At 48.3% G+C, this 103,122-nt stretch carries 114 protein-coding genes and 1 CRISPR repeat array; of the genes, 56 read left to right on the forward strand and 58 right to left on the reverse strand.

Annotated elements, in window-relative coordinates:
- Positions 1-8: 8 nt before the first annotated feature.
- Both N836_RS46270 and N836_RS46275 read right to left on the reverse strand, forming a co-directional pair.
- Positions 9-1,397, reverse strand: coding sequence for an ISKra4 family transposase (locus N836_RS46270; RefSeq protein ID WP_023071473.1), 1,389 nt, complete (start codon positions 1,395-1,397; stop codon positions 9-11).
- Between the two features lie 54 nt (positions 1,398-1,451).
- Positions 1,452-1,664 (reverse strand): hypothetical protein, encoded by a 213-nt coding sequence (locus tag N836_RS46275; protein ID WP_023071474.1) that lies wholly within the window; start codon positions 1,662-1,664, stop codon positions 1,452-1,454.
- 603 nt (positions 1,665-2,267) lie between these two features.
- Here N836_RS46275 and N836_RS46280 point away from each other — a divergent pair.
- From N836_RS46280 to N836_RS46290, 3 genes are all read left to right on the forward strand, one after another.
- Positions 2,268-4,199 (forward strand): mechanosensitive ion channel family protein, encoded by a 1,932-nt coding sequence (locus N836_RS46280; protein ID WP_023071475.1) that lies wholly within the window; start codon positions 2,268-2,270, stop codon positions 4,197-4,199.
- A gap of 97 nt (positions 4,200-4,296) precedes the next feature.
- Complete coding sequence (locus tag N836_RS46285) at positions 4,297-4,857, forward strand: M48 family metalloprotease (protein ID WP_023071476.1); 561 nt, start codon at positions 4,297-4,299, stop codon at positions 4,855-4,857.
- A gap of 227 nt (positions 4,858-5,084) precedes the next feature.
- Positions 5,085-6,644: a glycosyltransferase family 39 protein gene (locus tag N836_RS46290; RefSeq protein WP_023071477.1), complete on the forward strand. Its 1,560-nt coding sequence runs from the start codon at positions 5,085-5,087 to the stop codon at positions 6,642-6,644.
- Between the two features lie 126 nt (positions 6,645-6,770).
- Here N836_RS46290 and N836_RS46295 read toward each other — a convergent pair whose 3' ends face one another.
- The 4 genes from N836_RS46295 to N836_RS46310 form a co-directional block, all read right to left on the reverse strand.
- Positions 6,771-7,643 carry a hypothetical protein gene (locus N836_RS46295; RefSeq protein WP_031291945.1) on the reverse strand — a complete coding sequence of 291 codons (873 nt, stop codon included), beginning with the start codon at positions 7,641-7,643 and terminating at the stop codon, positions 6,771-6,773.
- A 113-nt stretch (positions 7,644-7,756) separates the two neighbouring features.
- Positions 7,757-8,653, reverse strand: coding sequence for an ABC transporter substrate-binding protein (locus tag N836_RS46300; protein WP_023071480.1), 897 nt, complete (start codon positions 8,651-8,653; stop codon positions 7,757-7,759).
- 482 nt (positions 8,654-9,135) lie between these two features.
- Positions 9,136-9,318: an ABC transporter ATP-binding protein gene (locus N836_RS46305; protein ID WP_023071481.1), complete on the reverse strand. Its 183-nt coding sequence runs from the start codon at positions 9,316-9,318 to the stop codon at positions 9,136-9,138.
- 93 nt (positions 9,319-9,411) lie between these two features.
- Positions 9,412-10,506 carry a GNAT family N-acetyltransferase gene (locus tag N836_RS46310; RefSeq protein ID WP_023071482.1) on the reverse strand — a complete coding sequence of 365 codons (1,095 nt, stop codon included), beginning with the start codon at positions 10,504-10,506 and terminating at the stop codon, positions 9,412-9,414.
- A gap of 214 nt (positions 10,507-10,720) precedes the next feature.
- On the opposite strand from N836_RS46310, the gene N836_RS72975 reads away from it, so the two are divergent.
- Positions 10,721-12,079, forward strand: coding sequence for an NAD(P)H-dependent oxidoreductase (locus tag N836_RS72975; protein WP_023071483.1), 1,359 nt, complete (start codon positions 10,721-10,723; stop codon positions 12,077-12,079).
- A gap of 70 nt (positions 12,080-12,149) precedes the next feature.
- Here the strand turns inward: N836_RS72975 and N836_RS46315 are convergent, their stop codons facing one another.
- Positions 12,150-12,998 (reverse strand): SDR family NAD(P)-dependent oxidoreductase, encoded by an 849-nt coding sequence (locus N836_RS46315; protein WP_023071484.1) that lies wholly within the window; start codon positions 12,996-12,998, stop codon positions 12,150-12,152.
- Positions 12,999-13,582: 584 nt separating this feature from the next.
- On the opposite strand from N836_RS46315, the gene N836_RS46320 reads away from it, so the two are divergent.
- A complete protein-coding gene (locus N836_RS46320; RefSeq protein WP_023071486.1) occupies positions 13,583-14,659 on the forward strand; it encodes an acyltransferase family protein in 1,077 nt (358 codons plus the stop codon).
- Between the two features lie 4 nt (positions 14,660-14,663).
- On the opposite strand, the gene N836_RS75670 is transcribed toward N836_RS46320, so the two are convergent.
- The 7 genes from N836_RS75670 to N836_RS46350 form a co-directional block, all read right to left on the reverse strand.
- Positions 14,664-15,305 (reverse strand): CPBP family intramembrane glutamic endopeptidase, encoded by a 642-nt coding sequence (locus N836_RS75670; protein ID WP_023071487.1) that lies wholly within the window; start codon positions 15,303-15,305, stop codon positions 14,664-14,666.
- 55 nt (positions 15,306-15,360) lie between these two features.
- Positions 15,361-15,741, reverse strand: a complete 381-nt coding sequence (locus N836_RS46325; RefSeq protein WP_023071488.1) for a hypothetical protein — start codon at positions 15,739-15,741, stop codon at positions 15,361-15,363.
- A 14-nt stretch (positions 15,742-15,755) separates the two neighbouring features.
- Entirely contained in the window at positions 15,756-16,100 is a 345-nt protein-coding gene (locus tag N836_RS46330) for a DUF7670 domain-containing protein (RefSeq protein ID WP_031291952.1), read from the reverse strand.
- A 76-nt stretch (positions 16,101-16,176) separates the two neighbouring features.
- Positions 16,177-16,884 (reverse strand): DevA family ABC transporter ATP-binding protein, encoded by a 708-nt coding sequence (locus tag N836_RS46335; protein ID WP_023071490.1) that lies wholly within the window; start codon positions 16,882-16,884, stop codon positions 16,177-16,179.
- A 97-nt stretch (positions 16,885-16,981) separates the two neighbouring features.
- Positions 16,982-18,169 (reverse strand): ABC transporter permease DevC, encoded by a 1,188-nt coding sequence (devC, locus tag N836_RS46340; RefSeq protein WP_023071491.1) that lies wholly within the window; start codon positions 18,167-18,169, stop codon positions 16,982-16,984.
- Between the two features lie 49 nt (positions 18,170-18,218).
- Positions 18,219-19,406: an ABC transporter permease DevC gene (gene devC / locus N836_RS46345; RefSeq protein ID WP_023071492.1), complete on the reverse strand. Its 1,188-nt coding sequence runs from the start codon at positions 19,404-19,406 to the stop codon at positions 18,219-18,221.
- Between the two features lie 11 nt (positions 19,407-19,417).
- Positions 19,418-20,608, reverse strand: a complete 1,191-nt coding sequence (locus N836_RS46350; protein ID WP_023071493.1) for an HlyD family efflux transporter periplasmic adaptor subunit — start codon at positions 20,606-20,608, stop codon at positions 19,418-19,420.
- Positions 20,609-20,745: 137 nt separating this feature from the next.
- On the opposite strand from N836_RS46350, the gene N836_RS46355 reads away from it, so the two are divergent.
- Both N836_RS46355 and N836_RS46360 read left to right on the forward strand, forming a co-directional pair.
- Positions 20,746-21,321, forward strand: a complete 576-nt coding sequence (locus N836_RS46355; protein ID WP_235071045.1) for a pentapeptide repeat-containing protein — start codon at positions 20,746-20,748, stop codon at positions 21,319-21,321.
- Between the two features lie 39 nt (positions 21,322-21,360).
- Entirely contained in the window at positions 21,361-22,056 is a 696-nt protein-coding gene (locus N836_RS46360) for a pentapeptide repeat-containing protein (protein ID WP_023071495.1), read from the forward strand.
- On the opposite strand, the gene N836_RS46365 is transcribed toward N836_RS46360, so the two are convergent.
- The 17 genes from N836_RS46365 to hoxE form a co-directional block, all read right to left on the reverse strand.
- Positions 22,053-22,334, reverse strand: a complete 282-nt coding sequence (locus N836_RS46365; protein WP_023071496.1) for a GlsB/YeaQ/YmgE family stress response membrane protein — start codon at positions 22,332-22,334, stop codon at positions 22,053-22,055. The two genes, N836_RS46360 and N836_RS46365, sit on opposite strands and share 4 nt — an antisense overlap.
- A 136-nt stretch (positions 22,335-22,470) precedes the next feature.
- Positions 22,471-23,289, reverse strand: coding sequence for a linear amide C-N hydrolase (locus tag N836_RS46370; protein WP_023071497.1), 819 nt, complete (start codon positions 23,287-23,289; stop codon positions 22,471-22,473).
- 119 nt (positions 23,290-23,408) lie between these two features.
- Positions 23,409-24,044, reverse strand: a complete 636-nt coding sequence (locus N836_RS46375) for a CBS domain-containing protein (protein WP_235071047.1) — start codon at positions 24,042-24,044, stop codon at positions 23,409-23,411.
- 14 nt (positions 24,045-24,058) lie between these two features.
- Entirely contained in the window at positions 24,059-24,610 is a 552-nt protein-coding gene (locus tag N836_RS46380; RefSeq protein WP_152532083.1) for a hypothetical protein, read from the reverse strand.
- A gap of 132 nt (positions 24,611-24,742) precedes the next feature.
- Entirely contained in the window at positions 24,743-24,973 is a 231-nt protein-coding gene (locus N836_RS46385; RefSeq protein WP_023071500.1) for a HypC/HybG/HupF family hydrogenase formation chaperone, read from the reverse strand.
- Between the two features lie 17 nt (positions 24,974-24,990).
- The gene (hypF, locus tag N836_RS46390) at positions 24,991-27,306 is read right to left on the reverse strand and encodes a carbamoyltransferase HypF (RefSeq protein WP_152532084.1); all 2,316 of its coding nucleotides are present in this window, start codon (positions 27,304-27,306) and stop codon (positions 24,991-24,993) included.
- Between the two features lie 103 nt (positions 27,307-27,409).
- Positions 27,410-27,892 (reverse strand): adenosine-specific kinase, encoded by a 483-nt coding sequence (locus N836_RS46395; RefSeq protein ID WP_023071502.1) that lies wholly within the window; start codon positions 27,890-27,892, stop codon positions 27,410-27,412.
- A 10-nt stretch (positions 27,893-27,902) separates the two neighbouring features.
- Positions 27,903-28,994: a photosystem II q(b) protein gene (gene psbA / locus N836_RS46400; protein WP_023071503.1), complete on the reverse strand. Its 1,092-nt coding sequence runs from the start codon at positions 28,992-28,994 to the stop codon at positions 27,903-27,905.
- Positions 28,995-29,150: 156 nt separating this feature from the next.
- Positions 29,151-29,882 carry a hydrogenase nickel incorporation protein HypB gene (hypB, locus tag N836_RS46405; RefSeq protein WP_036052582.1) on the reverse strand — a complete coding sequence of 244 codons (732 nt, stop codon included), beginning with the start codon at positions 29,880-29,882 and terminating at the stop codon, positions 29,151-29,153.
- Between the two features lie 13 nt (positions 29,883-29,895).
- Positions 29,896-30,237: a hydrogenase maturation nickel metallochaperone HypA gene (gene hypA / locus N836_RS46410; RefSeq protein WP_023071505.1), complete on the reverse strand. Its 342-nt coding sequence runs from the start codon at positions 30,235-30,237 to the stop codon at positions 29,896-29,898.
- Positions 30,230-30,733 carry a hydrogenase maturation protease gene (locus N836_RS46415; RefSeq protein WP_051394535.1) on the reverse strand — a complete coding sequence of 168 codons (504 nt, stop codon included), beginning with the start codon at positions 30,731-30,733 and terminating at the stop codon, positions 30,230-30,232. Before N836_RS46415 ends, hypA begins: the two co-directional genes overlap by 8 nt.
- Before the next feature lie 68 nt (positions 30,734-30,801).
- A complete protein-coding gene (locus N836_RS46420) occupies positions 30,802-32,238 on the reverse strand; it encodes a Ni/Fe hydrogenase subunit alpha (protein ID WP_023071507.1) in 1,437 nt (478 codons plus the stop codon).
- A gap of 138 nt (positions 32,239-32,376) precedes the next feature.
- The gene (locus tag N836_RS46425; protein ID WP_031291970.1) at positions 32,377-32,925 is read right to left on the reverse strand and encodes an oxidoreductase; all 549 of its coding nucleotides are present in this window, start codon (positions 32,923-32,925) and stop codon (positions 32,377-32,379) included.
- 12 nt (positions 32,926-32,937) lie between these two features.
- The gene (gene hoxU, locus N836_RS46430) at positions 32,938-33,654 is read right to left on the reverse strand and encodes a bidirectional hydrogenase complex protein HoxU (RefSeq protein WP_023071509.1); all 717 of its coding nucleotides are present in this window, start codon (positions 33,652-33,654) and stop codon (positions 32,938-32,940) included.
- Between the two features lie 701 nt (positions 33,655-34,355).
- Positions 34,356-34,853 (reverse strand): hydrogenase maturation protease, encoded by a 498-nt coding sequence (locus tag N836_RS46435; RefSeq protein WP_023071510.1) that lies wholly within the window; start codon positions 34,851-34,853, stop codon positions 34,356-34,358.
- A gap of 272 nt (positions 34,854-35,125) precedes the next feature.
- On the reverse strand, positions 35,126-36,727 hold the full coding sequence (locus N836_RS46440; RefSeq protein WP_023071511.1) for a NuoF family protein: 1,602 nt from the start codon (positions 36,725-36,727) through the stop codon (positions 35,126-35,128).
- A complete protein-coding gene (hoxE, locus tag N836_RS46445; RefSeq protein ID WP_031291974.1) occupies positions 36,724-37,233 on the reverse strand; it encodes a bidirectional hydrogenase complex protein HoxE in 510 nt (169 codons plus the stop codon). Before hoxE ends, N836_RS46440 begins: the two co-directional genes overlap by 4 nt.
- A 184-nt stretch (positions 37,234-37,417) precedes the next feature.
- Between hoxE and N836_RS46450 the strand changes: the two genes are divergently transcribed.
- Positions 37,418-38,305, forward strand: coding sequence for an alpha/beta fold hydrolase (locus N836_RS46450; RefSeq protein WP_023071513.1), 888 nt, complete (start codon positions 37,418-37,420; stop codon positions 38,303-38,305).
- Here N836_RS46450 and N836_RS46455 read toward each other — a convergent pair.
- The 3 genes from N836_RS46455 to N836_RS46465 all read right to left on the reverse strand — a co-directional run bounded on the left by N836_RS46455 (position 38,294) and on the right by N836_RS46465 (position 43,703).
- Complete coding sequence (locus tag N836_RS46455; RefSeq protein WP_023071514.1) at positions 38,294-39,613, reverse strand: NAD(P)/FAD-dependent oxidoreductase; 1,320 nt, start codon at positions 39,611-39,613, stop codon at positions 38,294-38,296. The two genes, N836_RS46450 and N836_RS46455, sit on opposite strands and share 12 nt — an antisense overlap.
- Before the next feature lie 429 nt (positions 39,614-40,042).
- A complete protein-coding gene (locus N836_RS46460; protein WP_023071515.1) occupies positions 40,043-42,208 on the reverse strand; it encodes a GumC family protein in 2,166 nt (721 codons plus the stop codon).
- A 73-nt stretch (positions 42,209-42,281) separates the two neighbouring features.
- Entirely contained in the window at positions 42,282-43,703 is a 1,422-nt protein-coding gene (locus N836_RS46465) for an SLBB domain-containing protein (RefSeq protein WP_235071048.1), read from the reverse strand.
- 1,134 nt (positions 43,704-44,837) lie between these two features.
- Between N836_RS46465 and N836_RS46470 the strand changes: the two genes are divergently transcribed.
- The 13 genes from N836_RS46470 (at position 44,838) to N836_RS46520 (ending at position 61,119) form a co-directional block, all read left to right on the forward strand.
- Entirely contained in the window at positions 44,838-45,707 is an 870-nt protein-coding gene (locus N836_RS46470; RefSeq protein ID WP_023071517.1) for a WecB/TagA/CpsF family glycosyltransferase, read from the forward strand.
- Positions 45,708-45,968: 261 nt separating this feature from the next.
- Entirely contained in the window at positions 45,969-47,819 is a 1,851-nt protein-coding gene (hepA, locus tag N836_RS46475; protein ID WP_023071518.1) for a heterocyst formation ABC transporter subunit HepA, read from the forward strand.
- A 43-nt stretch (positions 47,820-47,862) separates the two neighbouring features.
- Positions 47,863-48,732, forward strand: coding sequence for a polysaccharide pyruvyl transferase family protein (locus N836_RS46480; protein WP_023071519.1), 870 nt, complete (start codon positions 47,863-47,865; stop codon positions 48,730-48,732).
- Positions 48,733-48,971: 239 nt separating this feature from the next.
- Entirely contained in the window at positions 48,972-49,958 is a 987-nt protein-coding gene (locus N836_RS72980) for a glycosyltransferase family 2 protein (protein ID WP_023071520.1), read from the forward strand.
- The gene (locus N836_RS46485; RefSeq protein WP_023071521.1) at positions 49,955-50,848 is read left to right on the forward strand and encodes a glycosyltransferase; all 894 of its coding nucleotides are present in this window, start codon (positions 49,955-49,957) and stop codon (positions 50,846-50,848) included. Before N836_RS72980 ends, N836_RS46485 begins: the two co-directional genes overlap by 4 nt.
- 62 nt (positions 50,849-50,910) lie before the next feature.
- Positions 50,911-51,837, forward strand: a complete 927-nt coding sequence (locus tag N836_RS46490; RefSeq protein WP_235071050.1) for a glycosyltransferase — start codon at positions 50,911-50,913, stop codon at positions 51,835-51,837.
- Positions 51,838-51,914: 77 nt separating this feature from the next.
- Positions 51,915-52,880, forward strand: a complete 966-nt coding sequence (locus N836_RS46495; RefSeq protein ID WP_023071523.1) for a glycosyltransferase family 2 protein — start codon at positions 51,915-51,917, stop codon at positions 52,878-52,880.
- Between the two features lie 78 nt (positions 52,881-52,958).
- Entirely contained in the window at positions 52,959-55,214 is a 2,256-nt protein-coding gene (locus N836_RS77450; RefSeq protein WP_023071524.1) for a glycosyltransferase, read from the forward strand.
- A gap of 3 nt (positions 55,215-55,217) precedes the next feature.
- A complete protein-coding gene (locus tag N836_RS46500; protein WP_023071525.1) occupies positions 55,218-56,360 on the forward strand; it encodes a glycosyltransferase family 4 protein in 1,143 nt (380 codons plus the stop codon).
- A 16-nt stretch (positions 56,361-56,376) separates the two neighbouring features.
- Positions 56,377-57,258, forward strand: a complete 882-nt coding sequence (locus tag N836_RS46505) for a sulfotransferase domain-containing protein (RefSeq protein WP_023071526.1) — start codon at positions 56,377-56,379, stop codon at positions 57,256-57,258.
- A 50-nt stretch (positions 57,259-57,308) separates the two neighbouring features.
- Positions 57,309-58,550: a glycosyltransferase family 4 protein gene (locus N836_RS46510; RefSeq protein WP_023071527.1), complete on the forward strand. Its 1,242-nt coding sequence runs from the start codon at positions 57,309-57,311 to the stop codon at positions 58,548-58,550.
- A gap of 23 nt (positions 58,551-58,573) precedes the next feature.
- A complete protein-coding gene (locus N836_RS46515; protein WP_023071528.1) occupies positions 58,574-59,707 on the forward strand; it encodes a glycosyltransferase family 4 protein in 1,134 nt (377 codons plus the stop codon).
- Between the two features lie 17 nt (positions 59,708-59,724).
- A complete protein-coding gene (locus N836_RS46520) occupies positions 59,725-61,119 on the forward strand; it encodes a hypothetical protein (RefSeq protein WP_023071529.1) in 1,395 nt (464 codons plus the stop codon).
- 135 nt (positions 61,120-61,254) lie between these two features.
- Here the strand turns inward: N836_RS46520 and N836_RS46525 are convergent, their stop codons facing one another.
- A complete protein-coding gene (locus N836_RS46525) occupies positions 61,255-61,644 on the reverse strand; it encodes a Fur family transcriptional regulator (protein WP_023071530.1) in 390 nt (129 codons plus the stop codon).
- A gap of 126 nt (positions 61,645-61,770) precedes the next feature.
- On the opposite strand from N836_RS46525, the gene N836_RS46530 reads away from it, so the two are divergent.
- From N836_RS46530 to N836_RS46540, 3 genes are read left to right on the forward strand one after another with little or no spacing between them, the layout of a single operon-like run.
- Positions 61,771-62,964 (forward strand): metal ABC transporter solute-binding protein, Zn/Mn family, encoded by a 1,194-nt coding sequence (locus tag N836_RS46530; RefSeq protein WP_023071531.1) that lies wholly within the window; start codon positions 61,771-61,773, stop codon positions 62,962-62,964.
- A gap of 42 nt (positions 62,965-63,006) precedes the next feature.
- Positions 63,007-63,771: a metal ABC transporter ATP-binding protein gene (locus N836_RS46535; protein ID WP_023071532.1), complete on the forward strand. Its 765-nt coding sequence runs from the start codon at positions 63,007-63,009 to the stop codon at positions 63,769-63,771.
- Positions 63,772-63,779: 8 nt separating this feature from the next.
- Positions 63,780-64,619 (forward strand): metal ABC transporter permease, encoded by an 840-nt coding sequence (locus tag N836_RS46540; RefSeq protein WP_023071533.1) that lies wholly within the window; start codon positions 63,780-63,782, stop codon positions 64,617-64,619.
- Positions 64,620-64,669: 50 nt separating this feature from the next.
- Here N836_RS46540 and N836_RS46545 read toward each other — a convergent pair whose 3' ends face one another.
- The gene (locus N836_RS46545) at positions 64,670-65,923 is read right to left on the reverse strand and encodes a SidA/IucD/PvdA family monooxygenase (RefSeq protein WP_023071534.1); all 1,254 of its coding nucleotides are present in this window, start codon (positions 65,921-65,923) and stop codon (positions 64,670-64,672) included.
- A 107-nt stretch (positions 65,924-66,030) separates the two neighbouring features.
- Between N836_RS46545 and N836_RS46550 the strand changes: the two genes are divergently transcribed.
- Genes N836_RS46550 through N836_RS46560 form a run of 3 tightly spaced genes read left to right on the forward strand, consistent with a single transcriptional unit; the run spans position 66,031 to position 68,375 of the window.
- The gene (locus N836_RS46550) at positions 66,031-66,810 is read left to right on the forward strand and encodes a GTP-binding protein (protein WP_023071535.1); all 780 of its coding nucleotides are present in this window, start codon (positions 66,031-66,033) and stop codon (positions 66,808-66,810) included.
- A complete protein-coding gene (locus tag N836_RS46555) occupies positions 66,807-67,619 on the forward strand; it encodes a metallophosphoesterase family protein (protein WP_023071536.1) in 813 nt (270 codons plus the stop codon). Before N836_RS46550 ends, N836_RS46555 begins: the two co-directional genes overlap by 4 nt.
- Positions 67,620-67,646: 27 nt before the next feature.
- Positions 67,647-68,375 (forward strand): metallophosphoesterase family protein, encoded by a 729-nt coding sequence (locus N836_RS46560; RefSeq protein ID WP_023071537.1) that lies wholly within the window; start codon positions 67,647-67,649, stop codon positions 68,373-68,375.
- Between the two features lie 2 nt (positions 68,376-68,377).
- On the opposite strand, the gene N836_RS46565 is transcribed toward N836_RS46560, so the two are convergent.
- Together N836_RS46565 and N836_RS46570 are read right to left on the reverse strand one after the other, a co-directional pair.
- On the reverse strand, positions 68,378-68,995 hold the full coding sequence (locus N836_RS46565; protein WP_023071538.1) for a cation transporter: 618 nt from the start codon (positions 68,993-68,995) through the stop codon (positions 68,378-68,380).
- Positions 68,996-69,144: 149 nt separating this feature from the next.
- Positions 69,145-69,522, reverse strand: a complete 378-nt coding sequence (locus N836_RS46570; RefSeq protein ID WP_023071539.1) for an ArsR/SmtB family transcription factor — start codon at positions 69,520-69,522, stop codon at positions 69,145-69,147.
- 187 nt (positions 69,523-69,709) lie between these two features.
- On the opposite strand from N836_RS46570, the gene N836_RS46575 reads away from it, so the two are divergent.
- The 9 genes from N836_RS46575 (at position 69,710) to N836_RS46615 (ending at position 79,934) form a co-directional block, all read left to right on the forward strand.
- Positions 69,710-70,639 carry an alpha/beta fold hydrolase gene (locus tag N836_RS46575; RefSeq protein ID WP_023071540.1) on the forward strand — a complete coding sequence of 310 codons (930 nt, stop codon included), beginning with the start codon at positions 69,710-69,712 and terminating at the stop codon, positions 70,637-70,639.
- A 26-nt stretch (positions 70,640-70,665) separates the two neighbouring features.
- Positions 70,666-71,640 carry a CobW family GTP-binding protein gene (locus tag N836_RS46580; RefSeq protein ID WP_023071541.1) on the forward strand — a complete coding sequence of 325 codons (975 nt, stop codon included), beginning with the start codon at positions 70,666-70,668 and terminating at the stop codon, positions 71,638-71,640.
- A gap of 400 nt (positions 71,641-72,040) precedes the next feature.
- The gene (locus tag N836_RS46585; RefSeq protein WP_023071542.1) at positions 72,041-73,114 is read left to right on the forward strand and encodes a WD40 repeat domain-containing protein; all 1,074 of its coding nucleotides are present in this window, start codon (positions 72,041-72,043) and stop codon (positions 73,112-73,114) included.
- Positions 73,115-73,189: 75 nt separating this feature from the next.
- Positions 73,190-74,149: a CobW family GTP-binding protein gene (locus tag N836_RS46590; RefSeq protein ID WP_023071543.1), complete on the forward strand. Its 960-nt coding sequence runs from the start codon at positions 73,190-73,192 to the stop codon at positions 74,147-74,149.
- Between the two features lie 174 nt (positions 74,150-74,323).
- Entirely contained in the window at positions 74,324-75,814 is a 1,491-nt protein-coding gene (gene cysS, locus N836_RS46595) for a cysteine--tRNA ligase (protein WP_023071544.1), read from the forward strand.
- Between the two features lie 285 nt (positions 75,815-76,099).
- On the forward strand, positions 76,100-77,119 hold the full coding sequence (locus N836_RS46600) for a metal ABC transporter solute-binding protein, Zn/Mn family (RefSeq protein WP_023071545.1): 1,020 nt from the start codon (positions 76,100-76,102) through the stop codon (positions 77,117-77,119).
- Positions 77,120-77,878 carry a metal ABC transporter ATP-binding protein gene (locus tag N836_RS46605; protein WP_023071546.1) on the forward strand — a complete coding sequence of 253 codons (759 nt, stop codon included), beginning with the start codon at positions 77,120-77,122 and terminating at the stop codon, positions 77,876-77,878.
- A complete protein-coding gene (locus tag N836_RS46610) occupies positions 77,871-78,728 on the forward strand; it encodes a metal ABC transporter permease (protein ID WP_023071547.1) in 858 nt (285 codons plus the stop codon). The genes N836_RS46605 and N836_RS46610 overlap by 8 nt, the downstream gene beginning before the upstream one ends.
- A gap of 81 nt (positions 78,729-78,809) precedes the next feature.
- Positions 78,810-79,934: a phage integrase gene (locus N836_RS46615; RefSeq protein WP_023071548.1), complete on the forward strand. Its 1,125-nt coding sequence runs from the start codon at positions 78,810-78,812 to the stop codon at positions 79,932-79,934.
- 18 nt (positions 79,935-79,952) lie between these two features.
- Here N836_RS46615 and N836_RS75685 read toward each other — a convergent pair whose 3' ends face one another.
- From N836_RS75685 to N836_RS46655, 10 genes are all read right to left on the reverse strand, one after another.
- Complete coding sequence (locus N836_RS75685) at positions 79,953-80,225, reverse strand: hypothetical protein (protein WP_071789029.1); 273 nt, start codon at positions 80,223-80,225, stop codon at positions 79,953-79,955.
- A gap of 152 nt (positions 80,226-80,377) precedes the next feature.
- The gene (locus N836_RS75690) at positions 80,378-80,704 is read right to left on the reverse strand and encodes a hypothetical protein (protein ID WP_152532085.1); all 327 of its coding nucleotides are present in this window, start codon (positions 80,702-80,704) and stop codon (positions 80,378-80,380) included.
- The gene (locus N836_RS46620) at positions 80,701-80,979 is read right to left on the reverse strand and encodes a hypothetical protein (protein ID WP_023071549.1); all 279 of its coding nucleotides are present in this window, start codon (positions 80,977-80,979) and stop codon (positions 80,701-80,703) included. The genes N836_RS75690 and N836_RS46620 overlap by 4 nt, the downstream gene beginning before the upstream one ends.
- Entirely contained in the window at positions 80,954-81,307 is a 354-nt protein-coding gene (locus N836_RS46625; protein ID WP_023071550.1) for a hypothetical protein, read from the reverse strand. The genes N836_RS46620 and N836_RS46625 overlap by 26 nt, the downstream gene beginning before the upstream one ends.
- On the reverse strand, positions 81,307-82,038 hold the full coding sequence (locus N836_RS46630; RefSeq protein ID WP_031291993.1) for a DNA cytosine methyltransferase: 732 nt from the start codon (positions 82,036-82,038) through the stop codon (positions 81,307-81,309). The genes N836_RS46625 and N836_RS46630 overlap by 1 nt, the downstream gene beginning before the upstream one ends.
- 14 nt (positions 82,039-82,052) lie before the next feature.
- Positions 82,053-82,409: a hypothetical protein gene (locus tag N836_RS46635; protein WP_023071552.1), complete on the reverse strand. Its 357-nt coding sequence runs from the start codon at positions 82,407-82,409 to the stop codon at positions 82,053-82,055.
- Complete coding sequence (gene dnaB / locus N836_RS46640; RefSeq protein WP_023071553.1) at positions 82,409-83,773, reverse strand: replicative DNA helicase; 1,365 nt, start codon at positions 83,771-83,773, stop codon at positions 82,409-82,411. The genes N836_RS46635 and dnaB overlap by 1 nt, the downstream gene beginning before the upstream one ends.
- Positions 83,763-84,815, reverse strand: a complete 1,053-nt coding sequence (locus N836_RS46645) for a replication protein (RefSeq protein WP_023071554.1) — start codon at positions 84,813-84,815, stop codon at positions 83,763-83,765. Before N836_RS46645 ends, dnaB begins: the two co-directional genes overlap by 11 nt.
- Before the next feature lie 166 nt (positions 84,816-84,981).
- Complete coding sequence (locus tag N836_RS46650; RefSeq protein WP_023071555.1) at positions 84,982-85,341, reverse strand: hypothetical protein; 360 nt, start codon at positions 85,339-85,341, stop codon at positions 84,982-84,984.
- Positions 85,342-85,394: 53 nt separating this feature from the next.
- On the reverse strand, positions 85,395-85,625 hold the full coding sequence (locus tag N836_RS46655; protein WP_023071556.1) for a hypothetical protein: 231 nt from the start codon (positions 85,623-85,625) through the stop codon (positions 85,395-85,397).
- Positions 85,626-85,742: 117 nt separating this feature from the next.
- On the opposite strand from N836_RS46655, the gene N836_RS46660 reads away from it, so the two are divergent.
- From N836_RS46660 to N836_RS46680, 5 genes are all read left to right on the forward strand, one after another.
- Positions 85,743-86,072: a helix-turn-helix domain-containing protein gene (locus N836_RS46660; protein WP_023071557.1), complete on the forward strand. Its 330-nt coding sequence runs from the start codon at positions 85,743-85,745 to the stop codon at positions 86,070-86,072.
- 107 nt (positions 86,073-86,179) lie between these two features.
- Positions 86,180-86,701 (forward strand): hypothetical protein, encoded by a 522-nt coding sequence (locus N836_RS46665; RefSeq protein ID WP_023071558.1) that lies wholly within the window; start codon positions 86,180-86,182, stop codon positions 86,699-86,701.
- Entirely contained in the window at positions 86,701-87,798 is a 1,098-nt protein-coding gene (locus N836_RS46670; protein WP_023071559.1) for a hypothetical protein, read from the forward strand. The genes N836_RS46665 and N836_RS46670 overlap by 1 nt, the downstream gene beginning before the upstream one ends.
- Before the next feature lie 33 nt (positions 87,799-87,831).
- Complete coding sequence (locus N836_RS46675; RefSeq protein WP_023071560.1) at positions 87,832-88,026, forward strand: hypothetical protein; 195 nt, start codon at positions 87,832-87,834, stop codon at positions 88,024-88,026.
- Positions 88,023-88,232, forward strand: a complete 210-nt coding sequence (locus tag N836_RS46680) for a hypothetical protein (RefSeq protein WP_023071561.1) — start codon at positions 88,023-88,025, stop codon at positions 88,230-88,232. The genes N836_RS46675 and N836_RS46680 overlap by 4 nt, the downstream gene beginning before the upstream one ends.
- 178 nt (positions 88,233-88,410) lie before the next feature.
- On the opposite strand, the gene N836_RS46685 is transcribed toward N836_RS46680, so the two are convergent.
- Together N836_RS46685 and N836_RS46690 are read right to left on the reverse strand one after the other, a co-directional pair.
- Positions 88,411-88,635, reverse strand: coding sequence for a hypothetical protein (locus tag N836_RS46685; protein ID WP_023071562.1), 225 nt, complete (start codon positions 88,633-88,635; stop codon positions 88,411-88,413).
- Positions 88,635-88,946, reverse strand: a complete 312-nt coding sequence (locus tag N836_RS46690) for a hypothetical protein (protein ID WP_023071563.1) — start codon at positions 88,944-88,946, stop codon at positions 88,635-88,637. Before N836_RS46690 ends, N836_RS46685 begins: the two co-directional genes overlap by 1 nt.
- 188 nt (positions 88,947-89,134) lie before the next feature.
- Between N836_RS46690 and N836_RS46695 the strand changes: the two genes are divergently transcribed.
- The 9 genes from N836_RS46695 (at position 89,135) to N836_RS46730 (ending at position 93,992) form a co-directional block, all read left to right on the forward strand.
- Positions 89,135-89,668 (forward strand): hypothetical protein, encoded by a 534-nt coding sequence (locus tag N836_RS46695; RefSeq protein WP_023071564.1) that lies wholly within the window; start codon positions 89,135-89,137, stop codon positions 89,666-89,668.
- Entirely contained in the window at positions 89,668-90,066 is a 399-nt protein-coding gene (locus N836_RS46700) for a hypothetical protein (RefSeq protein WP_023071565.1), read from the forward strand. The genes N836_RS46695 and N836_RS46700 overlap by 1 nt, the downstream gene beginning before the upstream one ends.
- Positions 90,067-90,286: 220 nt before the next feature.
- On the forward strand, positions 90,287-90,673 hold the full coding sequence (locus N836_RS46705; protein ID WP_023071566.1) for a hypothetical protein: 387 nt from the start codon (positions 90,287-90,289) through the stop codon (positions 90,671-90,673).
- Complete coding sequence (locus tag N836_RS46710) at positions 90,670-91,188, forward strand: hypothetical protein (RefSeq protein WP_023071567.1); 519 nt, start codon at positions 90,670-90,672, stop codon at positions 91,186-91,188. The genes N836_RS46705 and N836_RS46710 overlap by 4 nt, the downstream gene beginning before the upstream one ends.
- Positions 91,188-92,603 carry a hypothetical protein gene (locus N836_RS46715; RefSeq protein ID WP_023071568.1) on the forward strand — a complete coding sequence of 472 codons (1,416 nt, stop codon included), beginning with the start codon at positions 91,188-91,190 and terminating at the stop codon, positions 92,601-92,603. Before N836_RS46710 ends, N836_RS46715 begins: the two co-directional genes overlap by 1 nt.
- Positions 92,604-92,698: 95 nt before the next feature.
- Entirely contained in the window at positions 92,699-93,124 is a 426-nt protein-coding gene (locus tag N836_RS0137390; protein ID WP_023071569.1) for a MazG nucleotide pyrophosphohydrolase domain-containing protein, read from the forward strand.
- Positions 93,121-93,366 (forward strand): hypothetical protein, encoded by a 246-nt coding sequence (locus N836_RS46720; RefSeq protein ID WP_152532086.1) that lies wholly within the window; start codon positions 93,121-93,123, stop codon positions 93,364-93,366. Before N836_RS0137390 ends, N836_RS46720 begins: the two co-directional genes overlap by 4 nt.
- Positions 93,359-93,784 (forward strand): DUF2227 family putative metal-binding protein, encoded by a 426-nt coding sequence (locus tag N836_RS72985; protein ID WP_023071571.1) that lies wholly within the window; start codon positions 93,359-93,361, stop codon positions 93,782-93,784. The genes N836_RS46720 and N836_RS72985 overlap by 8 nt, the downstream gene beginning before the upstream one ends.
- A gap of 1 nt (position 93,785) precedes the next feature.
- Positions 93,786-93,992 carry a DUF551 domain-containing protein gene (locus N836_RS46730; protein ID WP_023071572.1) on the forward strand — a complete coding sequence of 69 codons (207 nt, stop codon included), beginning with the start codon at positions 93,786-93,788 and terminating at the stop codon, positions 93,990-93,992.
- A gap of 5 nt (positions 93,993-93,997) precedes the next feature.
- Here the strand turns inward: N836_RS46730 and N836_RS72990 are convergent, their stop codons facing one another.
- On the reverse strand, positions 93,998-94,435 hold the full coding sequence (locus N836_RS72990) for a phage virion morphogenesis protein (RefSeq protein WP_023071573.1): 438 nt from the start codon (positions 94,433-94,435) through the stop codon (positions 93,998-94,000).
- Positions 94,436-94,508: 73 nt separating this feature from the next.
- On the opposite strand from N836_RS72990, the gene N836_RS46740 reads away from it, so the two are divergent.
- Positions 94,509-94,709, forward strand: coding sequence for a hypothetical protein (locus tag N836_RS46740; protein ID WP_023071574.1), 201 nt, complete (start codon positions 94,509-94,511; stop codon positions 94,707-94,709).
- On the forward strand, positions 94,702-95,001 hold the full coding sequence (locus N836_RS46745; protein ID WP_023071575.1) for a hypothetical protein: 300 nt from the start codon (positions 94,702-94,704) through the stop codon (positions 94,999-95,001). The genes N836_RS46740 and N836_RS46745 overlap by 8 nt, the downstream gene beginning before the upstream one ends.
- A gap of 118 nt (positions 95,002-95,119) precedes the next feature.
- On the opposite strand, the gene N836_RS76400 is transcribed toward N836_RS46745, so the two are convergent.
- From N836_RS76400 to N836_RS75695, 5 genes are all read right to left on the reverse strand, one after another.
- Positions 95,120-95,263 (reverse strand): hypothetical protein, encoded by a 144-nt coding sequence (locus tag N836_RS76400; RefSeq protein ID WP_023071576.1) that lies wholly within the window; start codon positions 95,261-95,263, stop codon positions 95,120-95,122.
- 299 nt (positions 95,264-95,562) lie between these two features.
- Positions 95,563-96,303 carry a hypothetical protein gene (locus tag N836_RS46750; RefSeq protein WP_023071577.1) on the reverse strand — a complete coding sequence of 247 codons (741 nt, stop codon included), beginning with the start codon at positions 96,301-96,303 and terminating at the stop codon, positions 95,563-95,565.
- 1 nt (position 96,304) lies between these two features.
- Complete coding sequence (locus N836_RS77855) at positions 96,305-96,433, reverse strand: hypothetical protein (RefSeq protein ID WP_268744302.1); 129 nt, start codon at positions 96,431-96,433, stop codon at positions 96,305-96,307.
- Positions 96,434-96,482: 49 nt separating this feature from the next.
- Positions 96,483-96,647: a hypothetical protein gene (locus N836_RS76405; protein WP_161634941.1), complete on the reverse strand. Its 165-nt coding sequence runs from the start codon at positions 96,645-96,647 to the stop codon at positions 96,483-96,485.
- Between the two features lie 9 nt (positions 96,648-96,656).
- Positions 96,657-96,920, reverse strand: coding sequence for a hypothetical protein (locus tag N836_RS75695; RefSeq protein ID WP_152532087.1), 264 nt, complete (start codon positions 96,918-96,920; stop codon positions 96,657-96,659).
- Between the two features lie 179 nt (positions 96,921-97,099).
- Here N836_RS75695 and N836_RS46760 point away from each other — a divergent pair, with 179 nt between their 5' ends.
- The 4 genes from N836_RS46760 to N836_RS72995 all read left to right on the forward strand — a co-directional run bounded on the left by N836_RS46760 (position 97,100) and on the right by N836_RS72995 (position 99,131).
- Positions 97,100-97,348: a helix-turn-helix domain-containing protein gene (locus N836_RS46760; RefSeq protein ID WP_023071580.1), complete on the forward strand. Its 249-nt coding sequence runs from the start codon at positions 97,100-97,102 to the stop codon at positions 97,346-97,348.
- Entirely contained in the window at positions 97,341-97,931 is a 591-nt protein-coding gene (locus N836_RS46765) for a hypothetical protein (protein WP_023071581.1), read from the forward strand. The genes N836_RS46760 and N836_RS46765 overlap by 8 nt, the downstream gene beginning before the upstream one ends.
- Positions 97,924-98,187: a helix-turn-helix domain-containing protein gene (locus N836_RS46770; protein ID WP_023071582.1), complete on the forward strand. Its 264-nt coding sequence runs from the start codon at positions 97,924-97,926 to the stop codon at positions 98,185-98,187. Before N836_RS46765 ends, N836_RS46770 begins: the two co-directional genes overlap by 8 nt.
- A gap of 164 nt (positions 98,188-98,351) precedes the next feature.
- Positions 98,352-99,131, forward strand: a complete 780-nt coding sequence (locus N836_RS72995) for a BRO-N domain-containing protein (RefSeq protein ID WP_023071583.1) — start codon at positions 98,352-98,354, stop codon at positions 99,129-99,131.
- Between the two features lie 35 nt (positions 99,132-99,166).
- Here N836_RS72995 and N836_RS46780 read toward each other — a convergent pair whose 3' ends face one another.
- Positions 99,167-99,739, reverse strand: a complete 573-nt coding sequence (locus N836_RS46780; protein ID WP_023071584.1) for a hypothetical protein — start codon at positions 99,737-99,739, stop codon at positions 99,167-99,169.
- Between the two features lie 278 nt (positions 99,740-100,017).
- Positions 100,018-101,730, reverse strand: a complete 1,713-nt coding sequence (locus N836_RS46785) for a P-loop NTPase fold protein (RefSeq protein WP_023071585.1) — start codon at positions 101,728-101,730, stop codon at positions 100,018-100,020.
- Positions 101,731-102,128: 398 nt separating this feature from the next.
- A CRISPR array of direct repeats spans positions 102,129-103,028; the repeat unit is 35 nt; unit sequence GTTTCCGTCCCCTTTCGGGGTAATGGATTCTGAAC.
- Positions 103,029-103,122 lie beyond the last annotated feature (94 nt).

Raw genomic sequence — 103,122 nt, forward strand, 5'->3', positions numbered from 1 at the left:
GGGCGCATCTAGCGGTTCGGGGAGATGCAAGGTAATGCCAAAGAGTGTTGAGCGAAGAGAGCGTCAAATCGCTGATTGACCCAAGCAACTCTCAGCGCGAGTAGATGATTGAGGCCCGGCTCACTCCAGCGCATCCCCACGCCTTTAAACCGTTGCTGAATCAGCCATTTACAGGCACTTTCAACCATACCAGAGCCTATCGGTAGCCCCTGGTGCTTAAACAAACGATACTGAACATGCGCTTGATGCGTCTTGAAATAGTTGTGAACTCTCTGCAGAATGGGTTTTGTTGAGGCGGCAGTATTGGGTGAGCGGATAAGCCAGTGCAGCTCGTCGAGAATGCGATGTACATAGCCATGGCGCAACTGATGGCGCAGTCGCTCGAACCACATCTGTGGGGTGCGTGCTGGGTTGCCATCATGATAAGCCTCAGCCGCTTGCCAGAGATGGGCAGCGGCATGATAAAAATCCAGAATGCCGGTGGCCATGTGAGCAAAGCAGGTGTCGAACAATCGCCAAAAGCCCCTGGCCCCATCACTCAACCAAACCACGTGAGGCGCAGTTTCAATCCCTTGTCGAACAGCTTCTAATTGCAAGCGAGGTTTGAGGCTCTCAAGATCTCCCAACACTGCTACTAATCGCCGCTGTTGCAACCGAGTGACCGATTTACCATTTCGATTGAGACGATGACTCAATCGAGCAAGCAGGGCGACTTTGACCTCACGCCAGCGAGTCTTTCCTCGGGGTGTTCCTGACTGTGGTCGCAGGGGGACAGTGACCCCATCTGCCGCAATTAACAACGGCATGGCCGCCACCTCATCACTCAAAGATTCACGGGGTGGTGCGTGACCGTGCTGCCAGCGTTCAACCTCCTGCGTCCACTGCCCCATGGCTTGTTGTCCATAGTGTTGTACCCACTGCCACAGACTATCATCACTGACGTGGAGTCCACTCAGTTGGGATAACAGCCAGGTGGCTAACTCAAAGGGAACAAAGACCGCTAGCAAGCAGCCCAGACGCACCAACTCTACGGATGTTTGCTGATACGCATCAATGCCCAAGGCCGTATCGAAAGGAATCGATTGACTGCCTCGGCACCCTTGAGGGCATCGCCCCACCCGTCGTCGCCAGTGCACTTGACCAACCAGCGTTAACATTTGACGCGCGGCGAAGCCTTTACTATGCAAGCGATGACCACACACAGAACAGGTTCCCCACGCAGTCGGGACCTGAGCTCGGTCGTTCAGCTGTTGTTCTACCAAGGTACGGGCAACATATAGCCCGATGTGCCACGCACACAAGACAATAGCGGCCAGGGTTTGACTCTTTTGAAGACGGTCGAAGAGACCTGACCAGTCTAATGGGTCAGGACACTCCTTTGAGGGAGACGCTAACATAGAAGTGAGTTTTTATGAGGGCTTGCCCAGGTTCGGGCAGCCTTTTTTCTACTTCTATTCTCGCAAATTGGGTTTACCGGTTCCCCGAACCTTCAGATGCGCCCCATTAACAATTATTTGGTGAGCTTCGGTTGTTTTCTCGCTCGTCAAAGGATGCCTATCAACATCTACTTGAGCCCGGTCAATAAACTGAGTGCATCCAGATACCATCGGCCCCGTTGTGGCTATCATCAATGCCAGGCAAGCCATACCTTTGTGAGGCTTCATTAAATAAGCTCCCCTTCAACACCTATCTCCATCATCTTAGACGACAATTATTGTGACGGGTAATTGTCGTCTAATCCAACCTCTATCGTACTTCCGGTACTGGTTCCGTGCAGTAGGATAGCTAAAGAGACTGCTATGTATACTGTTGGGGGATAATATCTGCTAGCAAACTCCCCTCACCTATGATGTTATGTTATGGTTCTATTTTCCCATCCGTATCCTGGTGGCGCGAAACGGCTATAACAGATTGGGACTGTTAGCAATAGTGCCTTCACCCCATCAATACTTGAATAAAAAGATGAGGATTACGTGTAGACGTCAAACAACTGTCAGGATATCGATGACATTGAGAGCAAGTCCCATGCATACCGAGTTTTCAGCAAGTCTCAGTTGAAAGTTTTTATCTGTAAGCCTTACACAATAAGGGCTTTAGGAATATATAATTCGTAACAAATGATAGAGTGTCCTTCGGTTTTACCGTATCCCAGTCCGATTTGCGTGCGTCATAACCCTGAGCATGCCATCGGTTAGGTATCCGCTGGTTCCGTCATCACTTCCTCGTTACACTGATATCGTAGTTATTTTCTGGCCCCTTTCCTTCCATTGCGATGTCGTCTCTCCTACGCCCTCATCACTTTTAGCAGTGTCCTGCTGCTGGCCTCTCCAGCGATTGCCCAATTGCCATCTACCTTCCAACAGTCCAACTACCCGACCGAAGTCGTCTTTGGTTGGCGTCCTAATGCTGAGTACCCCTGCGGCAGACTGGTGTGCAGTAATGTCTACCTCTATGGCTCAACGGGAATTAGTTTTAGCGTTGCAGGCCCAACTCAGGTAGCCGCTCCCGATGCTCAAACCCTAGATGTCGAGACCCGTTCTAAGCTTGTTCAGCGAAGCTTTCGGGAAGTGTTGCGCACAATTCAGCAACAGGAGGCGGTTAAGAAATCCTTGGGAACGGTTAATAGTTACTGGATTGACTTGTTTCGAGCACGAACTGAACTGCACCCGAGCACCCCCAGGGTGGAGGTGGGGTTCGAAAATGATCAAACGGTCGTGTTTTTGCCTGCTCAGCCAGAGTATAGGCTCCAGCAGCAATCCTTAGTCACTGTTAATGAGTTTGATGCGTTACATAATGGTCAAGACAAAGAACTTCTAGCCGCAGATTGGCAAGAGAAAATTCGCAACGGCCTTAGCCATAGGCTATGGGAACAATCATTTGATCAGCAGTACCCATGGGCGAGGCCGCTGATCATGCTCACAGTCCTTCTCTTGGCTGCTCTCCTTATCGCTAGCTTTGAGCTAGGGCGTAGCTGGTTGCGTCGTCGCCAGCGTACCCTCCGCAAACGCCTCAAAGCTTCAGAAAAAGAACTCCAACAGTCAATTACGGTGACCCCTGAGTCTAGCAACCCAGAGACCACTCAGCCTCCCGCCGATCCATCGGCCCAGCAGTCGCTCCAACTTCGCTTTGATCAGGCCTTCAATCCGCTGATTGCAGTAACCGAGGCGGGTCAGTCGATGAATCAATTGTGGATCAACTTTTCTACGGGATTTCTCAAAGAACAAACTCTGCTTAAGCAACGGCTTAATCTGATGAAGTTTGTCGTGCGTTTGGTCTTTTGGTTAGAGGTGTGTACCGGCTTTGGAGCAGGTGGTGTAATTGCACGGCTATATCCGATGAGCCGACCCTATGCCCCCTATCTCTTCAGTCAGGCAATTTGGGTACCCATTATCTGGCTAGTGATGGGCCTGCTCGACACGGTGGTTGACATTGAGATTGACTATCACCTCAATCAGTGGGGTAAAGTGACCCAGCTCGATGATCCCAATTCCAGCCGGGTTGCGTTGCGCGTTAGCACCTATTCTCCTGCTCTCAAAAGTGCCACGACTATTTTTTTTATAGCCCTTGGTATTTACCTCACTATCCAGGCTCTGGGGATTAATCCCACGGTGCTTGCTAGTGTTGGTGCGATCGCAGTTGTAGCAGCCGTTGTTTCGCGAGATGTCCTACAAGATATGCTCAATGGCGCGGTAATTCTATGGACCGACCGATTTGTCTTGGGAGATGTGATTACAATTGGCGAATATTCTGGTCTGGTCGAGCACATGAGTTTATTTACGACCCAACTTCGCGATCCTGAAGGCCGATTGATTACTATTCCAAACGGTCAAATCTCTACTATTGCAAACCTTACTAAAGACTGGTCGCGGATTGACTTCACCATCGAGATTGCCTATAACGCTGATATTAAGCAAGCCCTTGAACTCATTCGCACGGTTGCTGACACCATGTTTGCCGATCCCCGATGGCAAGACAAAATTCTAGAACCCGCTTCTGTTCTTGGTGTTGATCACATCTCCCATGCTGGTATCTTGATCCGAGTATGGATCAAAACCCAAGCTATGCAACAATGGCCCGTCGGACGAGAGTTTCGCCTGCGCCTTAAACAAGCCTTTGACAAGGCCAATATTCAGATTGGTCTGCCGCAACACAAGGTTGTGTTGGACTATGGCATAGATCCTGGTCAAGTAACCAGATAGACCCATGGCAATGACATAGAACAGAACAGAGAACCGCCTTGGTCTAACTATATTTATAATTCCCTAACAGCGCCATAATCCAGAATATTCCCGAATTATGGCGTTTTACACTGAACGCCGCCAAATCCCCTACACCTTTCAAGTCATTGAAGACGATGGGGTGAATGCTTTTGCCACATTGGGAGGATTTGTGTACCTTAATACAGGTTTGCTACAAACTGCAGATAATGAGGCTCAGCTAGCCAGTGTGATTGCCCACGAAATTGCCCACGTAGACCGTCGTCATGCTGTTCAACAACTGCAGCAGGCAGCGATCGCCCAGGGCATTTTGACGACAGGGGGGTTAGATCAGAGTGCAGCGATCGCACTCGGTGTAGAGTTAGCCCTACATCGCCCTAACAGCCGCACCCATGAACTGGAAGCTGATGAAGCCGGATTAGCGCTACTAACCCAGGCAGGGTATGCCCCCATTGCTGCTGTTGATTTTCTACAAAAATTACTGGACGAGCCCAACGCCACTCCTGAATTTTTGAGTACTCATCCTCATCCAGAAGCTCGCATTGATGCCCTCAATGAACGCTTAGATCCCGCAACCGCATCTACCGGGAAAGGCTTAAACGGAGCTACCTATCGCAGGCGTATAGGTGCCTTACGGTGACGACAAAAGAAGAAAAATAATGAAACCGTTTTGATACGTTGATAGAACACCTCTATTTGAGGACAGTTTGAGGACAGTAGCCCATGGCTACCAAGACTGGAAAATAAAATACCAGCGAAAGGATTCTCAATTAATTACCTGAACTAAGTCTAGAGGCGAGTAGATTGAGCTAACTACAATTAAGCTCTCATTTGGAGCTTCTCTAAGCTCGATTAACATGCACTATCATGAAAATCAAATCTTTTCTTAAACGCCATAAAATTTGGGTTTTAGGTATTCTATTAATTATTTCAATAGCAGTAAGGTTGCCTGGTCTTTTCAGCCGTGCAATCTGGTATGACGAGTCAATTACATTGCTTGAGACAGCAGGTAACGCACGACCTTCTTGGCCACAAGAGCCCACACCTGCAAGCATTGCTAAAAATCAATTCAAGGGTACTCCAACCTTAACGCAAATTGCTGAAGACCTCCGCCAGACAGATGTTCATCCACCAGTTTACTACTGGCTGTTAGCCCTCTGGCGACGTTGGCTAGGCTTTTCTCTCGAAACATCCCGTATATTTTCACTAATCTGTTCTCTCGGCACAATATTGGCACTATATCTGTTATTAAAAGCTGGAAACATCGAGAATCCTTTTATTCCTACTCTAGTGTATGCCATATCTACAGGTGCCATTTTTTTGGGACACGAAGCGCGTGCCTATGCACTGTCTTCCCTTCTAATCGGGATGGGAGCCCTTTTTGCCTATCTGGCTAGTGAAGCAACATGCCGAAGCCAAGCTCATCTTATAGCTTACTCAACAGCGATGGCACTCTGCTGTGGCATTGCTTTTCAAACAAATTACCTGACTCTTTTTCCCATATGCATCATACTCTTATGGTTTCTGATCAACGCTTGGTCTGCACTAAGAGTATTAGTAATTGCATTTCCATTAATTACTGTATCGATCTCGCTGATTGGGTTTCCATCTTTCCTAGCACAACTCAGTGCTCGCCCTAATCAAGCCACAGGTTTTATTGGAATTTTCTCCGAAATAAAAAAGATTCTTACTCTAAACGCTAAAGTGCTCTGGACTCCAATATTTACAAGTACAAGTCTGAATTTAGCTCTAGAGTTAGCTTTTATCGTAGTAGTCGTTATTCTGTTGGGGGCTAGTATCAATCAGCTCCTAAAGAACTGGTCAAAAACAAATCGGAAGCTTCTGATGCTTTTCTTAGGACTTGCTTTAGCACCATCGCTAGGACTATTCATGATGAATATAATATCTGATAAAAACCTGGCTGCTCCTCGTTATGTGATTTTAGCTGGTCCAAGCTTAGCCGCAATCCTTACCTATGGAATTTCCAGACCTATTTCCTCTCAACTTTCTCTCACAAAGTTGCTGTTACCAATCTTATTAGGACTTCAGATGATTGGGATTAACTGGGGCTTTGAGAGGACTGTTGGCTGGTCAGGAAGCAATTGGCGCAGCTTAGCTAGTACCATTAAAGTCTCTTCTTCACCGTCCCATGTTGTGGTAGTTGGCAAAGGTGTTGGTCGTGGGGATGCAGGTACAGCCGTTTACGAACTAGATTCTGAAGCAATGGTAGTTGTTTTAGATCAAAATAGTAACCTCAGAGAACTGCAGTATAGTATTCAGAACTATGATGATGTCTGGGTCGTTTTCTCTACTGATCGTGCTACTGCTAGTATCGAGAATGAGCTACTACGTCGCCTCGCAGAATCAGGACGTTATACAGAGGTATCTCGTCAAGAATCTGTCATTCATTTACGGACAAACTCTTGAGCAGTCTACTGAGTCTCAGATTAACGGTTGAGTACTGGCAGAGTCTAACGCGGATGCAACTCCCCTAAACTGTAACAAAGCAAGCTAGTACGTTCCGTTGCAACAGGGGTGTTAGCTGACAATGCCTCACCAGTCTATTTCGTTGAATTTCCATGGTTGCTGTCTCCAGCCTAATCTTCGTTTTGCTGATGATGTATCCACTTGAGACATATGGATCTCCACAAGCTCCACGGTTTCTCGAACCAATGCTTCAAGTTGGTTGACCGCTACTGGAGGTTCCTGATGAAACAGCATTTCAAGGCGAGCAGCAAGATTTTCAGGGGCAATCTCCATTTGCTCAATAAACCTGCTCATCCGCTTGAATTGAAATGTTGAATAATGCAGACGGTTCAACCCAGATAACACACCGAGCAGGTTTTGGGCTGACTCCACCAGGATTTGATGATACCAAAGTGTCGTATCTCGCTTGGCGAACTTTTCCTGCATTCCCCAAATTGCGAAGAACTTGAGATAATGTTCAACTATCTTCTGTGCGAATTCATCTGGATAATTCGCTACTTTGGCTTTCCATCGCTGAATGAGTGTTTCGCCGTACAGTGGGATGCCAACCAATGTTCCAGACATTGCTTTCATTAATGGAGATTGAATCTCATGCCCTGCCAATATATTTGAAATATCTTTCTCCCATTGTGCGATCGTCACATGACCAAACTGACACTCAACACCGTTCACAAGGTAACTCTCGGCAAACCCACCCTCTTTTCGATCACCCAAAATCCAGAGCCGTTCTGCACCTTGATTCTGTTGACGCGCAAGCTGTAATTCTTCCTCGGAAGGTAATTCGTCATAATAAATGCTCATATCACAATCAGAGTATTCATCACATAGCCCTTCTGCAACTGAGCCTGCAACCATTGCTGCTTTGGTTCTCGGATTAGCAATGTAATCTTTAACATTGCGTTTTGCTAATTCGAATAAATATTGAGTTCGATCATTCATGGATCTTCATACCTTGGATGAGGATGTATATCCATGATGCAACACTGAATTTTGCAGGTTAACGTTCCGGTTGAGCGGTTGCACACAATTTCTGCCACAACATTGACTTTCCTTCAGTCCGCTCCAACCGGGTTGTTATACGGTGTTATGAATCCAGGATAGATAAACGGCATTATTTTGTCTAAAGTTAGTCCCATCACTCGCGTACCATTTCCTGAATGCCACAACTGATCAATCTCGTATACTTTTTGTGTTTGTACTGCTTTAATTTGCTGCCAAGTTCTATTACTACTAAGTTGTTTAGATAAAGAGGTTTTTGACGGTGCATAGGTTTGTACAAATATGATATCTGGATCGACTTCTAAAATCTGCTGAAGAGAGATATTCGTTAACCCAGGTTCATTATTGTGTTTCTCAGGTTCAACCCAAGGATAATGAGCAAACTGTCCAACGATACTACCAAAGGTTCCAATATTCGTCTCAATGATAAATTTACGACTGAGATGGTTGAGGCTAGAACCACCCATAAACAGAACGGTTTTATATTCTTGAGTGGGTACGGCGGTACGATAATTTTCTAGTCGATTTTCAAACCGGGCGATCGCGGCTTCTGCTTGAGAAACGCGACCCGTTAATTGGGCAACATCTCGTAACCGTTGTAATGCAGCTTTATAACCAGTACCACCCATCAGATAAAGTGGAGCCGTATTGCCGAACAATTTACGATAAAACCGATGTGGAAATGACCAACCCAGTATTAAATCAGGATTTAATTTACGCACGGCTTTCCAGTTTGGAAAAATCCAAGAACCAACAGGTTTAAACTGCTTGGCACGCTCTCCATAGAATTCTGGTTTGTCTGCAACTCCTTTGGTCAGATAGCCCACAGGCTCCATATCAAGTTCGAGCAAGATGTCTAAACCTGCGGCAGTTAAGCAAACAATACGCTTTGCTGTCTGAGCAAGTTTGATTTCTGCGCCAGTAAAGTCCACTACACACAATTGAGCCATCAGAATTGACCTTTTTGTCAATTTTAGCGTTGCGTTTTGCTATTGCGATCTTGTCAACAATCTGAGCAGTAGATTTCGACTACTAACAGTTCTCTGATAACTACCGTCTCAACAGGAAACTTGAACCGTATAACTATGCGTTATCCAGAAACTTTCTGGATAAATACCTCCCAGTCGGAGTTATCCAGAAAGCTTTACAGTATCTTTACTGGTTCCAATAAGCTATTGAGTAACAGTTGCTGCACATGAGTTTTGTGTAGTCATTCATATGCAACCTATGCCCCTGACTAACTTTTGTCAGCCAGTTAGCCTCTCAACCATTGAGTAACCCTGCATTTCGGAGCGCAATATTTCGCGGGTCTCCGGTGAGTACTGTCCCGATCTGGCTGATAACACGGGCGTAGCCGATACCAGACTTCGGATCAGCAGAACCAGGTGCATCTTTTCTTCTCCTTTTGAACATTGATCTACTTATTCTGTTCTCAGGCACTATTATCCACCAGTGCCGTATCACGGGTCAGACGACCATCTTTCATGTGGACAATGGAATCGGCAATATCGAGAATGCGGATATCGTGGGTAACGAGCAAAATTGTGCAGCTTTGCTGTTTAGCTAATCGATGAAGATGGCTGTTGAAGATTTGATCGTGGAGGTGCTGCGCCATGATTGGTGGGGCACTCGTATCGTCTGGCTACTGAACCTTATCTACAAGTTAGAAAAAGAAAATGAAGGATTTGTGAGATTTCAAATTAATTCCTTATGCTTCGCAAATCAAAAAGACTGCTATAGCTGCCGTTGCCAACACTGCCCAAATACCTTTATGCCAATCCCACAATCGCCGTCCATTAAAACTAAAAAATGGAAAAAACGGCATAACAATATCGAACAGGATCAACGGTTTACCCACTAAAAGCAGTATCTTTAGCCAGGCGGTAGAGAGTAAACCTAGCTGAGATATCATCCAAGCTCCCCATAGGATGAGCAACACTGGAAGAGTGCCAGCTAATGCCATCCGACCCAACTTGGGCAGCAAGTCTCGATACCGCCACTGGGTTGCTGTGGGATAAACGCTGCCGGGTATAGGGTACATTGCCCCCACAAAGACTAGAGCGATGGCTGCACTGAGCATAAATCCGGATTCCCAGGCACGAAACCGTACTGCCAACCCTTGCTGGCGTGCCATCAGCACCATGCCCAAATATCGCACACCAAACAACAGCATCACTATCGGTGGTAGTTGCCACCACATCCATGGATTAACTGCTATGGAATCGCCCAGTCGCCACAATATCAATAGCCCAATCAGAGAGTTGGCTATAATCGTGCCCCACCACTGCAATGTGGGACTATCTGATGACTGCGGGGCAGGACGCATCCAGATGAAATGACCTAGATCAAAATAATGAGAGAGCTTTGCCCATACAGCAAATGTTGCTAGACCATAGCGTCGAAACTGTGCCCCAGGGGACAGGATCTTAAATCCACGGGTAGAAAATAGTTTACTGGAGCTAGTATTAAAGCCCTCAACGGTAACCAGAATCTCGTCACATCCCTGTTGCTCGAAGAAATCAAGCCCAGCCTCAACCAGACGCTGCCCCACCCCCTGGCCACGCACCTCTGGTGCTGTAAATAACCATGAAATCGAGCCTGCTTTGCGATGGTGGGGGAGGGCAAACAGTTTGAGGACAATCGCTCCCAACAGTTGACCATCTCCCTCGGCAACTAGGACGTTAGGTGTCCATGAAAAAGCCAGTTGATCGGAAAGTGCAAAAGCTCGACGCATAAGAGCATGTACACTGCGTCGCTCGTTTTCTCCCATGGGACGAATAACAACATCGAATACCTGAGCCACGGTGTACTTCTCCTGATCGGGGTGGTTAACGATGCCCCATCAATTGTACGCGCAGCTGTGAAATGTCTCACAAGTTCCTCAACTTTTTTGCCCAAACTTGAAAGCAAGCAATAGGATACATCTTGGTCGCCAATGATGACGGCTCATAATCCTATTGGGGGCAACGGTGACCGAAGACGAGTAGACACTTTCTGCAATCTGTGGGGGGTTTCCCATGTTGAATCAAAAAATTGTTCTCCTAGATGGCTCAGGCGTAGATGATGAATCCCTGTCCCCGGTGTTAGATCTTCTGTTGAATGAGCTGCACAGTAGTGGCGCAACGGTGCAGACTTTTCCATTGAGAGACATCAAGATGGGCACCTGTATCGGCTGCTTTGGCTGCTGGGTAAAAACGCCGGGCATCTGTCTGGAGCCTGATGCAGGGCGTGATATTACTCAGGCAGTCATCCAGAGTGATCTGACCATCCTCTTTACTCCTGTTACATTTGGGGGATATTCATCGGAAATTAAAAAAAGTCAAGATCGCCGGATACCGCTAGTTCTTCCTGATTTTGGCATTTATCATGGTGAATTTCATCACCACCCCCGGTATTCAAAAAATCCGCGACTGGTCGGCATTGGCGTCCAGCATCAGTCGAATGACGCGGAAGCCAACCTGTTTAAGTTGCTGGTTGGGCGCAACGCCCTCAACTCTCATGCTCCCACCTATGCTGCCGACGTTGTCTTAAGTACGGATGCTCCAGAAGATGTGCGCCAGCAACTTCAATCCGTGCTGGTTAGAAATGATAATCTTCCGTCAAGTAAGGTGGTTGCCTCGCTAATGCCAGCAGTGACAGCTGGTGTTGACACGCCAACCCTGGGTGGCCCAGGTCGGGCTTTGCTGATCATTGGTAGCCCCAAGGTTAAATCCCCCAGCACTTCCGGCGTCTTGGGCGAATATGTGTTGGCGCAACTCAATCAGCGGGGTTGGGAAACCGAGTCATTAACACTCAGGAAAAACCTTTTACAGGGCGAGGGGCAAGCGGAATTCCTGGCGGCTGTGGACCGAGCTGAGCTGATACTGTTGGCTTTCCCACTGTATGTCGATTCACTCCCATTCCTGGTGATGAAGTCACTTGAGGTGATGTCTAAGCATCTCTCCACCGACCCACCGGAAAGTCCGAAACGGCTTTTTGCGATCGCTAACAATGGATTTCCCGAAGCCCATCACAATGCGCTAGCGTTAGCCATCTGTCAACGCTTTGCCATTGATACGGGGCTGATTTGGTTAGGAGGGCTGGCTATGGGAGCTGGAGAAGCTTTGTTTGGAGGTCAACCTATCAAGGGAACTGAGCGCGAGGGGCCACCAGTGGAGCATGTTATCCAGGCCCTGGATATCACCAGTGCAGCCCTGGCGGATGGGCAAATGGTTCCACCTGAAGCCGCCAAGCTGATGACAAAAACACCGATTCCCTTTATGCCCTTTAGCCTGTGGCGATGGCTGTTTATCAAATTGGCCCAACGGCACTGGCGGCAAAGTGCGGCTGAAAATCAAGTTAGCGAGAAAGAACTGTTCGCCCAACCTTATGCATAAGTGAGGTCATGATTACTGGTGATTTTTGATGTGAGGCATTTGATATGATGGCGTCACTCCGTTGTTCAGTTTAGGCTTGATCAAGCGATAGCGGTCGAGGTTGTTTTCCATCGATATCAGTAATCCCATAATCCATAGCTAATTGCGCGGCAACTAAAACCTTGCCCGACTTTTTCATGATATTTGGGGCTGATGCCAAGGCAGCAATCACTCTTCCTAAAAACTGGGGAGACTCAGAATTACTTAAATCCAGGTATTCTGCCGCTCGCATGACTCTTTCTGTTCGAACCAGCCCCGGATAAAGAGAGACCACGGCTACCTGATAAGGCTGCAAATCATGTGCCGTGTCTGCCGTTAACCGATCGGTGGCTGCTTTGGATACACCGTAGCAGACGTTGCCACTATATTTTTGCCCTGCCCAATGTGAAATATTGACGATGAGTCCTGACTGTTGGCTGATCATTATTTTTGCTGCCAGACGACTGGCGATCCAATGGGCTCGAACTCCGGCAGCAAACATGGAATCCCACTGTGATGAGGGTTGCTCCCAGAAGGGATACTCCCAGACATATTCCCCCTTCTCGTTGAACAGGGTTTCATAACCACCCCAGACGTTATTGACAAGGATATCAAGGCGGTTCTGATCCTGTTCAATTTGCTCAAAAACTTTCTTGACTTCACTGTCGTTTGTATGATCGCAGCGAACAGCTATGCAGATGCCGCCTTGCTGTCTGATCTCTTCTTCTGTTTGCTGAAGTGTGCCAGGAAGCCCATTCTTGCTATCTCCCTGATTCATTGTTCTTCCTGTGACATAAACGGTAGCTCCTGCTTCCGCTAGGCCAACGGCAATTCCTTTGCCGTTGCCACGGCTTGCCCCCGTCACCAGAGCAATTTTTCCTAATAGTTTGTTCGTTCTCATTGGTCATCTCGCATCGGAACAGACTCTCCAAAATAGTAACTGTCCCACTGATACCGTTGGCTGAGCGAAGTCGAAGCCAACACTCCCAGCCAGCATCCCCTTCGACTTCGCTCAGGGGACGCTTACCCGAAATCAGCGCCTTCTTTCAAGTTGGCAGGCTCCTCATGTTTAAATTTGCACGCAAAATATGAGCAACTTGTGAGGTTATGAGTTGAGCCTATCGTCTATAAAGCGTTTCAGACTGAACTAGAGATACGGTCACTTCTGGCTCAGGCACCGATGCTGTCGGTTCAGGAGACGGCCTGATCTCGACAAGGGCTGTGGTCGAGAAAGCTGGGGCAGCAGCCTCTCTGCGGTCTGAAGGAAAATTGTTACACCCCACTGCTATGTACCAAAAACTAGACTAGCGGTCAAGATTTTGTACATAGCAGTTACCTGTGACAGCAGATACGGATATCACTGCCCATATTAATGGAGAATTTGGAGCAGCCTTAGCCATCGTGGCTGTCATCATCGCTATAATTTTTTGGAAATTTCGCGCACAATTGCTCACTCAACAATTCAGCCAGTAATTCTTATCAGCCATGATACCAAAAGACAAGGTTAACAAACGAATTTACTATTTGGATATTGCTCGTGGTTTTGCTGTATTTGGCATGTTTACCCAGCATTGCATGATTGTCCATGAAGTGTCTGGTGGCGAAGGAGACAGCTTATTAGCAAATCTCTTTGTACTCTTAGGAACGGCTCCCGCTGCTCCAGTATTTATGCTGCTGCTGGGAGCTTTTTTAATAAAATCAAAGGCAAGTACGCGCCAAAATATATGGCGGGGGATTAAGCTACTGATACTTGGGATTATTTTAAACCTACTGCGATTCACGATCCCTGTGCTCATCGCGATATCGCTATATGGCAGGGATAACCTTAACTTAGCTGAAGGAGAGACTCTTTTAACCCTGCTATTCTCTGTTGATATTTTTCATTTAGCAGGCTTATCTCTAATTTTCTGCACCTTGATCAAAAAAATAACTGATCAAAAAAATACGATACCTTTGCTGATTCTCACTGTACTTTTAGCTTCTCCATTCTTGTGGGGTAGGTTCGGTAGTAATCCATTTTTTGATCCTTTTTGGGGAGAGGCTAACACTGTCTATTTCCCATTTTTTCCATGGATAATTTATCCACTATTGGGCATGTATCTCAGCCGGTATTTGCTCAGTGGTGACAGGCTCAAGAGTAGCCTACGAAAAATGGGCTGGTATGGTTTTGGCCTAAGCGCTTTGGGAGTAGTTATATTTCTTTTAAGTGCTGTTGGAATTTTAGCATTTGATGTTCTTTCCCCTATAGGGGATTACTATCGAAGTGGCGCAAGCATCCATTTGTTAATGATTGGGTTCGTTTTGGTATGGTTTAGCGTTTGCCATTGGCTGGAACAAACGTTGAGCATTGAAAATCGCATCATCAAAGTGTTGATTTATTGGAGTAAAAACGTTACCGCGATATATTTTGTGCAGTGGGTGCTTTTTGGGTGGAGTATGTTGATCCTTGATACTAATAAGCTAAATGCCGTTGGCGCAGCAATCGTTGGCTTAATCGTGCTTTTAATCACGCATTTCTCAGTGAAGCGGCCAGGGGTGAGAAAATTATTTGCGTGGGTTTAGCTTTCTATTGAGTGAGCAGAATAGCGCCATTGGCGAGCATATGAACGGCTATTGGTGCCAGAAGCGATCGCGAAGCCAATCGCAAGGCTGCAAAGAAAGCGCCTGCACCAACCATTAGCAATGCATGCATCATGGCAGCAGGCGGCAATGGCCAATAGGAAAGCGCCCAGTAACCCAGGTGTTCCACCCCGAACAAGAGTGAAGTCCCGATAAGCGTAACAACGCGCCCATGGCTGTTCTGGGCAAGTCTCTTGAATATTGACCACATCACACCGCGAAAGACAAGCTCTTCAGCAATAGGGCCGAAAACGATTACATCCATCACTTCAAACAGCGATCTAGCCTGCCCTGTAATCTTTGAGACAGGCTGATTCAGGATGTTGATAATGAGCAGGATAAACACAATAATGCCCATTAAATAACAGGAAATTTTCCAGAAAGATGAAGCAGGGAACCAAGGAAAAGATCTGGTTTCCTTGTACCAAAAGAAGATGCAAAGGATAATAAGTATGCTGCTGAGCAAGCTATCATACTGCGACGATGATCCAAGATTTCTAACCAGCCACTGTGTCGCAGACGTAATGAAGGTCAGAGCTGCTAGACCCGTAATTAGACCGAGAGAGATTAGGCTTTTCTTTCTAGCCACTCGTAAACTCCTCAAGCAGCAGCTTGATGAAAATTTTGTGAGAAAACTTGGTGTGTTAAGGACTTCTCCACAGCAGCAAATAGAACGCTGCGATCGCAAGCAGCACCGTCACATAGGAGACTACTTTATGAATAGCCGCAATCACTGTTGGTGAGGATTTGACTGCACTCAGCACGCTACCCGATGCAATCATGACAACAAATGCCAGAACTGCCAGTGATACAATCAGCCATGCGCTCCCCCCCAATGCTGGTGTCTTGTAAATTTTGTAGATATTTACCCCAAGGAAAACCAGTATCCCAGTTGCAACCAGCTTATGCACTGTAAAAAGAGCCACACCATATGGTCTGCCGAAGTGGGTCAAATAGAAGCCGGTGCCGAAAACCAGCAGAAATGCAACAGCTACACCGAGCATGCGCAAACCGTTTTCACTCATCGTCTTTTTCACTGCTAAGCTTTAATCCGTGATCTGTACATCCAGTTGACTAGAAAAAGAATAGCGATCAGAAACAGGGGACCAGAAATAATCCAGCTCCCACCCCCGCTAGAAGCTAGATAGAATAACGCCAACGCAATAAATAGAATTGAGCCAATCCACTCCCATCGCCATGCAATGGCTAAGGAAATAACCACAAGGTACGTTGGCATCAGGTGTATGAGCAGGGCAAGAATTGTTTCGCCAAAGCCATATCCTTCGCTAAATACATCTAAGGCAAACAGGCTCAGAAAAATTGCGAAAAGAATACATAGCCCCCTTGGACTCCAGAAAAGAAGGCGCTTTGTGATCATATTCATGGGTTGCTCCTTAGTCTTCAACTTAACTCTGGAACATAAAGATAAGGACTTTGTGAGGAAATCCATCGAAAACGTTTCATGCCTTGCTACTCATCAGCGCCGTATCTCGGGCTAGGCGACCATCTTCCATGTGGACAATGCGATCGGCAATATCCAGAACACGGGTATCGTGAGTGACCATTAGAATTGTGCAGCCCTGTTGTTTAGCCAGTCGCTGCATGATGTCAACCACATCACGGCCAGATTTACTATCGAGAGCGGCTGTGGGTTCATCGGCAAGGACAATTTTAGGTTCGCTGACCAGGGCTCTTGCGATCGCAACTCGCTGTTTCTGCCCCCCTGACAAACTATCTGGATAGTAGCTAACCCGATCGCTCATACCAACTGCTTCCAGAATAGAATTGGAACGGCTAATGCGATCCTCAAGTGACAAATTCTCATGCAGCCGCAGCGACATGCCCACATTTTGCTGTGCCGTCAAACAAGCCAACAAGTTATGGGCCTGAAAAATGAACCCAATCTGATTCCGCACCTGCACCAGCTGTTGTTTACTCGCCCCAAGCAACTCTTGCCCGAGGATATTAACACTGCCTTCCTGCACAGACCGTAGCCCCGCAATCAACGTCAGCAAAGTAGTTTTGCCACTGCCAGACGGGCCGGTTAACAGGACAATCTCCCCGGCGCAGATATCTAAATCTACATCGAACAAAACCGGCTTACGTAACTCACCCTTGCCAAAGGCATGGTTGAGATGACGAACGGTAACAACAGGTTGAGAAAACATGGCTTGAAAGTGAGTTTTGAATTTTAGGCTCAGAGCTTTAAACGGTAAGTGATGAATAATGGGTGATGGACTGGAACTAAGAACTAAAAACTAAGAACTAAAAGACATCTGCCGGGTCGGCAGACTGCAGTTTCCGCATAGCAATCGCAGCTGAAATCAAACACATGACCAGAGTCACCGTAAATACTTGCAAGGCAACGCCCAGTGTCATAGTTACCGGGATTCGCGTTAGCCCTCCCAGCAGGCCATACATACCTATGGAGACGCTAAATCCAGGCACAAATCCTAAAATAGCCAGCAGGATGCCTTCTTGGAAGACAACCATCAGTAACCGCCGATCTGAATAGCCCATAGCCTTTAAAGTGGCATATTCTGCCAGGTGATCATTCACATCGGAGTAGAGAACCTGATTAACAACCACAACTCCAACAATGAACCCCATAATGGCTCCAAAGTTGAAAATGGTTCCTGCTGGATGCTGAGAAGACCAAAAGGTGATTTCGTAGTCCACATAATCCTGGCGAGTCATCACCTGGACTTCCTGGGGCAGTCTGTTCTGAAGTCTCGCCAGCACTGCTTGGGGATCGATGTCGGGGGCTAAAGTCAAAATACCGACCGCAATGCCGTCCAGGCTGTCAGCACCAAACAGACGCAGATAGTTCCAATCACTGGTGATCAGGTGGCCTTTCAGGAAAAAGCTACTCCCCAGGGTAAAGAGGCCACCTACCTTAACGCGGTGTCCCGATATCTCGGTGGCAATGGTTTTGCCCTCGTCGAAGGACTCAGCAACCGGTCCAGTGGTCGGCTGAGATTTCCGATCAAATAGAACAATATTGGCCAGTTTGATGGCCTCTAGTTGCTGATTCACCTCCGGTAAAGCTAGAACCGGCTGCACTGGGTCAAAGGCAATCACCGCGACTTCAGTGACCTCCTTATCCCACGGGTTCACCCAGGTGGTCCATGCGTAATAGAGAGGGCTTGCTGATTCCACACCTTCTACGGCAGCGGCTTGATAGAGATAACGTCTGGAAAACGTTTGACCATCCCCCAGGAGATCGGTACGGTTACTGATTAAAACAACATCACCTTTTAGATTTCGATGAACCAGAGTAGCGCCGTCATACAACAGATTTTTGAATCCCAACTGCATGAAGATTAAAATATCGGCGAAGGCAATCCCCGATAGGGCAACTAATAGGCGTACTTTTTGATGGCTCAGCTGCGCCCAGCCTAGGGGCGGTTCCTGAACAAATCGCTTGAATAAAGGTTTCAGAGAAAATATCACGGATCATCTCCTCACCAAGACTAAATTCCGAATGCTAAATTTGTCCTCCTTAAAACACATCTGCTGGATCAGCGGCACGCAGTTTTCGCATGGCAATTGCGGCTGAAATCATGCACATTGCCACCGTGGCCGTAAACACTTGCAATGTCACCCCCAACCGCATGCCAAGGGGAATCTTCGTTAAATAAGCCAGCAGCTGATACATCCCTAACGAGACGCCATAACCAGGTAAAAAACCTAATACCGCTAGAATCGCCGCTTCTTGAAAGACTACCATCAATAGTCTTCGATCCGAGTAACCCATGGCTTTAAGGGTGGCATATTCTGGCAAATGGTCGTTAACGTCGGAATACAACACCTGATTAACAATCACGATGCCAACCACCAGGCCCATAATGGCTCCAAAATTGAAGATGACCCCCGAGGGTTGACTCGCCCAGAAGCCGACCTCAATTTGAATAAATTCTTCAGGGGTGAGTACTTTAACCTCTTTTGGTAAACGGGTCTCAAGAGATTGTCGAACAGTTTCAAGATCGGCATTCGGTTCCAGTGTTAATGCCCCTACATTGACCGTATCGAGGCTATCTGGACCATTGAAGCGTAAATAGTTGGAATCGCTGGTAATCAGATGCCCTTCAGTAAAAATGCTACTCCCCAGGGTAAACAATCCTTCCACCTTAATGCGATGTCCTGAGAGTTCAGTGGTAACTGACTGGCCTTGATCCAGGGTCTCTGCCACAGGGCCAACTTTGGGCTGAGTTTTTCGATCAAGCAAGATGACATTGGGCAGTTTAATCTTGTCGAGCTGCTGATCGACTTCGGGTAAATCCAAGACAGGATGGGCAGGATCAAATGCGAGAACCATCACATCAGTGCTTTCGCCATCCCAGGGATTTATCCACGCACCACCACCAAAATAGAATGGCTTAGCAGAGGCCACCCCTTCAACAGCATTGGCCTGATATAGGTGACGTCGAGAGAATGTTTGCCCAAAGTACAAGGCCTCTGTACGCTGGCTCAGCAACACCAGATCGGCACGCAGATTTTTGTGGACAAATGTGGAGCCCTCAAACAACATGCTCTGAAAGCCCAGCATTGTGAAAATCAAAATATCGGCAAAGGCCACTCCCGTTAGAGCAACCAATAAGCGTACTTTTTGATGACTCAGCTGCGCCCAGCCTAGGGGTGGTTCCTGACGTAAATGCTTGAACAATGTTGTAAAAGCAGGAGGTTTCATCGGCCTACCTCTCAGCGTTCTACATTAATTGTGATGCGTACCTGCAGATTGGTCAGACCTGCTACCTTATCGTTATCTTCTGGATCAATCCGCACCTTCACTTCAACCACCCGCGCATCTTTATCCGCCGCTGGATCGGCATCGATCACATCTTGTTTTTTGATTTGCATGCCCACATGGTCAATGGTGCCTCGGATTTCGCCGTCAAAACCGCCATGTTCGCTAATCACGGCAGCCCGCTGCCCTGGCTGTACCAGACCCACATCGGTTTCATAGACTTCTGCGATCGCATACATCTGAGCAGTGCGCCCCAGTTCCACAATGCCCTGGCTGGTATTGACCTGCTCCCCCACGCGGGTGTTGATTTTCAGAATTTGGCCTGCTACCGGTACCCGCACATAGTAGTCTTCCAGTTCGGCTTTGATGCGATGGACCTGTGCGATCGCATGATCCACTTCTGCCTGGGCTGCTTGCAAGTCAACCGGACGAACTTCCTCAAGTTTGTCCAATAAAGCCTGTTCATGTCGAATCCGTTCTTGCAGAGTGGATACCGTATTTTCTAAATGGGCCTCAGCTTCACTTAAAGCCGCTTGAGTCGTTTCGAAAGTCTCCTGTCGTTCATCCAGTGCTATCGTTTCAACAGCCCCTGATTGATGTAGCTGGTGATACCGCTGATAGGTTTGTTTCGCGTGTCTGAGTTCAGCTTCAGCACTGGTAATTTCAGCCTGTCGTTCAATGGTTTCAGTACGGAGCTGGGCGTTGAGCTGATTAATCACGGCTTGTTGGGCAGCAATGTCTGCTATCTTGGCATCCCCAGTCTCAATTTGGGCGTGTCTGGCCTGATAGATGACCACATTCTGTTGTGCCTCTGTTAATTCGGCCTGTTTTTTATCCAGTCCTTGCAAAATGGCTATTACCTCGCTAGCCTCTACCCAATCTCCTTCTTCAACAAAGAGCTGGTTCACACGACTATCCTGAGCATTCGCCACCGAAAGCTTAATCACCTCACCTTGAGGTTCCAGCCGTCCCAGGGCAGTCACTGCTTTAGCAGGAAGAATTTCGACCTGGGTATCCTGCGCCAATTTCTGCTCTTGTGCCTGAGACAGAACAAAATAGGTACCGACTGCCCCCACCAGCAGGATGGCTAGTGTACCTGTGACCCAATCCTGGGGAAATAGTTTGCGATGAAGAATACGAGCCATTTTGCCAACCCTCTAATGTGGTGTTGACTTTGTTGACGGTTTAGAATCTCCACTTAGATTTTACGTTAGAGTAAATATACCTAGGGAAAAACCTTACAAGTCTTAGCGCAATCCCCGTGATCCCTAGATGATTGACTATGCTCGAACGTCTCAGCATCGAGGAGAATTCCATGGAACGGGAAGAGCTATTACAACGCTATGCCGCTGGAGAACGAGATTTCAGCAAAGTGAATTTAAGCGGTGTCAACTTAGCTGGAACAAAACTAAGCGGCATTAATTTAATCCGCGCTAACTTATCCCATACCCTCCTAGAAAACGCAAACTTAAGCGGAGCCTTTTTAGTGATGGCCAATCTGAGTGGGGCCAATTTACAGTGGGCCACGTTGATTGTAGCCAATTTGAGTGGGGCCAATTTAGAGCAGGCCGATCTGCGTCATGCCAATCTATGTGAAGCTGTGCTCACGGGAACTCTACAATCCCAAGTAAATCTGTCGTCAGCCAGCCTCCAAGGGGCGATCCTGGCGGGAGCGAATTTGATCCAGGCAAATTTGCAGCAGGCTGATCTCCGAGGAGCCAATCTCTACGGAGCAGATTTGCAAAACGCAGATCTCAGTCAAGCAAAACTCACACGCACCAACTTACGGGAGGCAAACTTACAAGGAACAATTTTGCCTGAGATCCAGCTTCAGGAGATTCCCCTGTTGGAATGCTAGGGTTGAATATCAGGCTTGGCAAGCACTTTGGTGATGGTCATGAACACAAATGATTTACTAACCCAATATGCAACTGGAGAGCGCCAGTTTCAAAAGGCTGATCTGAATGGCGTTAGTCTCTATCGAGCTGAACTAAAAGCTATTGTGCTAACAGAAGCCAACCTGATCGGAGCTAATTTCAGCGGGGCCAGTCTTAGTGGTGCCGATTTGAGCCAGGCTAACTTGATTGGCGCAAATCTCAGTGGCGCTGATCTAAGAACCGTCAATTTAAATAGCGCAACATTAATCGGAGCTAACCTGGGTGGAGCAAAACTAGGAGCTGCAAACCTGGCTAAGATTACTTTAAATGGCGCAAATCTCAGTGCAGCAAATCTGAGTGAGGCTAATTTTAAGGCTGCCTCGTTAGCCAGAGCAAACTTAGCAGGGGCCGTCTTGAGCCATGTGAATCTCCAGGGGGCAGACCTGTCCGGCACCAACTTGAGCTATGCCAGCTTAGTCGACGCCGACTTGAGTCGAGCCAATTTAGAAGGGGCTAACTTAGTTGGCGCTAACTTAAGCAACGCCATCCTACAAAACGCAAGTTTGACTAACGCCAACCTCAGAGGAGCTAGCTTGCAAGGGAGTGACCTGAGCTTTGCTAATCTCAGCGGAGCCAATTGGCCAGAAGAGCATTGGCCAGAAGCGATCGTAAATGGAACGACTTTACCTAATAGTAAGCCAGCCTCCAGTCGTTAGCGTCCACGTGATGTTCGACGTAATAGGGCTATAACCAGCGTGAAGATGGTCGCCCCTATCACTGACCAGATCACCGGAAATGCCTGTCCGCCGATTTGCACGGATAAAAACTCTGGTAAGCCCAGCTCACGGGCAATAAATATACCTATATATGCTCCAATAAACCCGGTCAGAATAGCCATCAACCAACCACCTGAGCTATATCCGGCTAATACTTGCCCGAGTCTTCCACAGATAGCAGCAATCACCAGCAAAACCAAAAATTCAAGCAATCCCATTGATCTAATTTCTCTCCAGGTAAACTATGCTCAGACGATTTAGGCTTGTCTTACTAGTACCATGAGAGATTCGTATTTGGGTGGTGGGTGCCGGGTAGAAGGATACTTGATGGTCATATCAATCCCTAACTAACCGCTATAGGAATCCTCGTTGGACTTGCTGTTTGGCCGCTTTGAAGCGCTCTTTACACTCAGGCAGCATTAGCTTGAGCTGGCCAAAGTTATAGAATTGTGACCCCTGAGCAATCTCATGGTCCAGACTAAAATTGAGCACCGTTTGAAAATCCCGTTCGATACAAATACTAACTGTCTGCTGAGTGATTGCATATAGGCACGAATAAACGGTTAACTCGTGCGAGACTGCCTCAACCACGGCTAAAGCGTCTTGTTCATTGGTGATGTGGGGCACTTTACGCTGAAGTGTCGTAAATCTGTCACAGATTGCGTTATTCCTGAGCGATAGAGGGAAATTGGTAATAGCGGCAAATGTGCTAGTATCCAGCTTTTGTAGGATCGTTTTCTCTTGACCTGCAATGATGCAAGTTTCACCATGGCAATCAACGATAAAGTACTGCAGTCTGACGTAAGGCTCAATATTATGGGGGATGATTTTAACTTGATCTAATATCGCCACGGCTTGTGGTGTGCTGGATGCCCGCTCTAACACAAATCGGATGACTCCAAACTCATCTAACTGCAGCACATAGTTATTAGATGTTCTAGATGGAAAATCGTCGACATGAATACCTGTCATACCCATAAACAGTCCCTGGGAATTCATGCCCTCAAGTGGACGGTCACTGCCAAACTGCTCAATTAAGCATAGACCATGGGTGAGCAAACCGTAACAGCGGATGGGAGGTAAAAAATGAATATTGCCTCCTAGCTGAATCCAATCATAGTTACGACCGACAATGATTTCTTCATCTATTTTTCGAGAGAAAATTGAGCACATCAGCTATCTGTAGGTCACAACAAAATAGGCTATTTTCATTCGTTCTCCGACTCGCTTACGGAGACTCAGAGTGTCAAAGCTGATTAATGGACGTCCCATGGCTCTTCATGCTCTATTATCTAACCACTACACCAGGCCTCATATTCTCGATCTTTAAAGGCTTCTGGATATTCCTCATCGTAATATTGCTCAGATGCAGTTTGTTCCAGAGATTCAGCCCGTTGACGGGCGGCTTCTGCCTGGAGTGCATCAACCGCTAACCAAGCATTGAGACAGGCCCTTGACGCTGGACCTTTCTCTTGGCATACATGACGCGCTTTCTCTGAGAGATCACGAATTTGTTCCGCTAGCAGGGTTTCTTGAGGTTGTTCAATCGCGTTGCTACGTTCCAAAATATCGGTAACAGATACAATGCCCAACAGCTCTGATTGAATCACAGGCGCACTATGTAAATGGGCCTGAGTTAACAACCGTGCTGCATATTCCACAGCTAAATCAGGATTTAACACAATGCAGGGTTTAGTCATTAATTCATAAACTCGCACCCAGCGAGCGTCCCGTCCAAAGGCAATTACTTTACCGACAATATCGTCGACCGTAATCACACCATAAGCATCCAGGTCGTGGCTACGTTCGACAATCAAAGCTTGCACACCCCGCTGACTCATCAGCTTAGCCGCCTCTGCGGCTGTTGCCGAGTTACGGATAGTAACAACTTCAGGCGTCATAATATCGGCTACTCGCATCATCACCATGATTACTCTCTCCATTACTCCAACGACCAATCACAAAGCTGCATGGGTGAGGTCATTCGCGGACGGTCATACAGATACATAGATTGCATATTTAGCCTGGCTGTTTGGAAAATAATCCAGCGCACCTGTTCTTCAGCAACCCCCTCGCTCCGCACTAACTTCCCCTGGCTCAGAGATAAACGCTCTTCTGGATGATCCCAAATAAACGTTTCTTGCGGAATATCCTGCCAGGCATTCCCTGCCCAGCTAATCACTAACCCCTGCCCCTCAAGCCAGTTCTCAGACAGTTGGCCGCGCAAACAAATAAAAGAGCCACTATGGGGATAACCATAGTAGCCCTCAAGCGTTGTTCCTTGTTTAAGGATATTGAGACATGCCCCCGAACCATCATGCCAATCTTGAGGAGCTGGCTCAGTACACAGCTGATAACCACCATCGTCAAGAGGGGCCAACAGCGTCTCCATGGTGGAAACCTGTGACTCAGCAGCAATCGGAGAAAGTAAGGCTAAGCCTAGCAGCCAGCTCAAGCTGATTAACTTAACTGGATCATGCCAGGTCATAGACATGCCTCCAACTCCTCTAGTAGTACCTTAGATAAAAACCTTGGTGAACTTGTGAGGAACCGGATTACAAGTTATCTTCGCTCTACCCCACCAGTGAGAAAGACTCTGATCGTAGACATTCGACCTATAGAAACCTCATGAGTGGGCTCCAATCTGTTTGAGGTAGTTTAAAGTTTGTTCAGCTTCTTGTAGATCCAGCTTGCTAATGGCAAATCCTACATGCACTATCACATAGTCATCGACCTGCGCTTCAGGCACATAGGCCAAACTCACTTCTTTGATGACACCGCCAAAGCTGACTCGGCCCATTCGAGTGAGATTCTCGCCTTCGATGCTAATAATTTTTCCGGGTACGGCTAGACACATGCTTAATCTCCTGATAATTAGGCAATCTCAGCCAGGTGACGTAATGCACCGATCACCTGCCCAACGGCAATTCCGCCATCATTGGGCGGCACTCGCTGATGCCAGTAGGGGGTGAATCCGGCAAGCTCTAGATGCTGAATTGTCTGCTCGCTGAGAATTTTGTTTTGAAAGCAACCACCGGTCAGTAGGATATTGATATTGTTTGTGAGTTTTGCGATCGCACCCACAATTTCCACCAACGTCCGATGAAACTTAGCAGCCACCACCGCCGTTGCCACCCCCTGACCATGGTCATGAACAATCTCTCGCACCATTGGTCGCCAGTCGATAATGTGGGGTACAGTCTCTGAAAGGCCAAAGGGATAAACTCCTTGGACCGTTGTTTTAGCAGCTTCAAATTCCAGCGCCAACGCCGCCTGGCCTTCAAAACTAACAATCTGGTGTAAACCCAGAAGCGCCGCCACACCATCAAACAATCGTCCCATGCTGGAGGTCATGGGCGTATTAATCTTTTGGGCCAGCATTTGCTGTAAAACAATCCGTTGAGCCGGTGAAAATTCCCGCACGGGAGCTAAGTCATCTCGCTCAAACACCCCATCGCCATCACAGCGATACAGTAAACCTAGGGCAGAGCGTCGAGGTTCTCGGCTACACCTATCTCCCCCCAGTAGAGGAAAGGGCAACAGATGGGCAACTCGCTTAAACCCAGACGCTGTTATCTGGAGAAATTCGCCACCCCAAACAGTTTGATCAAGGCCATACCCTGTGCCATCCCAGGCAATGCCCAACAGGGGAGCCTCCAGGGCATGCTCGGCCATACCTGCTAGAACATGGGCATAGTGATGCTGCACAGCAATCAAGGGCACCCCCCATTGCTCAGCCAGGGTGTGGGCTAATTGTGTAGAGCCGTAGTCTGGGTGCAGGTCACAGGCAATAGCCGTCGGCTGACAGGTGTAGAGAGCCAGCAGGTCAGTCACAGTGTGTTGCAACCGTTTCAGAGTCAGTGGGGTATCTAAATCACCAATGTACTGACTCAGCACAATGTGATCGCCCAAAGATAGGGCAATTGTGTTCTTGAGGTGGGCTCCCAGGGCTAAAATTTGAGCGTCAGACAGGTCAGGAGAAGATAGTGGAATTACCTGGGGAGCATAGCCACGGGCATGGCGCAGTACCTGGGGTTTGCCCTGGATAAGTTGGACAACGGAGTCATCTACTGGGCGTTGGATGGGACGATTGTGGGTTAAGAAACCGTCTGCGATCGCAGCTAATCTCCCACTGGCCTGCTCATCGAGAGCAATGGGCTCACCCGATAAATTACCGCTAGTCGTCACCAGAGGAGCACCATATTGCCGCAGCAAAACATGGTGTAAAGGTGTGGTGGGCAGCATCACCCCCAGATACGGTCCTAACCTGGACTGATATGGGGCAACACCAGGGGCTAATTCTAAACTATCAATGCGTCGCGGCAACAATACTATTGGAGCCTGAGCGGAGGTTAACACCGCTGCAGCAGCCTCAGATACATCGCCATAGGAGCGCACCTGCTCCAAAGTTGAACACATCAGCGCCAGGGGTTTGTCAGGGCGGCCCTTGCCTTGGCGCAAACGCTGCACAGCCCCAGAGCTTTGAGCATTGACCAGCAGCTGGAAGCCCCCTAACCCCTTGAGCGCCACAATATCCCCCTGCCGCAGCCTGGCCAGGGCCAGCTTGAGCGGATCACCTGATTGTTGTTGTCCCTCTACCCAAAACTCTAAGTGCGGTCCACAGACAGCACAGGCATTAGGCTGAGCATGAAAACGGCGATGGGAAGGCTGGGTATATTCCGCCTGACAATCTGCACACAGGACAAAGTCTGCCATTGTTGTGTGACAGCGATCATAGGGTAAGGCCCGGATAATACTAAACCGGGGACCACAGTGGGTGCAGTTGGTAAACAGATAGTGATAACGGCGATTATCAGGGGAAAGAACATCCTGTAAGCACTCAGCACAGGTGGCCAGGTCGGGCAAAATATGAGCCTTAGCCCCATGACCAACGGTCTCAGAAGGCCAGATTTGAAACTCCTTTAGGCCCTGCGGCGGCAGGTTTTGCCGGGCTAGCGCTTGAATCACTGCATGGGGTGGCAAATCCTGTTGAAGTCTCTGAGAAAACTCCTGTAGTACCTTGTCAGGCCCCTCTACTTCAATCACAACTCCCTGGGCAGTATTCTTGACACCGCCTGCCAACCCCAATTCTGTTGCCAACTGATACACAAACGGACGAAAGCCCACCCCCTGCACAACGCCTCGTACAGTCAGACGATTTCGACATAGAGGAGAGATTACCGGCATCATGATTGCTCAAAACTCACGCTTGGCTGAGCACACTCTCAGCTGAGGTGTTTTCTTGGTCTCAATGATCGCGGGCACACTGTGCTAAACAGCATCAAAGACAGCATCAAAGTTTGTAACCAATTAGTCGCAGGAATTGTTGACGCTCGGCCACATCCTGCAGCCCCTCTACGCCCTTGGGGGGAAACCCATCAATGACACCCAAAATGCCACGACCCTGGTCACTGTTGGCAATCACCACCTGGACCGGATTGGCGGTGGCGCAATAAATGCGACAGACTTCTGGACACTGTTTAATGGCATTGAGCACATTGACCGGAAATCCTTGCTGCATCATAATCACAAAACTATGCCCCGCACCAACCGCCTTAGCATTTTCAATCGCGGCTGTTTGTAGGGGCTCATCATTCCCAGCTGCACGAATCAAACAAGGACCAGAGGCTTCACAAAATGCCAGCCCAAACTTGACCTGGGCAGAGGCATTGACCATTACTTCGTAGAGATCTTCTACGGTTTTAATAAAATGGCTCTGCCCCAAAATCAAGTTGCTATCGCCAGGCAATGTTAAATCAACCAGCTGTAGTTCCATCGAAAATACCTCATACACCAGGTACGACTTCAGGCAACGGCATGATGGCATCACCACTCGCCAAAACCAATGGGAAATGGTGTGCATTGGGAGAGTGCATCACTTGAATTCCCAAAGTAGCCCGGTTAATAATATCAGCGTTGGTAGCAATCACTCGTCCCTGACTATCGAGAATCGATTGGTTAAAGTTAAATCCATTGAGGTTAAAGGCCATGGTGGCTATCCCCAAGGCAGCAAACCAAATACCAATGGTCGGGAGGGCTGCCATCATAAAGTGAAATGCGCGATGATTTTGACTGCCAAACCAGGGAATTAGCAGTCGCCCTAGGAAACCATAGTGGCCAGCCAGATAGTTGTAAGTAGGCTGTTGTTGACCAAATTTATAACCGAGGGCGGCAGATTCAGTTTCTGATGTGGTGCGAATCAGACTAGAGGTGACTAGCGAACCATGTAGGGCAGCCAACAGGGCTCCACCAAATATGCCAGCCACACCTAACATATGCAGCGGGTGCATCAAAATGTTGTGATCGGCTTGGAAGGCCAACATAAAGTGGAATGTGCCGGAAATACCTAAGGGTAAGCCTTCAGAAAAACTGCCTTGACCAATCGGATAGATCAACAGCACACTGGTGGCGGCACTGACAGGAGCAGAGAAGGCGATCGCAATCCAGGGCCGAGTGCCGATCCGATATCCCAATTCCCACTGTCGCCCCAAATAGCACCAGATACCAATTAAAAAGTGAAACACAATTAGCTGGTAAGGACCACCGTTATACAACCATTCAGCAACAGATGTGGCCTGCCATAACGGATAGAAGTGGAGGCCAATAGCTGCTGATGTTGGCACAACCGCCGCAGAAATAATATTGTTACCGGCCAGCAGAGAGCCAAATATCGGTTCTCGAATGCCATCGATATCCACCGGGGGAGCCGCCACAAAGGCCAGGACAAAGCAGATGATCGCCACCAGTAAAGTGGGGATCATTAACACACCAAACCAGCCAATATAAATACGATTTTGGGTACTCGTAATCCAGTCGTTAAATCGCTCCCACGGACTTTGGGGATATAAGCGGGAACGACCATGGAGTAGGGCGCTCATACAATCCTCCTGCTCAAGCAAACAAGCATTAGAAGTATTCGATTATGAGTCTATAAAACGACTTTGAGGAAGTTATGACGATTCCAGGTGGGCCAATACTCCCCCCACTCTTGCCCCAGTCAGCGTCCCCAAGATACAGAAAACAATGGCCAAGGGTTACACCAATACCTTCGCCACATGCTGGGAAAGAGCCTGGTTTAGATAGGCATAAAAACTGGTCAACCCTTCACCAGTTGTTGCCGACAGCTCAAAAATTATGGCCTGAGGTGCGATTAAACGCAAATAGCTTACTGCTTCTTCGCGATTAAACCCAACTACATCAGCAATATCAGTTTTAGTAATCACAACAACATGGGCAGACTTAAACATGGTGGGATACTTCAGCGGCTTGTCTTCTCCTTCAGTCACAGACATCAGCACGATCCGTAAATCTTCCCCCAGGTCGTAGACCGCAGGACAGATCAAATTACCGACATTTTCAATAATCAGTAAATTAAGGTGATCCAAGTCCAGCTGTTGCGCTGCCTTACCAACACTTTCAGCCTCCAGATGACAGAGATTGCCGGTATTGATCTGGATCACTGGCTGCTCTGTTTGACGCAGTCTTTCAGCATCCCGATCGGTGGCCAGGTCGCCCACAATCACACCGGGTCGTACTGTTTTCTGGGGGCGATATAGGGGATCAGCGCCAGCAATTAAATCACAGTCATGCAGCACCCGCTGGATCAGCGTTGTTTTGCCAGCTCCTGGTGATGACAAGATGTTCAAAACCAACAGATGCTGAAACAAAACGCGATTATGTTCCGCATAGTGATCGTTTTTGTCTAACACATTCTGATGTAGAGATAACGTCTGTCGTGGGCTTTGACAGCCACAATGTCCACACATAGCCAACTACCTCCTAGGAAATCTCTAAGGATGCCAGCTCCAAAGCTCTCCCCTGGCGAATGTCCGCACTCAACTGATGACAATGCGGACATTCATATACCCAGCCTGAGGGTTGAAACAGATGTTGGCATGACGAGCAGTAGCACCTCACGGGTACTGATATGGTCTCCAACTCAGCCTTTTCCGCTAGCGTACCGCTACTCACCACCGTAAAGGCAAATGCTAGCGCCTCTGGATCTACGCCTGACAACTCGCCTACATGGAGCTGGAGACGATGAATTTGCCGAGCCCCCTGAGCATGAGCATGATCTAAGGCTACGGCCAAAGCAGCCTGCATTAGACCGATTTCATGCATAGATGGGGCTGCGATAGGTCACCAAGAATTGCTCAATCGACCTCAAGGCGCGATCGCATCCCTGTCGTGCAAACGACGAAAGTTCGCCTCTCAAATCACAGGATTCAACCGGAATTTGCAACAACCAGGCTTGAGGATGACGGTTATAAAGACGCTGGGTGAGATTAAGCAGAGCCAGCGGATCATAGCTATGGGCAGCAAATGCCATAGAAGACGGCTGCTCATCATAGATCGTTATCGGGTCGATCTGTACTGTCCGAATAGCCTTCTGACCACAGGCATCAACAAACATGACATAGTTTGCCTTTGCTAATTCGGCTGTCAGTTCCGGGGTGAGTTGGGAAACCGCCAGAGATTTAACTGCAGGCAAGTTCCAATCGGCAACAACCATGGCTACCCAAGGGCCAACGGCGTCATCACCACAGAGTTCATTACCATAACCAATCACTAAAAAATCATATTCAAGCACCGTTGATGTCTGAGTCGATGGAAGCATAGGACCTGTCCCCATATAAGCTGCTCTACCCAGATACTACTCAAACGATATGAGGATTTTATGAGGTATTAACGACAACACTCATCCAGGACTTGACCATCGGCACTAATCAACTGTATGTGCAACGGCATCATGCCAGCCCTATGGGTAGAACAGCTAAGACAGGGGTCAAACGCGCGAATTCCGGCTTCAATGCGATTCAACATGGGCTCTGGAATATTTGGACCGTGGATGTAGTGACGCGCAATCTGGGCAACAGTACGATTCATGGCCAGATTGTTCTGTCCCGTAGCAATAATCAGGTTGACATAGGTGAGTAAACCCGTCTTATCAATTTTGTAATGGTGAAGGAGAGTGCCCCTCGGGGCTTCCCCCACCCCCACCGCTTCAAGTTGATTGACATCAGCCCTGGCTCTAAGATGATCGCTCTGTAGATCTGGATCATCCAGGGCCATCTCAATCCGTTCAATACAGGTGAGAATTTCAATCAGTCGCGCATAGTGATAGAAAAAGGAACTGTTGCTCATCTGCCGGAAGTTGGGCAGTTCAGCTTCAGCCAGGGGAGTGCCGATGCGATCGCAAATATTCAATCTTGCCAACGGACCTACCCGATAAAGCCCATTCTCTAAACGGCAGTGCTGCGTCTGATCAGGATAGCCCAATGGCTTATAGTAAGGTGACTTTAGGTAGGAATCTGGCTGAACCGCCTCGCCAATAAAGTCCTGGTAATTAGCAGGATTTAGCCGATCGGCAATAATATTGCCACCGCTATCGACCACTCGCAAACAGCCATCATAATGCTCCCAGGTGCCGTCAGGACCGACTAAGCCTATAAACAAACTAGAAAAGTTACCAAAGATATGGGCTTCTTCTTGCAAGCCTGCCAGCAGTTGTTTAAATAAGGTAAGCGTTTCTAAAATCGTTTTCTTAGCCTCAGGCAGTTGTTGACGAATCTGCTCTCGTCCAACCAGTGACAGACTACTCCTGACCCCGCCAGGCACAGCCCAAGCCGGATGAATTTTGCGTCCTCCCAATTGTTCAATCACGGCTTGACCAAACTGACGTAGTCGAATGCCGCCTCGAGCCAGCTCCGGTTCAGCCGCCATTACGCCAAACACATTCCGCTGGCTCGGATCGCTTTCCCAGCCCAGCAACAGATCTGGACTACTCAGGTGAAAAAAGCTCAAGGCATGGGACTGAATAATCTGGGCTAAATTCATTAACCGTCGTAGCTTCTCCGCCGCCGGGGGAATTTGTACGGCCAAGAGACGATCACCGGCTTTAACCGATGCCAATAGATGGCTAATTGGACAAATTCCACAGATGCGGGCTGTAATACCCGGCATTTCCCAAAAGGGACGGCCCTCACAAAATTTCTCAAACCCGCGAAACTCAGTCACATGAAACCGAGCATCGGCTACTTCTCCCTGGTCGTCCAGATAAATCGAGATTTTGGCATGGCCCTCAATTCGGGTAACCGGATTAATGATAATTCGTTTATTCACCGCACCTACGTTTCCTTTCTATGGTGGCTCTACCTGACTAAGCAATAAGGATTCAATTAGGTCTTATCTTTTGCCCTACAGGCGTTCCATAGAACGCCTCTGCAGACAACATTTTTGGATCTTATAAATCCTGATCCCTTAGCCAAATCTAATCAGTTCAGGGCCTGTCAGATGAGGTTGTTTCCCTTGTAGTAAGGGTTCTAAAACCGCTCGAATACGATCAGCATTGGGAGGACAGCCAGGCAAATAACAATCTACCGGCACTACCTGGTGAACGGGCATTACCTGGTTTAGCAAGGCAGGGACCAGCTCTCCTTGAGGTATCTGAGGCTGAACATCAACGTCTAAATAAGCACGATTGAGAACAGAGTCAGCGGACTCGGATGCACCCAATACGTTACGCATCGCCGTGACATTGCCTGTAATCGCACAGTCACCAAAGGAGATGATGAATTTGGTGCGATCGCGAACTTGATAAATCATGTTTAGATGGTCTTGATTTGCGATCGCACCCTCCACTAACGCCACATCCACACCCTCGGGATAGGTCTTAATATTTGCCAACGGGCTGTAGACCAGATCCACCTGGCTGGCAAGATCAAACAGCCACTCATCCAGGTCAAGAAACGACATATGACAGCCGGAACATCCCCCCAACCAAACTGTTGCCAACCTTATTTTTGTCATTGTCTATCTTCCTTACCTGACCCACTGTTGCTGCTGACGAGCGGTTGTAATAAAGCTAAGCTGTTCTCGATCATGTTGCATTTCTCCAACTGTTGAGCCCCGATGAAATAAGGCTCCTGTCGGACAAGCGTTTACACACTTACCACAGGACGTACAGCTACTAGCCTCACCCCAAGGTTGGTTTAAATCGCTAATCACATGGGAGGTATGACCTCGCCCAGCCATATCCCACGTATGGGCACCTTCCACCTGATCACAGACTCGGATGCAGCGTGTACAGAGCACACAGCGATTGTGATCCAGCCCAAACCGGGCGTGGGAAATATCCACATCACGGTTTGGAAACTGATAGGTGAGACCAACATGATCAATCCCCATTGCCACCGCTAGATTCTGCAATTCACAATGGCCATTAGAAACACATACAGCACAGACATGATTGCCCTCAGCCATGAGTAGCTCCACGATAGTGCGGCGATAGTGTTGCAATCGCTCAGAATTTGTTTGCACCACCATCCCTTCTTGCACTTTTGTTACACAGGCAGGCAATAGCTTAGCAGCTCCCTCCACCTCCACTAAACAAAGACGGCAGGCACCGACAGCAGATAAGCCATCCAAATAACAAAGGGTAGGAATCGCGATCGCTGCATTGCTAGCCGCGTCCAGGATAGTTTCTCCCTCACGGGCACTAATCAGCTGCTGATCAATGGTTAGGGTTTTGACAGACATGAGAGGCTAGCCTTAAAAGACTGATGTTAGATTCTAGATGTTGGTTTTAGATATGAGAGACGGGGCATAAGGCGTATGCACGAGAATAAAATCCCAATCAGGATCTGTTAAGCAATTTCCTCCCCTTGCGTTGGCGAAGCCTGCCCTTTGGGCTTAGGGGAGGTGCCGTAGGCGGAGGGGTCTTCGGTCGTTAGCGCTAGTTATCCAGACCCCTCCCTGACGGTTCCCCTTACGAAGGCTACCGTGTACACACAAGTCAAGTAATGACTCAAGATATCGAGCCCTCATCCCCCACCCCCTTCTCCCTGGGGGAGAAGGGGAGCTAGTCTCAAAGTCCTTCTCCCCCAGGGAGAAGGATTTAGGATGAGGGCTAATGCAGGGCATGGAGCTGATTTCCAGTAGATCTCCTAGATCTGTGTACACGGTTCCCCTTCGTAAGAGTAACCAGATATCGCCAAGCCTTACAGCGGTATCTTATTTTCATGCGCATCCCTAAGAAGCGTTTACTTTGAACTTCAGATTACTTTGAAAAGTTGAGAATCTTATGAAGAATTCCCGAACGTAACCGGCTCTTTCCTCGCTCATACTTAGGCTCTCGCCCTTAAATCATGCCCCTGTTACCCCATCACTCATCCCTCCATCGACAGCCTCAACCTGGGACTTTATTTTTATGCAATCCCCTCATCCAAACACCCCAGAGCTTAGACGGCTGAGTTCATTAATGAAGTAATTGTCTGTAATGCTTGGGTTAACCCCTTCTCTGCTAGATCTGATAAGGAATGGCCAATGGCAAAATCCTGAGCCGGAACTTCAATCAACCAAGCTTTTGGAAAATGGCCATAGACAGATTGGGTCAGTGCTAACAATGAACAAGGACTGCAGGAATGGCCAAAGCCAGGTAATGTAGTGCCTGTAGTTTCTGTGCCGCAGGCATTTAGCGGTTTAACTTGCACCGTGTCGGTAGTGTTGAATTTACAGGCATCCACAAAAATGGCGACATCTGCCCTGGCCAGTTTACTAGAGAGTTCTGGAGTAAGATACTTAACTGAATAAGCGTCAAGGTTAGGCGTTTTTAATTCCTGAAGTTGAGCAACTATTTTTTGGCCAATAGCATCATCACCCTTGTTGGGATTACCGTATCCGACCACCAAGAAGGTAGGGCTAGCTTCTGAGGAAAAGCTGTGGGTAGCATTTTCCATAGTATTTTCCTCTCATTTCACTAGTGTGTTGTTCATTGCCATTTGGTTCATAGCCAGGAATAGAAACGCCTATATACATTTTAGAGGCGATCTGATGAGACTCGATAGGGCTTTAACTAAATGTTGAGGACAAACTGTTGCGGTAAGTAAAATACCAGTAAGTAAATGGACAAAACTATCTATCCATCCACCCATCCACCCATCCACAGTCCTCTACCAGGCAGACCTTAGGTAAGGTTGTCGGAACCAAGAGAAGCCTCTCCCTAAGCTTATTACCCCTCCAATGCCTCCAAATACTCCTCCCGAAAATAGCGCAGCGTACTCAAAACCGAATTCGGAGCAGCTTGCCCCAACCCACACAAACTGGTGTGTTTGACCACATCACATAGCATCTCCAGCTGCGCTAAATCGGCGGCTGTTGCCCGGTGTTCTTTGAACTTAGTTAACAGCTGGTAGAGTTGCACGGTCCCTGCTCGACAGGGGATACACTTGCCACAGGACTCATCCATACAAAACTGCATAAAAAACTGGGCCACATCCACCATATGGGTATGCTCATCCATCACAATCATGCCGCCTGAGCCCATAATCGATCCCAGTTTTTTGAGCGATTCAAAATCTACAGAGGTGTCAAATGCAGATGCTGGGATACAGCCCCCTGAAGGACCACCCGTTTGTACAGCCTTAATCTGAGCCCCATTGGGGGCACCCTGCCCCATCGTTTCCACAATCTCTCCTAGGGAAATTCCCATGGGTACTTCGATTAATCCGGCATTTTGTACCTTGCCCGTGAGAGAGAAAACTTTAGTGCCTTTGCTCTGTTCGGTACCAATGGAGGCAAACCAATCAGCTCCATTGCGGATAATAGGAGCAATATTGGCAAAGGTTTCTACGTTGTTGATTAATGTGGGACAGCCCCACAGTCCTGACTCAGCCGGATAGGGAGGACGGGGTCTAGGAATCCCGCGTTTGCCTTCAATGGAGGCCATTAAGGCGGTTTCTTCACCGCAGACAAAGGCTCCGGCTCCGATGCGTAAATCTACACGAAAATCAAAAGGAGAGTCAAAAATTTGACTGCCAAGCAAACCATGGCGTTTGGCCTGGCGGATGGCAGTTTGCAAATGGTTAATGGCCAGGGGATACTCTCCCCGCACGTAGATATAGCCCTGATTGGCTCCGACAGCATAGGCTGCGATCGCAAGTCCTTCCAATACCCGATGGGGATCGCTCTCCAATACACTGCGATCCATATAAGCCCCCGGATCGCCCTCATCCGCGTTACACACCACGTACTTCTGCCCCGGTGGCATTTTCGCCACTGTGGCCCACTTTAATCCAGTCGGATAGCCTGCCCCACCTCGCCCCCGTAGACCACTGCGGGTAATCTCATCGACTACCATTTCCGGCGACATCTCGCGTAAACAGTGATGCAGTGCTTTGTAGCCTGATGCCGCAATATAGTCCTCAATCTTTTCTGGATCAATACGACCGCTATTTTCCAACACAATCCGCTGCTGCCGAGTAAAAAATGGATTATCCATCGGCTGGGTCTTTAGGGCAGCAATATCTGGATGAGACGATTGCGCCAGCACCGCCACTACAGCAGCAGACTGTTCTGGTGTCACCTGCCCATAGAGCACGTCAGCAGCACCGTCAGAGTCGACTCGTACCAACGGCCCCTGACTGCATAACCCCATACAGCCCACCCCCGACACTTGTACCTGGTCTGTTAACCCCTGAGCAACTACCGCAGCTTCCAGCTGTTCTCTAACCGCCGCACTATTAGCCGAAAGACAGCCACCAACAGTACAGCAACAAATGCGATACTTTTTTTGAACAGCTACAGACGATCGCTGTAATTCATCAAAAGTCATGGCCTGGATGCAGATAGACAACTCTTCAGACGCTGCGTCACGCGCTCTAACGTTTGATGCCCCTCTAGTTGCTCATCAAACACCACAGTCGGAGCAATACCGCAGGCCCCCAAACAACGTGCTGTCATCAGCGATAGCTGACCGTCAGCTGTAGTCTCACCCGCTTTAATCCCCGTTGCATTTTCCAAACAGCTGAGCAACTGCGCCGCCTGTTTCACATAACAAGCTGTTCCCAAACAGACAACACAGCTATGTATCCCTTTGGGGGCCAATGAGAAGAAGTGATAAAAGGTTGCCACCCCATAGACCCGACTGGGTGGCAACTTCAGCCGTTGGGCAATATGCAATAACAAGTTTGTGTCTAGATAGCCAAATAGTTTCTGGGCCCGATGCAACACCTCAATCAGCGCGTCAGGGCGATACTGATGTTGTTTCATAGTTGCCTCTAACAGGCGGAGTCGCCTGTCATTAGCTGGGGAAGTCTGAACCGTAGCCCTAGAAGTCATGACTTTTCTAGTATTACCTCCCTAGTCACCTTGCCACTGTCATTTATCTTGCCAATTATTGGTATAAACCAATAGTTTGAGGAATTTATGAGGATTGAGCACCACCTACCGGTTTTAACTCTATGGAGCTTAACCTAGCTCTTCTCTTGGTATAGCCTTTAAGCAAATTCATCAGTGTTCGACTATGCCCTCTGCTTTTGACATTACCACCGAGTTTATTCAGGCGAATGGCCTCACCTTTGAAGTCGACACCTGTGGTGGGGGGCCAAAACTAGCGCTTTGTCTCCACGGATTTCCCGAAAGTTCTTACTCATGGCGGTATCAGCTGCCACTGCTGGCAGATCTTGGTTATCGGGTGTGGGCTCCCAACCTACGGGGCTATGGTCGCTCCAGTCGTCCTCAGGAGGTGAGAGCGTACGATTTAGATTGCTTGGTGGAGGATGTAGCCGCGCTCATTGATATCAGCGGTGCCACTGCGACCATGTTAGTAGCCCACGATTGGGGTGGAGCCATTGCCTGGATGTTTGCCTTGCAAAAGGTGCGCCCTCTAGAACGATTGATCATCATGAATTTGCCCCATCCGCTGCTGTTCTATCGAGGTGCCCGCAAGTTTCCTCAATATCTCAAATCTTGGTATATCCTCTATTTTCAGATTCCCTGGTTACCGGAATGGATGCTGGGGTTGAACAAGGCTCAGCTCCTGGGGTCAATCCTGCAGGCCAGTGCCATAGACAAAAGTTGCTTTTCCCAGGATGTGCTCCAGGTGTATCGCCTCAATGCCCAACAAACTGGTGCCCTCACCGCTATGCTCAATTACTACCGGGCCAATTTTTATCGTTTTTTTAAACCTCTCTCGCCAGAATTGCAGACGCTTTTAGCAACCCCTCTGGAGCTCCCCACTTTGATGATTTGGGGAGAAGAAGATGTCGCCCTCAGCAAGTTTTTGACCTACGGCACAGCAGAGCTGGTGACAGATTTCACCCTTCACTACTTGCCCGGTGTCTCCCACTGGGTGCAACAGGAAGCACCGGAACAGGTGAATGATTTGATCCAAAATTGGCTAGCCAGGTGACTGGGCCAGGGCTTTCCATAGGGTGCGGGGGTGAAACAAAACGCTGGGTGATTTTGCCATATGGGCCACCTGGAGAAAATCATCGTAGATTTTTATATCAGCATTGGCGGCCTGTACCACCCGATCAAAATAGCCTTGAGTTTTTCGCGTTAACCAGTCGGGCCGATCCCCAGTTGTCATCTTCCAGCGAAAATCTTCTCCGGTGGCCATCATCCAGGGCATTTCTATGACTTTGGCCAACTTGCGCTGAAACTGGAGTGAGAATTTACTGTTTAAACTCTCTTTGGTAGAAGAGTCATCTAAACAGTCTCCCAACAGGATAGCGCCCAGACTGGCAACGGTCATGCCCTGGCCATAGCTGGGGTTAAAGGCACACACTGCATCCCCCAGGGTGACCAGTCCGGCGGGCATTGTCTTAAGTTTTTCGTAGTGACGCAGGCAGTTGGCGGTGTTGCGGTAGCAGTAGATCGGCGACAGGGGCTGAGCTCGCTGGATGGCATGGTAAATAGAGGGGTCTCGCAGGCTCTTGGCGAATTCTAGGAATTCGTCTTCTTGGTTGCTGGGATAATCTTTTTCAAAGCCGCTGAGGGTAATCACACAGCGATTGCCTTCCACGGGGTAAACCACACCACCTCGGCGAGTTGTACCTGGCTTACTGGCAATGATCACCCCCTCAATGGCATCCTCTGGAGCATACTCATACCAGCGAGAGGCATAGCCTAAAAATGAGTTAACCGCTGAGGTTTCAACGGGGCCATAGCCCAGCTCCATTAGCCATTCTGGTAGTTGGGAGCGGCGACCGGAGGCGTCCACCACCAGGTCTGCCTGCAGGGTGGTGGGACCGTTGACTTTATGATCAATCACGACTCCGGTGATCCGATCGCGATCGCGAATCAGAGATTGGGCACAGGTCTGAGCTTTGAGGCTAAAGCCTGATCGCTGTAGTAGCTGCTGCCGCAGGTACCATTCCAGCAGCAAACGGCTGCAAATCAGACCCTTCAGGTTAGATTTGTGCTGGGGCATCCAGGCCCACATGGTGAGAAATTTCCAGTCGTTGGTCCAGTCGAGCAGTTGGGCCCCCTGAGCAATCAGGTCGTCAGTCAGGTTGGGAAACAGCGACTCTACCAGGTGGTAGCCCTGAAGGAGGAGGGCGTGAACGTGCTGGGCTTGGGGGACACCGGGCCGCACTTCAGGGCCATCGGGAAGCTGATCCCGTTCGAGGAGGATGACATGGTCGTAGTGGTCGAGAAGGACTCGGGCGGTGAGCAGACCGGCAATGCTGCCGCCGATGACGATGGCCTGGGACATGGTAGGAAGAATTCGATTGAACAGTAGGAAGTGTAGGAATTGTCAGGGTTACTCTGAGGGTAGAGCGAATACTCACTATCTACCAGGTTGGCTAAGGAAACTACACCGTCACCTGCCTCGATTTAGGATGGACCGCAAGGATACAGAGATAATGCTTGCCATGGCTAAGTTTGACGGTTCGAGACTGTCCTCACCAACCGTCCTCACCAACCCTTCACCTGCAATGAAATTCCCCGCCATCATCACCCCAAACTGCCATGTACCATCCTGGGGCTTGCCGCTGTATAGCCCCCATAGGGCAAGCCCCCTGACCGCATGACGATCAGGGGGCTATCGGCTGCATGGAGTGACGTCAGATCATCCTGCTCTAGTTTTTTGGTGCGATCGCACTTTTACCATCAACAACAGCCATTCAGCTCCAGCCTCTAGTTAGCGTTCTCGCACAGCAATACCAAAGACATTCACATTAGCAATTCGCAGTTGATCCATCGCCTGGTCAAGCAGATTTTGCTTAAGCTGGCCAGGACTGGTGACAATCAACATACCATCGGCTTGCTCGGTAATTAGATAAGCATCCGATTGCCCCAGTAGTGACGGTGCATCAAACACAACTAAATCAAATTTGGTTTTGAGCTGTTGAATCAGCTTCTGCACGCGCTTAGTTGTTAAAATATGACCGGCATCATGACCTTTTGTACCGGCACAGAGAACCTTAAGCCCATCAATTGGCTCATGTAAAAACGTATTTTTAGTGATGGCGTTGGCATCACTCAAGGCCAGGTCCGTTAAACCAGCATCGTTAGGCAGCTTGAGATAGCTATGAATCTTAGGATCGCGCAGATTAGTATCCACCAACAGTACTCGTTGTCCCATGAGAGCTGCCGCTTCCGCCAGATGAATAGCCGCGATTGATTTACCCTCATTATCCATGACAGAGCTAACCACTACCGATGTTAATGGCTGATCGGCACTGCTCAGTCTCAGGTTAGTGTAGAGTGAGCGAAATGCCTCCATAAACGGATCTTCCGCATAGGTAGCTGCGCCATTCTCCAAGGGTGAGCCTGTAGTATCGGCAGCTGTTTTCGAGGTCTTACTGGTTGCCAATTGTAAGGCCTGCATCGGTGCAAAAACATCTCGCTCGACAGATTGAGGGGCGGGGATTTTGCCTAAAATGGGTAGCTGCATCGCCCGTTGAATATCTTTGTCTGAATAAAGCACCCCCGTTGACTTATCGAGTAGTAGCGCCAGCACTGAGCCCATTAAGAGACCCAATATCCCACCCAATAGTAAGTTTTGAGTTAAACTCACAGGCGTGACCCTAGACTGCGTTGGCGGTGTCACAATTTCCCAAGGAATTTCTCGCTGGGCTGAATCGATTTCTAAGGCTGCTTGTTTTGCTAAAAACTGATTTAAGTTTTCCGTAGCAATTTCTAGCTCTCGCTGAATCTCCACATAGTCTCGTGAGATTCCTGCCAGGTCGTCAACATCAGAACTGAGTCCCTGTAGAGCGCCATTCAAGGAGCGTTCTTGCGCCTCTAACTCCTGCATTTGACTAATTAGATCGCGCTGAGATTGCGCGCCCTGTTGTTCTAGCAAGGTCAGCAAATTTTGTCGTTGCTCCTTGAGCACCTCCATATCTGGACTATTGTCAAGATAGAGTGTCGACGCCTGAGCAATTTGAGTATCTAGCTCTAGCAAACTATCCAGTAATGCCTGATATCTTGGATTTTGTGCTAAAGCAGACGATGATGCTTGCTCTTGAGGCCCACTCAGTTGAGAGCGCAGGTTCTCATAATTAGCTCGATTTTGCTCTAGAGAGATTTGTAGATCAAGCTGTTGCTTTGAGAAGGTATCCACTTGTCCAGATAGCTGAGAACCACGAGAATCAGGATCAATAATGTTATGGGTTAATCGTAGTGATTCTAGCTGATCTTGCAAAGAATCCACCTTGTTCGCTAAATCAGGTAGCTTTTGCTCAACAAATTCAATGGCCCGACGAATATCAGCCTGTTTAGATTCAAGGCTAAATGCTAAATACGCCTGGGATGCCAGCTCTAAAATAGACTGCACCATTTGGGGATCGCCATCTTGCATTGACACCCGAATAATATTGGAATTATTACCCAGCTGGTTGACTCGTAGTCGGCTAGATAACACCTGGTAGCACGGATCATAGGTCACTTCCGAAGCATTCGAGTCAGGCGCTACCCCAGGGCAATAATTAGGATAACTCTCTCTAATCCCTTCAATGACTGGTCGCAAAACCTTAGGGCCTACTAAAATTTTGAGTAGGTCACTATCAACAGCCACCTGATCTTGAGTGGTGAGGGTTTCTGGAACATTGGCGATCACCTCAGTTTCAGTACTTTGCGCTTGTACCAAAAGTTCAAAGCTACCGTCGTAAACAGGTTTTTCGGAAAGGACTCTGGTGGCGGCAAGTCCCATGGTAGCCACTGTAACACCAGTTATCACCCACCATTTTCGCTGTAGTATTTTAACTAAGGCAACAAAATTGAGTCCGCCTTCGTCTTCGGAAATCGAACGTTCCGGGCCTGTCCAAGATGATGATGATGAGGGGAGGGTATCAGCTCTCATAGGTAGAGGATATGTAATAGATGTGAATAATTAAAGGCTGGAATGGAAAACCTGAGTTTTGAGAAATCTCCGCCTAATCAAATATATTCAGAAACCTCAGGGGAGAGAAAACGTTAGTGATCACTTGCCCAACTGGACTAAGAATAGAACCGATCTCATCACTAATACGAGCGAGCGCCGATGGATTGACAATGATGACATCGTTATTTTGCAGCAGGGGATTATTGTCATCATTAATGCCCTGAGCAAAGTCAACAGGAATTGTTCTTCGATTGACGGTACCATCAGGACTGAGTCGAATCAGCTCAGCCTCACTTTCTTTTGCACGATTGTTAAAGCCACCAACGGCCAGGATCGCCTGACTAAGGGATGTATTAGGTGGCAACTCAATTACCCCTGAGCGGGATACTTCACCGACAACGTTAACGCGGATAGCATTAGGGGAAAAGCTAGCGGATGCTACTGTAGGCACTTCCGACGGGTCTAATGCCGTTGCAATTGGAACAAAAATAGTATCGTTGGCCTGTAGAACAACATCTTGATAGACATCACCGGCTTCTAGTAACTGCCACAGGTCTACATCAATAACTTGTGAGCCACCGGAGCGAGTGGGGCGAACAATCTGTACTTGGCGAATATCAGCTCTGGGTTTAATACCGCCGGCTACCTGCAAAGCCCTTGTAACTGTAGTTGGGGTGCTAGAGTTAGCGGATGCACCAGGAACACCTGCATCTCGAGTAGTGGCTACCCCTCCTTGCAGTGTGTACGGACCAGGTCGATACACCTCACCAATAACCGCCACATTGATCGGCTGACTGACGCTAGCGGCAAAACTGGAATCCGCCAAAAGTGAAGCTTCTTCTAAAGAAATTGTCCCCGTGGGAATAAAGATTGAATCACCATCTCGTAGAGAGATATCATACTGGGAATTACCCGTTTCCAGAAGCTGCCAGAGATCAACAGTAAAGGTTTGAGTGTTGCCATTTCGTCCGGAGCGTTCAATCTGCACTTGGCGAATATCGGCAACTTGGGTGACCCCGCCAGCCATTTCCAGTAGCTGAGTTAATCGGGGTGACTGGGTGCCAGTTTGAGTGAGGGTGTAAGCCCCAGGAGTATTGATCTCACCGGAAATACCAATTTGCAACGGACGTCGGTTGAGCAGGCTCAGGGTAACCAATGGACGTTTTAAGTATTGACCGTACTGACTGGACAACAATTCTGTAGTTTCTTCTATGGAAAGCCCCGCTACATTGACGGGGCCAATCAGCGGCAAATTCAAGGTGCCGTCCACTAGAACTTCGCTCTCGCCACTGTATTGCGGCACCTGGAAAATCTCAACACGAACAACATCACCAGCTCCCAGGGTATAGGCTGTTTCAGCCGGTGGGGCAACGATGCTTCTAGTCGGGCTAGTCGTGGGGGTAGCCCGACTGGGATTTTGCTCTGGTAAGGATGGTAGCTGTTGGGCTTTTGCTGCGGAAGAGGAGATACCCATTGCACATAGGGCAATACAAACTAGGGCTAATTTGGGCTGAGACAGGCGACTGTTTAACATAGGTATCAAGCAGATTGCAATGTGAGAAGTTAGAACACAAGCTTCGAACACACTGTAGTAAGGCCACACACTGTAAGCCTCTAGGGGTGTATCAGTTTTCTGGGCTACCCCCTGCCAATCCGTTTAATTTTTAAATCCGTTTGAATTAATTTTATAGATTTGTTTGAGGATAGCCGCTTACAATGCCTGATATGCAAAGCATGGCTATTCCATAGGCCCATACGCCCATAAATGCATAGATATATAGGATCTGTAGTGATAACGGCCCTCTTAGGCGCTCAAGATAGGTTTGTCAGGTCTCTCTGTGCAGCTTAAATAGGTTCTCACACCTGATGCTGACAAATGACTTTTTTTTGTCTATACTGGCTGCAAAGCGAGGGTGTTCATGAAAGAAAAATGTGTGTTCATAAAGTAATCATGAAGTGTAGATTACTTTCCTGTTGAGTCAACTGTGATTTCAATCATATATCGACGACTGCAGACAAGGTATTTTGTTGATACATAATGTAAGGTAATCCGAGCGGTATATCTTTGTCACCTACCCATATCTATCGCGGCTAGAAAGTCTACCAATACGTTTCAGGGTCTTTGAGTTTTATCTTGTTAACATCAGCGACTTACAGATAATTCTCCTGAGGTTACTACCAGCCATTGAATAGAGAGTTGTTCCGTATATTACTTATTTCAAGCTCAAGTATAGTGCTATACGGAATACAGGGTTTTCTGCTACCAAGAAAGGTTTTGCGTAAGTCTTACATCTTAAAACAGACTTACCTAGACAAATAAACGCTTGGAGTTATGGTGTCTTGAAAAACTCCGCCAAACTCCGCCAATCTTACACCCAAGGCAACGGTGAATTTTATGACAAGTAAGTGTTCTAACAAAAATCACTGGCAACGAACCTATTCAGCTAATTCGATTCAGCCGATGTACCAACAGTAGTGCAGACCTGCTGAGTCTGGATTTAAAGCGACAAGCTGATCAAAGAATCTTCATAGGTTTATGCGATTTTTGTGAGCACATTTTAGACAGAAGTCTTTTGTACCCGCCCTCAACAAAATTCGAGAATTCATTATGCTGTATTCGACTACTAAGTCTAGTCTTACTGGCCTTTGGCAGAAAAGCGCAAAAAAGCTGGAAACACAAAACGTAATTGGTTTTCCGGTTACAGCAGAATCATTTGATGCCCAAATTGATACGATGCTGAGCTGGGCGCATCAGCGACTCAGTAAGGTCGTATGTGTTGCGAACGTTCACATGCTGGTTGAAGCAAAGTGCAGTGCAGGTTTTGCACGGGTATTGCACAGAGCAGACATGCTAACACCGGATGGCATGCCTTTGGTGTGGGTTACCAGTCGACTCAGAAAACGTAAGCAAGATCGGGTTGCAGGCATGGACATCATGCTAAGCCTATGTAAGAAAGCCTCTAAGGAAAATATCAGTGTCTTTTTCCTAGGATCAACTCCCGACGTGTTGTGGAACATGGAACAACATCTAAGGAAGGAGTTTCCTGAATTAAAAATTGCTGGTCTAGAATCTCCTCCTTTTCGTCCGTTGACAATTGAAGAGGATGCTGCATTAGTTCAACGCATCAATGACAGCGGAGCCAACATGGTGTTGGTGTCCCTCGGTTGCCCTAAGCAGGAATGGTGGATGCATACTCATAAGAACCGTGTAAAGGCCGTTATGGTTGGTTTGGGGGGTGTCTTCCCAATTTATGCTGGTGAGAAGAAATGGGCTCCGGTCTGGGTTCAGAAAAGTGGCTTTGAATGGTTGTATCGCTTATTGCAAGAACCAGGACGACTGTGGCAGCGCTATGCCAGAACAATCCCTGTATTTTTATGGCTTGCGTTTAAGCAATTGGTGAAGGTGAAGTTGGGCTTAGAGCCTAGATTCACTCGGCCTAATGCAACTGTTGCTGTGCTCTATCGTGGCAGACAGTAGCCTAAGAACTGAGTTTTGGGGATGATTCAAAAGCAGCTGAACAGCATGGCCTTCTGCAACTCGTGGAGGGGCGTGCTGTTAGCGGAAACGACATTTTTGCCTGAGCCTGAGCCCTAAGGATGCTTAAATTATCCGGATTTTCTGACCTTTCCCGAAAAATGCTCGTTTTTAGGGAAGCTATAGGAAAGGGCAACTGCAGGTATTCAGGTTAACGTTTGTGAGTTGTAAGCTTCTTGCTAAGTACAGTTATATGTTTGCCGTATGAAAATAAAGCTGCCTGGTGCGCTTCGTACATTAGTCAAAACAACTCAATTCTGGAAAGAAAATCATCTCATTCTTCGAGAATTTAGATATTTTCCCAGGCTTGTAGTTTTGGCACTTTCTTTTGCCTTGATTGCAGCTGCCTTTGAAGGTATGACAGTTGGATTCATCGCTTCTTTTTTGCAAGGGCTAACCAATCCAAATGAGCCACCGATTCAAACTGGTATTCTGTGGTTTGATACTATTTTCCTAGCTACTCAAGCATCTGCAACGGAAAGGATTTATCGGCTTTCTGGGTTACTGTTAGTTGGTGTTTGGTTACGAGCAGTTTTTGACTATTTGAGTGAAGTTTACTCTAAAAAGTCTGCCTTAAAACTAGTCGATCATTTACGGCGTCGCATCTTTGATCAACTAGAGAGTTTAAGGTTAAGTTTCTACTCTACAGTCAGCCCTGGGGCACTGATTAGCACCATTAGAGGTGAAGTTAACCAGGTTCAGCAAGCGTTCAACATTCTTTCAGTATCGATCGTCCATGGCTCTAAGGTATTGGCTTACCTGATAGCAATGTTGGTTCTCTCTTGGCAGTTGTTTTTAATATCAGCTCTGGTATTTGGACTCATGTCTGTGGGGCTGACGTCTTTGACGGCCAGGGTCAGGGAAGCAAGCTTTGCCATTCCCAAGGCGAATAATGCCTTTACTGCTAGCGCTCTGTCGTTTATTAATGGAATTCGCACTGTCCATGCATCCGGAACCCAGGAGTTTGAACGTCAGCGTTACTATAAGGCTGCCAATAATGTCTATCAGGCCCAGCTTTCGGTAATCAGACTTTCGGCTTTGGTCAGACCTTTAATTGAGGGGTTGGGTGTCACGTTACTCGTGGGTATGGTGATTGTCTCTTATACTCTCTTAATTTCTACGGGGCGACTGAAAGCAGCTGAGTTGTTGACCTTCTTATTTGTGCTGATTCGCACAACGCCATTGGTATCGGCTTTGAATGGGACCAGAGTTGGGTTTATCTCTTCTCAAGGTGCGTTGAATTCTGTGACAGAATTGCTGAGACGTGATGATAAGCCCTACTTTAAGGATGGACGTCAGGGATTTCAAGGGTTACAGCGCTCAATTGATTTTATCTCAGTTGATTTTTCCTATAATCCTGGGGAGCCTATATTACATGACATTACTCTATCGATTAAACGGGGTGAGACCACGGCATTAGTGGGTACTTCAGGTGCTGGTAAAACAACGCTGGCGGATTTAATCCCGCGTTTTTATGATGTCACACGCGGTCAGATACTGGTTGACGGTGTTAATTTGAACGAGCTTAAAATCAATTCGCTGCGACAGCGGATGGCGATTGTTAGTCAGGACACCTTTATCTTTAATACAACAGTCGGTGAGAACATTCTATACGGTGTAGAAAATGCTAGCAGGGCTGATATGATCGAAGCGGCTAAATCCGCCAATGCCTTGGAGTTTATTGAAAATTTGCCGGATGGGTTTGATACTCAGCTAGGAGAAAGAGGGATTCGGCTCTCTGGGGGACAACGTCAACGAATTGCGATCGCACGGGCACTACTACAAGATCCGGAAATCTTGATTCTAGATGAAGCCACCAGCGCGCTGGATTCATTGACGGAAAAGCTGATTCAGGAATCTCTGGAAAAGCTCTCGAAGGGACGAACAGTGATTGCGATCGCGCATCGACTTTCAACCATTGCCAATGCCGATAAAGTCGTCGTCCTCGAAAAGGGTCGGATTGTAGAACAAGGTAAATATCAGGAACTGCTCAATGAACAAGGCAAGCTGTGGAAATACCATCAAATCCAGTTTGAAGTAGGACAAAAAAGTTAACGCTTGTTCAAGTCGACATCGTACACTCTTCCTGAAAGCACCTATGAAACTTTATTACTATCAAAAAACCTGTGGCAACTTTGGAGATGACCTGAATCTCTGGCTTTGGAAAAATCTTTTTCCAGATGCATTCGATGAGGATGACAAAAAGGTTTTCTTTGGCATTGGCACAATTATCAATGACCGTATTTATGATCGAGCTCCTAATGCAGATAGGATTATCATCTTTAGCTCAGGTGTTGGTTATGGCAAAACGCCCCTACAGAACTTACCAACAATCAACGATCGTTGGAAAGTATATTGCCTGAGAGGCCCACTATCAGCGCATGCCCTTGGCGTCTCACCTGATCTGGCCATTACCGATGGCGCAGTATTAATTAGAAGACTCTTTAAGCCTCAGACTAAAATCGAAAAGAAACAGAAATTCGCTTACATGCCCCACGTTGATCAAGCTGTTAAACATGGGGAGATATGGCAAAAGATTTGTCAGCAAGCAGGCTACGGATATATTGATCCACGCTGGACAAGAGAAGAGGTCTTAAATGCTCTCTGTCAAACAGAAACCTTGATCACTGAAGCGATGCATGGAGCTATTGTTGCAGACGCACTCCGTGTACCGTGGATACCCGTGAAAACCAGTTCCAGTATTTTTGAATTTAAGTGGTGGGATTGGTGTAAGTCTCTTGACCTGGAGTATACGCCACGTCAAATGAGTGAGCTACCCAGTAGAAAAAGTGTACCATCCAAAATCAAGAAATTCATAATTAGCAAAAAAATAGTAAAGGAGCTCAAAGACATCGCGGAAAGTTCAGCACCTATTTTAAGCAACGAAGTGAAGATTGAACAGTTAACAACCAGACTTGAAGAAAAAGTCGAGAGCTTTAGAAAAGATATGTTTGCTGGGAGTTTCTAGGACGATTTCACTCAATAGGATAGATGAATACAAACTGAGCGTATATCACCTGTTCTTTGCTGAAACTCATAAGTTTCAGCACGATGACTACAGAAATCGTTGCTGATTTAGAGGATGAACCAATCGGTTAGAAACGCCATACAGCGACATCTTTAAGACAAAACATAGTTGGGATCAGCAACGTCTACAGATTTAGCACACCAAACTATCCCTAGTATCTGAATCTAGATGAAATGAGTATGAAAGTTGTCTCTAGATCAACCGATCAGATTCTCCCAGATGTATCAGTCGTCATTCCCACCTACAATCGCATCTCAATGCTTAAGGAGGCTATAGCGACAGTATTGAATCAAACATTTGCTGGCAATACTGAAATCATCGTTATAGACGACAACTCAAAAGACGGCACCCCTAAAACTATTCAAGAGCAATACCCAGATATTTATCTGATTGCATGTTCTGAAAACCACGGGCCTGCTGCTGCACGTAACCAAGGAATTAGGGCAGCCAAGGGACGGTATATCGCCTTTTTAGATTCAGATGATTTGTGGGAGTCAGACTATCTCCAAACTCAAATTGATGCCCTAGACCAACAATCGGCGACTCAAGCAAACTGTTTTTCTGTGAGTGATGTCTGGCTATGGAAAACAGAAAAAGATATTCGTATCCATTGTAAGCAAGGAAAACATCCAGACTTTAGTTCTTTCCTACATCATCTATTAGCGGCTGGAAGTTTTATCCATACTCCTTCAGCGGCTGTCTTCCCTCGACAGGCTTTTGATCGGCAAGATTTATTCAATGAATCATTAAGATTTGCCGAGGACACCGACCTGTATATTCGGCTGATCATCGATGGTTATCAGCCAATCTTTACCCGTAAGCCACTGGTGACCCGGCGTAAGCATGGTCAGGGGCAGGCGATTGAATTTAAGAATATCGATAGAAGGATACAAAATCGAATCAACATACTTCAACAGTATTATCCAGCCATCAAGGGCGATCAAATTGACATTTCTCTAGAGGAAATCAGAGCGCAAATATACAGCCAGTTTGCTACCCAGTGTTACCGCAGCCAGCACTTTCTCAAGTGGGCATCGCTGCTGCAAACATCAGCCGACTATACATCTTGGCAGGCTGTATGGCCCAGGATAAAACATGATATTGGGTTTACTACTAGGAGATTATCCAGTTTTTTACAAAAGTGGAGAACTATAAAATCAGTATGAAAGACACTCTGACACCTCACCCTTTTGTCACTGTTATTATCCCTGTCTACAACGACTCTAAGCGTCTGCAGCAATGTCTGAATCGACTACAAAATCAAACCTACTCCCAAGCCTGCTATGAGGTGATTGTTATTGATAATAACTCAACAGAAGACTTAAAGCCTATTGTCGATCAATTTGCTCAAGCCAAATATCTAGTTGAAAAAAAACCTGGTTCCTACAGTGCTCGTAACACGGGGTTGGCGATTGCCAAGGGTGAAATTTTAGGGTTCACTGATTCAGACTGTGTTCCGGCCTTTGACTGGATTGAAAAAGGGGCTGATCACATTCTCAAGCATCCAGGCTGTGGCTTGGTTGCAGGCAAGATTGATTTTCTCTTTCAGCAGTCTGAAAACCCTAAGCCCACCGAACTGTTTGATAGCCTGTACTTTCTCCAGCAGGAAAAATATGTAAAAGAAGGTCACTTTGCTGCTACCGCTAACCTCTTCACTACTCCAGCAATCTTTAGCAGTGTAGGGCTATTTGATGATTCTCTGAAATCTGGTGGCGATCGCGAGTGGGGAAAACGGGTTTATGCCGCAGGTTACAAACAAATTTACGCAGCTGACGTCAAAATTTCCCACCCAACGCGAACCAGCTTTGAAGAAATAAATAAAAAGCTCTGTCGAGTTTACAAAGGTGGCTTCTACATCAACAAAAAATCAGAAACACCACTCCTAGAGTTTTTAAAAGAAATCATAGTTGACGTTAAACCTCCCGCCAGATATCTATTCAAAACTCTCGAAGAGCGTGGCGTTAGAGATATTAATAAACGCATAACAGTGATTTTTCTCTACATGCGGCTGAAGTTATCTAAAGCTTTTACTGAACTAAAGTTGTATTTTCAATGATACCAGCGCTAATAGTTCATCATTTTTACTAAAGGGTATAGCTAGACACCTTAGAGTTACCAATGAATTCTATGACTGTTGACCTCAATCAAACTCCATTTGTTTCTGTTATTATTCCTGTCTACAACAGTAATAAGCTTTTGCAAGTTTGCTTAACTGCTCTCTCTCAGCAAACCTATCCTCGGGATTGCTATGAGGTCATTGTCGTTGATAATAACTCACAGGAAAATGTCAGCGATGTGGTCAATTGCTTTGAGCAAGTCACACTGGTCCACGAATCACAACCTGGCTCATACATTGCCCGCAATAAAGGCTTATCAGTTGCCAAAGGCACAATTATCGCCTTTACAGATGCCGACTGCGTTCCTACGCCAACATGGTTAAAAAATGGAGTATCCGCTCTGCTAAGCGAATCCAACGTTGGTTTAGTCGCTGGTCATATCGATCTGTTTGCTAAAGATGATAACAATCCCAATCCCTTTGAACTATATGAAATGCTCGCCTTAGGATTTCCACAGGACCAGTTTATCGCAGATGGTCACTTTGGGGTGACAGCTAACCTATTCACATTTAGCCATATCATCAAATCTGTCGGAAACTTTGATAGCACGCTGAAATCTGGGGGAGATAAGCAATGGGGTCAACGTGTTTACCAGGCAGGCTATCGTCAGCTGTATGCAAAAGAGGCCATCGTCAAACACCCCACTAGAACTACCTGGGAAGAGCTGAATAAACGCGGCACTCGCATCATTGGTGGTAACTACGATGTCATTAAAGCGACCAAAAAAAGCAAAATTGCCTTGTTAGTTGACTTTTTCGCGTTTCTCAAACCACCGCTCAGATTTTTTCTCCGAACTTGGGGTGATAAGAGGTTGCACAATAATCGTCAAAAGCTCCAATTCACTACTGTGATGTTGCGTCTCAGATGGGCAGCTATCAAAGAGAGAGCACGGCTGCAGTTTGGGGGTGGTATATCTGAGCGCAGTTAGCTGGCTATGCATACTTGACACATTCAATTTTCTAAAAATAGTTCTAGGGATTACATTTTTCTGAGGTCGATACTGTAATGAAACAAGAATTACCTTTAGTCAGTATTGTCATCAACAACTATAACTACGGTGCCTTTGTTGGCCAGGCAATTGAGAGTGCTCTCAATCAAAGCTACAAAAACGTTGAGGTGGTTGTGGTTGATGATGGTTCAACCGATTACTCACGGGAAATTATCAGCAGCTACGGCGATCAGATCATTGCTGTATTTCAGGACAATGGGGGGCAAGCAGCAGCATTTAATGCTGGCTTTGCCAAAAGCAGTGGCGATATTATCTGTTTACTCGATGCCGATGACCTCGTGTTGAAAAATCGAGCAGAGCAGGTTGCCAGCCTGTGGCTCAAACATCCAGAAATCGATTGGTTTTTCCATGAGTCAGCCCCTGTGGACGCGTCCGATATTAACCAGACAACACTGAAGGATGTTCATGCCAAACATGCTAAAGATCTGACAGCTATCAACTTTGAAATAATTGATTTCAAAGCTAACTTACGTAATGCAGAACTGCCCTACTTTGCGCCTTCCACCTCTAATCTTTGTTTCTCTCGATCACTGCTAGAGAAATGTTTTCCATTACCAGAGGTCAAGGGATTTTCCGGGTTAGCCATTTGTGATTTCTATCTCAGAATAGTGGCCACCTGGTTAGGCAATGGCATTAAGTCTGAAGATTACCTGGGTGTGTTTAGACTACATGCCAACAACCTATACACGACTCAAACGGTAACCAAAAAACAAAAAACTGATTGCGAAATACTATTATTCACAGCTTACTATCTACTGCTGAACTATCCGCAGCTTGCCAAGCTCAGCAAAAAATTATTAGCCAAGACCATTTGCCTACACCGCCATGTGAGGGAGGAGAGTTTTAATTATAGTGAAATCATTGAGAAATGTAGCTTTAGCTTTCCCTACTTAGAACGGCTAGAGATATATTTCAAGGCCATGCTCTACTCCATCAAGCTAAGGTTTTCAAAACTCATTTAGCGTCACCTCCTGGAGTTTTTATCTTCCTGGCAGCTGATAGTTTGTGTAGAAACTGTCGATATCACAATTACTCGTATCATGCAAAAGCCTCTTTTTATCAGCATCATTATTAACAACTACAATTACGAGCGCTTTCTGTCTAAAGCAATTGATAGTGCTCTCGCCCAAACTTATCCCCATGTAGAGGTAATTGTTGTTGATGACGGCTCTACGGACAGTTCTCGCGATATTATCGCCAGCTATGGAGAACAGATTCTACCGCTCCTGCAGCCCAATGGCAAACAAGGCGCTGCCTTTAATAATGGATTTGCCCATAGTAAAGGTGATGTCATCATTTTCTTAGATGCTGATGATTATTTGCATCCCCAGGCGACGCAACGGATTGCTGAAGCATGGCGTCCTGGCATTGCCAAAATTCATTACCAGCTTTCTGTCGTTGATAGCGATGATCATCCTCAAGGCTTTTCCTTTCCTCAGGGAGGGGTACTGGAACAGGGGCACTTACAAGAGAAAATCCTCCAGACCAGTGCGTACTGTGGCGTGCCTACCAGTGGGAATGCTCTGAGTCGTCAGGCTATGGAACAGGTTTTTCCCATCCCGGCTGAATTTACGACTACGTCAGATGATTATCTTTCAGTTTTAATTCCCCTGTATGGCGAAGTGGTGGCCATTGATGAGGACTTGGGAGCCTATCGCATTCACGGTAACAATCAGTGGGCCCTGGTTGAGTTAAGCAGCAGTCGGTTTCGTCGATTTGTTGCCCATGATTTACAACGGTGTGCTTTGCTGAAAGAAAAAGGCCCTGCTCTGGGCTACAGTGTACCTGATAATTTAGAGGTCCGTAGGGTTGGCTCAGTCTGGTCACGCATGGTGTCCTTACGGTTAGAGCCTGAGCAGCATCCAGTGCCCGACGACCGTGCTTGGATGCTGGCCATTTTAGGCATCAAGGCTCTGTGGTTTTATTCAAGTGAATCGCTGCTCAAGCGAGTTGCGTTTAGTCTCTGGTTTATCTGGGTGAGTCTAGTGCCGCTACCCCTAGCGAAACCAGCCATTAACTGGCTGTTTATGCCTAATCAACGACCAAATCCGCTTAACTTTGTCATGGGCAAGTTCCGTAATCTGAGAAAGGGGTCTGAAGCAGTGTCTAGTTCTTCTGAAAAGCCTGAGCAATTGCGAGTCTTATTTGTTACCCATACCTATGTTGTCGGTGTCAATCAAGGTAAGCTTGCCGCCATAGCCAATCGAGCCACAGTGGGACTGTTGAGCCCTAGCACCTGGAGGTCTTCAGGATGGGGGCGGTTGTTAAAGCTAGAAACTCCTTATTCTGAAATTGCTGTATTTCCCGGAAATATTGCATTTTCTGGACGAGGTGGGGCCTATCTGTTTAACCCCTTCCGGATTTGGCAAGTCATTCGGCAGTTCAAACCCGATATCTTACAGGTTGAAGAAGAAGTCTTCTCTCTATGCACCTTGCAGCTAGCCATTTTCTCACGTCTTTTTGGCATCCCTTTAGTGACCTTTGGCTGGGAAAACATGGATCGTTCCTTATCTCGGCCTCGCCGCTGGGTACGTGACTTTGTGCTGAAAACCGCTAAAGTCACACTGGCAGGTAACCGAGAGGGTGGTGAGCTTTTAAAGCAGTGGAACTACCAAGGGATTATTGAAGTGATGCCTCAAATGGGAGTCGATGAAACGTTCTTTACACCAGACCTGATCGATCATTCTAGAGAGGAGATTAACATTGGATTTTTAGGTCGCATTGTTCCGGAAAAAGGCATCGACCTCATGCTCAAGGCTGCCCATCAACTTAAGCAGCAGAATCTGAGATTTAAAGTGACTATTTGTGGCTCAGGTCCGGCTCAAGCTGAGCTAGAGCAGATGGCTAATCAGCTAGATGTTGAACAGTACATTGATTGGCAGGGAGCGGTGACCCATGAACAGGTGCCTGCAGAAATGGCTAAGTTCGATGTGTTGGTGCTGCCCTCTCGTAGTGTAGAGACTTGGAAAGAACAGTTTGGTCATGTGCTGATCGAATCGATGGTCATGGGCATTCCAACGGTTGGCTCAACCTGTGGTGAGATTCCCAATGTAATTAATAATCCGAATTTAGTCTTTGAGGAAGACGATGCCGATGGTTTAGCTGCTATCCTGTCTCGGTTAATTCTGGATGAGGATTTTCGGCAGTCAATGGGTAGTTATTGTTTAGAGCGGGCTCAACAAAATTATACCCATGATCAAATTGCTCAGCGGCTCATGGCACTCTGGCAAACTGTGCTGAAATCGCCACCTGTGCCTGCCATCCCTGTGTCGGCCTCTACAACTTTGGAAGTATAAATTATGAAAATTGCTATACTGCGCCGCTCTCCAGGGATTGCATACAGCATGGATGTGTATGCCGATGCTTTGGTTGAGGGTCTTAAAACAGTTCGTCCAACTTGGGAAATTATTGAAGCATTCCCCCAAAATCCGGCAAAGGGTAATCGCACCAACTCACTGGTGAAAGGTATTCAAAAATATCATCAGAGGTATTGGCAATATCCCAGACAGTTGAAAACCTGTGGGGCTGATGTTTTTCATGTGATCGACCATAGCGATGGCTATTTGGTTAACTGGCTCAAGCAAAGTAGCGCCCCAGTGGTAGTTACCTGCCACGATTTGATTAACCTGATTCATCCGGAACTATTTCGCGATCGCGCCAGATTTCCCTGGCTCAGTTTAGCCACCTGGAAGTACTCATTACAGAGCATGTGTAATGCCCACCGCATCATCTCAGTGTCCGACCATACGGCGAAGGACATGGTGAATTACCTGCAGGTAAATCCTACCCAGATTCAGACAGTGCCCAATGGGGTGGACGCTGTTTTTCAAGCTCAGAACGCTCAAGTAGAGCAGGATTTTCGTAAACTCTCAAATCTGTCTGAAAAAACCTGCTGTCTATTAAACGTTGGTTCTAACAACCCAAGGAAAAATATCATTACGATCCTCAAGGTTGTCCATGAGCTCAAGGAGCAGAACTTTCCAGTACATTTTTGGAAAGCCGGAGACGACTTTACAGACGACCAAAAGCAGTTTATCGCGGAACATCAATTAGACACGTGTATATCTTATTTAGGTAAACCTGATAAAGAAACATTGATCCAGATTTATAATTCAGCTGATGTGCTCGTTGCCCCCTCTACCTATGAAGGATTTGGCATCACCGTAATCGAAGCAATGGCCTGTGGCCTGCCGGTAATCGCCTCAAATGTCACCTCATTACCAGAAGTTGTTGAGGATGCAGCGATTCTTGTAGACCCTTTGGATACTCAAGGAATTACTGAATCAGTCAAGCAAATTTTCACAGATTCAGCTATTAAAAATCAGCTGATTGAGAAGGGAGCCAAAAGAGCCAGGCACTTTAATTGGCACAGTAGCGCTGAGCAAATTGCACAGATATATGAATCATTGTTAGATAGCACTTCAGAACAATTAGCTGCTTAATTTTAGGGAAGAAACTATGAGCTATCAACTCAAAAATGTTCTAGGTTTACACGCTAGAGATGCCGGTTTTCTAACGAGAAGTCTGATCTCTAAAACCCTCTCAGGAAATCGTCCTAAAAATTTTGTTATTTGTAATTCATATCCCAAAAGTGGAACCCATTTACTCTATCAGATTCTTTATTCTACTCCTGGTCTAAAGCAGTGGGACGACATTATTTCTGTTCAAGCCCTGTGTGGCATTATGAACACGCCTAACCATATTCGGTGGAAACTAGGATCGGCTCCAGACCAATCGATTGTACGTTCTCACTTGATGTACTCACAGCAGATTTTAGATATTTTTAGTGAACATCACTGCAAGCTGTTATTTATCTATCGAGACTTGAGAGATGTGGCTGTATCCCATGCTCGTTGGATCACCAAGGAAGAGCAGATATTTTTACATGATATCTATCAACAAGAACCCGGCTTTGACGAACAGCTAATGAATTCTATTGTCGGTGTGCCCGTGGGCACCCCCTTTAGTTCTAATCTTTCACAACCCAACATTGCTCAAGACTTTTCACGCTGGCATGGTTGGCTACAGCATCCAGACACGCTATCCATTAAATTTGAGGATTTAGTAGGAGAGCGTGGCGGCGGTTGTGAAGATAAACGGCTGCATATTGTCGAGCAAATCATGGATCATCTGCAGGTCAAAATGTCCGCTGAGGAGATCAAGACTAAATTTGGTTCCTATGGGATGAATCCAGAAGAGTCTCATACCTTCAAAAAAGGAGGTAAAGGCTCAATTGGGGGATGGAAGAAATACTTTAACGATGACCATAAAGCGGAGTTCAAAAAAATTGCTGGCAATTTTCTAATTGAACTTGGCTACGAAACAAGCCTTGATTGGTAACAACATATTCCCAAGATTAGTTGCAGGTTAACCTTAAAACTCCATAAAAGATGAAAGTACTGATTTCTGCATACTCATGTGAACCCGGTCGAGGATCAGAGCGCGGCGTTGGTTGGAATGTCGCCCGTGAAGTTGCCAAACACCACGAGGTCTGGGTTTTGACTCGCCCTGATGAAAGCAAGGAAGCGATTGAAGCGGAACTAGCAGCCAATCCGATCCCAAACTTACACTTTGTCTATTTCACCTTGCCATTTTGGCAAGACAGCATGTCTTGGGGACAGTCCGGTGCCATGCAGATTCATTACTATCTCTGGCAAATCCAGGCTTACTTTGTCGCTCGACGTTTGCATAAAGAAATTGGGTTTGACCTAACCCATCACGTTACTTTTGTAAAATATTCTGCACCTAGTTTGCTGTCACTATTGCCCATTCCCTTTGTCTGGGGACCTGTGGGTGGCGGAGAATCTGCACCTCCCAAATTTTGGCAAGACTTTAGTTTACGTGCTCGTCTCTACGAATGGGCACGGGATTTTGTGCGCAATGTTGGCCAGCGTGATCCGCTGGTCGGTTTAACCATTCGCAACAGCAGTATAGTCCGTGCCACCACCGATGATACCGCTAAACGGCTTTATCGCATGGGCGCAACTGATGTGCAGATTGTCCCGGAAGTTGGTCTCTTAGATGAAGAAATCGAGGAGTTAAACCAATCTCCGCTACCCTCATCCCAGCCGGTGAGATTTATTAGCATGGGTCGTCTTTTGCACTGGAAAGGATTTCATTTAGGTATTCGCGCATTTGCCGAAGCCAAGCTACCCGATGCAGAATTTTGGGTTGTTGGTGATGGTCCAGAACTGGATAATCTTAAGCGTCTAGCCGCAGAGTGCGGCGTCGCCGAGCAGGTTAAGTTTTGGGGTCGGCTACCCCGTGAAGAAACATTGGAAAGACTAGGAGAAAGTCATGCCTTAGTCCACCCCAGCCTGCACGATTCTGGTGGCTGGGTTTGCATTGAAGCAATGGCCTCAGGTCGGCCTGTGATTTGTCTAGATCTGGGTGGACCCGCTATTCAGGTGACAGAACATACCGGCTTTAAGATTGCAGCTCATGATCCTGACCAGAGCGTACGCGACATGGCAGCCGTGATGCAAAAGCTAGCTGTTAACCCTGAACTCCGTGTGCAGATGGGGAAAGCGGGTCGTCAACTGGTGGATGAGAACTTTAGCTGGACAGCTGTGGGCAAACAGCTGAACGAAGTATACCAGTCGACATCCACTAAGATCCCGGTTGCTGTATAGGTGTTGGAGAGAGCTGTTGCACTATGCATGTACTGATTCCAGCCTTACATCGCCCGGTTAAGCCTACGGGAGTCTGCAGACATGCTGTAAATCTGGCCCAGTGTCTGGCAGACCATGACAAGATCCAGCGGGTTACCCTACTAATTGGGAGCTGGCAGCGTGAGTATTTTGAGCAGGCCTTTAATCTCAATTCAGCCAAGATTGAGCTAGTTGATGTTGAGATTAAAAATAGTTCGATTTCTCGAAATCTGTGGTTTTTGTTTGGGTTACCTAAACTAGCTCAGCAGCTGCAGCCTGACATCATTCATATGTCATTTCCCTTTCCATTTATTCGTCAATGGTTTACAGGAAAGGTCGTAGCGACTATCCACGATTTGTATCCCTATGAGTGTCCCGACAATTTCGGCTATCCACAGGTGTGGTTTAATCAGCTTTTTCTACAGCAGTGTATTCACAGCAGCGATGGGTTGATTAATGTCTCTAACTGTACGTTAGAGTCACTCAAAGCCTATTTCCCGAAGGCTAAAACTGCCAAGCAAGCGGCTGTTGTTTACAATGTCGTAGAATTTTCGGATGTTGACTCCTATCGCCCCCATCAGTTGAAGCATCAGCTTTCTGCCCCCTTCCTGATGACGGTTGCCCAGCATCGTAAAAATAAAAACCTGAATCTGTTGATTGAGGCCTATGGTCAACTTCTGAATCATGACAAACTGCCAGAGAATAGCAAACTATTACTAGTTGGCAGTGCGGGGCCTGAAACAGAGGCGCTAAAAGCACTGGTTCAGGCTCTTAAGCTGGAAGAAAATGTACATTTCCTATCTGGACTGGCTGATGAAGAACTGAGGTGGCTCTATGAGCATGCCTCCCTGTTTGTGATTCCGTCGTCCACGGAGGGATTTTGTTTACCCCTGGTGGAAGCCGTGACGTTTGGTTGCCCAGCTGTCTGCTCAGATATTCCTATTTTTCGGGAAGTGGGATCATCGCAATGTCGTTATTTTTCATTAGATCAAATGGCGGCAGAAAATCTTGCCCAAGCAATGGTGGCTGAGTTATCCCATACATCCCGTCAGGACAATTTTGTCGATCATCGGTTCTCTAGACAGGAAATTTCTGGGCAGTTGCTAGATTTCTATATCTCTCTAGCCCACGCTAACTGAGAATTTGGACATTCCTCATGCAAAGCCGACTAGCTGTTTTGGAAAGAGATAAAGCCGAGCAAGATCACGATAAGATCCGGAATTCAAATTTAATTTTATTTGGCTTTGCATCTGCATTTTTTCCACGTCTCTTGGATACCCTTGGCGCACCAGCAATTATTAACTTTGTGCATTTTGGGATCATCCCTCTGGCTGTTTCTATCACACTTTTTACGACAAAAGCGCGTGATCAAAAACGGATTCAAACTGTTTGGCAATTATTGACAGGCATGGCAATTTTCTTGATTGTCATGCTTGCTAGTTCCATATTAAATGGTGCAGGTATTGTGAATATCAGCCTGCAGTTTATGTTCCAGGCTGAACCGTTTATGCTCCTGGCGGCTATGATTGCCATGCCCCTGTCGGGTAAGCAGCTGGAGCGGTTTAAATATTGGGTATTGGGGTTTGCCCTGTTTAATTTATTGCTTGCGATCGCACAGTCCATCCTACTCCCCCTGGGAATTTATCCCAAACCCACTGGAGGCACCCTAGAGGATAACATCGGTGGCGTTTTTGGCGGCGGTGGCGGTAGTGCAGCCAACTATATCTCCTGCACGGTCTCGTTTTACTTTAGTGTTTACTTTTTCAATCAGTTTAAGAATCTTGCTCTCTGGATGCGCGTACTGCCTTTAGTCAGTGCTATCTATCAAATTCAAGCCTCTGACTCCAAGCAAGTCTTTTTAGCATTAGCTGCGGGTTGGGGACTATTAGCAATCACTAAAGTTGAAAGACCTGTCAGACTGCTCGTTTATGTCACTATTTTTGTTGTATTTGTTGTTGCCTTTAGCTGGGCCCTCCTCAATGTAGAGGCGGAAATTCTAAGACCCTATCAAAACTGGATTGATCGCCCAATTTGGGGTTGGGATGGCCTGGCAATCCGCACTAAGCTGGCTGCTTTTCGCATTATTCCCACCCATTTTGAGTCCCCACTCAACTGGTTCTTAGGACTGGGGCCTGGGCATACGGTGACTCGCTTAGGTGGCTGGGTAATGAGAGACTATGCGAGTCTTTTAGGTCCCCTCGGTGCCACAATTCACCCATCATCAGCGGAAGTGTTTGCAGTTGTTCGCAACACATATCTCGCCCAGGAATCCACCATTTATTTCCCCCTATTCACCTGGGCCGGTATCTGGGGAGATGTCGGCATAGTTGGCATCTGTGCTTACTTGTTTATTTGTTTCATCATCTGGCACAACGTCTGTGTTGATGACTTTGGCAAATTTATGCTGCTGTCAACAGCTGTATTTGGCTGTATTTTGACACAAATGGAAGAACCGGGTCATATGCTCACGGTTGTTTGTATACTCGCCATCCGCTGGCAGGAAAATCGTGAAAAACAACTGGCTCGCTTTAGCATGCTGCGAACACCGTAGCTACAGGACAGACAGGTAGTCAGAGCGAATTGAAAGGAACTTAGTCCCCCCAGAACTTAGGCAAACTAGGGTTGTCTAAGTTCTGGGGGGACTGGACATAGTACTTATCTTCAAAAGTGAGGTATGTGCAGCCTTTCATGCACCTTGAATGGCGCAGGGTTTGCAGAGACCAAAGAATTCAAGGGTGTGATAGTAGATTGTGAACGAGCCTGAGTGCTGGAGCGGAAACTCTAACCCCTTTAACGGGCAGGCATCAAGGGGAAAAGACTGCCCACAATGCAGACAGGTCATGTAGTGATGATCCTGTTCCACCGCATTGTAAAGTGTCTCGCCTGCCAGCGTTACTCGATGCTGCACCCATCCCAGTCGTTTGAGAGCATCAAGGGCTCGGTAGACCGTTGCCAACCCAATTGGCTGATGTTTTTGCATGAGCGCATAGAGCGCCTGAGCTGAAATGGGCTGATGCTGCTGACGCAGTATCTGGAGTATGGCTGTTTGGGCGGGAGTGCAATGAGCCTGAGTCATGGAAATTTTAAGGATTGCGATCGGGGCAATTTTAAAAAACTGATGTAGAATATTCCGGAATGATAATCATTATCATGCCAATTCCATCTTATGTCATCCACATCGATAGCGAGAGGGAAAGTAGCTATGTCTGGACTGAATTTTCAGCAGGCGTCTCACCGCCGGGTACAGCAGTTTTCGATTATGGCGTTAGGGGCAATCGTCACCCTGGGCAGCTGTACAGCTCCTCCTACGACCACTAGCGAAGCAGACCCTGCGGAGGCCGTTGTCGCTGAAGACTCATTACAAGTGGTCACCACGTTTTTACCGATTACCCAATTCACCACAGCCGTAGTAGGCGATCGCGCTGAGGTGGTTCAGTTGCTACCGACCAATGTGGGTCCCCATGACTTTCAGGCCAAACCCAGTGATGTTCAGGCGGTCGCCAATGCAGATATTTTGGTGAAAAATGGTCTGGAGATGGAGTTCTTTTTAGATGACATGATCGAGAATGCGGAAAATTCAGATCTGGTCACGATTGACTCCAGTGAAGATATTGTTGCTCTAGCCAGCGATGGTGGCCACGATCATGGCGAAGAACATGGCCATAGTGAGAAAGAAGGTCATGACCATGGAGACCATGACCACGCTGAAGGAGGTCATGACCATGGCGAAGAAGACCATGACCATGCTGAAGGGGGCCACGACCATGGGGAAGAAGAGCACCATGCAGAAGGAGGCCATGACCATGGTCATGTTCATGGAGAATTTGATCCCCATATCTGGCTAGACCCCAAGCGAGCCATTGAACAGGTGGAAAATATTCGCGATGGTTTAATTGCTGCCGATCCAGAGGGAGAGGCTGAATACACGGCCAACGCGGCGGCCTTTATTACTGAGTTGCAGGCATTAGATGCCGACATTACTGAAATGTTGTCCCCCTTTGCCGGACAGACATTCGTAGTGTTTCATGACTTCGCCGCCTACTTTGCCGAGAGCTATGGAATGGAATCTGAGGTTCTGGTGGGTCTGCCCGAAGAAAATCCATCTCCAGACGATGTGAAGCGGGTAATGGAAACCGTGCAGGCAGAGGGGCTAAAAACCATCATGACTGAACCTCAAGCAGGAGAGGCTTCTTTTAAGGCGATCGCGCAAGATCTTGCCATTGGCGTGAGTGAGTTTGACCCCCTTGAAGTGGGTACACAAGATGCGATACAGCCTGACTACTACTTGACAACCATGCGCCAGAATGCTGAGAATCTGGCAGATAGCTTTGGGGCATCCACACAATCCTGGTATCCGTTCTTAGTACCTCAACCGATGGCCGCCATTGATTGGTAGCTTTAGTATAAAGGATGATTTTGTGGGATCGGGAGAGAACAGTTGAGCGATCCAGTTTTAGTCGTCAACGAGTTAACGGTTTACCGAGAGACCTATGCGGCCGTTCAGAATGTATCGTTTACAGTGCCAGCTGGCATGGATACCGCGATTGTGGGTCCCAACGGAGCCGGAAAGAGCACCCTGATCCAAGCTGTACTAGGGATTTTACCGCATCGGTCGGGGGAGGTGTTTGTCTTGGGGCAGCCCCTCTCCCCCAAAGGTCATCTGTCAGCGGCGGTACGACAACAGATTGCCTATCTGCCTCAAAATTTTCTGTTTGATCGCCGCATTCCCATTACCGTTAGGGAATTGGTAGGGCTGGGTTGGGATCGGCTAGGTCTGCAATTCCCCTGGACCGGTGGACGGGCACGCCGCCATGCAGTGCAGCAGGCATTGACCCAGGTAGATGCCTGGTACTTGCGTCACAAGCTTGTGAGTACGCTGTCGGGGGGAGAGCTCAAGCGGGTACTGCTGGCCTATTGTTTGGTACGTCCTCGCCGTCTGCTAATTCTGGATGAGGCCCCAGCTGGATTAGATGTGCGCAGCGAATCAGAGTTTTATCGATTGCTGCACCAGCTCAAAAAAGAACAGGGATGGGCTATTCTGCAGGTTTCTCACGATTTAGATATGGTGCGTCGCAGCTGCGATCGCGTTCTCTGTATAAATCGTGCCTTGCTCTGTCAGGGACCTCCAGACAATTCTCTCACCCCAGAAAATCTTTCCCTGGCCTATGGCTCCGAGTTTGTTCGCTACCACCATTCTTGTTAGTTTTTGCCATGACGATCCAGGCTGAATTTATCCGGGTAATTGAACTGTTTCAATTGCCCTTTATGCATCGGGCACTCATGGGTAGTGTGCTGACTGGATTCATGGGTGGCTTAATGGGTAGCTTTACCGTTCTTCGACAGCTTTCTTTTTTTAGTGATACCCTGGGGCACTCAGCTCTATTGGGTATCAGCATTGGATTTTTACTGGGTCTTGATCCTGGTTGGGTGTTGTTACCCTTTGCGGTTCTATTTGCCTTGGGTGTGACCTATTTTCTAGAACGCACCCGTCTTTGGACCGATGCTCTGTTGAACATCGTCTATTCATCATCCCTGTCCATTGGCATTATCTTGCTGAGTTTTCGTGATGACTACAAGGGCGGTCTGACTCATTTGTTATTCGGTGATATCTTGGCGGTGCAAACCACTGACCTAGTCTTTAGCGGAGTGCTGCTGGTAGCCTGCGTCATCTTTATGGGACTGACGTTGCGATCGCAAATTCTTCTGACGCTCCACGAATCCATGGCCATTGCCCGAGGAGTCTCTGTTTCAGCCCAGCGGACTGGCTTTATCGTATTGCTGTCCCTGGTTGTGGGGATCTCCATTAAGGCCATCGGCGTCTTGCTGATTAGCGCATTTGTAGTAATTCCTGCCTGCGCCGCTCGTCTCCTCAGTCGCACATTCGTTCAGTACATCATAATTTCAGCAGGCTTAGGCGCGTTGGGGGCTGTCATTGGCATGATCGTCTCGGCCTTTTTCGATTTACCGTCGGGTCCCAGCATTGTCACGGTTCAACTGGTGATTTTTCTATTAGCTATGGTCACCCCCAATCGCCGCAAGTTAGCCCTGTAAACCCATGGGCCTACATCTTACGCAGTCGTCTTCTGTGTACCTAGATTTTATCAGGCTTGCACTCGAAAGTGACTCAAGTTCTCTTTGATCAGAGCAGGGACAATGCGATCGCAGGCCAGCTTTGCCCCAAATAAGTTGCGCGCAACGGGGCCAATTTGCAGGGCAGCTGCGCCTCCCATAATAAACAGATTGCATCCTGGCCACCGCAGATGCTTGTCAAGTACCGGCAACCCTTGCACTGTGGGGAGCGGATAGCGCTCTCGTACAGCAGATAACAGCAGCCAGTTATGAACATCTAAGGTGCTGCCCGTGGCCAGCCAGATGCGGTCAATGGGCAGGTGGGTAATACAGTTGTGAGCCCCTGGATGGCTGCAGACGACTTGCCATGCTGTTTCCTTCCAGGTGGCAGATTGCACTTCGCACTGCTCATAAAACGAGAGTTTGCCGTCCCGCTCTAGCCGTCGTAGTTTTGTCAGAACAGCCGGTGTCAGGGAGCCGCCATTGCGAGCGTCTCGAATCATCTGCCAGCGGGTTTGCCAGCTGGGTTCGGCGTGAAACCCTTTCAGGTATTTAGGCCCTAGCCAACCGGGTTCGGCATCAAACAGCTTTTCATAAAAGGTGCGGCGGGCCATCATCATCACGTGGGCTCTGCGTGCGATCGCCCCCAATGCCAGGTGCCCCGCGGTGAGACCACTGCCGACGATCAAAATTCGTTCTCCCCCTAGCCGCAGCCCCCGCAGATCAACCTGGCCAGAATGACATAGACGCTCGGGAGGATAGGTTTTGGGGAGTGCTTTTGCCCAATCAGGCAGGTGAGGAACACCACCCGCAATGGCCAACACCACTCGTCTGGCGGTCAATACCTGGCCATTGCTCAGGGTCAGTTGAAACCGCTGCCGCCCCTGTTGACGAATAGGTTCAAGGTGTTCGACCTGGGTCGGAATTACTCGATCCTGTAGCTGCCAACGGCGGATCACCTCCTGACAAAAGTCTTGAAACAGCCGGGTGCCCGGTAAATCATAAGGTGGGAACAGTTCGTTGGCCCTTGATTCGGCAAATGCCCGCAAGGCGTGGGGGTTAGTGTCGGGATGATGAACCACGGGCGATCGCAAGTGGGGAATCTCATAGGCCGCAAACTGATGTTGCCACTGCTGCAACCACTGCCCTGATGGATCAAGCACCACAAAGCGATTGCGCATTGACTTCTTCTTTTGCAACACATGCGTTACCAGGGTCAATGCCTGGGGACCTGCCCCCACAATGGCTAGATCAATCATCTTAGGCAGCGCAGCGGCATTAACCATAAATAAAATCTAGAATATGAGAATGATTATCGTTATAGAATTATAACGCAAGCCCAGTTGTAAACCGTCAAGCTAAGCGATGTCTCTCAATAAGACTGTTAGTCTCTATGCAATCCTTTAACCTCACGTTAGTAGCCGGTCCTCCTGGTGTGGGCAAAACCACCTGGATTAGCCAGTTTCTAAAGGACCCTGCGTGCCCCCTGTTTTACCTTTGTCCTGGTGGCCAGGAATCTGTTGATTTAGCCCGGATTGGCTATTGCTTTCCCTGGGTGTCGCTCATTTCTGAGGATCGGGCTGCAACCGTGCTAGCCGACTTACCCGACCAGTCCCAGGTTTTTATAGAATTGGGCTTTCATGTGGATTTGAAATCACCGTTTTTAGCCACGTTGCCTGGTCGGCGGATCGCAATTGCGCCTCCCGGTCTGGAACAGTCTGAATGGCACGACTGGGCGGATGAGGTGCTCCCTGGCAACAACATTCAGGCATCGGATACTGGCAAGCTACCGGCCATATGGAAATCTCCTTTAACAGGGCAAGTGTTTGATCCACCCAGTTTAGATGAGGTGTTAATTGAGCTGACAGGTGGAGCCTACGGTCAGGTGATGCGCTTAAAGGGAATTTTTGAACTACCCGATGGTCGGGCATTCTATATCGATTTTGTCGAAGGATTACCGGGTATTGAATACACCGAACTAAAATTACCCCACTGGCTACAGGGACGTCCTGATCGCTTTAGCGGTCTGGAAATCGTGGGTCGTAATTTAGAGCAGAAAACAATCGCTCAAACGTTGCTGGCGTCCTGTCTAGCCGATGATGTTTTGATTCAGTATCAGCGGCAGTACCAACAATTACACTCACAGGAAACCGAAGAGGAGGTAATGGTATGAAACTTGCGGTGATCTCTTGTATTCACGGTAACTACGAAGCGCTGGATGCAGTGTTGTTAGACATTGATGCCCAGAAAGCTGACCAGATTTACTGCCTTGGGGATCTGGTGGGCTATGGTCCTTACCCCAATGAGGTGGTGGATCGGATTCGCTCTTTGGCGATTCCCACCTGCCAGGGATGTTGGGATGAGGATATTGTGGAAGGCTTAAATGCCTGTGAATGTAGCTACCCCTCACAGCTTGCCGAACAGCGGGGCAAACTGGCCCATGAATGGACCAATAACGAAATTCGACCCGATGTGCGGGAATATTTGGCTACATTACCTGTGTCGTTAAAACGGGATAATCTGTGTTTTGTCCATGGTAGCCCCAACAGTCAGCATGAGTATTTGTTACCCACCATGGATGGTTTTACAGCGCTGGAACGGGTGCTCTCTGCCGATGCTGATGTGTTGTTTTGTGGCCATACCCACGTTCCCTATGTGCGTGAGTTAGAGGATGCCCAACTGTCAGTAGCGTTGAAAAATCCTGCTCAATCTGAGGATTTCCAACAGTTTCAGGTAGCGTTGAAGCGCATTATTAATGCGGGTTCCGTGGGTGAACCCCGCCACGGTCGTCCCAATGCCACCTATGTTCTTTATGACACCGAGACAACTCAGGTGACCCTGCGGGAGGTTGACTACAACTATACCAAGACCTGTCTGGCTATCCTCGAAAAGGGATTGCCTTCTATCTTTGCATGGCGGTTAGCACGGGGCATGGAGTTTGCGGAACGGGCGGACGATCCCACCCATGTGTGCGAGCGCTAGATACTAAAACAACGGGGAGATAACTAAGTGAAGTGGGCAATCCTAAGCGGCATCGAAGGTAATCTAACGGCCTATGAGGCGGTGTTGAAGGATATACGGCGGCAGTCGGTGAGCGATCTCTACATCCTGGGGGATGTAATTGGCCTGGAGGGAGAGAATGAGGCAGTGATTCAACGTCTGCAGTCCCCTCGACCGGGCGAGTTAGTGCCCCAGGTGTGTGTGGGCTGGTGGGAAGAACAGTGTTTTAGTTTGCACGGAGTCAGCGGCCTGCAAAATGCGCCAGAGCTGATGGAGAAGTATGGCGGTGATGGGGTTAAAACTCTGTGGGAATCGGTGTCACGGGAGTCGGTGCGGTGGTTGCGATCGCAACACTTTGGCTTTCATGAACTCGACTGTTTACTGATCCACGGCAGCACCGTCAGCTATGCCGATGAACTTACCCCTGACACACCTGCAATTCAGCTTTGCGATCGCCTGATTCGGGCCGATGCTAACTATCTCTTTTGTGGCCGCTCAGGTCTCACCTTTGAATGCTGGGTCACCCCGGTGGAGCTACGTTCGACCGTGACCACCTTGGACGGTGTGCAAGACCCTCAGGGTTATGGTAAGACACCTCGCCAAGTTGTTGGCGTCGGTTCAGTAGGTCGGATTCCTGGCAAGTCTACTTATACATTATTCAGCCCGGAGAATGGTCAACTCTCTTTTAGAACCGTGAACTACGGCAAGACAAAAGGTTTTGGTGCAACAAAAAGATAACGTTACGCCTGTTGTAGCTCTTTCCAAGACTGGGAAAGTACTTTCCCAGCTGATTTTGCAAAGACAACAGTTAACAACAATCCAACCGCTAGATCGGGCAAGATAGAGTGTGTGAGTAACACTAAGACAGCTGCAGCCAAAACAGACGTGTTAGCAATAATGTCATTGCGAGAACATAGCCACACCGATGACATGTTTAAATTGTCGTTGCGATGCCGGGTCAGCAGCAACAAACACAACAGGTTTGCCAGTAGTGCCAACACGCCTACTACCCCCATGATGGACCCTTCGGGACTAGCACCCGCAAATAGCTGATAGCTGGCTCTGGCAAATACGGCAATGGCAAACAAAAACATGATCAGGCCCTTAAGCAGCGCTGCACCGGCCTGAGCTTTAGCGCTTTTATGAATCACATACAAACTACTGGCATACACCAGGGCATCCCCCAGCATATCCAACGAATCCCCAGTTAATGACAGCGAAGCCGCTCGAATGCCCGCCCCAAATTCGACGACAAACATCACAGCATTGATCCACAACACCGACCAAAGCACCTTTGCCTGCCGTTCTTTGAGCTTAGACACTTCGCAAGCCTTGGCCTGACAGCAATCATCAGCCATGTCGACCTCCAAGATTCAAACAATCATTCAAATATTCAAACTAGCATTAGAATGTTCATCAAAACAGTTGCTCAAACATTCAAACTAGTATTAGAACGTTATCACAAAAAGGACATCATTCAAGTCATCATTAGAATGACTACAACGCTCTAATCAACCAGTTGTTTTAGTGCATAGCAGAGAATGTCAGCCACCCGTGGGTCCTTGAGGGAGTAGTAAGCCAATTTACCGTCATTGCGGTACTTCAAAATACTGAGGTCGCGCAGCTTCCGCAGGTGGTGGGATGCGGTTGCAACCTTGATTTTTAGTAGGGAAGCCACATCACAGACGCACAGCTCCTCACCGTTGCGTAAAGCGTACAGAATCTTTAGCCGAGACCGATCGGCCAGGGCACCAAACAGAATTTGGGCGGATTCCAACAGGTCGTCGCCGGGAAGTATCTGACCGATCTGATGAACTAACTCTTCGTTGAAGCAACGGACTTGGCAGACATCACTGGGTTTGGTCACAGATTTTGCAGGGTTCATCAGGTACTATAGATCCATTCTACTGATCTATGACTGGTCACACATCAATCTCCATCGCCCTTAAAAAGTTAATAAAGGGTAACGACTCAACGTTTTGGCAGCAAGAATGATTATCATTCTTGTGTAATTATAACCAGGTAACAATGCAAGTATCCTGGCAATGGTCCCGGAGAAAAGGCGAAGCACGATGACGGTCAGTCCCCATCAAGAACTAACACGCCCTACCCCTATGGGTGGACAGGTGCAGCACTATGACTGGACCTATCAGGGGCAAACCGTAACTATCGCCTACGAAACCTTGGGGACAGGGCCAACGGTGTTGCTACTACCCGCGTTTAGCACCGTTTCAACACGGGCAGAACTGGCCCAAATTGCTCAGGTGCTGGCATCCCAATTTCGGGTGATAGCCCTGGACTGGTTAGGGTTTGGTGATTCCGAGCGGCCTGCTTTTACCTACGAGCGACCGCTCTATCAGACATTACTCAAGGACTTTGTGCAAAACTGCTGTCCAGAGCCAGCGGGGATTTTGGCAGCAGGCCATGGGGCGGGGTACGCCCTCCATCTGGCTCAGAGCCAACTGCCCCAGAAACAGATAAGCACTCGGTTACTGCTAGTGGCTCCCACCTGGAAAGGTCCCTTACGGGCCATGGGGGCACCGAGTTGGTTAGCCAGTGGTCTGCGAAACTTGGTGGGGTTGCCGCTCGTTGGTTCTGCCCTCTATGGCGCAAATACCCACCCAGCCTTCCTCAAATGGATGTATCAGCGCCATGTGTTTGTGGATCAGGCGCGGCTGACCCCTGCCTTTATTCAGCAACGCCACCGCATTACCCAGCAACCGGGAGCCCGATTTGCACCTGCAGCCTTTGTGACAGCAGCCCTAGATCCAATGAGAGATCGCACCGAATGGCTCCAGATCGCAACGGCGGTCACGGCGGACCCAAATAATTCTGTGCGGGTGATCCTGGCGGACCAGGCACCCCCCCAGTCCAAGGCTGAAATGCAGGCGCTGTCAGAACTCCCTGGCATCCAGTCCGACCATCTACCCGGTTCGCTGGGGCTATACGAAGAGTACGGTGCTGAGGTGGGTGCGATCGCGCTTGCCCACTTTCAAGCATAGACAAACACCATTCAAGGAGACTACTCATGGTAACCGACAACATTTACAACACCGTACCCGTCACCGTTTTAACTGGCTATTTAGGCGCAGGTAAAACCACCTTATTAAATCGCATCCTTACCCATGAACATGGCAAAAAAGTTGCAGTAATCGTCAACGAATTTGGCGAAGTCGGCATCGACAATCAGCTAGTGGTGGATGCCGATGAAGAAGTATTTGAAATGAACAACGGCTGTATCTGTTGCACCGTGCGGGGTGACCTGATTCGCATCATTGGCAATCTGATGAAGCGTCGCGACAAGTTTGACCATCTGGTGATTGAAACCACCGGATTAGCAGACCCGGCTCCGGTAATTCAAACCTTCTTTGTGGATGATGAAGTGCAGCTGCAAACCCGTCTGGATGCAGTGGTAACAGTGGTAGATACTCGCCATATCTGGCAGCATTGGGAAGCCGAAGAAGCTGTAGAGCAAATTGCCTTTGCCGATGTTATTTTGCTTAATAAGATTGACCTGGTTACAGAAGAGGAATTAACAAAACTGGAAGAGCGGATTCGGGGGATGAATGCCCTGGCCAAAATCCATCGCACCCGTGATGCCCAAATTGAAATGGATGCCCTCCTCGGCGTTAGTGCCTTTGACCTGAATAATGCCCTACAAATCGACCCAGATTTTCTCGATGAAACCGCCCATGAGCACGACGAAACCGTGGGTTCCATTGCCCTGGTAGAGTCAGGAGAACTCGATGGCGACAAACTTAACGCCTGGATGGGAGAGCTACTGCGGGACCACGGACCCGATATTTTTCGCATGAAGGGCATTCTCAACATGGCCGGGGAAGACAATCGATTTGTCTTTCAGGGGGTACACATGTTGTTTGATGGTCGCCAGGACCGCCCCTGGAAACCCGATGAATCTCGTAAAAACGAACTGGTGTTTATCGGTCGTAACCTGGAGCAGCTGAATCTAAGCGAGCGCTTTCGCGATTGTTTGGTGAGCTAGTGATAAGTAGGTATCGTAATTAATTCCAAAATGCTGGAGGCCCCCTTTTATGGAAGTATCAGAGTCTTCCTAATTAGGCCAACTGGGGTTTCTCAAATTCTGAGGGACTTTGAGTCCTGGAGCCCCTAGGATTGGCAGGGATGATTCTCTAATAAAAAAATCTATGATCGAGCGACTGTCAAGAAGGCTCAATGTTGTCCAGGCCCTCAAGCCCCCAACATTTGGGGGCTTTGATATGAGGTTCAAAAATCTCAAATGTGAGGAATGACTAGCTTTGGGTATTTTCAGTTGAGTTCTGTCTCTAAAGCCCCCAGGATTGGGGGTTTGGGGGCCTCCTTAAAGGTGTCACTTTCAAAGAAATATTGTGTAATCTATTTTGCCTGCCTGCGTATCTAAAACAATGCTGAGAACAAAAAAGCATAAACAACCTGTACTCCAGCAGCTCTGGAACACCCATCTTTCCGACTATGTAACAGCCATTGCCTGGTCCCCCGATGGCACTCAACTCGCGGCTAGTTCTGGTGCAGGGGAGGTAGTACTCTACACACCTGCAACGGGTGACTCTCACTGCTTACAAAGCTCCCAGGGAGAGTCTGTGGATGCCTTAGCCATCTCCGCCGATGGTCAATTTTTAGCGGCTGGAGGGCAAGCAGGCACAGTGTGGATCTGGCAGATTGATGGTGATGTGCCCACATTGCTAAACACTCTGGAACATGCTCGTACCTGGATTGATCGGCTGCAATGGCACCCGAATTCTCCGGAACTGGCCTTTAGTTTTGGCCGCTATGTTCAGGTGTGGCATGCGGTTGATCAAACGGTTGTCACCACCTTAAATTTTGAAGATTCTTCTGTGTTAGATCTAGCCTGGCATCCTCAAGGGACAGAGCTATCGCTGGGGGGTAACCAGAACATTAAAACCTGGAAGTACCATGACTGGGATGAGGACCCAGAGGTAAGAGAAGTGGGTGGGGCTAGCGTGGCGGTTGCCTGGTCGCCGGATGGTATCTACCTGGCTTCGGGCAACAATGATCGGTCGGTTTTGGTGTGGGCAAAAGATCATGCCGCTCCCTGGCGGATGCAGGGATTTCCTGGCAAAGTGCGGCAGTTGGCCTGGTCGAAACCGACGGTAAAGGGTGCGCCTCTGCTGGCATCGATAAGTGTTGAAGGGATTGTTGTGTGGACAAAAGCGGCTGATCCAGCAGAGGGTTGGAAGCCTCAGGTGTTGGATGCCCATGAGGGAATGGTGCGGGCCATTTCGTTTCAGCCCGATACCCTATTATTGGCCACTGCCGCTGAGGATGGTTGTTTGTATTTGTGGCAGAAGGCCCGTCAGATTGCTCAAAGGTTGGAGGGTGCCTCCAGCGGGTTTTCGTGTCTAGCCTGGTCTGGGCAGGGCACAATGTTAGCCGCTGGTGGTAGTGGAGGGGAACTGTGGGTATGGACTGAAACGACTAAAGGAAAAGGGTTTAGGTAGAACAACAGGTCAATCTTTTTCCAGTAGCATTCCACTTCCTCCCCTTCATACAGACACATCTATATTATGAGCGTTATGGCTCCCACTCTTGATTTTCAGAAGCTTCCCGTGACGGTCATCACTGGCTTTTTAGGCAGTGGGAAAACAACGTTATTGAATCATATTCTCCAAAACTTTGAGGATTTTAAGGTAGCAGTTCTCGTGAATGAGTTTGGGGACATTAACATCGACAGCCAGTTCTTGATTGCGGTGGAAGAGGACATGATAGAACTCACCAATGGCTGTATTTGTTGCACCATCAACGATAATCTGATGGATACAGTCTATCGTGTATTAGAACGGAGAGATCGCATTGATTATCTGGTGCTAGAAACCACGGGTGTCGCCGATCCGTTACCCATCATGCTCACGTTTCTTGGCACAGAACTGAGAGACCTGACCCAGTTGGATGCCGTGATTACCTTAATCGATTCGGAAACCTTTGACCCCGACTTTCACTATGGAAGCAGTGCGGTGATGAGTCAAATTCTCTATGGCGATATTATTCTTCTGAACAAAATCGATCGAGTACCTGAACCTAAAGTTCAAAAGTTGAAACATCACATTCTTTCTATCAAGGACAAAGCCAGAATATTACAAGCAACCCATGGTCAGATTCCATTATCGTTGATTCTAAATGTTCAACTAACAGATACCGCTGTGGTCCAAAAGAATGCTTCTGCCGCCGATTCTTCCACCAAGCATCTCCAAAATGATGGGTTTATGGCTGTTTCATTTAAAGGCGATCGCCCCTTTGCCCTCAAAAAGTTTCAGCAATTTCTCGACTATCAGCTTCCTAATAATGTATTCCGGGCTAAAGGAATTATCTGGTTTGCAGAGAGTGAAAAGCGCCATCTGTTCCAACTCAGTGGGAGCCGATTCACGATAGATGACAGCGAATGGAAAACACCCCCAAAAACAGAAATGGTGTGGATTGGCCGTCAGTTAGATGTACTTTCGTTGATGCAAAAGTTGAATAACTGTATGACTCGATAACTGTCATCAGGATCAATGTCGGGTTCGACAAGTTTCCGCATCTAGAGAGTAAGGGGTGGGAATGTTTTGAACGTTCATGATAAACTGAGAACGATAATCATTATCATATAACTGGAAGTCTATCCTGATTCATTCCTGCGACTCCATCACTGTTTTTAGTTAACATCATTCTCCATGAACCTCACCCTCCATAACACCCTGACAGGCCGGAAAGAGCCTTTTATCTCTATTCATCCGGAACGAGTGGTGATGTATTGCTGTGGTGTGACGGTATATGACAATTGCCACCTGGGGCATGCTCGTTCGTACATGGTTTGGGATGTGCTGCGACGCTATTTGCAGTGGTGTGGATACACCGTGCGCTATGTGCAAAATTTTACAGATATTGACGACAAGATTCTCAATCGTGCCAGTGTGGAAGGGATAACAATGCAGGAGGTGAGCAATCGCTACATTGCTGCCTATTTTCAAGATATTCGCCGCCTCAATATTCTCGATGCTGATGACTATCCCCGTGTGACAGAGCATATCCCTGCCATTCATCAATTGATCCAGGCGCTAGAACAACAAGGATACGCCTATGCGGTCGATGGCGATGTGTACTATAGCGTGCGGCAGTTCGCGGAGTATGGCAAGCTCTCTGGACGGAAGCTGGAGCAACTACAGGCGGGGGCAGGGGGACGAATTGCCCCGGATGCCCCGGACCAGAAGAAGCGCGATCCGTTTGATTTTGCTTTATGGAAATCGGCAAAACCGGGTGAACCCGCCTGGGAATCGCCCTGGGGTATGGGACGACCCGGGTGGCACATTGAATGCTCGGCCATGATCCGGGCGCGATTGGGCGAAACCATTGATATTCATGGTGGTGGCGGTGATCTGGTGTTTCCCCACCATGAAAATGAGATTGCTCAGTCAGAAGCGCTGACGGGACAACCACTGGCTCGCTACTGGTTGCACAATGGCATGGTGACGGTGAATGGTGAGAAAATGTCGAAATCCCTGGGCAATTTCACCACGATCCGTGACCTGCTAGATGGTGTGTGGGCAGAATATCCGCAACCGGTAGACCCAATGGCGGTGCGACTGTTTGTGCTGCAGGGGCACTATCGGAAACCGTTGGATTTTACAAAAGATGCGATCGCGGCTGCGGTCAACGGTTGGCAAACGCTAAAAGCCGGACTTCTCTTTGGCAACCATCATCGAGCAGCGTTGTCATGGCCAGTTGCCAGCCTCCAGTCTTCTCCTCAGGAACCCAACTCAGAAGACCCGTGGGTCGAACGGTTTCAAACCGCCATGGACGATGATCTGAATACATCGGGTGCTCTGGCAGTGCTGTTTGAGCTGGCCAAAGGGCTACAGCGAGAGGGGAATCGTCTGATGCATGAAGGGCAGACCCAATCCAGTCCAGAGATTCTCTGGCAGCAGTGGCAAACGTTGTTGCACCTGGCCCAGTTACTGGGGTTAGAGGCCAAAGCCGACAGTGATACTGATGCGGCAACGGGTGAATTGGATGAGGCTACGATCTCTGACCTGATCCAGCAGCGTCAAACGGCCCGACAACAGAGAGACTTTATAACGGCAGATGATATTCGCGATCAGCTAGCGGCAGTGGGAGTTACGGTGGTTGACCAACCCGATGGAGCCGTCCGTTGGCATCAGCAGTAAATCAACGATAGCGCCAACAGCCTCATTATCAGATTATCAATTCGGGTTTCCAAGACGGCAGTTCAACTGCAAAGTCCTGGGCCAATCTCTGTAGCTGTTCAAGATCGTCTTGCAATTGATGTTCCCAGGAACGGGACACCTCCCAGAACAATTGCTTTTAACACCAGCCATTTAGATTTCACATTTAGAATTTCCATAATTTTGATTCACTTGAGAACAATAATCATTCTCAAGTGAGCTATCATCACCTGTATTGCATCAAGTTGTTTTTGGGGGGTAGAACCAATGAGTTATCTGAAGTCGAGTGTGTTTTCCCTGTTGGTGGGGATGAATTTGCTGACGGGTTGCAACTCCCCATCAACGGATTCTGTCAGTGAAGGGGGTGAAGCTCAGACTGCAACGACTCCAGTCAGCAGTGAACCTCTGGAGCTGTTGGACATTACGGTTAGTATTTTGCCCCAGGAGTACTTTGTTGAAAAAATCGGAGGCGATCGGGTTGAGGTAAACGTAATGGTGCAACCGGGGGAATCACCAGCAACCTACGAACCCAAGCCCCAACAGTTGAAGGACTTGAGTGAGGCGGAAGCTTACGTCAGTATTGGCGTTCCTTTTGAAAACGCCTGGATGGACAAGATTCAGTCTGCTAATGCCCAGATGCTGGTGATTGATTCTGCCCAGGGAATTGAACGATTGGAAATGGCTGCCCATCATCATCACGACGAGGATCATGCCGAGGAAGCAGCGGACCATGACCATGAAGAAGAGCATGAGCACGAGGAAAAACATGAGCACGCTGAGGGAACTCTAGATCCCCATATCTGGTTGTCGCCGCAACGAGTCAAGATTCAAGCCCAAAATATCTATCAGGGATTAGTAACGATCGATCCCGAAAATGAGGCAACCTATCAAGCCAATCTGACCCAGTTTTTAGGCGAAATTGATCAGTTAGATCAACAAATTAAACAAAACTTAGTCGGAGTTGAGAATCGTGAGTTTATCGTTTTTCATCCGGCCTGGGGATACTTTGCCCAGGATTATGACCTGGAGCAGGTGCCTATTGAAATAGGTGGTCAGGAACCTAGTGCAGCGGAACTGGGGGAACTTATACAACAGGCAAAAACAGAAAACATTCAAGTGATTTTTGCCCAGCCAGAATTCAGTACCAAAAGTGCAGAAACGATCGCTACCGAAATTGCTGGAGAAGTCCTGTTCATTACTCCCCTGGCCCCCAACTGGTCAGATAATCTGTTGCAAGTTTCCCAAACCTTTGCCGACGTGCTGAACCAGAACGGGGGCGGGAATTAAATGACTGAGGTCATTACCCTGCATCAAGTCTGGGCAGGCTATGGGACAACTCCGGTATTAGAAGACATTAACCTGGTGGTGAAGGAACGAGATTTTATCGGTTTAATTGGCCCCAATGGCGGAGGAAAAACAACGTTGTTGAAGGTTTTGTTAGGGCTGATTTCACCCAATAGCGGAGAAGTCAAAATCATGGGTCGCCCGGTGTCTCAGGGTCGAAAATACCTGGGCTATGTGCCCCAACTCCTGGAATTCGATCGGGAGTTTCCCATTCGGGTGGAGGATGTAGTTCGCATGGGACGCTCAGGTAGACGCCCTTTGCTGAGACGGTACAACCGCAAGGATGAAAGTATAGTCACTCGCAGCCTGGAGCAGGTAGGAATGCTGGGATTACGCGATCGTCCCATTGGTCAGCTATCCGGTGGAGAGCGGCAGAGGGTTTACATTGCGAGGGCCCTGGCTTCTGAACCCCATATTTTACTTTTGGATGAACCCACAGCTAACGTGGATAGTAAAATCCAGAAAAGTATTTATGACTTACTGGCGGATCTCAATCAATTTCTGACCATTTTGATGATTTCCCATAACTTGAGTGCTGTTTCCACCTACGTTAAGACGGTAGGATGCCTCAACCATCGCCTTTTTTATCACAATGACAAGTTAATTACGTCGGAAATGATTGAGCAAGCCTATCAATGCCCCGTAGATCTGATTGCCCACGGCGTTCCTCACCGCGTTTTTTCTCACCACCATAATGATTGAAACCATTGGACAAGCTTTGCAATTTGACTTTATGCGTCATGCTCTCCTGGCTGGGGTACTGGTGAGCATTGCCTGCGGAATTATTGGTACTTTTGTAGTGGTCAATCGCATTGTTTTTATCAGTGGGGGCATTGCCCACGCTGCTTATGGGGGGATTGGATTAGCCTATTTCTTTGGCGTTAATCCAGTGTTAGGAGCGATCGCGTTTGCCCTGGCTGCGGCCCTGGGCATGGGCTGGGTGGAACGCAAGACCCAACAACGGGCCGATACAATTATTGGGGTAATGTGGGCCATCGGTATGGCAGTGGGCATTATTGCCATTGATTTAACCCAGGGCTACAAAGCGGATTTAATGAGCTATCTCTTTGGCAGTATCCTCACAGTTCCCCGCCAGGAGTTAATCATTATGCTCATCCTCAACCTGATGATTGGTGCGATGGTTTTTCTCTTTTATAAAGAATTGTTGGCCATTTCCTTTGATCCTGTTTTTGCCACCACCCGCAATATTCCGGTGGATGCTCTGTACCTCACCCTGGTGGCAGCGATCGCCCTGACAGTCGTGATGGTGATGCAGGTGGTGGGGTTGATTATGGTAATTGCCCTGTTAACCATTCCCGCAGCGATCGCTGGCCAATTTGTCCAGGACATCAAGCAGATGATGTTCCTGGCCAGTCTGCTGGGGATGGCGTTTACGACGACAGGGCTGTGGCTCTCCTATTTTTTCAATCTCACCTCCGGCGCAACGATTATTCTTGTTGCTGGAGCCGCCTATTTGCTCAGTTTGCTCCTGAAACAAAACAGGAAAACGATTAAAACGCCGAAATGCCGTACTGCAAAACGGTCTAGCTAAAGCGTCAACTCATTTTAGCTGTCTTTGCGTACTTAGAAATGTGCGGATATATTCGATTGTATTAATCAAAGTTTTAATCCTATGGCTAAGCCATTAACCGACAAGGAAATCACCAAACTGATTGGTGAGGCCAATGCTTTTTTAAAAGCGGAGCGCACCAAAGTCGCCCTGCTTCGGGTCAGTGGAATGATTTATTTTCAAGGGACATTCCCGCCGAAGCCGGACAGCAAACGAGCTAAGCCTTACCAACAGAAAATCGCTAGTCGGTTGCCGTGCTCACGTCAGGGGATAAAGAAGGCTCGATCAGAGGCGGTGTTACTTGGGGCCAAGCTAGTGACTGGTCAGTTTGACTGGAGCGATTATGGCGATCGCACCAAGGCAGGTCAGCGCACCATCGGCCAATGGATAGAAAAGTTTGAGCAAGATTACCGCTCTCGAAATCAGCTCAAACACCGGACCTGGCGAAACGGATGGTTAAAGTACTTCCGGTCCTTAAAGTGGGATGAGCAGTTAAGTTCTGAGGCACTAATTGAGGCTGTCCTGAGCAAGCCCGCCAACACAGCGACTCGCAAGCAAATCTGTACTCGCCTTCAGGCGTTTGCCGACTATGCTGACCTTGAGGTTGACCTATTGCGATTCAAAGGGCGGTATGGTCGAGCCTCACAAAAGGCTAAAGAGCTACCGAGCGATAAGCTGATCGCTGAGTGGTGCGGTGGCGATCTCATCCGGTCACCAGAGTGGCGTAGGGTGGCGGGGTTGATCGCCGCGTTTGGGTTGAGGCCCCATGAAGCGTTTTTGGGCGAACTCCAGGACGATGGCCAGTTTCGGGTTAGAGAAGGCAAAACCGGAGCTAGATCAGTACGCGCCTTCTATCCGGAGTGGGTTGACCAGTGGGGCTTGTGGGGAGAATTGCCAGACCTAAACGCTCAGCGAGCTTACGACGATGGCAGGCTAGGTGGTTTTGTGAAAGACCACCTCAGACGAACTCACAAACTTCCGTGTGCTCTTTACGACCTGCGGCACGCGTATGCCATCCGGATACACGTCCTGTTTGGCCTTAGTGAGACTGTAGGAGCGAAATTGATGGGTCACACACCTGATATGCATCTCAGTACGTACCAGCGCTGGCTAAGTGACGCAACAACGGAGGCCGCGATCGCACGGGCATTAGAGAGAGACGATCGACCTATGCCCCCAGTTCTGTAAATTTACGGGGCAATTAAACTAGTGTTGCCCCGTAAATAAAGTCAGTTGGCCTTTCCGTTCTAGACTTGCTTGTTTCTTTAAGAATCTAGCGGTCGGTGTGTTGTCATAACTTAGATGACATACGGAGCACAGCGCTCTGAGATTGTCGCGATCGCAATTTTGAGGCTCATGATCTAAGTGAGCAACGGTCAATGTCCATCGCTGTGGGTGAGCCCTAACCTCTGATTCAGGTACAGATATATCCTCTGGCCAGCCTGAGAACAGCTGGTTTATCGCATTAATACGAACCACAAATTCATTAACTGACTCGCCACATTAGCAACTTCACCTCGTCGCTAATGTGGTCGTTGTTCACTGTGGGACTATTTTTGGTCATACAATCCCCCGCACCGCCAAGGGCACGGTTGTTTTAGCTCGTTTCATTTTCAGGAATTAACTAAGGTTTACCAATGCTTTGAATAACAAAGCGTTTCAAGCGTCGTAATAATAGATTCTGGAGATTGATCCAAATGCTTGCAAACTTCAAACAAACAATCAGGTCTAAGTGCGCTGGAATCTTTGTCCATAGAAGCCGGGAAGGACACCTCTACCCCTAAACCCTCATAAGTAAGAATTGGTGTGCCAGCACCATCCATGTGACATCTGCCGGTCCATTGCCAGCCAAGCGCCTTAAGCGTTTTCCATACTGGCTCACATGGCAGCTTTTGTAGGCGATCTCTGTGGTCACTACAAAGCCAGTCTTTGTCAGACGTCCACTTGCTTGTTGTCATTTTTTTATCGCTCCGCAAATACTCCGTAGTGCTGTATAAATGTACGCCTGAGCGAGTCGCATTGGCAGCCGTCCCTCTCTCCAGGCGGGCAGTGTTTGATAGTCCATAACGGCCTGCCACTTTGGCGAGTAAGTAACGCCCTGATAGGTGACTGGCAATGCGTCGGCAATATTCGCCCAGTGATGTTCGTACCATGCGATCGCATTGTTGATATCCTCGGGCTTCACTACCTTTGCTAATGCTTTCTCGTCAGTGCATTGTGTTGGTGGATGCATCAGCGTCTAGCTCCAACTGAACGATTCCGTCTCGCTGAGCCATGTAGTCAGTCCAACAACGGCGTAAGATATCGCGTCCGACTGGACAGTCGGACGCGATATTGTTGAACCGCCAGGACCGTTCGACGGCTGGCGTACCCTGAAGCAGTGCTACACAGTGGGCGATTTTTACGAGCTTCGTGTGCCCAGCAGGCTTAGCCGCTTTCTTTGCTAGGTAATCCTTAGCCGAGTCGGCGACGATGTTAAACAGCCCCTGAGCAACCCTGATCTCGTGCCTCACACCTCTGATTTGAGGCTCGGCAACAACCCATAACCCCTGAGTTTTCATTAGCAAACCTCCTGCGCTAGCGGTGCATATCTCATCGCCCTAGACAGGGCCAGTTCTGCGATGTCTGGAATGATGCTGTTGCCTAACGCTCTAACTCTGTCCACCCGATTGGGTACCCCATTAGCCACTCCGCTAAAGCTGGGTGGGGTTTTGGCCCATGGGCTATTGCTCGATCTATCGTAGATTGCTTGTATCGGCCTTTGGTTGTCTTCGTGAAGGGCCAACCCGATCTCGCCATCGATGCTGTCGGCGTAGGCCACAATGAGCAATCGTTTCCGCATGTGTGGCGCACCCATGGAACAGCCTGATACAGCTGACCATTCAGCATGGTACCCGCAGCAGGAAAGCTCCCAGAGTATTGTTCCCATATCTCTACCACCCCTGAAGTTGAGCAGCGCTGTTGAGTTTTCCAGTACGAGGAAACGGGGTCTAATCTGGCGAACCAGTCGGGTGATTTCGAAAAAGAGCCCGGAACGCTCGCCTTGAAGTCCAGCTCCATTTGGATTGGCGGATGATATGTCTTGACATGGGAAGCCTGCTGTAACGACGTCCCAAGCTTCATAAGGTTCAAAGGTTCTGATGTCGCCATGGATTGCAACTCCGGGAAAGTTTTTTCTCAAAATCTCTTGGCAGTACGGATTTACCTCAACGAATTGCGTCGTTTTAATCCCTAGCCTTTGAGCTGCGATCGCAAACCCACCAATCCCGCTGAATAAATCCAAATGCGTCATGCTTGTGCACTGCATCAACAAACCCTCCGTAGTTGCTGCTCTTTTCCTAGCCGTGCGCGAATCGCCCCCACATCCAGCCGCCAGGGGCCGGTGTCTCCGTGAAGCTTGAATACCTCCACACCAGATTTGAAGTGCCCCGACCTAATTGCACGACGTAGCGCCTCAGGTGAGTCGTAGCCGAGTAACTGATACGCCTCTGAGACACTCTGAAGGTCGTTTGACTGCTTAGATGATGAAATGGTCGCGATTTGTATTCGCAGCTCTTCTTGCCCCTGCTGGAGGTCGGAGAGCTGGCGTTTGATGTCTGAGGCAACAGCAGACCATTCGTTTAGTTGTTGCTCCAAGTTGGCCAAAAATTTTTCGGCGTCCATTACGCAGTCCTCCCAGCCAAATTACGAAACCGAGTGTAAACAGGCTCAAATAGAAGCTTGGCTGTTCCGGTCGGCCCGTTCCGGTTCTTGCCAACAATCCATTCAGCCAGCCCTCTGTCGGACGACTCAGGATCGTAGTAGTCGTCTCGGTAAAGCAGGATAACGGTATCCGCATCCTCCTCAATATTGCCAGATTCCCTAAGGTCACTCATCATTGGACGCTTCGGATTTCTTGCTTCTACGCCACGACTGAGTTGAGAAAGAGCCCACACACTCAATTCCAATTCCTTGGCCATACCCTTGAGCCCACGGGAGATTTGACCCAGCTCTGAGACCCGATTGATCGAGCCTCGATTGCCCATGAGTTGAAGATAGTCCACCATCACAAGCTTGATCGTGCCCGGCCCATTTTCGGCATTAATCCGCTGGACGTTTGCGGCAATGACTTCCGGGGTCTGCCGAAAGCTATCGTCTATCCAGATTGGCAGGCCAGATAACTTAGCTACGGAGTGAGTTAAGTCCTCCCAGTCATTTGCGCCCAGTTTCCCTTCCCTGATTTTATTTGCACTGAGATGGGCGTCCGCTGCAAGACATCGATATCCGACCTGTTGAGCGCTCATTTCCAGGCTGGCGATGTAGACCCCATGACCTGAGTTTGCTACTTGAACAGCAACGTTCACTAATCCAGCGGTTTTACCCATCGATGGACGTCCAGCCAAAATTGTTAGGTCACCTGGAAGAACACCTCGGGTCATCTCATCAAGGTCGTAGAAGCCTGTAGGAATACCTTCTAAGCCACCTCCCTGATAAGCCTGCTCAGTATGGCCAACGTTCTCGGCAATCACTTCCGAAAGCGGAACCGCATTACAGTCTCCTGCAACCAGCATCAAAATATCCCTGAAGTTAGCCTCAGCACTACTAAGGCAGTCTTGAATGTTTTTTGTCTGGTCATTGGCTATGCGCTGCAGTTCGCTGGCCAGCCGAGCCAAGCAACGTCGCTGGTGTTTTTCTAAAATCAACTCCGCGTGCTGCTCAACGTTGGCAGACGTGAGGCACAGGTCAAACATTTGGGCGATCGCAGCTTTCCCACCAACCCGCTCTAGCTGCTTGGAGTTGGACAAAGCTGTACACACAGTCATCAAGTCAACAATTTGGCCATCTCTATGAAGCTGTAGGCAAACCTGGTAGATGACTCGGTGGCTGTGTACGTAAAACGCCTCGGGCGGTAGTCGATGGGCAATCCGTGAGATCGCACCAGGGTCAATCAGCAGCGCTCCAATCACGTCGTACTCAGCATCAATATTCGCTGGTTCAGCAGTCTTGGGCGCTCGAAATGGAACCACAGGGGCGTTGTTAGTTTGCATTTCGGTACCTCGCAGCTAATGCGTTCTTTGCCCAATCTTTTGGAGGTGGAACACAGTCATCTTCGGCAGAGCAAGAGGCTGCCAGTGAAGCATTCGCCGCAGGTTGAACTCTTCGTCTTTTAATCTCCACTGCACTATCCCAATGATTTGAAATCTGAGACCATCGCTTACCGCTGATCAGGTTCCAAAGCATGTTGATACAGTCAGCACGATCGCAAGGCTGGTTAACCTTCTGTTTTTGCCGCTTGAGGATCTGAAGTAAATCTTCATCAAAATCATTTTGACCAGGGCCTAGCCAAATCTGCCCTAACCCATGAGCCACAACCTGCGGATGCTTATGCTTGGGCGCGATCTCCCTAGCTTGACGCCTGGCCTCGTACTCAGCCAGCTCCCATACCTCAGCCAGGTCTATCGTCTCTGGCAACTGCTTATAGGTCACAATGCCGATTTTTAGATTTTGAGAATCATTCTCAGACGGCGGAATATTTTCATCTTGCAGCGATTGGTCAGCATCTAGAGCCTGGTCATCTTGAGTGAAATTGACTTGCTCAGACACTGTTGAAATATTTTCTTCAGAGAAAGAAGTATTTTCTTTTAAAGGAGTTTCTTTAAAAGATCTTTCTTTAGATCCGTGAACTTTTTTCACTGGTGACCCGTGAACTTTTTTCACTGGTTCCCGTGAACTTTTTTCATGGGGTGAACTTTTTTCACTGGTTCCCGACCCGTGAACTTTTTTCACTGGTTCAATGACGGGTTGTAGCTTGAGTGTGTACTCGTAAGTATGACCCCGCTTGTGATCTACCTTGTGACGCTCAATCCAGTCGCGATCGCAAAGTGCATCACAAGCAGTTATGACAGCGCGGTTCGATAGCTCGGCCTTTTCCATAAGACAAGTGATACTCATTCGATGAGCACGTCTGTGCCATCCAAGTGTTGCCCGCGTGATAGTAAGAATCACCTTAAGCTCAGCTGGCTTGAGTTCACCTAAGTTGTCAAGGATAAGGTTGGGGACTTGGGTGTAGTTGCTGTTTTCGAAGCTCATAGGCCCACCCTCCTGTAGCTAATCAATATTTCTCTGCACCCAGCTTCTGTTCCTCGGTACGCACGCCAAATCTTTAACTTGTCGCCGTCAGGTATGTGATCGCGGTTAACCAACTTACAGGGTAAATTCTCATCCGTGCCCCGCAAGTCTTTTTGGGGTGATTCACTCACGCAACACCTCCCGCCGTCTTCACTTTGCCTAGGTACTTCGATCGCTTCACCTTGCCATCCCACCAGCGAAAATACTGGTAGGGGCCACAGCCGTTGATGGTGCGTTGCTCAACCCAACCATGCTCCGGTCCTTGCTCAGTGATTGGCGATGGCTCAACCTTGCGCTCTAGCAACTCTTCTAGGGACTGCCTTATCTCAGCAGTAGACAGCAGGCCCCGAAGGTGCTCAACTAGCGCTTCTATGTCCTGGCGATCCCAGTCAGCAATCTTCTTGACAATGTCCTCTGGGGTGACACCCGTACCCGCTGAAGTAGTGCCGTCTGCTATGCTGTGCCTAGCATCTGAATCTTTATTCATGATGTTTGTGATTTTGTACTACATGGGGGCCGCTACGCCCCCATTTTTATTGGCTATGCAACGTCTTTTGAGTTAAACGCTGTCAGGATGGTTGATGCCTGCTTGAGTCGCTCGTTAGCCGCCCTCATTCCAGACAGCTTGTACAAGCGAATTACTTCGTCAAAAAAAGGCACTAGCCCGATGGGCACCCTGAGCACTTGGCTTTCAAAGCCTGCTCTTTTCCCAATATGCTCCAGCCCCTCTTCTGGAGCTGTATCTCGCTTCAGCGTTTCCACCTGGCTCATACTCTGAGGCTCCGAACGTTTACGGATCAATTGTAACAACAACGGCTCGTATTTGTCTAGCAACGGATCGCCCTACCAGGATAGGATGTTTCATTGTTGGAACAATTGGGTCATTGTATGTCCGGTCTTGAGGAGTTTCAGTCTATTCTTAGAGCCGCTCGCGGTAGCATGTCCCTTAGGCAATTTGCGAGCAAGACGGGTCTGACTTTTAGTACTTTACGTAGACTTGAAAGCGGCGAAACCATCAGTCCAGACCAGTCTACACTTGACGCATTGGCATCTGCGTTGCCTCATTCCGCTGACGAGCTTCGGGCCATTATCGAGGGGAGAAGAGCGGAGCCCCAGAGGGCTATTATTACCGCAGAAGACGTCCTTAAAGAAGTCGATAGCTTCTCAAAGGATGAGATTAAACGACTGATTTATTTGATCGTTGATAAGTATTTGTAGGGAGTTTCTGACAAAAACTTTACAAATATCACTTGCCATCTTAGAGGCGTTGTTGTTACTTTTGATCCAGCGATGAATCAGTCGCTGGAGTACAAAAGCACAACATCATGACCAAACTAAATATTGAAACAACGCAGGCAGCTGCGTTCGGGTACGACTGTTCCGTCACGAGTCATGGGTACACCGTAGTGATGGCCTCTGACGATGAGAGATTCAAGCGCAGTACCTTAATGGTGGGTTTTGCTGAGGTTTATCAAGATCGCCTGCGGGTTAAGCCGTTTGCGTTCGACGTGTGGGTCAACCCTAATCTAGAGAACTACAGCTATCCGCAGATTGCACAAATCATTGCCGACCGCTGCGGCTTCGGGAGTTTCAGCGTCCATGACTGCGGTGTTCTTCCTGAGGGCTGGCACTATTCGTTCTGTTTTGAGAACCTGGGCTTCTTGCTAAACCTGCACTCTCAATTGGGGCATGTTGGCTCCATTCGGATCGCAGTCGATGGCTTCCTGGCTCGGCATATCTCTCTTCGTGATGAGCGACGGTTGAGCACGGTGCACGGTGCGATCGCGTGGATTGTTAAGCAAGACGATCGTTGTCAGGACGCTCACCTGGCGCGGGAGGTAGCATAATGGCCAACTTGATGAGGATTCCTCAGTCTGGTGCGATCGCTATCAATGATGCGGTCGATCGGATGAATACTCTGACGCTGTTTGTTCAACAGTCTTTGAGAGAAAACCTTGATTACGGAACTATCCCTGGCTGTGGCGATAAACCAGTGTTGTTCAAGCCTGGGGCTGAAAAGATTGCAACGCTGTTTGGCTTGCGGATCAATATCGAACGGACTGACGTTGTTAAAGACTTCACTGGCAAGGACTTTGGTGGCGAACCTTTTTTCTACTTTGAGTACCTGTGTATTCTCAAGGACCGCCATGGTGATGTCGTCGCCCAGTGCTCTGGCAGCTGCAATAGCTGGGAGGATAAATACCGCTGGCGTAAGTCAGAGCGGTGCTGCCCTCAGTGCGGGCAGCCAACAATTCTAAAATCCAAGCAAGATGGCAGTTGGTTTTGCTGGACTAAGAAAGGTGGCTGTGGAGCAAAGTACCCCAAAGGTGATGCAGCGATCGAGTCTCAAAAAGTCGGTCGCGTTCCTAACGAGCGCATTTTTGACCAGGTCAACACCATCGACAAGATGGCTCAGAAAAGGTCGATAGTCGGGTCGGTGATCCTGGCTGCCAACGCCAGCAACTACTTTGCCGTCGAACAGACGATGACTGAAGGTGTTGAGATCATCGATGCTGACTACGAACCAGCTCAACCTATTAACAACGCTCAGCCCATGGAACGCATCCAGGTTGAGGTCATGCCCGACAACGGCAACGATAACCAGGCTCGGATTGCCAAGGTGATTGCCGTGACCGAACACAATTGGGCTGAGGCTAAGGAGATTTGCGATCGCAAAGTACGGCCTGTTCCTAGTTCCGAGCTGAGTAGCGTTGAACTCCGAGAGTTGATCCGGTGGTTGTTGGCTGATTATGCGGTCAAGCGGCGCTATATCCAGCAAGATACGGCATACGGGCTAACGACAGAGCTGATCAAGCAACAGCCCAGTATCACTGACGAGAGCCTGATCAATCGGTATTTTGTCCGGCTAGATGAACTAGCCGAATCCGCGCCGGTCTCCGCAAAGACCCCAGGTCGACAGTTCAAAGGCGTGAGTATCGAGTAATTTTTCAGGGGCGTAGCCTCGCCCCGTAGCATCATGAATCCATTTGTATCTGCTGCATTGCAAAAGCAAGGCGCATCTGAGCTGCCTGCAAACTTGGCATCTGTTGCAATCTCAAAATTGATGGCCAGCCAAGAGTTAACCCTGTCTGAATACCAAGACCTGATTAGGGTGCGACCAATTATCAACAAAACCCAGTACAAAAAACTAGTTGACGGAGCATTGTCATGAAACAAAGTAAATTGCAAGAAGTTTTGAGCGAGTACGATGTCAGCCAAGTTGTGGCCGTTGCTGCCGAGGCTGCACAAGATAGGTTTAAGCACCCAGCGTTAACCGAGTCCCTTGGAGCTGAGGCATCGGTCCAGCTTAAAAGACTCAGCCACGACCTACAACAGATTGAACATTTGCATACCAGCCTGAGCGAGATTACTGAATAGGCGGTATCATTCAATCAGTGACGATTTTCAGGAACTCCAACGCGACCTTTAACCTGGGTCGCGTTTTATTTGAGGAAATTTACGGGGCAGACTCAACAAATTGCCCCGTAAAAACTGACATGAGAAAGCCCGCACTTGGCGGGCGTGTTGGTGTGTGTTGCAAAGTAAGCCGATCGTATCAGTCGGAAAGACGAATTTCATTGTTAACGAACGGCTGTATGCGCGCAGAGGGCAGCTTGCATAGCTCTCCAAACAGTCCAATCAATACCCACAACTGCCAGCTAGACCATCCTTGTTTGTCCGTGTCAGGCATATAGCTGGGATCATTGTAGTACTGGCGAAGATGCTGAAGCCCCTGAGGTGTGAGGCGCACCCAAACGCGATCGCTTAAGTTCACAATCATCAGTCAGAAAGCCCTTTTTCTATTGTTGCGATCGCGTCAACTAATTCGTTGTCCTCAGGAGCATTGGGGGTATTGATGCGCCTAATGACTTTTAATGCCTCAGCCATATTGCCCTGGCGTTGCCGTAATTTCTGGTTCACCAGCTGCTTGTTCTCAGTGGTGAGCACTTCAACTTCAAATCGGTTCAGACCATCCGCTACAAATTGGCGTAGTAAATCTCCGTAGTCCAGCAGCCCTAATTTTTCCGTCAGCTTGTCCACCCTCTGCCAAGTGCTGCCTGGCATGGTTAAGTAGCGCCGTGGATTGCTCATTTTGGTTACTCTCAAGTACCACCCAAGCGTATCAAACAAATTAATAATTTCTACTCAGGCTGTGCCATGCGTGAGGGCTAATGAGCATCATTAGTGTGTCAACAGAAACACGCTTGTGTTACTGTTGAGCCATGTCCTAACCCCTTAGACATTTGGGTAGGACATGGCCATAGACATGGGTAAGGTAGATGGAAGATTTTTTGACTGTTAAAGACATTGCAGGTCGCTACGGGGTAACGGTTAAGACGATTCGGAGATGGATCACCAAGGTTGGACATGACCTTGGACAGCGACTAGACAAGCAAGGGACATTTGGGTATACGGAAGACGAGATTACTCTTATTGCTGAAGCTGGTGGTCGTGAGCCAATAGCTGCATCCCCTGAGATCGTTGACGCAGAGCTGATCGAAGACGAGGGCACCTTGACCCTTCAGTCGGGCGTTGGAATGCGCTTGGATACTCCTACCGTAGGCAAGCTAAGCATTGGCATCTCTTTTGATACTGGAAGTGCATCAAGCGAGGAAAGCCGGGCGATTACGAAGATTGCCGAGACCGAAGTGAATAACCTGACTACCGCTCTAGGGTTTGCTCTTGGCGAAAGCATTGTTAGAGAGGCGAAGCAGCGCTATGAAATTGCGACTGCCAACCTTACCAACAACATGGTTAAGGGGGCTCAAACGGCAGTTTCTAGCCAGGGTGTGGCATCCAAGGAGGCCGCCTAATGACCTACGTAGCAGTGAATTTACTTGCTCAGGCGTCGATTCTGGTAGCCCAAACTTCGGTCAATCTCCAGGCCTATTCCCCAGGACAGCCCTACAGGTTCAATGGCGTCGACGTTCCATCACAGCAAACGCTTGCGCCAGCTGGGCAACAGTCGTTTGCTTTTCGGCCTGCCTGCTCTCAATTGGTTGAGTCTTCTATCCCTGACAACTCTGATCAGGTTCATTGGGGAATGAGCTACAACGGCGACTTCTACGCCTTTAGCACCAAGCCCGCTGGCATGTCTCAGCAAAAAGCTCACCTCTTTCTAGATGCTGAGGGCAACTGCAAGATAGGCGGCGTAGAGGTGCCTATGGTGGCCGCTAGCGCCCTTCCGCAAGAGGTTATTCCGAAGTCATAGCTGAAGCCGTCGAAGACCCGCTTGCGGCCCTCCCAGAGGTTATAGAGAGGGCGAGAGTACCCGCTGGCGCATGGGTCGGTATAGGTTTTATGGGCGCTGGACTTGGCCTTATCGGCTATGGATGGACAAAGCGGACACTAAAGCCTACTCAGTACGCCACAGAAGGTAATGACAGCTCTCCATTTGCTGACCTTCTTAAAACACTTAATCAAGATTAGCTATGGTCAATTCAGACAACTTTTTTCCGTTAATTGGTGGGGCCGCGCTGACTGTGATTGGGGCTGTTATTACAGCAACCAGCTTTAACCCCACCGTGCAGGCCAATCAGGCCCATGCAACCAGCGTCAAAGGCCTCAAAGCTCTGCAAGCCCAGTCAGAAGAGCTGTTTGACCTGGAAGCCGCTGAAGCCGAAGCCCGCTACGCACGTGGCTGCATCATGCTGGCCAACAAACTTGAAGCGGGCCGCAAGCTGTCAGGTTTTCCAGATAAGACCGAAGTTTGCGATCCCTTTGGATTTACAGGGGTAACTGACGCTACGGGCAGAATTACCAGCATCCTTCGCACCCCTGACAAGACTGTTGTTCAGCAAAGGATTTCACCTCAATGACTACAACTGGCCGTGTAAAAAATGCCGCAAGCAAAGTGGGGAAGGCCGTCGAGCAGCTTCAGGAGCAAGTTCAAAAACTTGATTCTCCCGACAAAATTGATAGTCTTGTTGTTCGAGCGTTGACCTACGCGCTGCTGCTAATTCCGCTGCACTTTTTCTGGATCAATCGCCAGCCTTACACACAGCTACTTGAGAGCTGGCTGGGCGTCACGGGTGCATTCGTTTCCGTACTAGGCTTCATCTGTGTTTGCACTGTTCAGTACTTCGAAGTTAGGCCGTTCATGATGTCGTCAACAGCATCGGCTAAAAAGCGGCGGTTTACCAACAATATTGCGATCGCCTTCTACGTAATTGACCTGATTGTGTGCTCAGCAGCCTGGCCTGTTTTTGCGAGCGAGTATGGTCTACCAGGCCTTGACGACATTCAATGGGTCAACGTAGGCCGCATTATTGCCATTGTCCTGGGTCTATCAGGGTGGTTCGCTTTCCGTCAACTGATGCGGAGGAAGCTGTAATGGACGAAACCATGAAACAAGAGTATGCCTTGGCAGTCAGCGAGATTCAGAATATAGCGGTTGACTCAGCATTCAACCGCTATGGATTTGCAGCCCAAGCCATTGGTGTAGGTGTTGGGGTGGCAGGCGGCGCTTTGTTGGCTACATTGATGCCTGCTGCTAGCGTGGCTGGTGGATTCTTGGCTGGGATAATTGCGATCGCAGCCAACAATTTTGCATACAGCGAAGCCGAAAGGGTCATGAAGGGCGATGTAAACGCCGTCAATCGGTATTGCCCCATTGATCAGCAACAGAGCATCATCCTGGCCGCCACAGAGAGGATTGAGGCCACAAAAAAGCCCGTAGCTCAGGTGGCAGAAACGAGCCAGAAGAACCAGAAGTCTACGTCGACTACGACGGGACCGGAAACTACCAGCCAGTCACCTGAGCAGGTCGAACTACCAATCCCTGTTGCACCAGTTCAGTTAAAAGCCAAAACCTTTCACCTGCTGATGTGGGGGCGTTCGCAGGGTGGCAAAACAAACACTGCGATTCACCTGCTAGGCATCAGAACGGCGATTGCCGTCGATTATGTGACCACCAAGGCAGGCGATAAGGTTCCAGAGGGCTGGAAGGGCTATTTAGTCGATCTCTCAAAGCTAGATGCCCAAGTTAACTGGCTGCTAGACCGTTGGGAGGCTCGGCTTCAGTCCAGCTTGGGCGGCAGTGGCACCAAGCAATGGGTCTTGATCGACGAGGTGATTACTATTGCCAACACGGTCGAACCAAGTACCCAGAAGAGATTAAGGGGCTTCATTCTTACCGTTCTAACATCTGGTGCTGGTGTTGGATTTGAGTTGGGCCTGTTTGTCCAGTCGGGCAATGCGTCCATTTTGGATATCCCGGCTGACCTACTTCAAAACTGCAATGTAATTGCTGTAACGGGAGCCAAAAAAGACAACAACTCAATGGCCTCAGCGTTCACAAAGTACACCGGCTACAGCCTTACTAATGACCAGCAAAAACACATTTCTAACCTATCTGGACATTGGCAGCTTTGGGACAATGACGGTCCATGTTTGTCTCAGATTCCTAAGCAAGAAACCAGCTTGAAGTCACTAGATTCTTGTCCCTTAGCTCGCGAGGAACGCACAGCCCCAAAAGACGTAAGCTCTAGTGGTTTTGTTGATAGCCCGTGGGGCTCAAAAAGCTCGAAAACTATCGAGGATAGAATAGTCGGCTACTTCAAGAAAAATCCAGAGCCAGCTACGCCAAGAACCGTATACAGAGGCATAACAATACTCAAGAGTGACGGGCAATTAAAGGTAGAAGACATCAGACAAAAACTCATTGACATGACCAAAGAGAATCCATCTTTAATCGCAATGGAAAATATTGGAGGTCATGACAAATTCCATCTAATTGTCACAAGCTAAATGTCATTGTCAGAAAAGCCGTTTTTTGGGAATTGACGCCTTTTGACAGTGACGGGTATTGACGTCGGCGACAGTGACAGGTATTGACAGTCTCCATGACACCAATTGACACATTATTTAGCATTAAGAAATCGAGAAAAATGACAGACACAATTGATGAATTTGCCGGAATCACAGTTCAGACAACTTTGAACACGCTTGGTGAGGTAATTGTTGAGGCAAATATAGAAAACGGATGGGACGTTGCGACAAATGCCGACTGGCTCTTGATTGGCGAAAATCCGAGCGTGAATGTCGACAAATTAATGAGGCTGTTAGCACTAATTCATTCCGAAGTTTCAGAAGCAGTTGAAGAGGTTAGAGTAGGCGATCGCGTTAAATTCACCGAAGAGTTGGCTGACGTGATTATTCGAACTCTCGACTTGAGCGTTGGCCTTGGTCTAGACATTGGTAGCGCCGTCGTTCAGAAGATTGAGAAAAACCAGAAGCGTGGCCAACGTCACGGAGGAAAATTAGCGTGATGACTCAGGAAAAACTTAAGCCCACATTCAACCGCTCAATCAAGCTTGATGTTGCTCGCCTAATTTTCCCCGAATTTGATATTGATAGAGCACTTATTGACGGCAAACCATGCTACATGGCTAGGTTCTACGATTTGCGCTGGGAGATGACCGACGAAAGTCTTACAAAGCTGGTCATCAAAATCATTGCCCGCCTGGTGGAGGTGGCCAAGCTACACGCTCCAATATCGAAAGATGGCTAGCGGCAAAACTCACGATCGAGCCTCTAAGTGGGTCGCGATCGCAGCCGGTTCCATTGTTGGCTCACTCTGTGTCGACAACGACCAACTAGTTGTACTAGCAACGGTCACGACCTTGGTAACTTGGGCCTGGGGTCTTTTCCTGAGTCCTGATCTAGACCTTGCCGAGAGCCCCAGGGGGTGTAATGCTAAGCGACGATGGGGCCTTCTCAGTGCCTACTGGGTGCCGTACGGCAAGGCATTTAAACACAGGGGCATGAGCCACTGGCTGATTGTTGGCACAGCGACTCGATTGGTTTATGGATTGTGGCCGTTAGTGCTGTGGGCATGGGAGACCGGGAGTATGGAGATCGTCTGGTTTGTGTTTGCCTGCGGGTGCGTAAGCGATGCCACACATTTAGTTTTGGACTATTGGGGTTGACATGATTACGAAAGAGTTAGTCTGGATTTGCTTAAACGAAATGACACCGCACAGCGAAGCTATCGTGCTAGTAGCGACAAAAGATGGCACCGAATGGAGCTACCAAGTCGCCGCTTGGGATGATGGCTATTTTGAGGATGCCGAAACTAGCCGAACAGTGGAACCTATGCCAACACATTGGGCCGAGATTCCGCATCCTGTTAAGTAGTGGCTTTATATCGACTCACCCACGTGATCACTCAACGCCGCTATCAGTTCCCGCCTGTCTTCTGGGGTCAGTCCCAGGAATGGGCGGGCTTCTTGTGTGCCATCCTTAGAGCCAAGCTGAAACCGCGCAGCATACGGTCTGTTACTGCCAACGACCAGCGATCGCGGCCGAGCCACATACGTAATTCCATCACGCATCGCCAAAGTGTACTTACCTATCCCGCGATCGCGACCTTCTTTTTGCTTCTGACGTTTCCAGGCCGGTGAGATGTCAGCCCACTTCTGCCCACCAGGCGATACCTCACTATCGAAGTATCGGCGAGTCTGCAAAAGCATGTACTCACCGAAGTCTTCTAGAGCTGGTTGTAGGTTGCCCACTCGCTCACCGATCTGGGTCAGCGCTCGGTTGACGTCGGCGTCTGTAATGGTGACTTCTATTTGCATGTACTAACAACGCTTCATTTGATTAACTGTTGACCCATGCTATAAAAGAGGCGGCTCTCCCCCTTTTCTAATCATGACTCCTGACTCACTCCTAGACACAGCCTATCGATTTTTCGGTGATGCAGCCGTGTCCGCCATGGTTACTTTTCTGATCACTCGGTTTTTGACAACTCGCTCAGGTGCGATCGCAAAATCATTTATCAACGCTATCAAGGACGGCAAGGTGACAGAGGCTGAGCTGGCTGAATTTAAGCAGGTGCTAGCCGATGATTAAGACGGTCACGAGAACCATCAGTACAGTCAACCAATGGTGTATTGCCAATGGCCTGCCGGTGTTTTTCAACCTGGAAACGCGCTCATTCAGCAACGAATTTCGCATTGACCTTGAAGGGTTTGGCTGGGTGTTCTCCTTGAATAAATGGACCGGCAGCACGCCTGGGTATGTGGCGTTCTGGATCGATCACCTAAAGTCTGGCAAGTCTGCAAGATTTGGCGCTCATCCGAGCTTTAAAGGACCACTGGATCAGCATTTCTCTTCTGCCGAAATACCGCCCCGGCAACTGTAGAATATCTTTGGGAACATGTCTGATAGTCGATATGGTGCCTCGGTTCATTGCCGAGGTTTTTTATGGGGAGATTTACGGGGCAGTGTGCCGCTGTTGCCCCGTAAGTTTTAAAAATGCCTCAGCTAACTGCGTCGTCTGGGATGGGTGGCACCGTTGGCTCCTCATCCACCTGGGGACCGTATTCGCGAAGTTCTTTCTGGACGGCACTCCATAGATCATAATCTGGCAATGGCTGATCAATCCTGGCGATGTGGCCAAACATTCCATAGCTGAAGCGCAAAGCTCTATTGACGACACTGGCATCATCTCCCGAAACTTCCGGGATCTCTCCTTGACGCCAATCTATCTGAGCGTTCAGCTGGAAACCCGAGTGAATAACTGGTGACTGAGACCGAATAAGCTCAAGCTCAAAACTTCTTCAGAAGTTGAACTAGCAGTTTCAGCTCTGGAAGTCGAACCAAAAGCCGCCCTTGAGCTTTCTTGGGGCGGTTCTTTGTTGCCTGAACAGTCGCTATTGCCGTGACTGGCAACGTGTGTCCTCATTCCCATACTTGACACCTATTAATTTCCTAGATTCTTCAACATTTTCCGAACCCGACCTCTAGTCCCTCGGCAACTCATCAGCTCGTAATCCTGGGCATAGACATTGCAGCCAAGTACAACAACCTTAGAACAGCCTGAATCGGTCAGTACCTTAAGCACTCGGGTACATCCCAATGCATTCTCCTGAACCACAAAGCCAATGCCTGATTCTTTGAGTCTGAATAACAACTCAGGCTCATCTAGCTCAGTAGCCACTCTCTTTTTCTGAATCGGTTCAATCGTTCGCTCTATCCGCCATCGATTGTTGAGTCGTCGCTTTACTGTCGATTGCGATCGCTCAATAGTGTTAGCAATACCGGCAATCGAAGCACCTGGAATCTGAAATCCGTCCTTCACCACTGCCATGCCCTTTGCCCCTGGGAAACTGTCAGAGGATGCTGCGTCATGTGGATCAAAAACTGATTTCTTCGCCTGGCCCTTCTTCGCTTTCTTCGCCGCCCAGTACGCCTGTCGTTGTCTGTACTCGGCTTCTAATGCGGTGGCCACTGCCTTGGAGCCCATGCGGGTAAGGTCGGATAGGGGAACTTCAGCGATCGCACCCAATCCATCCACACCTAATGCACAAGCTACTTTAGCAATGCCCGATAGATAGAGTTCTATTTGGCCATCTACTCGTCGTCTAGAGCGCCACCACACCCCGAGCCCTGCCTTGACCCAGCGGTAAATGGTTTGAGTGCTCACGCTCATCAGAGCAGCCATGTCAGCCACACCAAAATAGACCCCGTCCGGTGCCCTCGGTATCCAGGGCTCTTAGGACGTGCCATAGCCTCGCCTGCTCACAGGTATCGAGCAGACGGCTATAAATTCGTATGGTGGTGAGGTCTGACATGGCATAGCTAGGCCGATCCTTAGAAGAGGACCGACCGACTACCGGCCTCCTAGGCCTCCGCCCACTTCTTCACAGCCGCTTCGATTTCAGCCTTGAGTTCTACTTCGGCATCCGACAGTAGCGCTTCAATTCGCTGCGTCGATGGCGTGCGCTTAGATAACTCCCAGGCCATACGGACCCAGATCCAGAGAAGGAAAAGTCGTAGTGTTTTCATGGTGTCCCCCTAGGCTGTGATCGCAACGATTGGACTCTGAAGCGTCGGGTGCTGATCGCTGTAGTCGGAAAGGGCGCGATCGCAACACTGCTCATAGCTACCGATGAAGGTGTTGGGGTAGGCAGAATAGCGACCGTACTCCCAGTTGAGGCCGAGGCTGGGGTGGGTTTGGATCAGGCCGACTACATGGCCGTTCCAGGTGACGTGATGCTGGCTATCAGAAGATTGCGTGATTTCAAGCCCTTTGACGGGGCTTTGGGTTAGAGTTTTCATTAGGTCAAATCCTTGTGGTTTAAGGGTTTGGTTTAGAGGGCTGGTCGTAGTTGGCGCTACTCCAGTCCTTGTTATACACCAACTTTAACTTGTCACGTTAAACGCGTCAAGTTATACTCGTTGCAATTGAAAAGTGGCGCTACAATAGTGGCGTCACGCATTATCTGTAAGGAGTCATTATGATCAATGCGGTGAAAGTTCAGCGAATTATTGAAATAGAGGTACCGGGGCTAGGAGAACGCATCAAGAAAGCTCGGCAGCAAAAACAGCAGGAAGGTAGAACGATGACTGATCTTGCTAGTGCTGTTGGTATGTCGGTTCAGAATTGGTACCGGATTGAAAAAGAGTCTCAGACCTTGGCTGAAGATGTTCTCAAAAAGATTGAGGAAGCTTTAGGCGTATCGTTTGGGGTGAAGTTTGATGAGTGAATCAATCAAAGCGACTCGCGCCAGTATTCAGATTGGCGACCTGGCAGTAGACGGCTTCATGTTGCCTGATGGCAGTTATCGAATGAGCCAGACTCAGACCGCTTCAGCGGTTGGGCTGCCAGAACGAAACGCCCGCGAATTTTTGAAGTCAAAGGCGATTAAACGCTTGTTGGGCAAGGATTATACGCCCGCGATTTCTGAAGTTGAAATCGAGTCCACTGATCAAGCCAGAGGGCAAAGCCGCATTAATGCATTGCCTTTAGATACAGTGTCTGCCTACTGGTTGTGGCAATTGTTTAGAGGTAATAAACAAGCCTTGGCCCTATGCATGGCCCTGATGATTGAGACGCTCACCCGCCGTTTCGATACGGCCTTTGGTGTGAGCCGTTCTGAGGACGAATACAATCAGCTGCTGCGCGATCAGAATGCTGCTCTTCAAGCCACATTAGAAGACTTAGCTGATGCCTATGCGGAGCCGGATTTGCTCAGAGAACACGTGTCCAGACTAGAACAACAGATCCGAGACCTGGGCGGTGAGCCCTGGCAATTACCAGAGAATAACGAGGTTCCCACCAATGACTAAGACAATGACCCAGGGCAAGATGCTCTTTAAGCTCAAGGAACTAATGGCCAAATACGACGTATCTGTCAAAGCACTGGCATTACGTCTGGACGTATCCAGCAGCACTATTTCTGAATGGAGAAACGGCAATAAGCACCCAAGTGTCCCGAAGGTGAACCAGATTCTGAACGCTGTACTGGAGCTGGGTGACCAAGAGCGGCTGAAGTTTGAACCACTCACCCTGTCAGAGCTGATTGAATGGCGTTTGGATAGATAATCGACCTGCTTTACCTAAGGGGAATTTTTTTACCTTAGCTGTGCTATCGTTGCCACATCTGTGTCAAGAGAAAATCAATAGGCATATTTTTTTGGCTTTAGTGAGCCGTTGGCGGCACAAATGAGCCGAGGTTAGTTCAATTAGCAATATATGAGAATAAGAAGATGAGTGAAATAGTTCTGTTTAATTTTGAGTCACACGACATTCGCTACGTTGGTGATGGCATAAAGCATGAATGGGTGGCTACTGATGTTTGTGCCGCCTTAAATATTAGGAATTCAAGCCAAGCTTTAGATCGATTGGATGACGATGAAAAGGGTATATGTTTAAGTGATACCCCTGGTGGAGAGCAAGAGCTACTAACGGTTAACGAGCCTGGGTTGTATGGGCTAGTTCTTGGTAGTCGTAAGCCTGAAGCTAAGAGATTTAAGCGATGGCTAAAGCATGAAGTTCTGCCAGCAATCAGAAAAACTGGGTCTTATAATCTTCAAAAAACTGACTCCACCCCCAAACCTGAACCACTACAGCTACCACCCGCTGATGTGAGAATTCGGGACTATGCCAATGCGATGCAATATCTTGAAGAGAAGTTAGGCATCGATCTTCAGAATCCCCGTATGCAACAGCATTACCAGGATGTGATCAACAACATCGTCTTAGATAGCCAAAAGCAACTACCACCTAGCAAAGACCGTTGGATGGGCATTGTTGAATTCGCTGAGAAGTTGGGCTACAAAGTTACTTCCAAGCAGGCACCGATTTTAGGGAAACGGGCTAAGGCTTGGTTCGTGGCTGAGACTGGAGAACTGCCTGCTGAAGAAGATCGCTTAGTCAACGGGCGCATGTGCCCTGTGAAATTGTACAATGTTACTGAGTACGGAGAGGGGTTGAGTCAGGTTGTGCGGGAGTATTTGGGGGAGTCTGGAGGACGGGCTGCGGCTTAGGTTTAACTTTAGCTGGCAGATTATTCCAAGCTAGGCTACGCAGATGGCATTGACTCTATCAAAGTACGAATAGGCTCAAGGTTTAAGTCCTCTGGTTGCACTGGTGTTTCAGACTCGCGTCGCAGAAGAATTTTTACTGCAACTGGCTTCCCAAGCAAAGGATTACGAAGAGCAACGATTCCATCCATCTCTCTAAGAAATGTATTGAGTGTGAAATAAATTGTTCCACACGTTAGGCTGCCCTGGTTAGCGAATGCTATGACAATGTCTTGCCCTCTGAGCATATGCCCCTTTCCTTTGAGAAATCGCGCTGGACTATTCGGGATTTGTGTAACGTAGATATCAAAAACCTCAACTACTCTAGCTTCCATAAAAACGAGAGAGCCAATTTGATTGAATCTGAAGTTAACTCTGTAAAGAGCTTCGGCATTAGGAGGTTCAGAGAATTCACCAGCCACATAGACAGCATATCCTCGCCACTCACCACTGATATTTATGCGGCTGCGGCTAAAAACTAAATAAAGATCATACTTAGTAATAATTGCAGATGCTACGACAGCAATTGCTCCAATTAGACTGGCTACTAGTGTGGCAGTTCCCGGATCCATAACGTTGCACCGTGGCAGATTTTTATCGCAATTCCAGTACTAACCATTAGTTACTGGCAGCTAACTATATATGTATCCAGAAAATGTCTAGATAACACTCCTAAAGGGAAATTAACCAGAATTTTTCTGGATAATACACCGAGCATAGGATTTATCTAGAAAGCTTTAACGATCTTCATTGGTTCAAATGAACTTCGGTATGACTTGCATGCCGGTTGGTGTGGAAGGGGGGATTCGTGAGGATTCTCGCTATCTCGACTAAGAAGCAATAATAACCGTTATGATAGGGCACGTACCAATTGGACTATTCGCTCATCACTCAAGCCTTCGCGGAGGTCCAATGCATTTCTGTCTTGTAGAAACGGGGGTAGCTCCGCGAATGTTGTGCCTGGAAGTAAGATTGGGATTACTCGTACCGTCTTATCTGCCGTTGATTGCTGCAATACAGCGTCTAGCTCAGCGGATTGCCACGGCGATTCCTGAGACGCTGGGCTGATACAAGCACAGATTGTTCGTGAGGACTGAAGTGCCGATAAGATTACATCCTGGAAACGTTCGCCTAGACCAATATTTGTGTCAATGAATACGTTAAGACCTTCATTAGTCAATCTCTCTGCTAAATCGGTTACGATATCACGACTGTCCCGTGCAACGTAACTGAGAAATGTGTCGTATCTCTTTAAACTCCGCCCGATGTCTTCTTGAGATTCTTGGCGTTGCGTGCGCAAAAATTGGATAGTTGCGCGACGAATCTCTCCGTTTCTCAGCCATTCTCGTCCCTGCTTAGACTGAAGCAATTTCAATAAATCGCGATCTGCCAACAACGAAGTTGCGACATTGGCACGATCGGGATCATCTCGTTTAGCCTCCCTACGGATGGCCTCCACATCTGATTCAGCAAGCTCTCTGCATAATTGCTCAGCAATCATCAGGGTGGAAAACACTTGGGGCCATCGCTGTTGAAGGCAGCGTGAGACAGCAAAATACTCAAGCGCTATCTCGCTCATTGTGCCGGATGCAGCGAGGTTCTGGTTTATGGCAAGATCTATCAGGAGATTGTTGACGAAACGCACCGTAGATCGTGGATTTGCACCAGCGGCTGAACCAATGATTGGTAAAATCTCCTGGAAACTATTCTTGCTCTCGGGTGATATCCTTGTCAGTATTTTCTCCGAAAAATCAGTCATTCTCCCAGTGTGGGGTGGGATGTGAAAAGGGAGTTGGACGATTTTATCAAGGTAAGATTGACCTTCAAAATTTTCTATGCCGTAATCTTCCCTATATCGGTACTGCAGATACCCTTCGATTACACTTCGGGCAACTCCAAGGATGAAGATAAACCCTGGCTGCGCGAGCACAAGCTTAATGCTCTCCAGTAATCGGATAGCCAAGTCCGGAAAGCAGCGATCGAGGTCATCAATAACGACCACAATCCGCGCGCGCCCCCGCGATGGTAACTCAGAAAGCCTTTCAAAGGCTTCGTAGTAGAGGCTTCTGTCGAGCAGCGGATCGGGCGTGAGTTTCTCCTCACGGTCGATCATGTCCTTTGCAACAAATGATGCCTCGACTTCGGCGAATCCTGGAACTTTTACCTTTGACTTCGCAGAGAATCCATAAGCAACTGCCCGAAGAGACTTTATAAGCGATCGCCCTCCGTCTGATAGTTTTGCGGTAAAGCTCTTGTTTCGTTCCAGTTCACGAACAATTGTTGCAACCAACGGTACAATAGGGTGCTCTTCACGTTCGTACCGCCACGCATTGAACCAAACGGTGATGACATCATCCTGATCGTCCAGGTACCTCTGAATCAGTCGCATCAAACTTGTTTTCCCGGTACCCCATTCTCCAAACACGCCGATCGTGAAAGGTCCGGGCGTTCCAATTGCAGCATCTCCGAGAACTTTGCAGTAGGTTGAAAATCCAAGACCATCTAAGTCGGGGTCGTTGCCCTCCCCAAGGGGTTCGTCGGTCAATAGCTTCAGTTCGGACATCTGTTCCTCGGTATCCTGCAGCCTAATCCCCCTGACAAGGAGATCAAGTAGACATTGGCCAACCTAGCATGCAGATTTGGGCGATCGCTTGGAATTTCCTATATATTTCCTAAAGACTTTCTGCCGTGGCACCGTCCTTCATGCTTGGTCAGACCTTAGTGGAGGATTTGGGAGGCTTTAGGGCTGAAATGTCCGACCAAGGTCGGAGGCGGGGTATTTGGTTATTAAGGCTGGTGGCGGCTTAGATATTCACCAAGCCTAAGACATGAACAATAGGAATTCGGCAGGGGTGTACGTCATGCGTATGCCCCCTGTTTTTGTGTGGGTAGTTTCCCCTCTCGGGGTAGTGGGGTCTGAGCCAAGCTTACATCCAATGGGCACAAGGACAAGGCTAATTTGTTTCCATCCCCTTTCGGGGTAATGGGATCTGAACAAGGCAGGAATTATAAGCACAGCCAAAGGTATGCAGTAGTTTCCGTCCCCTTGCGGGGTAATGGATTCTGAACTGAAGTGGTAGCACGCCAGCAGGTAGGCGTCGCCGCGTTTCCGTCCCCTTTCGGGGTAATGGATTCTGAACAATTTTAGCCCAGAGGATTTCTACGTATAAGTTATAGTTTCCGTCCCCTTTCGGGGTAATGGATTCTGAACCGTTGGTAGTAGCCAGAAACGCCGCTACGACCAAGAGTTTCCGTCCCCTTTCGGGGTAATGGATTCTGAACACTCTTTACAGAGAAATTCTACCAAAATTGTTTCCAAGTGTTTCCGTCCCCTTTCGGGGTAATGGATTCTGAACTTGGGTGTCCCGATGAAATCGGCGGTGGCAATGACTGTTTCCGTCCCCTTTCGGGGTAATGGATTCTGAACCAGTAGATGTCGATACGTTTGGATGCCGGACCACCGCGTTTCCGTCCCCTTTCGGGGTAATGGATTCTGAACACTGAACGGCAATTTAATGTCAACGGCAATGCAGTGTGTGAGTTTCCGTCCCCTTTCGGGGTAATGGATTCTGAACCGCTATTGCTGTAGGCGGTAAGACTAATCAGATGTTGTTTCCGTCCCCTTTCGGGGTAATGGATTCTGAACGATTATGGAAAATTCTAATTCTAACCTCGCCGAATCAGGTTTCCGTCCCCTTTCGGGGTAATGGATTCTGAACCACTTTTTGCATTGCTGACCATCGCCGGACTAGTTTCGGTTTCCGTCCCCTTTCGGGGTAATGGATTCTGAACCGGTCATGGCTTACTCGTTCCAAAAACAAGTAGGGTTTCCGTCCCCTTTCGGGGTAATGGATTCTGAACCCCCATCTTCTGGAACCCTGACTACACAAGCCCTCTAGAACCCGATTTCTGAGGGGGTCTGGAAAAGCCCAGATAAATAGAAGCTATTCCCAAT

Source organism: Leptolyngbya sp. Heron Island J, from assembly GCF_000482245.1.
Lineage (GTDB): Bacteria > Cyanobacteriota > Cyanobacteriia > Phormidesmidales > Phormidesmidaceae > Leptothoe.

Excerpts from the sequence above, each read along its gene's own strand:
- N836_RS46270 (WP_023071473.1), bottom strand. The coding sequence starts at position 1,397 with ATGTTAGCGTCTCCCTCAAAGGAGTGTCCTGACCCATTAGACTGGTCA.
- N836_RS46275 (WP_023071474.1), bottom strand. The coding sequence starts at position 1,664 with ATGAAGCCTCACAAAGGTATGGCTTGCCTGGCATTGATGATAGCCACA.
- N836_RS46285 (WP_023071476.1), top strand. The coding sequence starts at position 4,297 with ATGGCGTTTTACACTGAACGCCGCCAAATCCCCTACACCTTTCAAGTC.
- N836_RS46290 (WP_023071477.1), top strand. The coding sequence starts at position 5,085 with ATGAAAATCAAATCTTTTCTTAAACGCCATAAAATTTGGGTTTTAGGT.
- N836_RS46295 (WP_031291945.1), bottom strand. The coding sequence starts at position 7,643 with ATGAATGATCGAACTCAATATTTATTCGAATTAGCAAAACGCAATGTT.
- N836_RS46300 (WP_023071480.1), bottom strand. The coding sequence starts at position 8,653 with ATGGCTCAATTGTGTGTAGTGGACTTTACTGGCGCAGAAATCAAACTT.
- N836_RS46305 (WP_023071481.1), bottom strand. The coding sequence starts at position 9,318 with ATGGCGCAGCACCTCCACGATCAAATCTTCAACAGCCATCTTCATCGA.
- N836_RS72975 (WP_023071483.1), top strand. The coding sequence starts at position 10,721 with ATGTTGAATCAAAAAATTGTTCTCCTAGATGGCTCAGGCGTAGATGAT.
- N836_RS46315 (WP_023071484.1), bottom strand. The coding sequence starts at position 12,998 with ATGAGAACGAACAAACTATTAGGAAAAATTGCTCTGGTGACGGGGGCA.
- N836_RS46320 (WP_023071486.1), top strand. The coding sequence starts at position 13,583 with ATGATACCAAAAGACAAGGTTAACAAACGAATTTACTATTTGGATATT.
- N836_RS46325 (WP_023071488.1), bottom strand. The coding sequence starts at position 15,741 with ATGAGTGAAAACGGTTTGCGCATGCTCGGTGTAGCTGTTGCATTTCTG.
- N836_RS46330 (WP_031291952.1), bottom strand. The coding sequence starts at position 16,100 with ATGAATATGATCACAAAGCGCCTTCTTTTCTGGAGTCCAAGGGGGCTA.
- N836_RS46335 (WP_023071490.1), bottom strand. The coding sequence starts at position 16,884 with ATGTTTTCTCAACCTGTTGTTACCGTTCGTCATCTCAACCATGCCTTT.
- devC (WP_023071492.1), bottom strand. The coding sequence starts at position 19,406 with ATGAAACCTCCTGCTTTTACAACATTGTTCAAGCATTTACGTCAGGAA.
- N836_RS46350 (WP_023071493.1), bottom strand. The coding sequence starts at position 20,608 with ATGGCTCGTATTCTTCATCGCAAACTATTTCCCCAGGATTGGGTCACA.
- N836_RS46355 (WP_235071045.1), top strand. The coding sequence starts at position 20,746 with ATGCTCGAACGTCTCAGCATCGAGGAGAATTCCATGGAACGGGAAGAG.
- N836_RS46360 (WP_023071495.1), top strand. The coding sequence starts at position 21,361 with ATGAACACAAATGATTTACTAACCCAATATGCAACTGGAGAGCGCCAG.
- N836_RS46365 (WP_023071496.1), bottom strand. The coding sequence starts at position 22,334 with ATGGGATTGCTTGAATTTTTGGTTTTGCTGGTGATTGCTGCTATCTGT.
- N836_RS46370 (WP_023071497.1), bottom strand. The coding sequence starts at position 23,289 with ATGTGCTCAATTTTCTCTCGAAAAATAGATGAAGAAATCATTGTCGGT.
- N836_RS46375 (WP_235071047.1), bottom strand. The coding sequence starts at position 24,044 with ATGGTGATGATGCGAGTAGCCGATATTATGACGCCTGAAGTTGTTACT.
- N836_RS46380 (WP_152532083.1), bottom strand. The coding sequence starts at position 24,610 with ATGTCTATGACCTGGCATGATCCAGTTAAGTTAATCAGCTTGAGCTGG.
- N836_RS46385 (WP_023071500.1), bottom strand. The coding sequence starts at position 24,973 with ATGTGTCTAGCCGTACCCGGAAAAATTATTAGCATCGAAGGCGAGAAT.
- hypF (WP_152532084.1), bottom strand. The coding sequence starts at position 27,306 with ATGATGCCGGTAATCTCTCCTCTATGTCGAAATCGTCTGACTGTACGA.
- N836_RS46395 (WP_023071502.1), bottom strand. The coding sequence starts at position 27,892 with ATGGAACTACAGCTGGTTGATTTAACATTGCCTGGCGATAGCAACTTG.
- psbA (WP_023071503.1), bottom strand. The coding sequence starts at position 28,994 with ATGAGCGCCCTACTCCATGGTCGTTCCCGCTTATATCCCCAAAGTCCG.
- hypB (WP_036052582.1), bottom strand. The coding sequence starts at position 29,882 with ATGTGTGGACATTGTGGCTGTCAAAGCCCACGACAGACGTTATCTCTA.
- hypA (WP_023071505.1), bottom strand. The coding sequence starts at position 30,237 with ATGCATGAAATCGGTCTAATGCAGGCTGCTTTGGCCGTAGCCTTAGAT.
- N836_RS46415 (WP_051394535.1), bottom strand. The coding sequence starts at position 30,733 with ATGCTTCCATCGACTCAGACATCAACGGTGCTTGAATATGATTTTTTA.
- N836_RS46425 (WP_031291970.1), bottom strand. The coding sequence starts at position 32,925 with ATGACAAAAATAAGGTTGGCAACAGTTTGGTTGGGGGGATGTTCCGGC.
- hoxU (WP_023071509.1), bottom strand. The coding sequence starts at position 33,654 with ATGTCTGTCAAAACCCTAACCATTGATCAGCAGCTGATTAGTGCCCGT.
- N836_RS46435 (WP_023071510.1), bottom strand. The coding sequence starts at position 34,853 with ATGGAAAATGCTACCCACAGCTTTTCCTCAGAAGCTAGCCCTACCTTC.
- N836_RS46440 (WP_023071511.1), bottom strand. The coding sequence starts at position 36,727 with ATGACTTTTGATGAATTACAGCGATCGTCTGTAGCTGTTCAAAAAAAG.
- hoxE (WP_031291974.1), bottom strand. The coding sequence starts at position 37,233 with ATGACTTCTAGGGCTACGGTTCAGACTTCCCCAGCTAATGACAGGCGA.
- N836_RS46450 (WP_023071513.1), top strand. The coding sequence starts at position 37,418 with ATGCCCTCTGCTTTTGACATTACCACCGAGTTTATTCAGGCGAATGGC.
- N836_RS46455 (WP_023071514.1), bottom strand. The coding sequence starts at position 39,613 with ATGTCCCAGGCCATCGTCATCGGCGGCAGCATTGCCGGTCTGCTCACC.
- N836_RS46460 (WP_023071515.1), bottom strand. The coding sequence starts at position 42,208 with ATGAGAGCTGATACCCTCCCCTCATCATCATCATCTTGGACAGGCCCG.
- N836_RS46465 (WP_235071048.1), bottom strand. The coding sequence starts at position 43,703 with ATGGGTATCTCCTCTTCCGCAGCAAAAGCCCAACAGCTACCATCCTTA.
- N836_RS46470 (WP_023071517.1), top strand. The coding sequence starts at position 44,838 with ATGCTGTATTCGACTACTAAGTCTAGTCTTACTGGCCTTTGGCAGAAA.
- hepA (WP_023071518.1), top strand. The coding sequence starts at position 45,969 with ATGAAAATAAAGCTGCCTGGTGCGCTTCGTACATTAGTCAAAACAACT.
- N836_RS46480 (WP_023071519.1), top strand. The coding sequence starts at position 47,863 with ATGAAACTTTATTACTATCAAAAAACCTGTGGCAACTTTGGAGATGAC.
- N836_RS72980 (WP_023071520.1), top strand. The coding sequence starts at position 48,972 with ATGAAAGTTGTCTCTAGATCAACCGATCAGATTCTCCCAGATGTATCA.
- N836_RS46485 (WP_023071521.1), top strand. The coding sequence starts at position 49,955 with ATGAAAGACACTCTGACACCTCACCCTTTTGTCACTGTTATTATCCCT.
- N836_RS46490 (WP_235071050.1), top strand. The coding sequence starts at position 50,911 with ATGAATTCTATGACTGTTGACCTCAATCAAACTCCATTTGTTTCTGTT.
- N836_RS46495 (WP_023071523.1), top strand. The coding sequence starts at position 51,915 with ATGAAACAAGAATTACCTTTAGTCAGTATTGTCATCAACAACTATAAC.
- N836_RS77450 (WP_023071524.1), top strand. The coding sequence starts at position 52,959 with ATGCAAAAGCCTCTTTTTATCAGCATCATTATTAACAACTACAATTAC.
- N836_RS46500 (WP_023071525.1), top strand. The coding sequence starts at position 55,218 with ATGAAAATTGCTATACTGCGCCGCTCTCCAGGGATTGCATACAGCATG.
- N836_RS46505 (WP_023071526.1), top strand. The coding sequence starts at position 56,377 with ATGAGCTATCAACTCAAAAATGTTCTAGGTTTACACGCTAGAGATGCC.
- N836_RS46510 (WP_023071527.1), top strand. The coding sequence starts at position 57,309 with ATGAAAGTACTGATTTCTGCATACTCATGTGAACCCGGTCGAGGATCA.
- N836_RS46515 (WP_023071528.1), top strand. The coding sequence starts at position 58,574 with ATGCATGTACTGATTCCAGCCTTACATCGCCCGGTTAAGCCTACGGGA.
- N836_RS46520 (WP_023071529.1), top strand. The coding sequence starts at position 59,725 with ATGCAAAGCCGACTAGCTGTTTTGGAAAGAGATAAAGCCGAGCAAGAT.
- N836_RS46525 (WP_023071530.1), bottom strand. The coding sequence starts at position 61,644 with ATGACTCAGGCTCATTGCACTCCCGCCCAAACAGCCATACTCCAGATA.
- N836_RS46530 (WP_023071531.1), top strand. The coding sequence starts at position 61,771 with ATGTCTGGACTGAATTTTCAGCAGGCGTCTCACCGCCGGGTACAGCAG.
- N836_RS46540 (WP_023071533.1), top strand. The coding sequence starts at position 63,780 with ATGACGATCCAGGCTGAATTTATCCGGGTAATTGAACTGTTTCAATTG.
- N836_RS46545 (WP_023071534.1), bottom strand. The coding sequence starts at position 65,923 with ATGGTTAATGCCGCTGCGCTGCCTAAGATGATTGATCTAGCCATTGTG.
- N836_RS46550 (WP_023071535.1), top strand. The coding sequence starts at position 66,031 with ATGCAATCCTTTAACCTCACGTTAGTAGCCGGTCCTCCTGGTGTGGGC.
- N836_RS46555 (WP_023071536.1), top strand. The coding sequence starts at position 66,807 with ATGAAACTTGCGGTGATCTCTTGTATTCACGGTAACTACGAAGCGCTG.
- N836_RS46565 (WP_023071538.1), bottom strand. The coding sequence starts at position 68,995 with ATGGCTGATGATTGCTGTCAGGCCAAGGCTTGCGAAGTGTCTAAGCTC.
- N836_RS46570 (WP_023071539.1), bottom strand. The coding sequence starts at position 69,522 with ATGAACCCTGCAAAATCTGTGACCAAACCCAGTGATGTCTGCCAAGTC.
- N836_RS46575 (WP_023071540.1), top strand. The coding sequence starts at position 69,710 with ATGACGGTCAGTCCCCATCAAGAACTAACACGCCCTACCCCTATGGGT.
- N836_RS46580 (WP_023071541.1), top strand. The coding sequence starts at position 70,666 with ATGGTAACCGACAACATTTACAACACCGTACCCGTCACCGTTTTAACT.
- N836_RS46585 (WP_023071542.1), top strand. The coding sequence starts at position 72,041 with ATGCTGAGAACAAAAAAGCATAAACAACCTGTACTCCAGCAGCTCTGG.
- N836_RS46590 (WP_023071543.1), top strand. The coding sequence starts at position 73,190 with ATGGCTCCCACTCTTGATTTTCAGAAGCTTCCCGTGACGGTCATCACT.
- cysS (WP_023071544.1), top strand. The coding sequence starts at position 74,324 with ATGAACCTCACCCTCCATAACACCCTGACAGGCCGGAAAGAGCCTTTT.
- N836_RS46600 (WP_023071545.1), top strand. The coding sequence starts at position 76,100 with ATGAGTTATCTGAAGTCGAGTGTGTTTTCCCTGTTGGTGGGGATGAAT.
- N836_RS46605 (WP_023071546.1), top strand. The coding sequence starts at position 77,120 with ATGACTGAGGTCATTACCCTGCATCAAGTCTGGGCAGGCTATGGGACA.
- N836_RS46610 (WP_023071547.1), top strand. The coding sequence starts at position 77,871 with ATGATTGAAACCATTGGACAAGCTTTGCAATTTGACTTTATGCGTCAT.
- N836_RS46615 (WP_023071548.1), top strand. The coding sequence starts at position 78,810 with ATGGCTAAGCCATTAACCGACAAGGAAATCACCAAACTGATTGGTGAG.
- N836_RS75690 (WP_152532085.1), bottom strand. The coding sequence starts at position 80,704 with ATGACAACAAGCAAGTGGACGTCTGACAAAGACTGGCTTTGTAGTGAC.
- N836_RS46620 (WP_023071549.1), bottom strand. The coding sequence starts at position 80,979 with ATGCATCCACCAACACAATGCACTGACGAGAAAGCATTAGCAAAGGTA.
- N836_RS46625 (WP_023071550.1), bottom strand. The coding sequence starts at position 81,307 with ATGAAAACTCAGGGGTTATGGGTTGTTGCCGAGCCTCAAATCAGAGGT.
- N836_RS46630 (WP_031291993.1), bottom strand. The coding sequence starts at position 82,038 with ATGACGCATTTGGATTTATTCAGCGGGATTGGTGGGTTTGCGATCGCA.
- N836_RS46635 (WP_023071552.1), bottom strand. The coding sequence starts at position 82,409 with ATGGACGCCGAAAAATTTTTGGCCAACTTGGAGCAACAACTAAACGAA.
- dnaB (WP_023071553.1), bottom strand. The coding sequence starts at position 83,773 with ATGCAAACTAACAACGCCCCTGTGGTTCCATTTCGAGCGCCCAAGACT.
- N836_RS46645 (WP_023071554.1), bottom strand. The coding sequence starts at position 84,815 with ATGAGCTTCGAAAACAGCAACTACACCCAAGTCCCCAACCTTATCCTT.
- N836_RS46650 (WP_023071555.1), bottom strand. The coding sequence starts at position 85,341 with ATGAATAAAGATTCAGATGCTAGGCACAGCATAGCAGACGGCACTACT.
- N836_RS46655 (WP_023071556.1), bottom strand. The coding sequence starts at position 85,625 with ATGAGCCAGGTGGAAACGCTGAAGCGAGATACAGCTCCAGAAGAGGGG.
- N836_RS46660 (WP_023071557.1), top strand. The coding sequence starts at position 85,743 with ATGTCCGGTCTTGAGGAGTTTCAGTCTATTCTTAGAGCCGCTCGCGGT.
- N836_RS46665 (WP_023071558.1), top strand. The coding sequence starts at position 86,180 with ATGACCAAACTAAATATTGAAACAACGCAGGCAGCTGCGTTCGGGTAC.
- N836_RS46670 (WP_023071559.1), top strand. The coding sequence starts at position 86,701 with ATGGCCAACTTGATGAGGATTCCTCAGTCTGGTGCGATCGCTATCAAT.
- N836_RS46675 (WP_023071560.1), top strand. The coding sequence starts at position 87,832 with ATGAATCCATTTGTATCTGCTGCATTGCAAAAGCAAGGCGCATCTGAG.
- N836_RS46680 (WP_023071561.1), top strand. The coding sequence starts at position 88,023 with ATGAAACAAAGTAAATTGCAAGAAGTTTTGAGCGAGTACGATGTCAGC.
- N836_RS46685 (WP_023071562.1), bottom strand. The coding sequence starts at position 88,635 with ATGATTGTGAACTTAAGCGATCGCGTTTGGGTGCGCCTCACACCTCAG.
- N836_RS46690 (WP_023071563.1), bottom strand. The coding sequence starts at position 88,946 with ATGAGCAATCCACGGCGCTACTTAACCATGCCAGGCAGCACTTGGCAG.
- N836_RS46695 (WP_023071564.1), top strand. The coding sequence starts at position 89,135 with ATGGAAGATTTTTTGACTGTTAAAGACATTGCAGGTCGCTACGGGGTA.
- N836_RS46700 (WP_023071565.1), top strand. The coding sequence starts at position 89,668 with ATGACCTACGTAGCAGTGAATTTACTTGCTCAGGCGTCGATTCTGGTA.
- N836_RS46705 (WP_023071566.1), top strand. The coding sequence starts at position 90,287 with ATGGTCAATTCAGACAACTTTTTTCCGTTAATTGGTGGGGCCGCGCTG.
- N836_RS46710 (WP_023071567.1), top strand. The coding sequence starts at position 90,670 with ATGACTACAACTGGCCGTGTAAAAAATGCCGCAAGCAAAGTGGGGAAG.
- N836_RS46715 (WP_023071568.1), top strand. The coding sequence starts at position 91,188 with ATGGACGAAACCATGAAACAAGAGTATGCCTTGGCAGTCAGCGAGATT.
- N836_RS0137390 (WP_023071569.1), top strand. The coding sequence starts at position 92,699 with ATGACACCAATTGACACATTATTTAGCATTAAGAAATCGAGAAAAATG.
- N836_RS72985 (WP_023071571.1), top strand. The coding sequence starts at position 93,359 with ATGGCTAGCGGCAAAACTCACGATCGAGCCTCTAAGTGGGTCGCGATC.
- N836_RS46730 (WP_023071572.1), top strand. The coding sequence starts at position 93,786 with ATGATTACGAAAGAGTTAGTCTGGATTTGCTTAAACGAAATGACACCG.
- N836_RS72990 (WP_023071573.1), bottom strand. The coding sequence starts at position 94,435 with ATGCAAATAGAAGTCACCATTACAGACGCCGACGTCAACCGAGCGCTG.
- N836_RS46740 (WP_023071574.1), top strand. The coding sequence starts at position 94,509 with ATGACTCCTGACTCACTCCTAGACACAGCCTATCGATTTTTCGGTGAT.
- N836_RS46745 (WP_023071575.1), top strand. The coding sequence starts at position 94,702 with ATGATTAAGACGGTCACGAGAACCATCAGTACAGTCAACCAATGGTGT.
- N836_RS76400 (WP_023071576.1), bottom strand. The coding sequence starts at position 95,263 with ATGTTTGGCCACATCGCCAGGATTGATCAGCCATTGCCAGATTATGAT.
- N836_RS46750 (WP_023071577.1), bottom strand. The coding sequence starts at position 96,303 with ATGGCTGCTCTGATGAGCGTGAGCACTCAAACCATTTACCGCTGGGTC.
- N836_RS77855 (WP_268744302.1), bottom strand. The coding sequence starts at position 96,433 with ATGTCAGACCTCACCACCATACGAATTTATAGCCGTCTGCTCGATACC.
- N836_RS76405 (WP_161634941.1), bottom strand. The coding sequence starts at position 96,647 with ATGAAAACACTACGACTTTTCCTTCTCTGGATCTGGGTCCGTATGGCC.
- N836_RS75695 (WP_152532087.1), bottom strand. The coding sequence starts at position 96,920 with ATGAAAACTCTAACCCAAAGCCCCGTCAAAGGGCTTGAAATCACGCAA.
- N836_RS46760 (WP_023071580.1), top strand. The coding sequence starts at position 97,100 with ATGATCAATGCGGTGAAAGTTCAGCGAATTATTGAAATAGAGGTACCG.
- N836_RS46765 (WP_023071581.1), top strand. The coding sequence starts at position 97,341 with ATGAGTGAATCAATCAAAGCGACTCGCGCCAGTATTCAGATTGGCGAC.
- N836_RS46770 (WP_023071582.1), top strand. The coding sequence starts at position 97,924 with ATGACTAAGACAATGACCCAGGGCAAGATGCTCTTTAAGCTCAAGGAA.
- N836_RS72995 (WP_023071583.1), top strand. The coding sequence starts at position 98,352 with ATGAGTGAAATAGTTCTGTTTAATTTTGAGTCACACGACATTCGCTAC.
- N836_RS46780 (WP_023071584.1), bottom strand. The coding sequence starts at position 99,739 with ATGGATCCGGGAACTGCCACACTAGTAGCCAGTCTAATTGGAGCAATT.
- N836_RS46785 (WP_023071585.1), bottom strand. The coding sequence starts at position 101,730 with ATGTCCGAACTGAAGCTATTGACCGACGAACCCCTTGGGGAGGGCAAC.